At 46.1% G+C, this 115,343-nt stretch carries 101 protein-coding genes, 1 tRNA gene and 2 pseudogenes (1 of these 104 running past the window's edge); 43 read left to right on the top strand and 61 right to left on the bottom strand.

The genetic code is table 11. The features are described 5' to 3' along the window. On the bottom strand, positions 1-1,115 hold the 5' portion of the coding sequence (ptsP, locus tag HF864_RS03075) for a phosphoenolpyruvate--protein phosphotransferase (RefSeq protein WP_169461644.1). Its footprint begins 619 nt before the window's first position; 1,115 of the gene's 1,734 nt are visible here — the first part of the coding sequence; it begins with the start codon at positions 1,113-1,115; its stop codon lies off the left edge, out of view. Between the two features lie 210 nt (positions 1,116-1,325). Beyond that, positions 1,326-1,985 (bottom strand): Crp/Fnr family transcriptional regulator, encoded by a 660-nt coding sequence (locus HF864_RS03070; RefSeq protein ID WP_169461643.1) that lies wholly within the window; start codon positions 1,983-1,985, stop codon positions 1,326-1,328. Positions 1,986-2,100: 115 nt separating this feature from the next. Here HF864_RS03070 and HF864_RS03065 point away from each other — a divergent pair. Continuing rightward, a pseudogene (locus HF864_RS03065) lies at positions 2,101-2,232 on the top strand (class 1b ribonucleoside-diphosphate reductase subunit beta); the annotation flags it as partial. A 298-nt stretch (positions 2,233-2,530) separates the two neighbouring features. Here the strand turns inward: HF864_RS03065 and HF864_RS03060 are convergent. The 3 genes from HF864_RS03060 to HF864_RS03050 all read right to left on the bottom strand — a co-directional run bounded on the left by HF864_RS03060 (position 2,531) and on the right by HF864_RS03050 (position 6,947). Further along, positions 2,531-4,930, bottom strand: a complete 2,400-nt coding sequence (locus HF864_RS03060; RefSeq protein WP_169461642.1) for a phosphoketolase family protein — start codon at positions 4,928-4,930, stop codon at positions 2,531-2,533. Positions 4,931-5,404: 474 nt separating this feature from the next. After that, entirely contained in the window at positions 5,405-6,208 is an 804-nt protein-coding gene (locus HF864_RS03055) for a Cof-type HAD-IIB family hydrolase (RefSeq protein ID WP_205882268.1), read from the bottom strand. A 10-nt stretch (positions 6,209-6,218) separates the two neighbouring features. Further along, positions 6,219-6,947, bottom strand: a complete 729-nt coding sequence (locus HF864_RS03050) for a GntR family transcriptional regulator (RefSeq protein ID WP_169461641.1) — start codon at positions 6,945-6,947, stop codon at positions 6,219-6,221. A 263-nt stretch (positions 6,948-7,210) separates the two neighbouring features. On the opposite strand from HF864_RS03050, the gene ybaK reads away from it, so the two are divergent. From ybaK to HF864_RS03035, 3 genes are all read left to right on the top strand, one after another. Further along, entirely contained in the window at positions 7,211-7,711 is a 501-nt protein-coding gene (gene ybaK, locus HF864_RS03045) for a Cys-tRNA(Pro) deacylase (protein ID WP_169461640.1), read from the top strand. Positions 7,712-7,716: 5 nt separating this feature from the next. Then, positions 7,717-8,457 carry a hypothetical protein gene (locus tag HF864_RS03040; protein WP_169461639.1) on the top strand — a complete coding sequence of 247 codons (741 nt, stop codon included), beginning with the start codon at positions 7,717-7,719 and terminating at the stop codon, positions 8,455-8,457. An 80-nt stretch (positions 8,458-8,537) separates the two neighbouring features. Beyond that, complete coding sequence (locus HF864_RS03035) at positions 8,538-9,971, top strand: C69 family dipeptidase (RefSeq protein WP_169461638.1); 1,434 nt, start codon at positions 8,538-8,540, stop codon at positions 9,969-9,971. Positions 9,972-10,009: 38 nt separating this feature from the next. Here HF864_RS03035 and HF864_RS03030 read toward each other — a convergent pair whose 3' ends face one another. Next, positions 10,010-11,395: a Na+/H+ antiporter NhaC family protein gene (locus HF864_RS03030; protein WP_169461637.1), complete on the bottom strand. Its 1,386-nt coding sequence runs from the start codon at positions 11,393-11,395 to the stop codon at positions 10,010-10,012. A 401-nt stretch (positions 11,396-11,796) separates the two neighbouring features. Here HF864_RS03030 and HF864_RS03025 point away from each other — a divergent pair, with 401 nt between their 5' ends. Continuing rightward, positions 11,797-12,618 (top strand): TIM barrel protein, encoded by an 822-nt coding sequence (locus tag HF864_RS03025; protein WP_169461636.1) that lies wholly within the window; start codon positions 11,797-11,799, stop codon positions 12,616-12,618. On the opposite strand, the gene HF864_RS03020 is transcribed toward HF864_RS03025, so the two are convergent. The 3 genes from HF864_RS03020 to HF864_RS03010 form a co-directional block, all read right to left on the bottom strand. Beyond that, entirely contained in the window at positions 12,615-13,133 is a 519-nt protein-coding gene (locus HF864_RS03020; protein ID WP_169461635.1) for a DUF1836 domain-containing protein, read from the bottom strand. The two genes, HF864_RS03025 and HF864_RS03020, sit on opposite strands and share 4 nt — an antisense overlap. Before the next feature lie 101 nt (positions 13,134-13,234). Further along, positions 13,235-13,759 carry a saccharopine dehydrogenase related protein gene (locus HF864_RS03015; RefSeq protein WP_169461634.1) on the bottom strand — a complete coding sequence of 175 codons (525 nt, stop codon included), beginning with the start codon at positions 13,757-13,759 and terminating at the stop codon, positions 13,235-13,237. A gap of 19 nt (positions 13,760-13,778) precedes the next feature. Continuing rightward, a complete protein-coding gene (locus HF864_RS03010) occupies positions 13,779-14,642 on the bottom strand; it encodes an ATP-binding cassette domain-containing protein (RefSeq protein ID WP_169461633.1) in 864 nt (287 codons plus the stop codon). 156 nt (positions 14,643-14,798) lie between these two features. Here HF864_RS03010 and nrdI point away from each other — a divergent pair, with 156 nt between their 5' ends. Continuing rightward, on the top strand, positions 14,799-15,257 hold the full coding sequence (gene nrdI / locus HF864_RS03005; RefSeq protein ID WP_169461632.1) for a class Ib ribonucleoside-diphosphate reductase assembly flavoprotein NrdI: 459 nt from the start codon (positions 14,799-14,801) through the stop codon (positions 15,255-15,257). A 125-nt stretch (positions 15,258-15,382) separates the two neighbouring features. After that, on the top strand, positions 15,383-16,276 hold the full coding sequence (locus HF864_RS03000) for an aldo/keto reductase (protein ID WP_169461631.1): 894 nt from the start codon (positions 15,383-15,385) through the stop codon (positions 16,274-16,276). Between the two features lie 56 nt (positions 16,277-16,332). Here HF864_RS03000 and HF864_RS02995 read toward each other — a convergent pair whose 3' ends face one another. Continuing rightward, positions 16,333-16,764, bottom strand: a complete 432-nt coding sequence (locus HF864_RS02995; protein WP_169461630.1) for a VOC family protein — start codon at positions 16,762-16,764, stop codon at positions 16,333-16,335. Between the two features lie 255 nt (positions 16,765-17,019). Here HF864_RS02995 and HF864_RS02990 point away from each other — a divergent pair, with 255 nt between their 5' ends. From HF864_RS02990 to gndA, 3 genes are all read left to right on the top strand, one after another. After that, positions 17,020-18,186 (top strand): MFS transporter, encoded by a 1,167-nt coding sequence (locus HF864_RS02990; protein ID WP_169461629.1) that lies wholly within the window; start codon positions 17,020-17,022, stop codon positions 18,184-18,186. Between the two features lie 448 nt (positions 18,187-18,634). Next, positions 18,635-20,113 (top strand): glucose-6-phosphate dehydrogenase, encoded by a 1,479-nt coding sequence (zwf, locus tag HF864_RS02985; protein WP_169461628.1) that lies wholly within the window; start codon positions 18,635-18,637, stop codon positions 20,111-20,113. A gap of 224 nt (positions 20,114-20,337) precedes the next feature. Beyond that, complete coding sequence (gene gndA / locus HF864_RS02980; protein WP_169461627.1) at positions 20,338-21,777, top strand: NADP-dependent phosphogluconate dehydrogenase; 1,440 nt, start codon at positions 20,338-20,340, stop codon at positions 21,775-21,777. Between the two features lie 520 nt (positions 21,778-22,297). On the opposite strand, the gene HF864_RS02975 is transcribed toward gndA, so the two are convergent. The 8 genes and pseudogenes from HF864_RS02975 to mobC form a co-directional block, all read right to left on the bottom strand. Then, positions 22,298-22,834, bottom strand: a complete 537-nt coding sequence (locus HF864_RS02975; protein ID WP_169461626.1) for a GNAT family N-acetyltransferase — start codon at positions 22,832-22,834, stop codon at positions 22,298-22,300. A gap of 905 nt (positions 22,835-23,739) precedes the next feature. Beyond that, positions 23,740-23,985 carry a type IIL restriction-modification enzyme MmeI gene (locus HF864_RS09600; RefSeq protein ID WP_346774605.1) on the bottom strand — a complete coding sequence of 82 codons (246 nt, stop codon included), beginning with the start codon at positions 23,983-23,985 and terminating at the stop codon, positions 23,740-23,742. A gap of 21 nt (positions 23,986-24,006) precedes the next feature. Beyond that, positions 24,007-24,519 (bottom strand): annotated as a pseudogene (locus HF864_RS09595) (type IIL restriction-modification enzyme MmeI); the annotation flags it as partial. A gap of 66 nt (positions 24,520-24,585) precedes the next feature. Next, on the bottom strand, positions 24,586-26,505 hold the full coding sequence (gene tet(W) / locus HF864_RS02965; protein WP_063164311.1) for a tetracycline resistance ribosomal protection protein Tet(W): 1,920 nt from the start codon (positions 26,503-26,505) through the stop codon (positions 24,586-24,588). 645 nt (positions 26,506-27,150) lie between these two features. Next, the gene (locus HF864_RS02955; RefSeq protein ID WP_169461624.1) at positions 27,151-28,221 is read right to left on the bottom strand and encodes a type IIL restriction-modification enzyme MmeI; all 1,071 of its coding nucleotides are present in this window, start codon (positions 28,219-28,221) and stop codon (positions 27,151-27,153) included. Between the two features lie 841 nt (positions 28,222-29,062). Beyond that, the gene (locus HF864_RS02950) at positions 29,063-29,485 is read right to left on the bottom strand and encodes a hypothetical protein (RefSeq protein WP_169461623.1); all 423 of its coding nucleotides are present in this window, start codon (positions 29,483-29,485) and stop codon (positions 29,063-29,065) included. Positions 29,486-29,518: 33 nt separating this feature from the next. Continuing rightward, on the bottom strand, positions 29,519-30,961 hold the full coding sequence (locus HF864_RS02945) for a relaxase/mobilization nuclease domain-containing protein (protein WP_277346608.1): 1,443 nt from the start codon (positions 30,959-30,961) through the stop codon (positions 29,519-29,521). Continuing rightward, positions 30,958-31,296, bottom strand: a complete 339-nt coding sequence (mobC, locus tag HF864_RS02940; RefSeq protein ID WP_102816355.1) for a plasmid mobilization relaxosome protein MobC — start codon at positions 31,294-31,296, stop codon at positions 30,958-30,960. Before mobC ends, HF864_RS02945 begins: the two co-directional genes overlap by 4 nt. 87 nt (positions 31,297-31,383) lie before the next feature. Between mobC and HF864_RS02935 the strand changes: the two genes are divergently transcribed. Continuing rightward, positions 31,384-31,539 carry a hypothetical protein gene (locus HF864_RS02935; protein WP_169461621.1) on the top strand — a complete coding sequence of 52 codons (156 nt, stop codon included), beginning with the start codon at positions 31,384-31,386 and terminating at the stop codon, positions 31,537-31,539. A gap of 88 nt (positions 31,540-31,627) precedes the next feature. Here the strand turns inward: HF864_RS02935 and HF864_RS02930 are convergent, their stop codons facing one another. Next, on the bottom strand, positions 31,628-33,286 hold the full coding sequence (locus HF864_RS02930) for a DNA primase family protein (RefSeq protein WP_169461620.1): 1,659 nt from the start codon (positions 33,284-33,286) through the stop codon (positions 31,628-31,630). 210 nt (positions 33,287-33,496) lie between these two features. Here HF864_RS02930 and HF864_RS02925 point away from each other — a divergent pair, with 210 nt between their 5' ends. After that, positions 33,497-34,636, top strand: a complete 1,140-nt coding sequence (locus tag HF864_RS02925; RefSeq protein ID WP_169461619.1) for a site-specific integrase — start codon at positions 33,497-33,499, stop codon at positions 34,634-34,636. Between the two features lie 198 nt (positions 34,637-34,834). On the opposite strand, the gene HF864_RS02920 is transcribed toward HF864_RS02925, so the two are convergent. Further along, positions 34,835-35,329, bottom strand: coding sequence for a universal stress protein (locus HF864_RS02920; protein WP_169461618.1), 495 nt, complete (start codon positions 35,327-35,329; stop codon positions 34,835-34,837). Positions 35,330-35,518: 189 nt separating this feature from the next. On the opposite strand from HF864_RS02920, the gene HF864_RS02915 reads away from it, so the two are divergent. Next, positions 35,519-35,980: an Lrp/AsnC family transcriptional regulator gene (locus HF864_RS02915; RefSeq protein ID WP_169461617.1), complete on the top strand. Its 462-nt coding sequence runs from the start codon at positions 35,519-35,521 to the stop codon at positions 35,978-35,980. Between the two features lie 52 nt (positions 35,981-36,032). Here HF864_RS02915 and pepF read toward each other — a convergent pair whose 3' ends face one another. Both pepF and HF864_RS02905 read right to left on the bottom strand, forming a co-directional pair. Next, positions 36,033-37,829 carry an oligoendopeptidase F gene (gene pepF, locus HF864_RS02910; protein ID WP_169461616.1) on the bottom strand — a complete coding sequence of 599 codons (1,797 nt, stop codon included), beginning with the start codon at positions 37,827-37,829 and terminating at the stop codon, positions 36,033-36,035. Between the two features lie 76 nt (positions 37,830-37,905). Next, positions 37,906-39,183, bottom strand: a complete 1,278-nt coding sequence (locus HF864_RS02905; protein WP_169461615.1) for a cation:dicarboxylase symporter family transporter — start codon at positions 39,181-39,183, stop codon at positions 37,906-37,908. Between the two features lie 597 nt (positions 39,184-39,780). On the opposite strand from HF864_RS02905, the gene HF864_RS02900 reads away from it, so the two are divergent. Together HF864_RS02900 and HF864_RS02895 are read left to right on the top strand one after the other, a co-directional pair. Next, positions 39,781-41,739, top strand: coding sequence for a glycoside-pentoside-hexuronide (GPH):cation symporter (locus tag HF864_RS02900; RefSeq protein WP_169461614.1), 1,959 nt, complete (start codon positions 39,781-39,783; stop codon positions 41,737-41,739). Positions 41,740-41,838: 99 nt separating this feature from the next. Next, positions 41,839-44,052: an alpha-galactosidase gene (locus tag HF864_RS02895; RefSeq protein ID WP_169461613.1), complete on the top strand. Its 2,214-nt coding sequence runs from the start codon at positions 41,839-41,841 to the stop codon at positions 44,050-44,052. Between the two features lie 60 nt (positions 44,053-44,112). Here HF864_RS02895 and msrB read toward each other — a convergent pair whose 3' ends face one another. From msrB to HF864_RS02870, 5 genes are all read right to left on the bottom strand, one after another. After that, positions 44,113-44,538 carry a peptide-methionine (R)-S-oxide reductase MsrB gene (msrB, locus tag HF864_RS02890; protein ID WP_169461612.1) on the bottom strand — a complete coding sequence of 142 codons (426 nt, stop codon included), beginning with the start codon at positions 44,536-44,538 and terminating at the stop codon, positions 44,113-44,115. Between the two features lie 157 nt (positions 44,539-44,695). Continuing rightward, the gene (locus tag HF864_RS02885; RefSeq protein WP_169461611.1) at positions 44,696-45,298 is read right to left on the bottom strand and encodes a nitroreductase family protein; all 603 of its coding nucleotides are present in this window, start codon (positions 45,296-45,298) and stop codon (positions 44,696-44,698) included. A gap of 179 nt (positions 45,299-45,477) precedes the next feature. Beyond that, on the bottom strand, positions 45,478-46,464 hold the full coding sequence (locus HF864_RS02880; protein ID WP_169461610.1) for a LacI family DNA-binding transcriptional regulator: 987 nt from the start codon (positions 46,462-46,464) through the stop codon (positions 45,478-45,480). Positions 46,465-46,495: 31 nt separating this feature from the next. Continuing rightward, entirely contained in the window at positions 46,496-47,950 is a 1,455-nt protein-coding gene (locus HF864_RS02875; protein WP_169461609.1) for a UDP-glucose--hexose-1-phosphate uridylyltransferase, read from the bottom strand. 36 nt (positions 47,951-47,986) lie between these two features. Further along, complete coding sequence (locus HF864_RS02870) at positions 47,987-49,156, bottom strand: galactokinase (RefSeq protein WP_169461608.1); 1,170 nt, start codon at positions 49,154-49,156, stop codon at positions 47,987-47,989. A 207-nt stretch (positions 49,157-49,363) separates the two neighbouring features. Between HF864_RS02870 and HF864_RS02865 the strand changes: the two genes are divergently transcribed. Genes HF864_RS02865 through HF864_RS02855 form a run of 3 tightly spaced genes read left to right on the top strand, consistent with a single transcriptional unit; the run spans position 49,364 to position 51,413 of the window. Next, positions 49,364-50,332 carry an SGNH/GDSL hydrolase family protein gene (locus HF864_RS02865; RefSeq protein WP_169461607.1) on the top strand — a complete coding sequence of 323 codons (969 nt, stop codon included), beginning with the start codon at positions 49,364-49,366 and terminating at the stop codon, positions 50,330-50,332. Positions 50,333-50,337: 5 nt separating this feature from the next. Next, positions 50,338-51,129 carry a tyrosine-protein phosphatase gene (locus HF864_RS02860; RefSeq protein WP_169461606.1) on the top strand — a complete coding sequence of 264 codons (792 nt, stop codon included), beginning with the start codon at positions 50,338-50,340 and terminating at the stop codon, positions 51,127-51,129. Positions 51,130-51,188: 59 nt separating this feature from the next. Beyond that, positions 51,189-51,413: a hypothetical protein gene (locus tag HF864_RS02855; protein WP_006500827.1), complete on the top strand. Its 225-nt coding sequence runs from the start codon at positions 51,189-51,191 to the stop codon at positions 51,411-51,413. A 144-nt stretch (positions 51,414-51,557) separates the two neighbouring features. Here the strand turns inward: HF864_RS02855 and HF864_RS02850 are convergent, their stop codons facing one another. Then, positions 51,558-51,884 carry a hypothetical protein gene (locus tag HF864_RS02850; protein WP_169461605.1) on the bottom strand — a complete coding sequence of 109 codons (327 nt, stop codon included), beginning with the start codon at positions 51,882-51,884 and terminating at the stop codon, positions 51,558-51,560. Positions 51,885-51,901: 17 nt separating this feature from the next. Next, the gene (locus HF864_RS02845) at positions 51,902-52,981 is read right to left on the bottom strand and encodes a hypothetical protein (RefSeq protein WP_169461604.1); all 1,080 of its coding nucleotides are present in this window, start codon (positions 52,979-52,981) and stop codon (positions 51,902-51,904) included. A 105-nt stretch (positions 52,982-53,086) separates the two neighbouring features. Between HF864_RS02845 and greA the strand changes: the two genes are divergently transcribed. Next, positions 53,087-53,596, top strand: a complete 510-nt coding sequence (gene greA / locus HF864_RS02840) for a transcription elongation factor GreA (RefSeq protein WP_169461603.1) — start codon at positions 53,087-53,089, stop codon at positions 53,594-53,596. Positions 53,597-53,927: 331 nt separating this feature from the next. On the opposite strand, the gene HF864_RS02835 is transcribed toward greA, so the two are convergent. The 6 genes from HF864_RS02835 to HF864_RS02810 all read right to left on the bottom strand — a co-directional run bounded on the left by HF864_RS02835 (position 53,928) and on the right by HF864_RS02810 (position 59,787). Further along, positions 53,928-54,437, bottom strand: a complete 510-nt coding sequence (locus tag HF864_RS02835; RefSeq protein WP_169461602.1) for an O-acetyl-ADP-ribose deacetylase — start codon at positions 54,435-54,437, stop codon at positions 53,928-53,930. Positions 54,438-54,446: 9 nt separating this feature from the next. Beyond that, the gene (locus HF864_RS02830) at positions 54,447-56,348 is read right to left on the bottom strand and encodes a M13 family metallopeptidase (protein ID WP_169461601.1); all 1,902 of its coding nucleotides are present in this window, start codon (positions 56,346-56,348) and stop codon (positions 54,447-54,449) included. Positions 56,349-56,428: 80 nt separating this feature from the next. Next, the gene (locus tag HF864_RS02825; RefSeq protein ID WP_169461600.1) at positions 56,429-56,725 is read right to left on the bottom strand and encodes a hypothetical protein; all 297 of its coding nucleotides are present in this window, start codon (positions 56,723-56,725) and stop codon (positions 56,429-56,431) included. A 1-nt stretch (position 56,726) separates the two neighbouring features. Beyond that, positions 56,727-57,989, bottom strand: coding sequence for a VWA-like domain-containing protein (locus HF864_RS02820; protein WP_169461599.1), 1,263 nt, complete (start codon positions 57,987-57,989; stop codon positions 56,727-56,729). Beyond that, positions 57,990-59,150, bottom strand: a complete 1,161-nt coding sequence (locus tag HF864_RS02815) for an ATP-binding protein (protein WP_169461598.1) — start codon at positions 59,148-59,150, stop codon at positions 57,990-57,992. It lies immediately after the preceding gene. 1 nt (position 59,151) lies between these two features. Next, the gene (locus HF864_RS02810) at positions 59,152-59,787 is read right to left on the bottom strand and encodes a DNA-3-methyladenine glycosylase (protein ID WP_169461597.1); all 636 of its coding nucleotides are present in this window, start codon (positions 59,785-59,787) and stop codon (positions 59,152-59,154) included. 64 nt (positions 59,788-59,851) lie between these two features. On the opposite strand from HF864_RS02810, the gene HF864_RS02805 reads away from it, so the two are divergent. After that, positions 59,852-60,220: a DUF488 family protein gene (locus HF864_RS02805; protein WP_169461596.1), complete on the top strand. Its 369-nt coding sequence runs from the start codon at positions 59,852-59,854 to the stop codon at positions 60,218-60,220. A 68-nt stretch (positions 60,221-60,288) separates the two neighbouring features. Here HF864_RS02805 and HF864_RS02800 read toward each other — a convergent pair whose 3' ends face one another. Together HF864_RS02800 and HF864_RS02795 are read right to left on the bottom strand one after the other, a co-directional pair. Further along, positions 60,289-60,615, bottom strand: coding sequence for a hypothetical protein (locus tag HF864_RS02800; protein WP_169461595.1), 327 nt, complete (start codon positions 60,613-60,615; stop codon positions 60,289-60,291). 10 nt (positions 60,616-60,625) lie between these two features. Further along, on the bottom strand, positions 60,626-61,030 hold the full coding sequence (locus HF864_RS02795; protein ID WP_169461594.1) for a DUF6508 domain-containing protein: 405 nt from the start codon (positions 61,028-61,030) through the stop codon (positions 60,626-60,628). Between the two features lie 98 nt (positions 61,031-61,128). Between HF864_RS02795 and HF864_RS02790 the strand changes: the two genes are divergently transcribed. Continuing rightward, positions 61,129-61,794 (top strand): NAD(P)H-hydrate epimerase, encoded by a 666-nt coding sequence (locus HF864_RS02790; protein WP_169461593.1) that lies wholly within the window; start codon positions 61,129-61,131, stop codon positions 61,792-61,794. A 48-nt stretch (positions 61,795-61,842) separates the two neighbouring features. On the opposite strand, the gene efp is transcribed toward HF864_RS02790, so the two are convergent. Continuing rightward, entirely contained in the window at positions 61,843-62,400 is a 558-nt protein-coding gene (gene efp / locus HF864_RS02785) for an elongation factor P (RefSeq protein WP_169461592.1), read from the bottom strand. Positions 62,401-62,599: 199 nt separating this feature from the next. Beyond that, positions 62,600-63,223 carry an LVIS_2131 family protein gene (locus HF864_RS02780; RefSeq protein WP_169461591.1) on the bottom strand — a complete coding sequence of 208 codons (624 nt, stop codon included), beginning with the start codon at positions 63,221-63,223 and terminating at the stop codon, positions 62,600-62,602. A gap of 261 nt (positions 63,224-63,484) precedes the next feature. On the opposite strand from HF864_RS02780, the gene HF864_RS02775 reads away from it, so the two are divergent. Both HF864_RS02775 and HF864_RS02770 read left to right on the top strand, forming a co-directional pair. Next, entirely contained in the window at positions 63,485-64,018 is a 534-nt protein-coding gene (locus HF864_RS02775) for a DUF308 domain-containing protein (protein ID WP_205882267.1), read from the top strand. A 95-nt stretch (positions 64,019-64,113) separates the two neighbouring features. Continuing rightward, positions 64,114-64,305 (top strand): LBP_cg2779 family protein, encoded by a 192-nt coding sequence (locus HF864_RS02770; protein ID WP_169461590.1) that lies wholly within the window; start codon positions 64,114-64,116, stop codon positions 64,303-64,305. Between the two features lie 90 nt (positions 64,306-64,395). On the opposite strand, the gene HF864_RS02765 is transcribed toward HF864_RS02770, so the two are convergent. From HF864_RS02765 to HF864_RS02755, 3 genes are all read right to left on the bottom strand, one after another. Next, positions 64,396-65,343: a LacI family DNA-binding transcriptional regulator gene (locus tag HF864_RS02765; RefSeq protein ID WP_169461589.1), complete on the bottom strand. Its 948-nt coding sequence runs from the start codon at positions 65,341-65,343 to the stop codon at positions 64,396-64,398. A 145-nt stretch (positions 65,344-65,488) separates the two neighbouring features. Further along, entirely contained in the window at positions 65,489-66,946 is a 1,458-nt protein-coding gene (gtfA, locus tag HF864_RS02760) for a sucrose phosphorylase (protein WP_169461588.1), read from the bottom strand. A 23-nt stretch (positions 66,947-66,969) separates the two neighbouring features. After that, positions 66,970-68,199: an MFS transporter gene (locus HF864_RS02755; RefSeq protein ID WP_169461587.1), complete on the bottom strand. Its 1,230-nt coding sequence runs from the start codon at positions 68,197-68,199 to the stop codon at positions 66,970-66,972. Positions 68,200-68,607: 408 nt separating this feature from the next. Between HF864_RS02755 and HF864_RS02750 the strand changes: the two genes are divergently transcribed. Then, complete coding sequence (locus HF864_RS02750; RefSeq protein WP_169461586.1) at positions 68,608-70,626, top strand: LysM peptidoglycan-binding domain-containing protein; 2,019 nt, start codon at positions 68,608-68,610, stop codon at positions 70,624-70,626. 190 nt (positions 70,627-70,816) lie between these two features. Beyond that, complete coding sequence (locus tag HF864_RS02745) at positions 70,817-71,113, top strand: metalloregulator ArsR/SmtB family transcription factor (RefSeq protein ID WP_169461672.1); 297 nt, start codon at positions 70,817-70,819, stop codon at positions 71,111-71,113. 36 nt (positions 71,114-71,149) lie between these two features. Here the strand turns inward: HF864_RS02745 and HF864_RS02740 are convergent, their stop codons facing one another. From HF864_RS02740 to HF864_RS02715, 6 genes are all read right to left on the bottom strand, one after another. Beyond that, entirely contained in the window at positions 71,150-71,611 is a 462-nt protein-coding gene (locus tag HF864_RS02740; RefSeq protein WP_006500851.1) for an arginine repressor, read from the bottom strand. 119 nt (positions 71,612-71,730) lie between these two features. Beyond that, on the bottom strand, positions 71,731-73,713 hold the full coding sequence (locus tag HF864_RS02735) for an ABC transporter ATP-binding protein/permease (RefSeq protein ID WP_169461585.1): 1,983 nt from the start codon (positions 73,711-73,713) through the stop codon (positions 71,731-71,733). A gap of 158 nt (positions 73,714-73,871) precedes the next feature. Then, a complete protein-coding gene (locus HF864_RS02730; protein ID WP_169461584.1) occupies positions 73,872-74,552 on the bottom strand; it encodes an ABC transporter ATP-binding protein in 681 nt (226 codons plus the stop codon). 11 nt (positions 74,553-74,563) lie between these two features. Further along, positions 74,564-75,622, bottom strand: a complete 1,059-nt coding sequence (locus HF864_RS02725) for an ABC transporter permease (protein WP_169461583.1) — start codon at positions 75,620-75,622, stop codon at positions 74,564-74,566. Next, complete coding sequence (locus tag HF864_RS02720) at positions 75,606-76,142, bottom strand: TetR/AcrR family transcriptional regulator (RefSeq protein ID WP_169461582.1); 537 nt, start codon at positions 76,140-76,142, stop codon at positions 75,606-75,608. Before HF864_RS02720 ends, HF864_RS02725 begins: the two co-directional genes overlap by 17 nt. 138 nt (positions 76,143-76,280) lie before the next feature. Next, on the bottom strand, positions 76,281-77,291 hold the full coding sequence (locus tag HF864_RS02715) for a zinc-dependent alcohol dehydrogenase family protein (protein ID WP_169461581.1): 1,011 nt from the start codon (positions 77,289-77,291) through the stop codon (positions 76,281-76,283). 387 nt (positions 77,292-77,678) lie between these two features. On the opposite strand from HF864_RS02715, the gene HF864_RS02710 reads away from it, so the two are divergent. The 4 genes from HF864_RS02710 (at position 77,679) to HF864_RS02695 (ending at position 84,047) form a co-directional block, all read left to right on the top strand. Continuing rightward, positions 77,679-79,274 (top strand): Nramp family divalent metal transporter, encoded by a 1,596-nt coding sequence (locus HF864_RS02710; protein WP_346774604.1) that lies wholly within the window; start codon positions 77,679-77,681, stop codon positions 79,272-79,274. 149 nt (positions 79,275-79,423) lie between these two features. After that, complete coding sequence (locus HF864_RS02705; RefSeq protein ID WP_169461580.1) at positions 79,424-80,305, top strand: hypothetical protein; 882 nt, start codon at positions 79,424-79,426, stop codon at positions 80,303-80,305. A 336-nt stretch (positions 80,306-80,641) separates the two neighbouring features. After that, a complete protein-coding gene (gene thrS / locus HF864_RS02700) occupies positions 80,642-82,447 on the top strand; it encodes a threonine--tRNA ligase (protein WP_169461579.1) in 1,806 nt (601 codons plus the stop codon). Positions 82,448-82,607: 160 nt separating this feature from the next. After that, entirely contained in the window at positions 82,608-84,047 is a 1,440-nt protein-coding gene (locus HF864_RS02695) for a C69 family dipeptidase (RefSeq protein WP_169461578.1), read from the top strand. A gap of 48 nt (positions 84,048-84,095) precedes the next feature. Here the strand turns inward: HF864_RS02695 and HF864_RS02690 are convergent, their stop codons facing one another. The 12 genes from HF864_RS02690 to rpmH form a co-directional block, all read right to left on the bottom strand. Further along, the gene (locus HF864_RS02690) at positions 84,096-85,421 is read right to left on the bottom strand and encodes a C1 family peptidase (protein WP_169461577.1); all 1,326 of its coding nucleotides are present in this window, start codon (positions 85,419-85,421) and stop codon (positions 84,096-84,098) included. A gap of 98 nt (positions 85,422-85,519) precedes the next feature. Further along, on the bottom strand, positions 85,520-86,128 hold the full coding sequence (gene lepB, locus HF864_RS02685) for a signal peptidase I (RefSeq protein WP_169461576.1): 609 nt from the start codon (positions 86,126-86,128) through the stop codon (positions 85,520-85,522). A gap of 64 nt (positions 86,129-86,192) precedes the next feature. After that, positions 86,193-87,722, bottom strand: a complete 1,530-nt coding sequence (gene murE, locus HF864_RS02680; RefSeq protein ID WP_240936859.1) for a UDP-N-acetylmuramyl-tripeptide synthetase — start codon at positions 87,720-87,722, stop codon at positions 86,193-86,195. A gap of 219 nt (positions 87,723-87,941) precedes the next feature. Beyond that, the gene (murE, locus tag HF864_RS02675; RefSeq protein ID WP_169461574.1) at positions 87,942-89,471 is read right to left on the bottom strand and encodes a UDP-N-acetylmuramyl-tripeptide synthetase; all 1,530 of its coding nucleotides are present in this window, start codon (positions 89,469-89,471) and stop codon (positions 87,942-87,944) included. Continuing rightward, on the bottom strand, positions 89,472-91,388 hold the full coding sequence (gene asnB, locus HF864_RS02670) for an asparagine synthase (glutamine-hydrolyzing) (protein WP_169461573.1): 1,917 nt from the start codon (positions 91,386-91,388) through the stop codon (positions 89,472-89,474). 27 nt (positions 91,389-91,415) lie between these two features. Then, positions 91,416-92,642, bottom strand: a complete 1,227-nt coding sequence (locus HF864_RS02665; RefSeq protein ID WP_169461572.1) for a carboxylate--amine ligase — start codon at positions 92,640-92,642, stop codon at positions 91,416-91,418. Positions 92,643-92,752: 110 nt separating this feature from the next. Continuing rightward, the gene (mnmG, locus tag HF864_RS02660) at positions 92,753-94,675 is read right to left on the bottom strand and encodes a tRNA uridine-5-carboxymethylaminomethyl(34) synthesis enzyme MnmG (protein ID WP_169461571.1); all 1,923 of its coding nucleotides are present in this window, start codon (positions 94,673-94,675) and stop codon (positions 92,753-92,755) included. Between the two features lie 11 nt (positions 94,676-94,686). Continuing rightward, positions 94,687-96,078 carry a tRNA uridine-5-carboxymethylaminomethyl(34) synthesis GTPase MnmE gene (gene mnmE / locus HF864_RS02655; protein ID WP_169461570.1) on the bottom strand — a complete coding sequence of 464 codons (1,392 nt, stop codon included), beginning with the start codon at positions 96,076-96,078 and terminating at the stop codon, positions 94,687-94,689. 155 nt (positions 96,079-96,233) lie between these two features. Next, positions 96,234-97,109, bottom strand: coding sequence for an RNA-binding cell elongation regulator Jag/EloR (gene jag / locus HF864_RS02650; RefSeq protein ID WP_169461569.1), 876 nt, complete (start codon positions 97,107-97,109; stop codon positions 96,234-96,236). Positions 97,110-97,178: 69 nt separating this feature from the next. Next, positions 97,179-98,012, bottom strand: a complete 834-nt coding sequence (locus HF864_RS02645; RefSeq protein ID WP_205882266.1) for a YidC/Oxa1 family membrane protein insertase — start codon at positions 98,010-98,012, stop codon at positions 97,179-97,181. Between the two features lie 14 nt (positions 98,013-98,026). Further along, complete coding sequence (gene rnpA, locus HF864_RS02640; RefSeq protein ID WP_169461568.1) at positions 98,027-98,371, bottom strand: ribonuclease P protein component; 345 nt, start codon at positions 98,369-98,371, stop codon at positions 98,027-98,029. A gap of 116 nt (positions 98,372-98,487) precedes the next feature. Next, positions 98,488-98,622, bottom strand: a complete 135-nt coding sequence (rpmH, locus tag HF864_RS02635) for a 50S ribosomal protein L34 (protein WP_003665227.1) — start codon at positions 98,620-98,622, stop codon at positions 98,488-98,490. Between the two features lie 508 nt (positions 98,623-99,130). On the opposite strand from rpmH, the gene dnaA reads away from it, so the two are divergent. The 14 genes from dnaA (at position 99,131) to HF864_RS02565 (ending at position 115,100) form a co-directional block, all read left to right on the top strand. Then, entirely contained in the window at positions 99,131-100,441 is a 1,311-nt protein-coding gene (gene dnaA, locus HF864_RS02630) for a chromosomal replication initiator protein DnaA (protein WP_169461567.1), read from the top strand. A gap of 164 nt (positions 100,442-100,605) precedes the next feature. Then, the gene (dnaN, locus tag HF864_RS02625; RefSeq protein ID WP_169461566.1) at positions 100,606-101,745 is read left to right on the top strand and encodes a DNA polymerase III subunit beta; all 1,140 of its coding nucleotides are present in this window, start codon (positions 100,606-100,608) and stop codon (positions 101,743-101,745) included. 279 nt (positions 101,746-102,024) lie between these two features. Continuing rightward, positions 102,025-102,249 carry a S4 domain-containing protein YaaA gene (gene yaaA / locus HF864_RS02620; protein WP_169461565.1) on the top strand — a complete coding sequence of 75 codons (225 nt, stop codon included), beginning with the start codon at positions 102,025-102,027 and terminating at the stop codon, positions 102,247-102,249. Between the two features lie 3 nt (positions 102,250-102,252). Continuing rightward, on the top strand, positions 102,253-103,377 hold the full coding sequence (gene recF / locus HF864_RS02615; RefSeq protein ID WP_169461564.1) for a DNA replication/repair protein RecF: 1,125 nt from the start codon (positions 102,253-102,255) through the stop codon (positions 103,375-103,377). Next, positions 103,374-105,326 carry a DNA topoisomerase (ATP-hydrolyzing) subunit B gene (gene gyrB, locus HF864_RS02610; protein ID WP_169461563.1) on the top strand — a complete coding sequence of 651 codons (1,953 nt, stop codon included), beginning with the start codon at positions 103,374-103,376 and terminating at the stop codon, positions 105,324-105,326. Before recF ends, gyrB begins: the two co-directional genes overlap by 4 nt. 22 nt (positions 105,327-105,348) lie before the next feature. Then, the gene (gyrA, locus tag HF864_RS02605) at positions 105,349-107,850 is read left to right on the top strand and encodes a DNA gyrase subunit A (protein WP_169461562.1); all 2,502 of its coding nucleotides are present in this window, start codon (positions 105,349-105,351) and stop codon (positions 107,848-107,850) included. Between the two features lie 205 nt (positions 107,851-108,055). Then, complete coding sequence (rpsF, locus tag HF864_RS02600; RefSeq protein ID WP_169461561.1) at positions 108,056-108,352, top strand: 30S ribosomal protein S6; 297 nt, start codon at positions 108,056-108,058, stop codon at positions 108,350-108,352. A gap of 49 nt (positions 108,353-108,401) precedes the next feature. Further along, entirely contained in the window at positions 108,402-109,145 is a 744-nt protein-coding gene (ssb, locus tag HF864_RS02595) for a single-stranded DNA-binding protein (RefSeq protein WP_169461560.1), read from the top strand. Positions 109,146-109,183: 38 nt separating this feature from the next. Continuing rightward, a complete protein-coding gene (gene rpsR, locus HF864_RS02590) occupies positions 109,184-109,420 on the top strand; it encodes a 30S ribosomal protein S18 (RefSeq protein ID WP_057779812.1) in 237 nt (78 codons plus the stop codon). Positions 109,421-109,561: 141 nt separating this feature from the next. Further along, positions 109,562-111,598, top strand: a complete 2,037-nt coding sequence (locus HF864_RS02585) for a DHH family phosphoesterase (RefSeq protein ID WP_169461559.1) — start codon at positions 109,562-109,564, stop codon at positions 111,596-111,598. After that, positions 111,595-112,047 carry a 50S ribosomal protein L9 gene (gene rplI, locus HF864_RS02580; RefSeq protein ID WP_169461558.1) on the top strand — a complete coding sequence of 151 codons (453 nt, stop codon included), beginning with the start codon at positions 111,595-111,597 and terminating at the stop codon, positions 112,045-112,047. The genes HF864_RS02585 and rplI overlap by 4 nt, the downstream gene beginning before the upstream one ends. 18 nt (positions 112,048-112,065) lie before the next feature. Continuing rightward, positions 112,066-113,469 (top strand): replicative DNA helicase, encoded by a 1,404-nt coding sequence (gene dnaB, locus HF864_RS02575; RefSeq protein ID WP_169461557.1) that lies wholly within the window; start codon positions 112,066-112,068, stop codon positions 113,467-113,469. A gap of 104 nt (positions 113,470-113,573) precedes the next feature. Continuing rightward, the gene (locus tag HF864_RS02570; RefSeq protein WP_169461556.1) at positions 113,574-114,773 is read left to right on the top strand and encodes an MFS transporter; all 1,200 of its coding nucleotides are present in this window, start codon (positions 113,574-113,576) and stop codon (positions 114,771-114,773) included. Positions 114,774-114,788: 15 nt separating this feature from the next. After that, positions 114,789-115,100: a hypothetical protein gene (locus HF864_RS02565; protein ID WP_169461555.1), complete on the top strand. Its 312-nt coding sequence runs from the start codon at positions 114,789-114,791 to the stop codon at positions 115,098-115,100. A 169-nt stretch (positions 115,101-115,269) separates the two neighbouring features. On the opposite strand, the gene HF864_RS02560 is transcribed toward HF864_RS02565, so the two are convergent. Continuing rightward, a tRNA-Lys gene (locus HF864_RS02560) sits at positions 115,270-115,342 on the bottom strand. Position 115,343: the final 1 nt, after the last annotated feature.

Here is a 115,343-nt window from a genome sequence, read left to right as displayed (position 1 = left end):
AAGATGTCTGGGCGGTGCAGGCAGATTCGAATTGCCCGATAGCCCAGGAACGGATTCATTTCCTCTGGCAGCGGCAGGTAGTCCAACGGCTTGTCACCACCGATATCCAGCGTCCGCACGACAACCGGCTTGCCCTTCATGCCAACAACGGCCTTCTTGTAGGCTTCAAACTGCTCGTCTTCGGTTGGGAGATGGTCGCTGCTCATGTACAGGAATTCGGACCGGAACAGACCGACCCCATCGGCACCCTGCTTAACGGCATCCGCCACGTCATCGGGAGTCCCAATGTTGGCCGCGATCTCAAAGTGCTTGCCGTCTTTTGAAACGGATGGGGCGTCCACTAATTTGGCCCATTCGGCACGCTCTTTTTCAAATGCCGTGGCCTTCTTTTGGTACTCATCGATCTCAGCCTGGCTTGGATCAATGATGATGTTGCCGTGCAGACCGTCAACGATTACCATGTCGCCACTCTTAACCGAACTCGTAACGTTTTCGGAGCCTACCACGGCTGGAATCCGCAGCGTCCGTGCCATGATGGCCGCGTGACTGGTCCGCCCACCCAGATCGGTTGCCAGCCCCTTGACGAATTTGGCATCCATCTGCGAGGTATCGGATGGGGTGATCTCCTTGGCAATAATTATGACCGGCTCGCTGATGGAGGCGATGTCTGGCAGCTGTTTGCCCAACAGATGACTCAGTGCCCGCTTAGCAACGTCCTTCACGTCAGCGGCCCGTTCCTGCATGTACTTGTTGTCGGTCATAGCGGCCAGGACGTTGGCAAAATTAGTCGTCACATCCGTCATGGCTTCTTCGGCGGAAACGTGCTGACTTTCAATCTCATCTTTGATCTGACTCTTCATTTCCGGGTCGGACAAGATGGCAATGTGGGCATCAAAGACTTCCAGTTCTTCATCGCTCAAACGGTTCTTGGCATTTTGCTTGATGGTGGCCAGATCGGCAATTGAAGCACTAAAGGCTTTTTCTACCCGATCGTATTCGGCGACTGGATCATTAATCTTTTTCTTTTCAAAACTCAGATCCGGATCAATCAACAGATATGCTTTAGCAATTCCAATACCGTCACTGGCGGCAATCCCTTTAATGATTTGTGGCATAATTTTTGTCCCCCTCATCAATTCTCTAAATGTCAACCGTTTGACATATATTAACTTCGTATATTATAAACCGTTATCATTTGCATTTCCACCATTATTTAAGCGGTTGCATAAGTATTACTACGGGAATTGTCTAAAAATCAACGGTTAAGCTTGCTAAATCGGCGATTCTTTTGTGACTGGCAAAATTTAGCCGCCTGCTGATTCACCCTAAAAATCAGCCAGAATCTGAATCTTACGTACCGAATGTCTGATTAACCCTTGCCGCTCAAGCACTTGAATCTTGCGTGAAATAGTCTCAGGCGTAGTACCAAGATAGGTTGCCAGGTCCTTTAATTTCATCGGTAAGGTAAATTCACGTGAGTGCTGAGCCTGCATTTCTTCTTTTAAATAATCCTTAAGCCGCTCTTCAATCGAATCCAATCCCAAAAGATGGTTTTGAGCAGCCAACTGATGATTTTTCTTTAAGGTCAGCTGTAAAAGCCGCATCGCAATGGACGGATATTGGTTTAACAGTTGAGCAAAATCTTCATATGAAATGGTACAAATCTCAGAGGTACGCTCAGCTTGGGCAAAAGTATCGACGTTTTCGATGCCAAACAGCCATGCCTCACCTTCATGCTCGCCGGCTGCCAGCATTCTCAACATATGCTCTTGTCCTGATAATGAAAGCTGGTAGATCTTAACGGCGCCACTTTCAACAATGATCATCTGCTCTTTTTCACCTGGTGCCAAAATCTGATCACCACGACTAAAACGATGACGCCGTACCAAACTTTCAACTTTTTGCTGATCAGACAAGGCCAGCTGATTAAACAGCGGTACGGTGGAAACGCAGAGATGCTGATGATGGTGAATGTGATCTGTCATATTGGTCGCCCCTTTAAGTTGGTAATAATAGTATATTCTTATTTGTCTCAATAAAAATTGATATTAATCAAGAAGGTGTCATTATTTTGAATCAATCTTTGAGCATGCGGACATTGAAGACATTAATCCAATCGTCATGAACGGCATTTCAACTAAGACTGCCAACCACGACTTCTTCAGTCAAGTCGGTGCCGACTATTTAATGGGTGATGCCGAGGCGATGACTGATGACGACTATGATTTTTAGTCAGCAATCTATCACGCCTAGTCTTGAATGACGGTTTCAATATTATTAAAAAAACAGCGCTGAATCAGGCTTTTAGCAAGCTTGGTTCAGCGCTGTTTAATTTTTTGGATAATTGCTTTACTGCACCTTTGGTTAATAAACCTTTTAATCCCAATCAAAATTAATGAGCAGACTTCAATCAATCCAATTTTACGAGATCTGCTTAACGGTTTTCGCATGGAACTGTAAAAACAAAAACCGCCCGACTCAAATGAATCGGACGGTTTTCATATTAAGGTTTTAGTCGAGCGAAGTTAAATTACTTCAGACCCTTCCAAGTCCAGTCTTCAACTTCTGGCAGGTCCTTACCTTCAGTACGGATGTAGTGGTTGTGCTTGTCAACCATGTTGTCCATTTCGTTTACGAAGGCAGCAGCCTTTTGTTCGTAACCAGGTACGCTCAAGATAGCGTCCTTAGCCAGGTGGAACCGGTCAAGTTCGTTCAGCACACGCATGTCAAATGGCGTCGTGATGTCACCATTTTCTTGGTAGCTGTGAATGTGAACGTTGTGGTTGTGACGGTCAAAGAACAGGCTTTGAATCATGTCACGGAAGCCGTGCCATGCGAAGATAACTGGCTTGTCAGCCGTGAAGTAACGGTCGAATTCTTCGTCAGTCAGACCTTCAGCGTTCTTGTCAGGCGTCATCAGCTTCATGATTTCAACAACGTTGATGTAACGAATCTTCAGTTCTGGGAAGTTGTCGTGCAGAATGTCGATAGCTGCCAGAGCTTCTTCAGTTGGTTCCGTACCAGCAGATACGAAGACAACATCTGGTTCAGCGCCTTGGTCAGTAGATGCCCAGTCAACGTAGCCCAGACCGTGGTTAACGATGTTAGTAGCTTCGTCGATGGAGAACCATTGCAGACGTGGGTGCTTGGACGTAACGAAGACGTTGATGCATTCGCGGTCGTTGAAGGCCTTGTCGGATACAGCCAGCAGTTCGTTAGTGTCGGCTGGCAGGTATTCCTTAACCAGGTCAGCACGTTCCTTTTCGTACAGGTGAGTCAACAGACCTGGATCTTGGTGAGTGTAACCGTTGTGGTCTTGTTGGAATACCGTAGAAGTGTCAACAAAGTTCAATGCTGGGTAGTCATGACGCCAGTATTGTTCCTTAGCCTTACGCATCCACTTCAGGTGTTGAGTCAGCATGGAGTCAACAACACGACCGAATGATTCGTAAGTAGCGAAGAAACCGTGACGACCAGTCAGCGTGTAACCTTCCAGCCAACCTTCTGCTTGGTGTTCAGAAAGTTGTGAGTCGATCATCCGACCTTGGTGTGCCAGGTCTTCGTCGTTTGGTTCGTGGATGTCTTCCATCCATTGACGCTTGTCGTTGTCCAAAACAGCGTACAGACGGTTGGACTTGGATTCGTCAGGACCGAAGCCACGGAAGTTGTCTGGGTTCAGTTGGAACATTTCGTCCAGGTACTTGCCCCATTCAATCATGTCTTGCTTCTTAACGACACCGTGACCTTGTACGTCAACAGCGTACTTGCGGTAGTCTGGCATTACCAGTGGCTTAGGATCCAAACCACCGTTAGTGATTGGGTTCATAGCCATCCGCTTGTTGCCTTCTGGCGTGTTAGCCGTAACCTTGGCAACTGGAGCACCGTTTTCGTCAAACAGTTCTTCCGGCTTGTAGGACTTCAGCCAGTTGATCAGCATGTCCTTGTGTTCCATGTCGTCTTGTGCGACTGGAATTGGAATTTGGTGAGCACGGAAGGAGTTTTCGATTGGGTTGCCATCCAAGTCCTTCTTAGGACCAGTCCAACCCTTAGGTGCACGCAGGATTACCATTGGCCATTGTGGCATGGAGTCGTCACCAGTTTCACGAGCGTGCTTTTGGATAGCCAGGATGTCTTCGATAGCAGCATCCATCGTCTTAGCCATTTCTTCGTGAATTTCCATGGTGTCCTTGTAGCCATCAAAGCCTTCGCCGTTGTAAGCGGAAACGAAGTATGGCTTCCAGCCCATACCTTCGAAGTACTTAGTAAGTTCTTCGTCGCTCATACGAGCCAGGATCGTTGGGTTGGAGATCTTGAAACCGTTGATTTGCAGGATAGGCAGAACAGCACCATCCTTGATTGGGTTGATGAACTTGTCAGAGAACCAAGAAGCGGCCAGAGGACCAGTTTCGGCTTCACCGTCACCAATTTCAACAGCGGCAATTTGGTCTGGGTTGTCCAGAATTGCACCTACACCGTGGGACAGGGAGTAACCCAGTTCCCCACCTTCGTGCAGCGAACCTGGCGTTTCAGGAGCAGCGTGTGAAGCAGTACCACCTGGGAAGGAGAAGTGCTTGAACAGCTTAGCCATACCAGCTTCGTCTTGGGTGATTTCTGGGTAGATTTCCGTGTAGGAACCGTCCAGGTAAGAGTTGTTGACCATAACTTGGCCACCGTGACCTGAACCTTCAATGTAGAACATGTTTACATTGTACTTCTTAATAACACGGTTCAAGTGTGCATAAATGAAGTTTTGAGGAACAATCGTACCCCAGTGACCAATTGGCTTTGGCTTAACGTCGGAAGGCTTCAGTTCGCGACGCAGCAGTGGGTTGTGCATCAGGAACAGCGTACCAACAGAAAGGTAGTTGGCTGCCCGCCAGTAAGCGTCAACAGTTTCCAAGTATTCCTTGGAATCGTAATTTACTGCCATCGATATTACACTCCTTAAATAAAATAACTACGTTCTGACTATAACGTCTCGTAAACCTCAATCAATTTACGCTATCTATGATATAGGATTTTTTCTAAAAGTCAACCTTTTTGAAAATTGATACGGTCCAATTATCAAAAATCCAATTCAGCCTTTGCTATAAAAGGCTTTACCAAAGCTGCCTCAATTGATTGAACACCCAAATTTTAGCAGAATTTCTTTAAAAAAGGCGGGGTTTTCGCTCTAAATTTTTACTAAGAAACGAAAAAGAGAGTGAGAAAAAACTCCGAAAATCAGCTTGCAACCGATTTTCGGAGTTTGCCTTCGAACCTCCGCAAGGATGGCTAGGTCGGTCAAATGCTGATTTATCAGCGTTTGAACTGCCAGCCAGCTACTGCGCTGAGGCATTATTATCCATACGTAGTTAAGAGGTTGAGTTAATTCCCAGCCTCTTTAATACTGCTATTAATTTGTCTAAACATTCATATCAAATCGTTCGATGATCTTGTTTAAGACACCATTCTCATCATTGCTGCCACAGCGAAATTTAGCCGCTGCAATAGCTTCAGGAGCACTTTTGGCCATTGCATAGCTTTCGCCAGCCAGCTTGAGCATGGTAGCGTCGTTTTGACCATCGCCAAATGCCATCAGCTGACTGGGCTGCCAGCCCCGTTCATCCAACAATCGTTTCAAGCCGGTTGCCTTGTCCAGTCCGGGAATAATCAGATCCATGTTGCCATAGCCGCTTGAAACTGGATGCACGATGTCGCCAAAGCGATTGATAACCTCATCCATCCAGTTCCGGGTTTCTTTGGGCGGAACGTCCATCATAAACTTGACTACCTGATCATCAATTTCAGCTAATGATTGAATTTTTTTCATATGAATGTAGTGCGACTGGACGCGCTTGACAAAAATCGGATCCTCATCAACGAACGCAAATGCATGATGACGACCGGAAATAATCAGATGTCCACCTGGAATTGAGCGAAAAAAGTCAACCAAGGTAGCGACCTGTTCTTCAGTAAAGCGACCGCAATAAATCTCTTGACCACGATCGACCAGCTCAACGCCATTTTCGGCAACGAAGGCCATTCCCTCGGCTTCTTTGGGGAAGCGTCTTTCAACCAGCTGATAGATTGGATTACCGCTGGCAACGACAAACTCAACATTTTTTGTCTGCAGCTGAGCATAGACCTTTTCAAATAATGGTCGATCAAACGTGCTTTGCGAGTTTAGAAAGGTACCATCCATATCGACAGCGATTGCCTTAATCAAATTAATCCCTCTAATCCTGGTTAAGATTGACAAAAGTATTGTATTTCATATATTGATAATGCACGCGCATATTTGAGACCTCAAACGGCGTTCCATCATCCAGGAAAAAGACCCCTTCCATTACTCCAACAGGTTCCGTCGGTGCAAGATGCAGTTCTTTTTGGTCCTCTTCACTGGAAGGCGCGACCGAAATCGTCATAAACGAACGCGTCACAGTCTTATTTTGCGATTCTTCTAAATAATTGAAAATGGATCCTTCTACCACGGCTGGCGAAAGCGTCGGCATGATTTTGATTGGAATATAGCCAGTCTCGATCATGAACGGCTGATCGTCAATCAGACGCAGGCGCTTAATCTGGTAAACAAAGTCATTGTCATTTAAAAACAGATCCTGCTGAATCTCTTGACTGGCAGGCACGACCTGATAATTTAAAAGCTTGATGCCCTGCTCTTTGCCATCAAGCTTAAAGCTGTCGGTGATTCCCAGGTTGCTGCCCTCATAGCGAAACATTGCTTGATTTTTTAAGTAGAGCGGGTTGATAAAGGTTCCCGAGCCGCGTTTTTTAAAGATGATACCCTGCTGCGCCAGAATACCCAAGGCCCGTTTAATGGAACTTCGGCTTACTGCATAGTTGCTGCTGAGGGTACGTTCATCGGGAAGTTTCATATTCGCATAATCGCCATTGAGTATCTTATGTTTTATATCGCGCATTACTGAGCGGTATACTAAGTCTGCCATGTCATTACCCCTCGATCGGTTCATCGACCCTGTCTTAACTGTTAATATCTAAATCAGTTCATAGTATATCAAATCTCTTGATAATTGGTTACTATTTTTCGATTGATTGGTCCGTCCCAGATTTGTGAAAGCCGCAAATTTTAAGACTCAATCTATAATTGGGCCCTACTTCATCCCGTTATCAATTCATGGTAAAACATGGCATAATAAGCTTGCTGTTATAATGATCAGCTGGCCGGTACTTTAATCACAAGGAGAAGTTTATGAGCAAAAAAAAGCAACGCATCAAAAAAACACAAGTCGAACAAATTTTAGATAAAAACCACGTGCCTTATCAACAAGTGATTTTCCCCACGGTTGAAGATGGTGACGTGCGATCACTAAAGGTTGATCATCTGGGCATTGACGAGCACCTCATCTATAAGACACTGGTTTTGAAAGGCCCTACGACTGGACCATTGGTTGGCGTGGTACCCATTGACAGTCATCTTGATGAAAAAGCATTGGCGCGAGTTTCTGGCAACAAAAAAGTCGATATGGTACCGCTAAAGGATCTGCTGAAAACGACTGGTTACGTCCATGGTGCCAACACGCCCGTCGGCATCTGGGAAAAGCACAAATACCCCATCTTTATTGATAATGATGCCAAAATCAGCGAAACGATCTATGTCTCATCCGGTCAGATTGGTCGCTCCGTTGCCCTCAATGCCAAAGATCTGGCTGAACTGGTGCACGCCCAGTTTGCCGATCTGCAGCAGCACTAAGCATTATGAATAATTATTTTAGAATTCTGGGTGCCCTGGCACTCTTTTTGGTATTGATTCCAGTGCTTTTGGGGACCATCACCGTCTTGATCAGTCGCCGCAACAAGGTCTTGACCGTTGTCATCGGCGGGTTTTATGCCCAGATTATCCTTGGCGGCGTCGGTGTAATCATTCATGAATTGAGTCATCTGCTAATGGCATTGCTGTTTGGCCATCAAATCGTCAGTTTTCGTCTATTGCATATCCCCAATCCCAGCAATCCTGGCGACAATGCCCTGGGATATGTCAACCATGCCTGGAACGAGCACAGCTTCTATCAGCGCGTCGGCAACGTCTTTATCGGTATTGCGCCGGTAGTCGGCTGTACTCTGGCAATTATTGGTTTGACTCAGTGGCTGGTACCGGGCATTTTTGAACTCTGGCAGGCCGTTATTGCTCAGACCGAGATTCCACAAATTCAGCTAACGGCAGGCCGTCTGATTCTATGGCTGATTCTGATTGCCAATATTGCCATTGGCGGCTTTGATCTCAGCAGCGCCGATCTGGAAAATTCGGCCACGGGACTGATGATGCTATTGGCAGTTTTTTTGATCACGGCTTTGATTCTCAGTCAGTTTACAACGGGACCCCTTGTTGCCCAAACGCTGCAGAACTGGCTGGCGCCATTTTACTGGTCGATGATCTTTGCTCTTTTAATCAATCTATTGATGCTGGGAATTCTAAGCCTGCTGAGTCGCCTGGGATAATTGACCTGCCATGCCAATATGCTTAAAATTGTTTTTATAACACAATTAGGAATCTTTGTAGAAAAAGAAGGTTTAGCAAAATGAAGAAAAATCTGTCTGCCTGCACCACGGTTCTGGTCGGCAAAAATGCTACCATCGATGGCTCGACTATGGCTGCTAGAAATGACGATACGTTTGGTCCCTTGACCCCACAGCGTTTTGTTACCTATCCGGCATATCATAATCAGCCAAACCAGGTTAAGGCCTACCTCAACAAATGCGTAGTTGACCGTCCTGCTGATGGCTATCGCTACCAAGGGACGCCAAACGTCAACTACAAAACGGAAGGTGTCTTTGACGAAAGCGGTTTTAATGAAAAAAATGTTGGCATGAGTGCTACGGAAAGTACCTATTCCAACGAGCGCGTCTTGGCATTTGATCCATTGGTTGAGGATACCGGTATTAACGAGGACTTGATCGTGGCCGCTACCCTGCCATTTATCAACAGTGCTAAAGAAGGGGTACGGTACCTGGGCCAGCTGATCAAAAAGTACGGCTCGGCAGAAGGCAATGGCGTAATTTTCAGTGACAAAAACGATGTCTGGTACATGGAGATCATCACCGGTCACCACTGGGTCGCTCAGCGCATTCCCGATGACTGCTATGCGGTAACCGGCAATCGAATCGCCATTCAAGAAGTCGACTTCAACGATCCTGAAAACTTTATGTGGGACGATACGATTCGCGAATTCGTTGACGAGCACCACTTGAATCCTGATCGTGATGGCTGGAACTTCCGGCACATCTTTGGTACGGCAACAGTCTTTGACCAGCACTACAATACGCCACGTCAATGGTACGGACACAAGGTCTTGAGTCCAGATGTCGAGATGAACCCACTGGACTTTGATCTACCATTTGTTATGAAAGCAGACCACAAGATTACCTTAGAAGACGTTCAAGAAGTTTTGAGCAGCCACTACCAAAACACGCCTTATGATCCGCTGGGTCATGGTACTGACGAAGAAAAGCACATGTTTAGGCCAATCTCGTTGAATCGGACCCAAAACTCACACATTCTACAAGTTCGGCCTGATCTGCCAGAAGCGGCCTCTACGATTATGTGGATGAGCTTTGGGATTCCTACGTTTACGCCTTACGTACCATTCTTTGGCAATGCGGCTGACGTAGATGCCAGCTACAAGAACACGCCTAAAGAGCTCAATATGAATCTCAAGAGTGCCTACTGGATGTACCGAGCCCTTTCGATGATTGTTGAAAGCCATCACGCTGAGTTCCTGCAAGCTGATCTGGACTACCTAAAGGATGCCCGTCAATATTTCTACAAGTGGATCGACGAAACGGCTCCTTTGGTCAAGGGCATGGACAACAATGCCGCCAGCGACGTACTAAGCGAAAAGACGCATGAGATGGTTGCTGAAATGGCCAAGCGCACCAAGGAATTGATGAGCCAGCTGATCATGCACGGCCTAGAACTTTCCAAACTGACCTTCATCATGGATAAAAACCTTTAATAACAAAAGCGCACTTCAACCGAGGTGCGCTTTTTGTATTAAGCCAATGCCTGCTTTTGATTTTTCCGCTGTCTTCTTCCTGACAATGCCGCCAGAATCAAAGTTACCAATGGGTTAAGCAACGGGTAGAGCGTAAAGGCAACGTAGCCATAATCATGCAGACTCAGCGTACCGGCAATAAAGATCCCGCTAACGCTCCATGGTACCAATGGATTGATGTCGGCACCACCAGCTACCAATGAGCGCGTCAGCATGTTTTTGGAAAGATGCTGTTCTTCGTAGGCTGATTTAAAGGCCGTTCCTGGCAAAATCTCAGAAAGATATTCTTCGCCGATCATTACGTTGACGGCTACCCCACTGACAATGGTTGCCAAGACTAGCTTAAATGGCGTGTTCACCAATTTTTGTAAGGCAAGTAGCAATTGATCAACCACCCCATATTGCATCAAAAGCCCACCCATCGAAAGAGCACATAAGATTAGGGCAATTGAATTAAGCATGTGGGCAATCCCGCCGCCAGACATCAATGTATTAAGCAGCTTGCTGCCGTGCATCTGAAAACCGTTCATTAACAGATTGCTGATCTGCGCAAATGACAGCGACGGCGTCCAGATTTTGGCTAAAACCAAAGCTGTAAATGAGCCCGCCAGCAACGTTGGAATTGCTGGCACCTGCCGCAGCGACATGATCAAAAGCACCAAAATTGGCAGCAGCGACCAGGCCCCAACATGGAAACTGGCCTTGAGCGCCTTACTGATAACATCAGCGCGTGACAGATCGGCACTGGTACTTCTAAAACCAATCACAGCATAGATGACAGCAGCAATCAAGGCGGCAGGAACCGCGGACTTGGCAGTGTTTTTCAAGTGCTCGGGAACCCGATTGCCAATCAGACTGGTCGTCAAATTGGAAGTATCAGACAATGGTGACAGGTTGTTGCCCAAAAAGCCGCCGGCAACGATTGCGCCCGCCGTCATGGCATCACTAAAGCCCAGCACGTGACCAATCCCCATAAAGGCCAATCCTAAAGTCGAAATCGTCGTAAAGGCATTGCCTACGATAATTCCTACAATGCCGCAAGTTAAAAAGACGGTGGGAATAAAGAACTTGACTGAAATCAAATCAAAACCGATGACCATAATCGTTGCAATCGTGCCCGATGCCAACCAGGTACTGATCAACAGGCCGATCATCATAAAGATCATCATCGGAATAATCCCTGGCTTGATCCCTTCAGCAATGCCATCAATAATCTGATCCCAGGCAAAGCCACGCAACCGACCATAAAATAAAAGCAGCGTAAAGACGCACAGGATCGGAATCTGGGGACTCATCTTGTATTTGATGATCAAGGTTCCTAAAATCAAAAACATAACAACGATTACGCCCAGACTTTCCGTCATTCTTAGCTGTTGATTCTCCATTTGCCATTCATCCTTTCCAAAATAAAAACCGCCACGCTGCTTCGTGACGGCCATTCAGATGAATCATCAGTCGCCACGTAAAACCGCGGCGGCATCATGCCAAGCTTCCGCGGATACAAGCTGTTTTGTGCCTGCATCCATAACGAATACAACCACTATCTTTTACAGATAGCGTTGATAAGACGTTGCCTTAGAAAATACTTGGATCATGATTTCATCTCCGTAATCAAATTTGTTGGCCCCATTATAGGACCTTAAAATTAGAAATTCAAGATAAAATGAGATTTTTTTAATTTTGCCATAATAAACTCGATCAGCAATGAAACATAATTCAAGGCAACGCCTCACAACTGGCATATAATTAAAACGATAATTTGTTTAAAGAGGAGGGCGATTTAACAATGAAGATACTGCTTGGACTAAAGGGCAGCAGTAATCTGGCCCAGATTGACGATCGACTGCAGCATCATCCCGACGTTTACGAATTTTATACTGATGTCAACGACTTCACGCCCGATGGCTATCAGCATTTATATGAGGCCGTTCAGTACGTGCAGAATCATGGCGTCAAAAAGATCGTACTGCATCATCCGATGAAGTTTGGTCAGACCCATGCCGAGATCGTAGCTCCTGAAAAGCAGTTTCCAAAATTATACCGATTCATCGAAGATACTACGATGCAATTGATCAGATTGGCCAAAGATCTTGACGTCCAATGCCTGATCCACGGCGCCTATGCTCAGGAAACGACTGAATATATCGATTGTTATCCCGATCTACAAACGGCTCAGCAGGCAGCGTTTGATCGGTTGGATCGATTCGCTAAGGCCGGTGGTGAACACATTATGTTTGAAAATTCGATTGCCCCGGTTTTTTCCTATGGTGATCCAGTCATGGAAGACGAGATCTTGAGGCATCATTATCGTTTGGCCTTTGACACCTCGCATTGTTTTATCTGGCTGCATGGCGACAACCTTGGTCTGCAAGGATCACTGAGCCATCTTAAGGATCAGATCGTTCATTATCACTTGGTTGATTCAATGGGCCAGACTCATGACAGTCTGACTTTGGGAACCGGCAAAATTGACTGGCGCGAAGTTTTGCCACGATTGAATCCAAATGCCACCAGCATCTATGAGATCAATCTAAAAGATCAAGGCAATTGCCAAGAACAGCTGCAGAGTCACGCCTATCTGACCGAGCTGGCTCAAAAACTTGACTAGCCTTTTTTAACGTCACGTGGCTGTTGTGCTTCTTTCATGTTTTTTAAAAGCTCAGCCGCCTGCATGCGATTAAACAGCGTTTCGACAACGTAACCGATCAATTGGTCATTAACTGCATCTAGCTGGTTGTCAGCTGGCGCTGGTTCATTACGCAGTCGTGCATTCATCAGATCAACGAAGCGGTCATAGGCTTGCTGCGGATAGTTGTTGATCGTCACCTGCTTGATACCTTCATGAATTGAAGGTATCGAAAAACTGCCCTTGAGCATGGCAACCATAATCACGGCCGCCAACTGGTAGCGTGAGTACTTCTTTTTCACTGGGGCCATGATGATGCCCTTTTTGACATAGTTATTGATCATAGACTTGGTAATCGGTGCAATTCCCAGTCCCAGAGCACGATCATTGACCAGCGCCACGACCTGATCAACATACAGATCTAGGTCAGGCAATTCATCCCAATGTGGCAGCTGGATTTTGCTCAGATTAGCTTGCCAGCGTTCAAAGCTTGTCATTTAGAGTCCCCCATTTCAATGGATAGTCTAATCATGTTACTAGTTTTAAAAACAAGTATACCGCATCAAGACACTCAGCTACTCATCAAAGCATTTTGATTCTAGTCTTCAATACCAATTGACTGATTGTAATAGCGGTCAGTCATTAAGGCCGCTTTTAAAACCTGCGCCGCTTGTTTTAAACCAACTGCTTGTCCCGTCAATGGCTGACCTTCATCAACGATCTTTAAGGCGGTTTCGCGTGGAACAATCGGTAAAGAGCGTACGATCACATATGGAAATTCCAGCTCATCAATCATCTTGATGGCATACTGATGAGCCAAAACCGTATCGAGCGCTGATTTGCCATACCAAGATTCTAGCTGTTCTTTGGCTGCGTCATCGGCAGTCCCGGCAATCGAGAGCATAACGATCTTTTTAGGTGTCTCATGACTGTCATCAATTAAATCAACCAGGTCATAGACATCTTGATCAACTGGATCATTTGCCATGGGCAGCCAGCATAATGTATCCTGGCTCTGCAGCTTAAAATGAAAACTTGGTTCAACGATGGCTTCTGGCAACCGTTCATGCAGCTGCTCAATCAATCTATCGGTACGCTGGCCAATCAATACGATTCGATTCATAAAAATCACCTCATTAGATCTAATAGGTCATCAATTCGTCTTCGACCGTGGCATCCTCTATCCGGACATCAGTGATCGTGCTTTGCTCCAGCAATGGCAAGATTGCTTGAATATTGCCGGCATACAAAAAACGTGTTTCTTCAGGGGCCTCTTCTAAGATATGAGCCCCAAGTCTTTGTGCCGTTTCAATCGGAAAACCAGTCCCAAAAACCGTGATTACGCAGTCAACGCCGGTTCGCGGATGCAGGTGACGCGTTGAGGTCAGATAACCGCGGCTAAAGTAGTAGATATCATCAGCACAGCTCATCATGGTGGTCATATTGCTGCTGGTCATCAAAATCAGAGCATCGGTTTTTTGAGCATAGCTGCGCAACAGCTGCCAAACTGCTCTGGCATGGCGCGGCGCCAGTTGATCCGTGGCATGATCAAGCAGAATTACATTGGGCTGTTTAACCAGCAGTAAAATAATTCGCAGCGTGATTTTTTGATCCAAACTCAAGCTACCGATTGAATGTTGCCCATCAAGAGCAAACTGTTTTAAGATCAGTTCAGCCTGCTCATCATCAATCGAATGATCACTGCTTTTTTGCGCTTGGCGAATGGCCTTTTGAATCAGCCAATGATCCTTGATTTTAAGATCATCCAGCATACCGATTATCTTTTCAGGATGACGCAATGTTTTTAATGGCTGGCCGTTGATTTGAATCGTGCCGCTGGTTGGCTGGCCACGTTTACGCAGCAATGCAAACAGTGTCTCGCCAAACAGCGGATCATCACTGCAAAAAGCAGCAACATTAGGCGATTGCAGCGTCATATCGACATTTGACAGTTGACTGCCATTTTCTGCCTCAATCGTCAAATTATGAATAGCTATTTCAACCACGGCAAATCATTCCTTTCAGTGCTTTAAATTTATTATAACTTGATTGATCCAACAAACCTATCGATAAAATCTCATGAAAAAGACAGTATCAACTGTTAAAAAAATCAGCTAAAATATAGGTTATCGACTATTAATAAGAAAGAGGACGCAAACGATATGAACATTCTGTTTATCTCCATTGAGGGCAATACTCGCTCTTTTTTAACTCGTCTGCAGGCCTATGCCCAACAACAGCACAGTTTTAACGAGCAGCTGCCTACCATTAATCTTAAGGAAATTACCGACCAGACGCTGCCAGCTGCTGAAACCGAGCCCTTCTTTGCCTTTGTACCAACCTATCTGGATGGCGGCAATGGTTTTGATTCGGGCGTTAAAGAACTGATGACCAATGCCTTAGGCGAATATATCGCTGAAAACGACAATGCCAAAAAATGCCTGGGGATCGTTGGCAGCGGCAACCGTAACTTTAACGAACAATACTGTCTGACTGCCCGTAAGTATTCCTACGAGTTCAAGGTACCATTTTTGGCTGACTATGAGCTGCGCGGTACCAGTCAAGATATTGAACAAATCTACGCAATTCTGACCAAGCGCTGGCAACAGGTCAACGCCTAGATAATTGGATTTATGGCATGGCTAGCGTGGCCATGCTTTTTTATTTTTCTTAGTTTCACGTGCACAATCAGTTTTATAATAGCAATGGGCTGCAATCAGTCATTATAAAACGGAGATGAATTAACATGAATCAGAACCTACAGCCAAAAATCCAGTTAAATAACGGGCTCTTAATGCCTCAAGTCGGTCTGGGCGTTTGGAAAACTCCTCTTGACGTCACCCGAAAAATGGTTAGTGATGCCTTGGCAAATGGCTATGTCTTATTAGATACAGCCAAGCAGTATGGCAATGAAAGCGCGGTTGGCCAAGGGATGCAAGATGCCTTTAATTCAACCGGTCGAACGCGGCAAAGTATTTTTTTAACCACCAAGATCTATAATGGCGATCAAGGCAGCTATGACCGGGTACGCAAAGGATTTGAAGGCCAGCTTAAAGCACTGCAGACTGATTATGTTGATCTTTTACTGATGCACTGGCCGGTCAATGGCCTTTACAATCAGACCTGGCAGGCCATGGAAAAAATCTATGCAAATGGGCAGGCCAAAGCAATCGGTGTCTGCAACTTTAATGTTGAGCGAATGAGCGATTTATTGGATCATGCCAAAATTACGCCGGCCATCAATCAAATCGAGTTTAATCCCAAGATTCACCAACCAGCCATTGTCAACTTCTGCCAGCAGCATGGCATTCAGATGGAAGCCTGGTCGCCATTGGGTAATGGTCGACTTTTGCATGAACCGATCATCGAAAAGATTGCACACTCCCATCAAAAAACCCCTGCCCAGATTGAGTTGCGCTGGGCCATTCAACATGATCTGATTGTAATTCCCAAGACCACGCATCCTGATCGCATGAAAGAAAACGCGGATATCTTTGATTTTGAGCTGTCGCCAGAAGAATGCATCCAGATCGATTCATTGGATACTGAAGAACATGCCATCTGGTACGATAAATTCAAATGGTCAGGCAATCCTAATGGCATCGATAACGTCATTGCCGATCCAGAAAGTTTCAGATAATTAAAAAGCGAATCTGGTCAAAATGACGAGATTCGCTTTTATTTGTTTCAGAAAATCTATTCTTGCGGAATACCCGCGCTGATCAGCCAGGTAATCCCATACTGGTCAACAATCTGACCTAAATTACCGCCTAGTTCATGAGAGCCAAAAGGTAAGGTCACGCGCTGAGCGTCACTTGCAGCCAGGCGCTCAAACAATGCCTTGGCACCAGCCTCATCACCACCAAAATCCAAAAGCAGCGAAATTAAAGAAGAGGTCTGGGGATTGCCCATCGTTGCATCGGCACAGACGATTTTCTGTCCGACAATTGAAAACTCGCCATGTGCCGTTGTAGCATCCAAATCATCCAGTGCCAGTCCCAAACTCTCGGCTTGTGCTGCTGAAAGCGGCTGACGGTAAATGATTTCGGCGCCAAACTGTTCCACGTAATAGTGCATGGCTTCACGCGCATTTTCAAAAGTCAAATACGGATAGATTTTTGCCGTCATAGTTTTCCTCCGATAAAGTGTTCTTTTAAATTATAGGGAGCCATAGGTCATTCGTCAAATCACGACTTCGATTCAAAAAAGAGCTAGATAAGCGCGAATGGTCGTTTATTGCGACGAATACTGCATTTTGACGTTCATCTTGATTTTGTTGCATGTAAATCGTTAAACTTTGTGCAGATTCATGTTACAATGACGTGGTCTTAGAAAAAAGCGAAAACAAATAACCAACTACTAAATCAAGAAAGGAATGATCTTTTGAACAACACACGCAAACATAGCGCCTTTTTGATTTTAGGCATTTTCCTGCTAGGCGCCTGCATGCGGACGCCGATAACCTCGATTCCCTCAATCGTTGGCAGTATTGCTGCTTCGTTTCACGTGGCCACTACCAGCCTGGGCATTCTGACTACGATTCCCTTGATCTGCTTTGGTCTGATTGCAGTCGTAGTGCCAACGATCGGTCAACGTTTGGGCAATGAGTTAACGATCGCAATCGCTTTGCTGATTCTTTTTGCTGGTTCCTGGCTGCGCATTCTCAGCTATTCTTCGCTAATGATTGGTACCCTGCTCGTTGGGGTTGGCATTACCTTTTTAAACGTGCTTTTACCAGCCATCATTACTGAGAACCTGCCTGATCGAATCGGGTCAATGACCAGTCTTTACAACGTTTCTTTAGCCCTGTTCTCGGCCATCGGTGCCTACGCCATCACGCCAATTGCTCAAAGCAGCAGCTGGCAGTTCTCGGTAATGCTCCTCAGCATGATGGTTTTGGCAACATTGGTATTATGGCTGCCAAATCTGCGCTTCAACCGGCGCGGAACCAGCGAATCTGCAAGCGCTGGCATTAACATGTGGAAAAACAAGACAGCCTGGCTGATCTTGGTCTACTTTGGTCTGTCATCATTTGTCTTTTACACGACAGTCGCTTGGCTGCCATCAATTGCCATCAGCGCCGGATTGAGCAATAATCAATCCAGCCTGATTGCCGGACTGTTCCAGCTGTTCTCCATGCCAGGAGCCTTTCTGGCACCGTTATGGGCAACCAAGCTGAGTAACCGGACACCGCTGATTCTCGGTGCCGGTATCTTCACGATTTTGGGCTATCTTGGCTTGATGCTGCCATTCCATAGCTTTGGCTGGTTTGTCTTTGTCAGCCTGTTCTTGGCAATTGGAACCTCATCAACGTTTGCCTTGATCATGACCTTATTCAGCTTAAAGACCAAAACCCCGGTTGATACGGGTAAACTGTCTGGCATGGCTCAATCATTAGGCTATCTGCTGGCCGCAGTTGGTCCGATGGTCGTTGGTAATCTTAAGGCTGCCAGTGGCTCATGGTTTACTGGAGAATTGACTACCATGCTGGTTGCTGCTGTCTTCACTATTTTTGGTGTTTTAAGCGAGCGCAAGCCATACGTTGACTAATTGAAATAAAATTTTCCGCAGGAGCTGGGAATTAACTCAACCGCTTAACCACGTATAGATAATAATGCCTCAGCGCAATAGCTGACTGGCAGTTCAAACGCTGAAAATCAGTCGTAAGCTGATTTTCGGCGTTTTTTGAGAAAAGGCAAGGAAACACGTTCTTTTAGGGACATGACGAATTGCCTTTCTTTTTTACTAAAAATTCCAACTTGTGCAAGCGATTGCTTTAACGTCAAATCAATGCTGAACTTGAAAATAAAATTTTATTTCGGCCTATACCATTACTTGATAAGCGTTTGACAAAACCCCAGAACGCGCTTTTTGTTGGCGTGGTCCATTTTAAATTTTGACAAAAAGTGGGGACGCTTTCTAGTGCAGTTTTGAACATAAAAGTATATAATTTAAGCGTTAGAGTGATTTTCTGATATTTTCAGAAGGAGTGAACATTTTGGCTAAGGAAAATAAAGCTTTAATTACGCTGTTCGGGGCAGCCGGCGACCTTGCACAACGCAAGCTGTACCCATCATTATTCAACCTTTACAAGAAAGGCTACCTGGCAGAACATTTTGCTCTGCTCGGTACTTCTCGGCGTCCGCTGAGCGATGAGGACTTCCAACAAATGGTGCTGAAGTCCGTTAACGGTATGGAAAACGAAGAAGGTCAGGCTCAGGCATTTGCTAAGCACTTCTTCTTCCAATCCCATGACGTTACCAAGCCTGAACACTACACTGTGCTTAAGCAACGCCTGGAAGAACTGGACGAGCAATTTGGCGCTGAAGGCAACCGCCTGTTCTACATGTCCATGGCTCCTCAATTCTTTGGCACGATTGCCTTGAACCTGAAGAACCAAGACCTGCTGACTAAGGATGGCTTCAATCGTCTGGTTATCGAAAAGCCATTTGGTCGTGACTACGAATCAGCTAAGAAGCTGAACGACGAACTGTCACAAACGTTCAACGAAAACCAGATCTTCCGGATTGACCACTACCTGGGTAAGGAAATGGTTCAAAACATCCAAGCACTGCGTTTTGGCAACACGATCATCGAATCATTGTGGAACAACCGCTACATCGACAACATTCAAGTTACGCTGAGCGAAAAGCTGGGTGTTGAAGAACGTGCCGGCTACTACGACCAATCCGGTGCTCTGCGTGACATGGTACAAAACCACATCATGCAAATCGTTGCTCAACTGGCAATGGAACAACCAGTTGCCTTTACCGACTCCGACGTCCGGGTTGAAAAGATCAAGGCACTGCGCTCACTGCGGGTCTACACGCCATCAGAAGCAGCTGCCAACTTTGTTCGTGGCCAATACGGTGCCGGTGACGACACGAATGCCTACCGTAATGAAGATGGTGTTGATCCAAACTCCATTACGGAAACTTTCGTCGCTGCCAAATTGATGTTTGACAACTACCGCTGGTCTGGCGTTCCTTTCTACGTACGGACTGGTAAGAAGCTGGCTGACAAGTTCACCCGCATCGATGTTGTCTTCAAGAAGCCACTGATCGACATCTTTGCCAACCCACGGATGAAGAGCGAACAATCTCTGAACTCCAACGTTTTGACGATCTTTGTTGAACCAAACTCCGGCTTCTCACTGCGTTTGAACGCTAAGCGCGCCGGTCAAGGCTTTACCACTGAACCAGTTGACTTGAAGTACCTGCAAAGCGACGAAGCCAAGAACGAATCACCAGAACCATACGAACGTCTCTTCCACGATGCACTGGAAGGCAACCACACCAACTTTGCATCATGGGCTGAAATTGCCTACGCATGGAAGTTCGTTGACGTTATCCGCAAGCTTTGGGACATTGAAGAACCTCAATTCCCTAACTACACGCCTGGTTCAATGGGCCCAGCTGCTTCTGATGAACTGTTGGCTCGCGATGGCCGTCAATGGGTTTACCATCTGAATCACTAAAATCAAAGATCGATTTAATCGGTTTTGTGAAAAATTTTTACTTAAAGCTCAAACAATTGTTTTTCAGTTGATTGAGCTTTTTACTTAATTTTTCATATTTTATCGATTAGTTTAATGTAAAGATTGTGCAAGGTTTAGCAAATATTTCTTCAACTTTTAGCGCTTTCTGGTATAATAGTTTCTGTAAATGATGTAATTAAGTTTTTAAGGAGTGTGACAACACAATGTCAGATCAAAAAGCGCAAATTGGTGTTGTTGGTTTGGCCGTTATGGGCAAGAACCTGGCACTGAACATTGAAAGCCGCGGCTTTACTGTTGGTGTATACAACCGTAGTCGTTCACGTACCGATGAAATGATGCGTGACCACAGCGACAAAAAGCTGATTCCTAGCTACACGGTTGAAGAATTCGTCAACTCTCTGGAAAAGCCTCGTCGAATCCTGATGATGGTTAAGGCCGGCAAGCCAACTGACGCTGTTATTGAAGAACTCCTGCCATTGCTGGACAAGGGTGACGTGCTGATCGACGGTGGTAACACCAACTTCCACGACACGATGGCACGGAACGCTAAGCTGGACGAATCCGGCATCAACTTCATCGGCATGGGTGTTTCTGGTGGTGAACTGGGTGCCCTGCAAGGTCCTTCCCTGATGCCTGGTGGCCAAAAGGAAGCCTATGACCTGGTTGAACCTATCCTGACGCAAATCGCTGCCAAGGCTGAAGACGGCAAGCCATGCGTTTCCTACATTGGTCCTAACGGTGCCGGCCACTACGTAAAGATGGTTCACAACGGTATCGAATACGGTGACGAAGAACTGATCGACGAAAGCTACAACTTTATGCGTAACGTTCTGGGTCTTTCCGTTGATGAAATGGCTGACATCTTTGCTGAATGGAACAAGGGCGAATTGGACAGCTACCTGGTTGAAATCACTGCCGACATTCTGACTCGCAAGGACGACTTGGGCGAAGACAAGTCCAAGCCAATCGTTGACATGATCCTTGACCGTGGTGCCAACAAGGGTACTGGTAAGTGGAGTTCTGAAACTGCCCTTGACGGTGGCGCTCCACAATCCGTTATCACGGAAGCCGTTTATGCTCGTTACATCTCCATGCTGAAGGACGAACGTGTTGCTGCAAGCAAGGTTCTGCCAGAAGATGTTGAAAAACCAACTGTTTCTGAAGACCAAAAGAAGGAACTGGTTGAAAAGGTTCGTGAAGCCCTCTACTTCGGTAAAGTTATGAGCTACGCACAAGGTTTCGAACAAATGCGGATCGACTCCGAACGCTACGACTGGAACCTGAAGTTTGGTGAACTGGCTCAAATCTGGCGTGAAGGATGCATCATCCGTGCTCAATTCCTGCAAAAGATCACGGATGCCTTTGAAAAGGATCCTGAACTGAAGAACCTGCTGTTGGACGACTACTTCAAGGACATTGCCAAGAAGTACCAAAAGGCTACGCGTGAAGTCGTATCCATGGCCATCAACGCTGGTATTCCTGTACCATCCCTGGCTGCTGCCATCAACTACTACGACTCCTACCGTGCTGAAGTTCTGCCTGCCAACCTGTTGCAAGCACAACGTGACTACTTCGGTGCTCACACGTACGAACGTGTTGACCGCCCAGGCAACTTCCACTACAGCTGGTACGTTGAACAATAGAAATCAATCTAAGCTTGATTTTAAAGCGCCGATCGTTATTGATCGGCGCTTTTTTTACGAAAAAAGCCTCCGTGACGACTCTTAAATCTCACGGAGGACTACTATCAGTTATTGCATTTTTTCAAAAGGTATAAAAAAAGGGCATCTTTTCAGATGTCCTGTCGGCTCGGAATAAGTAACCAACTGATTCCAATTTGCACACCAGCATCTTAATCATTGTGGCAATATTATAGCATAAATAAAAATGATATACTAGTAATCGCACACCAGAGAAACCACTCTGAAATCGTGCTAGTTGGGAGGTGTCCCAATTGCATTATTGGTGCATCTTAATCATTGTTGTGCCTAATAAACACTTAAAAAATCAATCAAAAAGTTTACTAGTTTGATTCGTAAAATGATGAAATAGTATTTAACTTTTTCCGCGCCGGTTTTGATCAGCGCTTTTTTATTTTAGATAGTCCCAAGTTCCAAAGATATGTAAAAGGCGCCCAGATAAATCTATCGGACGCTCATTTCGTTATTCGGTTGACAAGACTTGGAAAGTTGATCGTTGCAGGTGGCGATACCAGTGATCACCAATCATAATTTGACCTGCATCGTCAAATCCCAAGCGACGGTATAGCCGTTCTGCCTTTGGATTGGCGACGTCGACATTTAAACCGATCGTTTCATATTCCAAAGCAGCGGCATGTTTAATAATCGCATCAATCAAAGCCGTTGCGATCCCCATACCACGATAATCGGCATCAACTGCCAGTGAATCCAGATAAAACTCGTTGGCAAATGACTCCGGATCCGCGAAGAAATCAACATCGCGAATTGATGGAATTGGGGCCGCGGCTTCTTGATATACTCGGTTGACCGCAGTTTCGTTGTTGTCTGGATAGCCAAACGCCATCCCCACGACTCGACCATCGACTTCTGCGACAAACGTGGTTGCCACATAGCCAAGCAGTGCTCGGTCGCGGTAAGCATTATAAATCATCCTCTGGGGGTCTTCATCGGGAACCGATTCAAACTCCTCCAGCTCCATTTCATCATAAATCAAAGACATTAACGGTACTATCTGGCCGGCGTCTTCTGGCTCGGCCTTGCGAATCGTATAAATAAATATCCCTCCAAAATAGTTTGATGCGAGTTAATTATATGGGAGAAGTCAGCACCTTGGCAAGAAAAGATGAGAAATTTATTAATACCTTAAAAGGGTAAAACATATATCATCATATGCTATCAAATCGCTGATATTATAAGTTTTCTCGACCAATCAGATCATCATATAACGTCATGAAATGTTATAGATTTTCCCCTTTTTCCCCCTCAATATCCCTTAAAGAATACTGAAGAACCTTACGGCCAATCTTGGCGGTTAATAGGAAAAAATAACTGAATCAAACTGTCGGGCATGGCCGTTACCACAATGAGGGTAACGGTTTTTATTATCCAATCAACAACCGAGTTAATTGGTTGCGATTAGTATAGCATATTTACCCCTAATCAAAGAACAAATGCCACTAGTTTTTCAATAAAACTTTATTCTGATTTTAAGATAATTGGCTATATAAAGGGTGTCACATCTTAATAGAAGTATAGGCAAGCGACAATTGAGGATCGCTATATAAGATAGAGACTCGATATTTAAGATCTCTTAAACAGTACAAATTTCTGTCTTCATAGGCTAAAAATAGATCTTAAATCGGCTCTGAGACGTTCTGAAATCAGTCTACCTGAGCTGTTGATCATTTCAAAATCACTCATAGCAAAAAAAGAGCCATTCATGATTGAATGACTCCTGTATCTATAAGGTTTTTACTTAACGCTTGACGTACAGCAAAGCTGATTCCCAGAAACAAGCAACGAGTCAGCGGTTTTTAGTTTAATGTGGGTCCTCAGCTGACCATATCAAGCCCCAATTCATTACTAATGATTATACCATCTACAGACCAGAAAGTGAGAATATAGCTATTTATCATCCTTGGCAGTTAGCTTCTCGTACATCTTGAATAGATGCTGCACTATCTCGGCTTCGGTAGCACTCGGCTTAAGTCCATAAGCTTGTAATACGGCCTTATCATTAGCTTCATGTGCTTTCCGAAGTTCAATTGGCATCGTCAACGGGTCATATAAATCAGCCAATGAGCTATCAGGATAGAGCTTTCGTGCGTCCAAGATACTTTGGGCGGTCTCAGTAATCCTATCGCGTTGCATTTTATTAACATTTGGCCATGAAAAGTCATTATATACCAAAGTTTTAGAATAACTATAACGAGTTTCCAGTCTGCCTGCTACCATACGCATCCATGACATATGAACAATAGATTCTAAGATACCAAAATCATACTTAGTAGCATCAGGTAAAATAAATAGTTTATTACCTGCAATTACATCTGATGATAAGTAATCCATTGGAATATATGCCCTTCGTTCCGAAGATACAACGGGAATTGCAATAAAATTATCAGGATTTCTAGTTTCGCGAAATAGATGTGGTGTTGCTGCTAACTTTTGCCTATCTGCTGCACCCGACAAGCGATTTTCTCTACATTTTTCAACGTGTTTTAAAACTAGTGGCATACTCCTTAATTCTTTAGGTGAGATACCAACTAACCATAAACAATACCTAGGAATGTCATTTAAAAATTCGTTGCCCATCATGAATCTTTTTATATATTTTTTTGCCTTAGGTTCGGTATCTATAAGCTTGTCTGCCTCTTCTTGCGACAAAATAAGATGTCCTCCATTCTGATACTGATTTTATCAATGATATTTCGCAATAGCCAGCAATGAACGCTTGCATTGCGCAAGACGTTACATTATCTTCTGAAACATATAGCGCACCTTGTCCAGGCGGCTGTTTGGACGGCGGGGCTGGATGACTGGCTTGCCGACAGCGGCCTGATACCCTTTCAGTTCTGTAAGGCATACGCTCTGCCCGTTGGTGTAAAAGGCCAGATCAGTACGGTATGCCTGTATACAGCGGGCGGGAATCTCGCCAGTAAAGACAACTTCATCCTTTTTTACCTGGACCGTTTCGATGGTGGCACAGTATTTCGGTGCATCATGATAAGCCCTGGAAAGATATTCCCGGGGCGCATAGAGGGTGAAGGAGAGATAGGGTTCCAGCAGTTGCGTCCCTGATTCCTTCAATGCCTGTTCCAATACAATCGGGGCCAATGAGCGGAAGTCCGCCGGCGTGCTGACCGGACTGTAATAAAGCCCGTATTCAAAGCAAATCTTACAGTCCGTTACGTTCCAGCCGAACAAGCCCTGCTCCAGCCCGTAACGGATACCATCCCTGACAGCGTTTTGAAAACTCTGGTTCAAGTATCCCAGCGAAACCCGGCTCTCGTATTGTACACCGGAGCCAAGCGGGAGTGGTGTAACAGACAGTCCGATGGATGCCCAAAACGGGTTGGGCGGCACCTCGATATGGATGGTGTGGCTGGCTGCTTTGAGCGGCCGCTCCATATAAATGACGGTGGGTTCCTTTACCACTGTTTCAAGCTTGTATTTTTCCGACAGCAAAGCGGAAACAACCTCCAACTGCACCCGGCCCAAAAAAGAAAGAATGATCTCATGGGTGATGGAATCCACCTCGTAGCGCAAAAGCGGGTCAGTATCCGCAAGTTGCGTAAGAGCGTCCAGCAGCCGTTCTCTTTGCGCTGCCGTTTTCGGCGCAATCGACGTCCGCAGCATGGGGAGGGGGTCCTCACGCCACCTTTTACGAGGGAGCCGGGTTGGGTCCCCTAATACATCGTTTAACCTCACGCTGTCGCTGGGAAGGATAACAATTTCACCCGGATAAGCGGTGTCTGTCCGAACAATTTCCCCTTTGGATGGAATACGCATCTCTGTGATTTTCAGCTTTTCTCTCCCGGCCAGGGCCACCGTATCCCGCAGGCGCAGCGTTCCGCTGTATAGCCGTAGATAGACACGCCGCTGGCCGCAATCTGTATACTCCACCTTGAAAACGCTGCCGCATAGGGCGGCGCTCCCCTGTTCCCCAATCGGTTGGAACAGCCCTGTCACCGCATCCATCAACGGTTGAATGCCAAGGCCCTTTTTGGCGCTGCCATAATAGACCGGGAACAGGGAGGCGTCTTGAACCCGCCGCTGTTCCTCCCGCACAAGTTTTTCCCGGCTGATTGGTTCTCCTGCGATATACTTTTCCAATAATTTATCGTTATTTTCGATGACCGCATCCCATGCTTCTATGTCGGTATTTTCCTCCAGGACTATTTCCGGGGACAGCGACACCGTCTGCTTGATGATAATATCGGCGGAGAGCTTATCCCGAACAGACTGAACCACGCTCTGCAAATCAACGCCAGCCTGGTCGATCTTGTTGATAAAGATAACGGTGGGAATGTTCATTTTCCGCAGGGCATGGAACAGAATACGGGTCTGGGCCTGCACGCCATCTTTAGCGGAGATCACCAAGATGGCCCCATCTAAAACAGCCAAAGAGCGGTACACCTCCGCCAAAAAATCCATGTGGCCGGGCGTATCCACAATGTTGACTTTACATCTGTGCCACTGGAAGGAAGTGACTGCCGCTTGAATGGTAATCCCACGCTGCCGCTCCAAAAACATGGTGTCCGTCCTCGTTGTCCCTTTTGCGACGCTCCCCGGTTCTGAAATGGCTCCGCTGGCATATAGCAGGCTCTCCGTCAAGGTCGTCTTTCCAGCGTCTACATGGGCAAGAATTCCAATATTGATTATTTTCATGTGATTGTCCTCCCTTTACTGCCCCGAAGGGCATAAAAATCCCCAGCAGTAAAATACTTTTACCACTGGGGATGATAATTTGCGGACATACACATATACAGCATACACCTGTTTGTGAGTGCTGTTTTTGGGGATATGTCAAAATTGATAAGGCAAAAGTATTCTTAAATTGGGTACAAAAAACTAAGCCCCTACAAAAGGGACTATCATAATCCTTTGTTCCCACTATTTGATTATAGTTTTATTTAATAATACCTTGCCGCATATTTTTTACTCCTTTTCTGGAATTGAATTATTATATCACATCAGTTTTAGGAAAACAAGTATCTAAAAGAAATTTTTCTTCCCCTTATATGTAACAATCATACCGGCTTCCTAACGTTCAGAATGGTTTCTACTGTCTGCTGCGGTGTTTGGTTGGAATTGTCCAGCCAAAAGCCGATCCGTGGTGTTGTCTGCATTTTACTAAATACAAATTCAATGTATACAGAAAGAAATATATAAGGAGTGGGAGGGATTCCGCCGTAGTCGGCATTGTAGGAAAATCCAAAAGTTTAGATTTTCTCAAAATGCTTATCTTTTGGTCTTTGGTTCGGAATAGTGTAGTGCTGGCGGTCTATCTATTGTTTTCGGTTGCTTGCTTCTTTACCGTACATGAGCATTCTCTACCGAGGTATAATGCATACCCCCAGAACGCCGCGTTTCAGGGTTTAAAGTTGATTCAAATACGGCCCCAAAAATCGTTGGGCTAATGCCTGACCAATTGAATCCACGACTAGCATCATCAAGGATCAGATCTCTGAGTTCTTGAGTGAATTGTGGAACTACTATATCCTCATTGGCAAACATACCCCCATTGACGTATGGAAAGGCCGCAAATTCCTCGTCCATAAATGGATCTCGTTCATTTAAAGGTGTGTTTAGTACCTCAAACAGGCTAATCAGGTCGCGCCGAATATCACGTGGCTCTCGACGCTCCAGAAAGGCTTGAAACATATCTTCATTGCCAAATAATTGAGTATCATCAACGTACAGCAGAAAAACTAAGCGAACAATTAGAACATTCAGGCTCCTCTGGATATGCGTATCACTCAAATCAGCATGCTCAGCGTATGCCTTTGCCAACTCATTATAGATTTTAGCTACCAGCTCGCCAGCCTTAAATGATACCTGCTCTTCATTGATAATCTGTTGCTTATGGATATCCACCATGAATTCCAGGTCTTTAAAATGCTTTGGCAATTCAGTAAGCATGATAGTTTTTGGTTCATCAAGAGGGTGATCCATATCATGGATATCAATCTGATCAAAATTAGAAACAATAATCCATCTTGGTTGTTCTGAATTTGGTAGGAAGTTAGCATATCGCTTTGCCTGCTCATATGGAGTCAGCATTACCCCATCAGACTGCGGTTCAGGCTTATCTAAGGCACGTCCTCGTCCTTTTTGCTCAATCATTGTCCTTGTACTTGGAATATAGCCATCAATTCGCTTGGTGGTTATCTTACCCATACTATCCTTAACACGAACGTCCTTCTCATAGGTTACATAGTCATAATAATTAACGATTCCATACACTCGATGCAATAAATCGTTCCAAAATGTTTGACGATCTGCATCTTCCTTACCCTTATCAGGCTGAGTCCAAGTATCAACAAATTCTTTTGCAAGTTGTTGTCTTGTCTTGGCTTCGGTTGCTTCAACACCACGTTTCATCTGAAAAACTCCTTAAATCAAACTAGTGTAATTATATCATTCGGCACCATGTTGGAAGATAAAGCTTCTAGCATTAGGTATGGTCACTACCTGAAATTAAGGTAGCGGTTTTCATATGATGACCTAATGATTGACTGCAAGCTGTATGAAGCATATTCGCTCATAGCTGCAGAACGAAAAAACGACAACTTTTTTGCTGAAATGATGAAATCATTTCGCGCAAATTGTTGTCGTTAGCGAGGCTAGTAATTGACTTGAAGAGTCGATTAGGCCGAGCTTTTTGATCAAACTTTTTGCTTAAAAGTTTGTCTGAGGGGGTCAAGGGGGAGCGAAGCAGTCCCTCTTGCAAGCAGCCGTGTGGACTATGTAATAGTCTACAAAGGGGGGTGCTTGCCTTCAATATAGTGTTCTTAATTGGCAAGCGAGCGGTTAGCGAAGCTTGGCCATTTAGAACACTAGCACAAGAACGCGATTGAATAATGAGCGTTAAGGTGCTTCGTTCTTGCTAGCAACGTGAGCGAAAAGCGATCGTTGAGAGCTTAGAACGCAAAGCAGGAACGCGATTGAATAATGAGCGTTCAGGCGTCATATTCTCATGCGAAGGTTTGAATTTTAAAGCATTAGAAATGTAATGATCCGCCGTTCTTGCTAGCAACGTGAGCGAAAAGCGATCGTTGAGAGCTTAGAACGCTAAGCAGGAACGCGATTGAGTAATGAGCGTTCAGGCATCATTCAGTTCCTGCTAATATCATGGGACGCTTTTGTCCGGCATGGTCGCCGGAATACCCGTCAATGAGAACGGTGTTGCGTGTACCGCAAACCTAACCCCATTGACGGGTGATTAATTATTATTATCTTGCTCTCCCATTCCCCAATCAAAATTATCATTATCTTGAACTTCATCGATGTAATCATCATCATCGACTTCATCTTTGTCATCAGATACCCATTCTTCATCATTAATTACCGAGTTGCCGTTACCATCTAAGGCATCAGTCATGCTGACCGCTTGCTCCTGAGATGTACTTCCTGCACCTTTGCTCTGCTCAGCCATCTTAGCCTCATTGGATTGGTTAGACGGCTTTTCTTTTGATTTTTTGGGCTTAACAATGATGTCATAATCATGGAGTACGTCCTTTAAGCTATCAAGATTGGTCTTCTCCAGTAGCAGTTTCCGTACTTTTTCGCCGTAGATTTCCTTGTCATGCTGTTCGGCTGCGGCCAGCTGCTTTTTGATTGTTGCAATATCATACCGTGATGTCATGTTTAATACCTCTGTTTCCTTATTCTATTATTGCTAGCGCTCCTTGGCCTTTTTCTTGATAAAAGGCTTTGGCGGCGTAACAGAACTACTCTTGTCAATTTCTTGAAGCTTGAGATGTTCCTTATTTTCCAATATCTTAATCGCCATGTTCAGCCGTTTCTCTGGCGAATTGGAATTTTGGTTGCGCAGATAGTCAACCACTGTTTCCATTGCCTGATCTGACTCATATTTTTGTTGAATGATATTCAGCGCCCGACTGATCACGTCATGTTCTGACAGTACTTGCCATTGACCATTGATTACCGTTCCGAATTTCCTACCCCTATTGGCATTAGATTGCCTTATCCTTTCATGAAGGAGTCCTTGGTTAGCCTTGAGCTGCTTTATGATGGCAAGTGATCGGTCAATTGCTCGTTGAATTGCCTTAATAAGCTTAGCAACTGCTTGTTTTCGTTTTCTAATTCGGTCAGCTCTTGATCTTGCTTCGCTAAGGCTTCGTTCCAGATGTTGTTGATGGTAACGTACTGATTGAATTGCTTGTCGTCTAGCGATTGCATGAACTCCTCTTGAATCTGGTTCATTTCTTGGCTCATCTGCTTGCTGTTGCTGTCGTTGTTGTTGAATTCCTTGTTCGTAGTCATCAATAGTCTTCCTTTCATATTTAGTTCCTAAACGTTGGCCACGGCTGATCCGCTTCTTGCCTTCATCATCAACAAAGGCAAATGATATGCCGTTTTGACCACGCCGCCTCAAGTCAACCTCTCTGGATTTCAAGGCTTCTTCCAGACTGATATTATTCTTCTGAATTTCGTCCAGTGCTTGATCAATCCGCGAGCGTAAGTCATTTTTCCATACATACTGGCCTTTAAGCTCAAGTTCCCGTTCGCTAATAGTCTTTTTGACCTGCTTTGAACGCTCTTGTGGAATTTTCAAGCCAAATTCACGGCAAACCTCATCGTTAATATCGCGGAATGAAAGCCATTCATCATTCAAATTTTCAACGTGCCATTGCTTATTGTCATCGAGATTGGTCTTGTTGATAATGATATGGTTATGCAGCTTATGTCCTTTTCCATCAACATGGGTATAGATAGCAATTTGATATGGCGGATAGTCTGTATCATCAAACTTACTGCCACCAAAAGCACGCCGCGCAAACTCATAACCAATATCGTTGCATTTTTGCCAATTCTCAGGCTTCGTGATATCCAGATCATCAGGTGAGAATGATTGAATGATTCTGATAGCCTGATTCTTGACAGTATCACCATTAGCATGATTCCTAACTACCTTCATCTGAACCTTAGCATGAGTCGGGCTGACATTGATCCCACTTCTAACCACTGCCCGATCATTATTTTTTAGACTCTCTGAGGGGCAACCATGTTCTATCAGCCAGTCCTTTGTATCCTGCTTTAGGCGATTCTTTCCCAACGCATAGCTGATAGCTGCGGCTGCACTCTTAGCACGATTCATCTTAATTGTTGCCATACCATTGCCACCTCATCATCTAGCTTGCTCAATGTGATGTTTAATATAGCCAATTCTTCTGATGTGATTTCGCTCTCATTGTAAGCTTGATTCAGCCGCCGAGCCATCTGGTTTATGTTATTCCCAATACGCAATAAGTCGACCCTTATCTGGTGATATTCATCTTCAGAAAACTTCGGCTCCCTTAGCTTGGATTGCATTATAAGATGCTTGCAATACTTTGGTACAGAAAGGCCCATCATTTGCGCTGAGGCTTGAATTTTGGCGTATTCTGCCTCATTAACACGAATGTTGACCTGATGATTGTCCGATCTTGGCATACTTTTTCCTCCTATTCGATAGCATGCTGACTTATAGTTTTTCAGCAGACATTTTTATTATCAATTAACCCATCAATGAGGCTAGGTTTGCGGTACGCAACACCGTTCTCATTGATGGGTATTCCGGCGACCACGCCGGAGAACAATTACAAATTAGGTAACGCGGTAACGTTTGCGTTCATGCTTACTCTCCCATGGGAATTCAGCGTTACTCAATTGGTAACGTACGGTAACGTTACCTAGCGTTACTCAATCGGTAACGTGATTGAACCTTACTCTCCCAACGGATTAGGCGATATCGTTACCGCGTTACCATTTTTTTGATAACCTTTTAATAAATAATGGATTGGTTTACATCTGGAAACTTTTTTGGTACATTTCCTAAATCATCTTGTTGATGATCCTTAATGATTTGTTGGTCTACCTTTAGCGTTCGTACCTTAGACCGCTGATATTGTCGTTCCGGAAATAGCTTGTTTAACCTAGTTAATGCCTTTTCAAGAAAATCACTTTGGTTACCAACCCGATAACCGTATTCCTTAGCATAGTTCACCCAAATTCCGTATAAATAGGCTTCTGGAATCCGCTTCATATCTTGTAGCCATGGTGCTGCACTAGCATCAATAAATACATCATCAATAAACGTCCATACGCTATTGTTAGTGTGTTCATATTGATTCAATGCATTAATTGAAGCCGTGGCATTTAAGTAGTTCTTAAAGTTACCTTTTTCTATTAGCGCCGTATATAACACATATTGCAGTAGCTTTTTATCAGCCAAATACTGATCTTTGATTGCTGTGTTTTCAACAGTACCATTAAAATCTGCATTAAAAGGCACAATCAATAATCGGCGATAGACACCAGTATCATCTTCAAAGCGAGGCATCTTATTACAGCTTTGAATTACAACCGCATGAATTTGTGCAGGATATTCTGGCTGTCCCTTTGGTTCTACAGTAACTTCATCGCCTGTAATAACACTGTTAAAATTTGACTTATCTTGAATTACTATATTTGCTGGGTTATCATCGCCAATAATTACTGATTTATTAACCAATGATTCCATAGCAAAACGTTTTTCGAACTGGGCTACTTTTTTCAATCCAAAATTATGATAACCTACTAGATTTTTAACTAACATCTGAAACGTACCTTTACCATTATTCCCAGTAGCATTACCAAGTAGAAAAATTGCTTTGTGCAACTTGAGTGCCTTATTAGTGTTGCAAACCACATGTAGTACTTGCCATAAGACAGTTATGATTTCTTCGTCATCACAAGCAATTGATCCTAGCCAATTATTAAAGGTCCAATTTGTACCATCGAGATTTTTAAATACTGGTTCCTTTGGTCTCAATAAAGGTACTGGCTTAAGAACTCGACCGCTACCATATTCCGCAGTAGGTAATGGTGTCTCAATCTTTGTCTTGATAAACCAATTTGGACCATATGGCAAGATAATTTTCTGCTGAAGATCTACAATTCCGTTTCCCACAGGAACATACCTTGGATTACTCATCGGATTTACCGGAACCATACCACCTTTAATTTGTTTAAGCTTATAAATCACGTCTGTTGCCCCACTTTCTTTGTAGGATGGTTCAACCGCAAAAATAAATCGTCTCAACTGACGCTCACCATCACGATAGATACCTGCTTCTGGATCATAAGTAGATAAATGTAATCGTTCATCATCACCATTATCAAACCAACAAAAATGACAATATTCGGTTATAATGTAGGCTGTTTCAAGCGGACTCAAACGGTAAACCTTTTTCTTATTCTTTTCATTATCACTGTTGTCATTACTATCATTTTTTGTTGCCAGATATTGCACACGTGCTTGTTTTAATTGTTGCAGCAGATAACTAATCGTATATGGTTCTGATTGAATGTTTAATTCCTCATTTTTTGTAGTATCAACGTTTAAAGCTAATTGATCCTCTTCATTTTGATGCTTAAATTGGTTATAATTATTACTGTACATATTGTTCTTCCTTTCTAAAGAGCAATATCATTAGGCCGGCTTGCTGAGTGTTGCACCACTCAGCTTTTTTTATTGCCTGCTTTTGTTTACTCTTTAATAATGTTTTGTGGCGAAAGTTGTATTGTTTTGACATCTAGATATAATTACGATTGGTTCTTCAACCTATGCGCGTGCCCGGCAGCCGTAAATTCATAGAAAGAAGGATCAATCATGTGGACTGAACCCACGAAAACCGGCAAAGTCAAATTTGTCGAACAATTCAAAAACCCATTGACGCTGAAGTACACACGCGTCTCAATCACGATGGATAAGGAGACGAACTCCACGCGGAAGTTAGCTCAGCGAGCCCTGAATAAACGGATCGAAGAAAAACTCCGGCGGCTTCAGGACGGCCATATCAAAGAAGGCGTTACTTTTGGCGAGTTGATTGAAGAGTTCAATCAGTACTATCATCAAACCGTTAAGCCCTCTTCATTTGCTTCATGGCAGACTATCAAGGGAATAATCCAGAAAAACTTCAATATGCAGATTCTCGTTTCCAAAATAACCAATAAATATCTTGTCAACACACTAGAAGCTCTGCTTTATCAGCATGGCTATAAAAACGCCTACACTGGAATGATCAAGAACAAACTCAATCAGCTAATGCGTTATGCGTATCGACATGACTATATAGCAGCCCCAATCGGCCGACTTGAGATTAATCGGAAACGCAACAATTCTGCTAAGGATATTGAAGATAAATACTTGGAAGATGATGAAGCAATGAGCGTTTTAAATGCTGTTCGAGAAATTAATCCAATCTATGCTGATGCCTTACTGTGGCAGTACCTTACAGGTATGCGTATCGGCGAGATACTAGCGCTTCAAGTCAAAAAGGTATTTCAGCAAGATGATAAATGGTACGTCAAAATTAATTGCACATTGGAGTATTCAAAGAGACTAAAGACCGATTTTACAATCAGTGACACTCCTAAAACCCAAAGTAGCAATCGTACTATTCTTCTTCCTGAAAAAGCGGTTAAGATCTATCAGCAGTACAGCTTGGATAAACAACCAGATGACATTCTGTTTAGTAGAGAAACTAAAACCGGCATTTTTCTTCACCCCCTTTCAATAGATAATCACCTTAAAAAAGTCCAAAATGCCCTTGGTATGACTAAGCCACTATCAACTCATATCTTCCGTCATACGCATGCTTCAAAATTAGCTGAAAAAGGTATGCCGATCGAACTGATTTCAAAGCGATTAGGTCATAAGGATTCAGCAATCACGAGGCAGATCTACTTGCATATAACAAAAAAGACCGCTGAGCAGTTCAGCGGTCTGATTAATGATTTTGATATCTGATTTTCCCCTTTTATGTCCCTCAGTGTTTTTTCATAGTCATATATCTATTGAAAACACTGATATTAAGGCATTTTAAAATTCAAAATTAGGGTTTTATTAAAAACATAATCGTCACATATCAAAATGAGTGTTAAAATATCAAAAAGCCGTAACCCGATAACTCGAATTACGACCTTGGAATGGTTTATTTAATTAAGCTTATTTTTTCTTAGCGTCCTTGTCGTCAGCTGGTACCTCGTTGTTTAAGTCGGTCCGCACAACCAGTACGTCAACTGGGGCATTCCGCTTAACAAAGGACGTAACTGAACCAACCATTGCCCGCTGCAGACGCGTCAGCCCACAGGCACCCATCATGATCAGATCATTTTGGTGATCGCGTGGGAAATCAAAGGAAATAACCGTCTTCGGGTTTCCCAGACGAATGTGGATGTCGATGTTGTCAAAGCTCTGCTTTTGCTTAGCGTTGTCGTAAAGCTCATCTAAGTAGTCCTTTGACTTGTCGACCAGCTGGTAGGCAATGCTGCTGTCTGACATGCCAGCAAAGTTGTATGCCATTGCCCGCGTGTCGATAACGTTTAAAATGTCGATATGTGCATCGTTACGCTTTGCAACCGCAATCGCCTTGTTCAGTGCCCGTTCAGCTTGCTTGGATCCGTCAACTGGGACGAGAATGTTTTGATATTCTTGATTCATAGTTATGACCTCCAATTCACACGACTTAATTGTTATCCTTATTGTACCATAATGATAGCGGAATCATTTGATTTTTATATGGTAAAAAGCAATAATTAGCTAAACTATTTTGACAATAAACCATTTACATTGTATTTTTTCACAATTTAAAGACATTAATTTGTGATTAGTTAAAAGGAGTGGATTTCATTGGACAAGATCGATCGTCAAATTATCAACATGCTACAGGAAAATGCCCGCGTATCGTTAAAAGAACTTTCCGCCGCCTGCTATATTTCCTCACCAGCCATTGCCGCTCGCATCAACAAACTGGAAAAGTCCGGCATCATCACTGGCTTTCACACCAGCGTCAATCTCGAAAAGCTGGACTACCACGTCAAGGCCTTCGTTCAGTTGCAGCTGGAACCACGCCAAAAAAAGGAATTCTATCCTTATATTGCTCAGGTTCCCAACGTAATCGAATGCAATTGTGTTACCGGGGATTTTTCTGAGGTTATGGAAGTTGTATTTCCTTCGACCTCAGATCTCGATGACTTTATCAATGAGATTCAGCAGCGCTTTGGCAAGACCAGCACCCAGATCGTCTTTTCAACCAGCGTCGATCACCGTGGCGTTAAATTACCTCAGCCAGAAGCAGTTAAAGAGTCATAAAAGCAATCATAATAAACAGCTGCGACCACATTGGCCACAGCTGTTTTGTGTTTTAGAGCAGCTTTTCGATTTGATCCAGGCGCTTTTCAAACAAGGCAAAGGCCCGTTCTAGGTAGGCACTGTCGGTTACATCAATGCCTGCGCGCTTTAAAAGCGTTACCGGATCATCACTGCCACCCGCGCGTAACAGGTCCAAATAACGATCCAAGGCGCCCGGCTCACGCTGCCAGACCGCTTCAGAAAGCGCCGTTGAAATTGCCCATGACGTTGCATACTGGTAAACATAATAGTTCATGTAAAAATGCGGTACATAGGCCCAGCTCTGCGTTCGTGTCCCGGTTTCTTCAATTGTAGGTCCGTAGTACTTATTAACTAGCTTACCACTCAGCTCATCTAAAAAATCGGCCGTCAGCGTTTGGCCACTTTGTTCAGCCTTGTAGGCGGCATCCTCAAATTCAGCAAATTGCGTCTGCCGATAGATCGTACCGATAAAACCGGTAATGTATTGTTCCAAAATAAAGATCCGCTTTTTAGGATCATCTTGATATTTTTCCAGCAGATAGTCGGTCAAAATGTTTTCATTAAACGTTGAGGCGACCTCAGCCAAAAAAATGGGGGCATCGGCATACTCGGAAGGCTGCACCTGCTGAGCCAGCCAACTATGCATGGCATGACCGGACTCATGCGCCAAAACGAACGTACTGTAAAGTTTATCGGTCCAGTTTAGTAAAATAAATGGATTAGCCGTGTAGACACCGACTTGATAGCCACCGGAACGCTTGCCAATATTTTCGGCCGCATCGATCCAGCGATGATCAAATTCATCTTTTAGCCCCTTAAGATATTCTGGTCCCATCACCTGCAGCGCATCCCAGGTCAGCTGCTTACCCTGCTCAAAAGTCGTCTTGAGCATATCTTCACCAGCTAATGGTACATTAACATCATATTTGTACATTTTATCCAAGCCTAAAACACGTTTCTTGAGCGCATACCAGCGATAGACCAGATCCAGATGCTGATTGACGGTTTTTACCAAGGTATCATAGACACTTTCAGGAATATTATTGGCTCCTAAAGCCGCTGCCCGTGCACTTGGATAATGACGAACCTGAGCTAGCGCATTTTCAGTGCCGATAAAGCTGTTCAAAGTCTGGGCAAATGTATTGCGCAGTTCATGGTACGGTTTTTCGTAGGCCAAAACGGCTTCCTTGCGCACGGCACGGTTTTGCGACTCATTGAATTGACTACGGTTGCCATGTGTCAGCTCAACCAGCTGGCCGTTTTCATCATGCACCTTGCCAAACTTCAAGTCGGCATCATTGAGCGTGTTGTAGATTTCTTCAGCACTATCCAACGACTTGTTCAAGCGGCTTAGCAGCGTTTCTTCGGCTTTAGAAAGGACGTGCTTTTTTTGCCGCCGCAGTTTGGTCATTTCATACTGATACTCAGTCAGTCCCGGCTCACTTTGCATCAATTTTTTAAAGTCGTTATCACTGATTGCCGTAATCTCTGGTTGAACGAATGCCAGCTCGGCCTCAATCTTAGTAGCAGCATTAACGACCATCCCGTACAGCGTTACGGCCATCGAGTCCGTTGTATCACTGTCGCGGCGCAGCATCCCATAAACGAATTCGCGCTCTAATTCTTCGCTGATGGCTTTATTTTCGTTCAGGTTCTTTAAAAACGTCTTGCCGTCACTGGCAAAGCTGCCGGCAGTTTTGGCCAAGGCTGCCGCTTTTTTTTCGGTTTCTTGCAGTGCTGTTTCCATTGCGTCATCAGATTTGTAAAGCAGCGTCAGGTCCCACTTGAGCTCTTGGGGCACTTCACTGCGCTTAAGCTGTTTTTCCATTATTTTCCTCCTATAAACTCATGTATAACTAATTATACAAAAAAGCATCGCTGAGATTTATAGCGATGCTTTATTTTTAACCTTGGTAGTTATCCAGATATTGATTGTATTTTTCGTGATCCAATGATTTTTCGGATTGACCGATAACCAGCGTAGCAATCGTGTTGCCGACCACGTTGACAGCCGTCCGTCCCATATCAACGAATCGATCGATACCGGCAATAAACGTCAATCCGGCAACTGGCACACCAATTGTTGATACCGAAGCCAACAAGACAACAAATGATGCCCCTGGCACCCCGGCCATCCCCTTAGAGGTAATCATCAAGACAACCAGCAGCGTAATCTGGTGGGCAATCGTCAAATGAATGCCATAAGCCTGAGCCAAAAACAGTGCGGCCAGTGCTTGATAGATTGCCGAACCATCCAGGTTGAACGTGTAGCCGGTTGGAATAACGAATGAGGCAATCCCTTTGTCGACCCCCATCTTTTGGGTCTTAGCCATCAGCCGTGGCAGCGTAGCCTCTGAGCTGGCCGTTGAAAAGGCAATTGCGATTTCTTCCATAACAACGTGCATCGTCTTCCAGTAGCGCAGATGGAAAATCTTGGCCACGATACCCAAAACGACAACCACGAAGATAACCATCGTTGCATAGGCAATTACAACAAACAATCCTAATGGCAGCAGCGCCTTGAGACCCATTTCGGCAATCGTCATCCCGATCAGCCCAAAGACCCCAATTGGCGAGAACTTCATTACCCAGTTGGTAACTTTGAACATCGTTTCGGAAACGGCATTCATAAAGTCGATGATGATCTTGCCGCTTTCGCCCAGTGAGGCCACGCCCAAACCAAAGAAGACCGAGAAAAAGATTACTGGCAGCATGTCACCGTCTGCAATCGACTTAAAGATGTTGGTTGGCACGATTGAGATCAAAAGGTCCCAGATGCCACTATGCTTGGATGCCGATTTGGCAGTCGTCAGATACTGTGAAATATCCGAGGCATGTAGATCGTGAATGTTGATGTAGGTACCAGGATGCAAGACGTTGCCGACGATCATCCCCAGCAAAAGCGCGATTGTCGTTAAAACTTCAAAGTAGATCAGCGTTTTAACCCCAATCCGGCCTAGTTTCTTAATGTCACCAATATTGGCAATCCCGACCGTTAAACATGAGATCACAATCGGCATTACGATCATCTGAATCAGCCGTAGAAAAATCGTACCCAGGCTCTGCATTACCTTGATGGCACCAGTATTTTGGTAGGTCATAGCCCCAACGATAATCCCCAAGACGAGTCCGATCATAATCTGCCAGCCCAGTGACAGTCGAGCAAAGCGATAACGTTTCATGCGATATTCCATCCTTCCGTTAATTTGGATTGCAATAACGATGCATTAATAAGTTCATGTTCAAATAACCGACCGCCAAAAATCATTTCCAATTAAAGGGTCTCACCGGGATCATTCCCGATCAGACCCGCTTATCTTGAATTTATTGTTCAAACTATTGCGGCTGCAAGATGCCAAAAGCTCTTGTTTTCGTATCGTTATTTCACTCACAAATTAAGTTCATCTATATCCGAAAGCTTATTTTACACTGTTATTTATAAAAAGTGAACAATTATTTTTGGATTTAGTTTATTCGTTCGGTAACAACGTATATAGAGTCCGTATTTTGCGTTTATTGTAAACGATTTCGCAAGGGTGTTTTTGATTGATTTCCGAAAATTAGTACCACTAACAATTGATAAGGTTCGCCAATTTTTTTATCATTTTTTATCTGTGCTACAAAGACCGTTATGTCGCGTTGGAAACGTTTTGATCATTTTTTAACAAGTCTTTTTAACTAAATTTTTTACTATTTTTTATTGATTTAATTCTTGAAAGCGCTTAATATAATTCCAGAGAGTTTTAAGTAAATGTCTTTTCAAGGAGGAAGGCTAGATTATGAATGAGGCGAGTTCCAAATCACAATCGATGGCTTCTCGAGTAGCATATTCATTTGGTGCTTTCGGGCACGATATGTTCTACGGGATGCTGTCAACGTACTTTATGATGTTTGTTACCGGTCACCTGTTCAACAGCAACAGCGGTGGCCAAGCAGCTCACATGGTTTCTTTCATTACGATTACCATCATGGTGCTGCGGATCGTTGAATTGGTAATTGACCCATTTATCGGTAACGTTATCGATAAGACCGATACTAAATGGGGTCACTTTAAGCCATGGGTTGTTGCCGGTGGTATCGTTTCTGCCGTTGCAATTTCCCTGCTGTTCACTAATCTGTGGGGTCTGACCTACAAGAATCCAGTTTTGTACCTCGTCGTATTTGCAATTTTATATATTACGATGGATATCTTCTATTCCTTTAACGACGTGGCTTTCTGGTCAATGATCCCTGCCATCTCATTTGACTCGGCAGAACGTGAAAAGACGGCTACCTTTGCCCGGGTTGGCTCCACGCTTGGTGGTCAGCTGGTCGGCGTGGTCGTTATGCCAATCGTTTTGGCATTCTCGCTCTCCTCAAATGGTGGTTCCGGTGACAGCCGCGGTTGGTTTGCCTTTGCCGCAATCGTTGCCGCGATTTCCGCAATCACGGCCTGCGGAGTTGGTGTTTTCACGCACGAAAAGAAGAACGAACTGCGTGAAAACAAGGAAAACACGACTTTCAAGAAGGTCTTTGGGGTTCTGCTCCACAACGACCAATTAATGGCAATTGCTGTTACCTACCTGGTTTACACGACTGGGGTTCAAATCGTTAATTCCTTCCAACTGTACTACTTCACCTATATTCTGGGTCGGGCAAGCACCTACACGCTGTATGCACTAATCAACGGCGTTATTGGTGCCGTTACGGTTGCTCTGTTCCCTGCTCTGGCTAAGAAGTTCAGTCGGATGAAGGTCTTCTATTACTCAATCCTGGTTCTGTTGATTGGTTTGGCAATCTTTGCCTTTGCCGGTCAATCTCTGCCAATGGTTATTCTTGGTGGTGCCATTTACATGCTGCCACAGCCACTGATCTTCATGGTTGTTTTGATGATCATCACTGACTCGGTTGAATACGGTCAATTGAAGCTTGGTCACCGTGACGAAGCCGTTACGCTTTCCGTTCGTCCACTGCTGGACAAGTTCGGTGGTGCCGTTGCCGGCGGTGTCGTTGGGATGACAGCTACGGCTGCTGGCATGATCTCTGGTGCTACGGCATCCGACATTACGGCTCACGGTGCGGGAATCTTCAAGCTTATGATGTTCGCCGTTCCTGCAATTCTGATTCTTTTAGGTGTCCTGTGCTTCAAGAGCAAGGTTAAGCTGGATGAGAAGATGCACGCTCAAATCGTTGACGAACTGGAACAATCTTGGCACCAACACCTGGAAGGCAATGACAGCGTTCGGGAAGAACTGGCTGAAGATGCCAACCTGGCTGAAGATCTGGTCATCGACTTCAAGGCACCAGTCAGCGGTACTTTGATGCCACTGTCTCAGGTAGGCTCTAAGCCATTTGCTGATGGCACGATGGGGCTTGGTATTGCCATCAAGCCATCTGATGGGCAAGTCTTTGCACCATTCTCAGGAACTGTGGTTGCAGACTTCCCGACTACTCGTCACGCAATCGGTCTGGAAACCAACAATGGCGTTCCGGTTCTGATTCACGTCGGTGTTGATACGGTGCAGATGCGTGGGACTGGATTTATCAACTATGTCGTCAAAGGCCAGCACGTTGCAGCCGGCGAAAAGCTGATGGAATTCTGGGCACCGGCAATCAAGAAGGCTGGTCATGACGATACGGTTATGATTGCCTTTACCAAGTCCGAAAAGGCACCTAAGTATACTTTGACCTACGTCAAGAAAGATGGCGAAGTCAAGGTTGGCGACACCATTATGCAAATCGAAGTCAAAAAAGACTAATTAGACTAATTGAATGATCAAAAAGTCGGTTGGCCTTAAAAAAGCTCGACTGCAGCAGTCGGGCTTTTTGTTTGTCATTTATTCATGGAGGAATTTAATATGAGTATCCAAGTTAATGCCAACAATCAACTGTTTCACCTGCAGACCAAGCACACCAGCTATGTCTTCCACGTTATCGAGGATGGGTCACTGGGACAGCTCTACTATGGTCCAAAGATCCCCTTCAAAGACGACTATGCCAATCTCAACACGCGTGAAGAACACGACTGTACCAACACGCGTACCGATGAAGACGTTGAGTTTCAAGCTGAGCTGCTAAAGCAGGAATACGCTGGATTGGGCAAGGGCGACTACCGCTATCCTGCTTTTCAGATCACGTATCCAAACGGCTCACGGACCTCGGAATTCCAATACCGCGACTATGAAATCAAAGACGGCAAGGAACGCCTTGAAAAGCTGCCTTCAACGTTTGCCGATGACAGCAATGATTCACAAACGCTGACCGTTAAATTAATGGATGGCGACCTGGAACTGCAGTTGCACTATACCGTTTTTGCCGATGAAGACGTGATCGTGCGCAGTGCAACGTTTGTCAACCACGGTAAGACCGTCTTTTTGAACCGTGCCTTGAGTGCGCAATTGGATCTGCCAGATGCAGACTACGACTTTATCCAATTTGCCGGCTCCTGGTCGCGTGAACGGCATCTGCATCGCAGCCATCTGCGACCAGGTACGCAAAGCATTTCGAGTCTGCGGACGGCTTCCAGTCATCAGGAAAATCCATTCTTTATGCTGGCCCGGCCACACACTGACAATAACCAAGGGGCTGTTTTTGGCTTTAACTTTGTCTACTCAGGCAACTTTTTGGATTCGGTCGAAGTTGACCAATTTGATACCACGCGCGTTTTGATCGGTATCAACCCTGATGAATTTGGCTGGAAGCTCGCTGAAGGTCAGTCGTTCCAAACGCCAGAGGCTATTCTCAGCTATACTGACAACGGCTTTAACGCGCTCTCTCAGCAATTGGGTGTCTTTTATGCTCAACACTTGATCAACCCGCACTTTGCCCATCAAGAACGGCCAATTTTAATCAACAACTGGGAAGCCACGTTCATGGACTTTACGGAAGACAAGCTGATGCCAATCGTTGAACGGGCCAAGGAATTAGGCATCGAAATGTTTGTACTTGACGATGGCTGGTTTGGTCACCGTGACAACGATCGCTCTAGCTTGGGTGATTGGTTCGTAGACGAAAAGAAATTCAACAACGGCATTGCCGGCTTTGCCAAACGCGTCCATGATCTGGACATGAAGTTTGGGCTGTGGTTTGAACCAGAAATGATCTCAATCGACAGCAAGCTTTATGAAACGCACCCTGAATGGATGATCAAGACGCCAGGTCGCGGCCAGACGCCGGCTCGTCATCAATTCGTCTTGGATATGAGCCGCAAGGAAGTCGTTGACTACTTGTTTGAATTGATGAGCCACATCATTCAAGATGCCAAGCTGGATTACATCAAGTGGGACATGAACCGTAACATCACCGAAATGTATGGTGCCGACCTGCCTTTCGATCAGCAATTGGAATTCTCGCACCGCTATATTCTGGGTGTCTATGACCTCTATGACCGCCTGACCAAAGCCTTTCCGAACGTCTTGTTTGAATCGTGTGCATCTGGTGGTGGCCGCTTTGACCTCGGGATGATGTACTATGCGCCACAAGCCTGGTGCAGCGATGACACTGACGCCGTTGAGCGCATCAAGATTCAAGACGGTACCTCTTATGGCTACACGCCTTCAATGTGGGGTGCCCACGTTTCAGCTGTACCAAATGATCAGGTTGGCCGGTTGACCTCAATTGATATGCGCGCTAAAGTCGCCTACTTCGGTGCCTTTGGCTATGAGCTGGACGTCACTAAGCTTAGTGATGAGGAACAGGCCGAAATCAAGCAGCAGGTCGCCTTTTACAAGAAGTATCGCAAGCTCTTCCAGTTTGGAACGTTCTATCGTCTAGAAACGCCAGACACCAACGAAAACGTCTATGGCTGGGAAACCGTCAGCCCTGATCAGAAAACGGCCATTGGCATGCGCTATCAGATTCTAAACGGAGCCAACCCTGCCTACATCCGCTATTACTTTAAAGGCTTGGATCCAGAACGTCGCTACACGGTCAATGATGGCCAGGAAGTCTTCTCCGGTGCCGAATTGATGAATGCCGGCTATTTCGTACCACGTGTCATGAGCCGTCTGCAATCGCCAAAAGCACCATCTGATTTCCACGCTGATATGTTTATCGTCAAAGCCGTTGACTAATAGCATCAACAATAAATAAACCGTACTGACAGCTGCCGGTACGGTTTTTATTTATGTATGTTACTTATCATCTGCTTCAAATAGGCTGCGATACTCACCATAGCCGGCTTCTTTTAACTGGTCATACGGAATAAAGCGCAAAGCCGCCGAATTAATGCAGTAGCGCAGCCCACCTTGATCCAGTGGTCCATCACAAAAAACGTGCCCCAGATGCGAATCAGCCTGCAGACTGCGTACTTCGGTTCTTTCCATGCCAAATGACTGATCGCGTTTTTCTTTCAGCTTGGTGATTGGTCTGGTAAACGCCGGCCAGCCACAACCTGAATCGAACTTATCCAATGAAGAAAACAGCGGCTCGCCACTAACAACGTCAACATAGATGCCTTTTTCAAAAAAGTGATCATATTTACCAGTAAACGGTGGTTCAGTAGCGGCCTCTTGCGTGACGCGATACTGCATTTCAGTCAGCTTGTTTTTGTCAGTCATCTCAATTCCTCATTTCGTACTTGCCAAACGATTGATTGCTTGTCATTCAGCATTTTGATTTTGGTCATTGTATCATTTGGCATCGGATTAGCGTAAAAATATGCCTACTACTAAAAAAGCGACCTGAATTTTTCAGATCGCTCTATTATTAAGCTTATTAAGCGCCAAATACCTTAAACCGCTTTTCAGCAGGCATGACGTCTTTTTCGCCGGCTGGTGCGTCAACCGATCCAAATGGCATCTCTGCCCGCAGCTGCCAAGTCTCTGGAATATCAAACGCCTTGGCAATCGCTTCATCAATCAGCGGGTTATAGTGCTGCAGCGATGCGCCTAGGCCTTGAACAGACAGGGCTTCCCAAACTGCCTGTTGAGCGCCGCCAAGTGCCTGCTCAGCCCAGCCGGCAAAGTTAGCCGCATATGAAGGAAAATCATTTTCCAGTTGCTTGACGGTTGCCGTTTCGGTAAAGTAAAGGATGGTCCCGAACGCTTTAAAACTGTTGACCTTAGCTTCCGTCTTGGCAAACGCAGCATCGTCTTTGACTACCTTGCGCAATTCAGCCAAAACAATGTCCCAGACCTTATCGGAATCTTCGCCAAACGTGATTACAGCCCGGACCGTCTGACTGTTAAAAGCAGATGGCGACTGTTCGATGGCTTCTTCAATCAGATTAACCAGCATCTGTTTGTCTTCCTTGACGTTTTTGCCCAGGTTGTAGATAGAACGGCGCTTAGCCTGCAGTTTAGTAAATTCGTTGGTCATATTATCACCTCATGATTGATTGTCTGTTGTGTATGTTTTCTATACTTTAACCGATTACTTACTTTTTGTAAATGAATTTATTACAAAATTTAAAATCTTTTACAAAATAAAAACTCTCGCCGGCTTAATGCCAAGCGAGAGTCTGCAATTATTTTTGTGTGTAACTTAGGATTTTTGGATCAATTTTCAGTACTCTGCCGTAAAATCAGCTTGGTACCGACTACTACCCGCTGCGGAGCCAGATCCGGGTTCTGCAAGCGGCGTCCCAACAGCTCGATTCCCATTGCCGCCATTTGATCGGTTGGCACGTGAATCGAAGTCAAGGTTGGATAGGTGTAATGAGTAATTGACGTATCATCAAAACTGACCAGCGCCATTTCTTTTGGTACGTCGATCTGCTTTTCGTGTAAGGCACGCAAAGCACCAACGGCCATTGCATCATTGGCAATCAAAACGGCTTGGGGACGATCCTTGAGCTGCAAAAGGCGCTGCATCTGATCAAAACCGCTCTTTTCTGAGTAGTCGCCCATCATAAACCATTCTGAATGATAAAGGTCACGTATTTTTAAAGCCTTGGTAAACGTTTCACGCCGCGAATCACTGACCGGCTTTTGGTCGGTCGTTTTTTCCTGACCTGCAATCATGCCAATCTTAACATACTTTTCGGCGAGAAAATCAGCTGCCTGCTTGATGCCGCCATCAAAATCCGGCAAGACCGAATCACAGCCATTAGCCAGCGCATCATAGTCAATCACCACGATCGGCTTGTTGAAGCGCTGCAGCTGATCAATCTGTTTTTGACTGTACTTACCGATTGCAACGATCCCACTGACGTCATTTGGAATCTGCTCCATGTGCGTATCAAAAACGGTAGCCGTTGTGTAGCCGACCTGCTGGGCCTCTTTTTCAACACCCAGTCGGATATTCATGTAGTAAAGGTCATCCAGCTCCCGAGCCGGTGAATACCACTGAATCACAGCAATTTTATGACCGGTGGCGGCACTGCGGCGATGTTTTTTAGTATAGGACAGCTCTTCGGCAATCGTCAGAATCTTGCGCCGTGTTTCTTCACCAACCGACAGCTGTGGGTCATTGTTCAAAACCCGCGATACCGTCGCCAGTGAAACCCCCGCACGATCTGCAATGTCCTTTAGCGTTACTGCCATTCAAAACCATCCTTTCCTTGGTCAAAATTGGTTACAGTTGTTCAACGAACCGCTGCCAGCCAGCTTGACCCTGGGCATCGCGTTTGAAGACGCCGGCATCTGCCAAGACATCGCCAAAGACTTGAGCAACTTCTTGTTCCAAAATCTCTTCAACGTTGTCAGCATTAATGTCATCATGCCGTGCCTGAACTTCTTTAGCCCATGGCAGATGGCTGTCGGCAATCTTGTTTGGTTCATTGAGCCAGTACTTCTTGACTTCTTCTAATTCACTCTTCAAACGAGCTGGCAGGATGGCTCGGCCCATGACTTCGATCAGACCGATATTTTCCTTTTTGATGTGCCAGAGCTTTTCATGTGGGTGGAAGATGCCCAGTGGGTACTCTTTACTAGTATTATTGTCTCGCAAAACCAAGTCAAGAACAAATTCTTCACCATTGCGGTGCATGATCGGCGTTACGGTGTGGTGCCGCGTTTCACCATCAAAGGCTTTCAATGAAAGTTCTGGATCGTCATAGTGATCCCAGACATCAATGATATGCGTCCCCAGTTGAATCAAAGCCTGGTCGTTGGTACTGGTCAAACGCAGATCACTCATTGGCCAGTCAACGATGCCGGCTTTAACGTCCGGGTAGTCTTTAAAATTCAGTTCTTGTTTGATTGGGGCCTTCATCATTGGGAAGGTGTGTCGGCCACCTTGATAGTGCTCATGGGCCAGCATGGAACCGCCAACGATTGGCAGATCGGCGTTGCTGCCGACAAAGTAGTGTGGCAGCTGTTTTTCGATTTCAATCAAATTGATCAAGGTCTGCTGGTTGATCTCCATTGGTTCATGCTTGGCATCCAAGAAAATGCAGTGTTCATGGAAGTAGGCATATGGCGAGTACTGGAAGCCCCATTGCTTACCGCCAATCGTCATCCGAATAATCCGGTGGTTGCTGCGGGCTGCATGTCCCAGACGTCCCAAGTATCCTTCATTTTCCATGCAGAGTGCACATTGCGGATACTTCTTTTGCGTATCATGAGCAGCGGCAGCGATCGCCTTAGGGTCTTTTTCTGGCTTGGAAAGGTTGATTGTAATCTCCAGTTCATTACCATCATTGACCTTTTTGGTAAACTCAATATTTTTCTTGATTGCGGATACCTTTACGTAGTCATTGCTGGTACACAGATCGTAAAACCAGTCCGTCGCTTTTTCTGGCGTTTGTTCATGCTTTTGCCAGAATGTATCATTGACCCGCGATGGCGTTGGCGTCAGCAGATCGTATAATTGATCGTTTAAGATCTCACGTGCTGTTTGACCGTCTTCAATCTTGCCACGCTTAACCGCCAATTCAACCAGTTGACTGGCCAGTGGCGTATCTGATTGGGCCTCGACATCTTCATCGCCAACCAGCGCCCGAATCTTGTTCATCACATAGATCTTGTCCATTGGCTGAAAAGCACCGCTGGCAATTGCCTTTTCTGCAAATCCTTCAATGAGTTCCATGTTGCAAACCTCTTTCTCAAAAACTGAACCGCAATGCTAAATCTTGTGAGGACCATCAACGATCTCGGCGTCATAGAAGCTGGCGTCGTAGCCGATCGTTTCGCGGTAAACCTTGCCGACGTTTTCTTTGAAGGCAGCGGATTGGTCCTTCTTTACGATGGCAATGGCACTGCCGGCAAAACCACCGCCGACCATCCGCGCACCCAGACAGCCAGGCTGTTCCCAAGCCGTTTCAGCCAACGTGTCCAGTTCCTTGCCAGTTACTTCGTAGTCAAAGTGCAGTGAGACGTGCGAAGCGTTGATCAAACGACCCAGCTTTTCAAGATCGCCCGCCTTCATAGCTTCGATTGCCCGCAGCGTCCGCTGGTTTTCAGCAACCGCATGACGTGCCCGACGGATCAAGACGTCATCGTTGATCAGGTAGGAGTACTCATCAAACGTATTTTCGTCCAGTTCACCGAGCTTCTTAATGTTCAGTTTTTGGTTCAAGCGCTTAACGGCTTCTTCACATTGTTCAACGCGTTCGTTGTACTTGGAGCCAGCCAGAGAGTGCTTCTTGTTGGTACTCATGATGACGATTTCGTAGTCGCCCAGCTTCAATGGCAGGTACTGGTATTCCAAAGTGCTGCAGTCAAGGAAAATGGCATTGTCTTTTTTACCCATCCCAACGGCAAATTGGTCCATGATCCCTGAGTTTAAGCCAACAAAATCGTTTTCCGTCTTTTGACCCAACTTAACCAGTGAGATTTCGTCAATGTCCAGATCAAATTCATCTTTTAACAGATTACCCATCAAAAGCTCAATGGAAGCTGATGAAGAAAGACCGGCACCATATGGCAGGTTGCCGTGGACCAGCAGGTTAAAGCCGTGGTCGATCTTGTAGCCGGCTTGCTTTAAGTAGACCAGCATCCCCTTAAAGTAGTTCGTCCAGGTCTTACCGTCTTCGGTTTCCGGCTTTTCATCGTTGATGCTGAACTCTACGACTGAGCTGCCTTCCATATTGGCTGAGTAGAGCTGAACCTTGTCATCATCACGTGGACCGTAGACGCCAAACGTTCCCAGGCTGATAGCACATGGGAAGACGTGACCACCATTGTAGTCCGTGTGTTCACCGATCACGTTGATTCGACCTGGTGAGAAGAAAACGTCCTTAGCTTCACCCTTAAAAACATCTTGGTATTCTTTCAGTAATTCTTGCTTATCCATCTCTAGCTACCTCCATAAACGGTTAGTAAACTTTTACTAAATATTAGCTTACGCTTAACCTGTCGTTTTGTCAATAAGCGCTTACATTATTATTTTTAAGGCGTTTGTGGACTTTTTAACAATCCTTATTTAACAACCGTTTGCGCCGTTTTTCATGTTAAAATAAATTTTACTTAACAACCTTGCAAGCCACGGAAAGGACTCATCATGACAAAACTTCTCCCCGATCAGTTAAAAAAACAAACTCGCCTGCTGGGACGCTGGGCCATTCGCCAATTGAACGGCAGATCTGTTCTCTATACCACCAACCTCGGCAGTTTGATTAAGTTCCACGTTCAAAACAGTCCTAAATTAAAAATCAACGTCTTGAACAACGGCAACCCGCAGCTGCCGCCACAATCCTGGGCCGTACGCGTTAATCGTGGTCCTTGGCAGCGCTGGTCAGTACAGGAGTCGTCATTTGAACTAAAACTGCCTAACCAGGCTGATATTGAGATCATGACCGCCGGCAACACCGATCTTGATGACGTTTGGCTTGGCAATCAAGGTCTGGCATTGGCTGAAATTGAGTTTGCCGATCACGCCACAATTACGCCAGCCAAGCCGCTAAAACGCATCGCAATTATTGGCGACTCAATTACAGCCGGCTGCTGGGTCAATGGACGCCGCCCTAGTACCGACTATCGTCCCGAAAGCTGCTACGTTGGTCTAATCAGCGATGAGTTGAATCTCGACGTTGATCGAATTGCTTATTCGGCAGGCGGCGTCTTAAGATCTGCCGTTGGCAACGTACCACCTGCCGCACAGTTTTTTGCTCACATCGATGCCAAGACGACCTGGCAGCCCGATGTTCTGCCCGAGCTGGTCTTGATCAATCTAGGCGTTAATGATCGACGCTTTTCTAATGTGCGATTTCAGGCCGCCTATCGTGATTTTGTCAAACAGGTTCAACATGCCTATCCTGGCGTGCCGATCGCGCTGATGGTTCCATTTGCCCAGACCTATGCCGATATTATTGAAGAAACCGCACTTGAATGTCATACTATGTTCATTCCTACCAAAAACTGGTGCCAGTCGTTTACTGATGGCCTGCATCCCGATCAAAAAGGCTCCATGCAGATTGCCCAGCATCTGGTACCCGTTTTGGCTGAGCTTTTAAATCAAATCAAGGGGTGATTTTTATGTCAACGCCAACCCGTCAGCTGCCAATCAATGACGGCTACAACTATCGCGATCTCGGCGGTTATCAGACTATCGACGGTCATACCGTCAAATGGCGTCGTCTACTGCGTTCTGGCAGTCTGCATCACTTAACCAGCCAAGACCTGCAGTATTTATCTGATCTAAAAGTAGCCAAAGATATTGATCTACGCTCGCCACGAGAAACCAAAAAAGAGCCTGACCAAGTTCCAGACGTTGCCGAATATATCGCTAACCCTATTTTTTCAACCGACGAAACCAGAGCTTCACAGCCAATCTCATCTTTTAGCGATGAATTGAATGCTGATCCGACACGTGGCCGCCAGCACATGCGCACTGTCTATCATGAAATGGTCGCTGAACCTGGTCCACAACAGGCCTACCGCGAATTTTTCCAACAGCTGCTAAGCGCACCGGCTGATCGCCCCGTCCTGTTTCACTGTACTGCCGGCAAGGATCGGACCGGTATTGGCGCCTACCTGCTGTTAAACGCCTTAGAAGTGCAGCCTGATGTCATCATCAAAGACTACCTGCTGACCAATGAGCTCGTTAAAGACGTTCAGCAAGACATCAAGCAGAAACTGACTGCTAGTCATTTTTCGTCAAACTACATCCAAAATTCGCTTGATATGGCCAGTGTTAAGCGTGAATACCTACAGACGGCCCAGGATGCCATCCAAAAAATCAGCGGCTCCGTTGCCCAGTATCTTAAAGAAGTCATGCAGCTTTCTGACTCTGATCTGCAGGTATTGCGTCATAAGTACCGCGACTAATGGTATAATAAACCAAAAGCAAGCGTTTTCTGGAATCTAACGCTGATGGAGGTGTCAATATGGAGACAAGAATCTTCTTTAATCCCGGCGACTCGATTGCCAATATTCATGACTACAATGAAGCCGTACGCAAGGGACAGATTTTTAAAAAAGAGCGCAAAATCGATGACCTGGTAATCGCCAAAGGTCCTGATGATGAGGAATATGCCATCTTTTATGCCAAGGACGCCTTACCAGCTGACCACGCCAAAGCTCAGCCCTATGACGTCAAAGAACATCTCTAGACAAATAAAAACGCCGAGTCAGCAAGCTGATTCGACGTTTTTTATTGCATAAGCAATCAAGATTAATAATGAGCGATCCAACTGCTTAGCAAGATCCCTCGTCATTAGTTAAGGTCATGTCAAGCCATTGTTGACTGCTGCAGCTTAGCGGCCACCAACGATCTGAGCTGCCTGCTGTTCCAAACGCAGTACCAATTCATCAGCATCGGTCTTGAAGTCTTCGATAAAACTGTCACGAATTGGCGCAGCCATCCCAAGCCTTTCACCCATGACGTCGGTCACCACTAGATTTTCGCCTGCCCAGGCAACATCGTCATAATGACCCTCTAAGGCCTCATCCATAAACTCCTGCAAGGTATCGCGCACGGCATCCTTAATGACGTCATCCATTTCCAGATGCTGACCATGAACCTGGTACTGCGCAATCTTCATTGCAACTTCTTCCATGTTTTCTGGAATCTGAATACTCATAAAAAATCCCCCTTGGCTTAATGCTTGCGACGACTCTTTTGACGCCGATTTCGAAATGAAATGCCGACTGGTGGGTGTTTTTTGCTGTTTGCGTTCTTAACGGTTGAGGCTTGCGGTGCCATTTTCTTTTCAGCCACCCGCTTGGCCATCTCATTGTTTTGTTCACGCGCATCGTAATCACGCCATGGATGCATGATCGTCCCTACAAAGCTGGTCAAAAGCGTTCGGTGCGTAGCCATCCACCTCTGGGCATTTTCATAATTGCTGGTGTCAACGCCTTCTGCCTGGGCTAAAGACATTACCAGCTGCGTCAAACGATCCTTACGATTCAGCGAGGCCAGGGCTTCTTGGGCCGGCTGCATATGCAAAAGCGTTCGTTTAGCCAATTGATACTGATCATCGTCAAGATCGTTTTGCTGATGCAGATAGGCAAAAAAGGCATCAAACAAGGCTACGATTCTAATGATTTGATATGGTTTGATATGTGGATCAAGCGGCATCGTCATTCCCAAGACCTGCTGCAAGGCATCAAAGGTCCATGTATCAGGCCATTGATGTGCTTCTTGATTCATCAAGGTCAAAAACTCATCAATCAGATACTGCTCATCGGTCTCATCCAATCCCTCAACATTTTTAAGCAGATTCGACTCAGGCGCCACGGCAACCATTGTTTTTTGCCAGGCCAGATAGCTTTCTGGCGTCCATTTCTGTGGCGTCTTTGCTGCTGGTTTGGTATCCGACTTATCAGCAGCTGCTTTCCAATTGGCCTGCATAGTCTTGCGATGCTCGTCCATGGTTTGCGCTAGTTCTTTTTCTTGATCAGTTTTTAAAAACTTCTGGTAGGCTTTTAAAACCGGGATTGTCGAAATCACCTGGCGATATGATGCCTGACCATCCTGGTACAGTTCATGATCCAAAACAGCTGCCAGCGCTGCACTCGTCCAATGGCAGTCGTCGAGCTGGTGACGATCTGCCATCAGTTGATTGACCTGCTGCAAAATACTTTGTGCATGCTCCTGTTGATTTTTTGACAACCGATCAAACGCCGCGTCGACTAAGAATGCTTGTACGTGGGCCTGATTCTGTTGATAATCCATCAAAAATTTCACTCCTGTTGCTTCAACTTGAATTTCATTAACTATCATAACATAATTACTTAGTACACACGTTCGCTTACAGCTTATAAAATTGGAGGAAATCAAATGCCATCCAAAAAAATCAAGGTACCAGACTTCTACTATCAAGAAATGACAGCTGCTGGCTACCGCCAAATTGAAGATCAAATTGAAACCCTTAAAAAGCAGCGCCCCGAAAAAATTGCTCGTCTCAAGGCCGCTCGGGCACTGGGCGATCTTTCTGAAAATACTGAGTACAGTACTGCTAAACGGGAGCTGCGGCACCTAGAAAGCCGACTGCGCTATCTAAACAAGCAGCTGACTTATGCTAAGGTCATCACGCCTAAAGATACGGGTAAAGTCGGCATGGGATCCACGGTTGAGCTGCAGTATGACGATGATGATGAGACCGAGACCTATACGCTGGTTGGCCGCCAAGAAGCCGATATCTTAAAAGGTAAGCTGGCTTTTGACTCACCACTTGGCAAGGCAATCACTGGTCTGGGTGTCGATGATTTTGCAATGGTTACGGCACCTCAAGGAGAATACCGAGTTAAGATTGTTTCCGTTAAAGTTAACCCCGATGAAGTCAATTAAGTCAAATCCGTATCAGCAGGAATGCCATAAAATTTCTTTGGCTGGCTTAAGGCTTGATTGAGCGGCTTAATCTGAAATAGTCAGTTGATCAATCGGAAACTTGCGGCTTGCGAACTGATTTTGATCTCGTTATACTAAATGACGTTGCAGGTTAGTGGCACAAGATATTGTGGGTTATCCACAGATATCCCCACTTATCCACAACATCTTGTGGATAAGTGGGGAACTGAATCTGAATCGTCCGCTCAGGTTCAGTCACTTTAACCTACACCATACTGATTTCTACTCTGTTTCAAAAAGACCCCTGGCTTGTCCAACCAGGGGTCTTCTTTCATATTGACAATGCTTTTTGATAGGCGGCCTCAGTTTTAGGGTCAAAAGCCACCATGATGACTTCTTGAACCCATCGACTGGCTGCCATAAATTCACGAATCGTTTTAATCGCGATGGCTGCCGCCTGCTCAACGGGAAACGCATAGACACCCGTACTGATCGATGGAAAAGCAACCGTTCGACAGTGATAGTGCTCAGCTAATTTCAGACTATTGCAATATGAAGCAGCCAGTAGTTCGGGCTCGCCATTTTGTCCGCCACGCCAGATTGGTCCTGGCGTATGAATGATATATTTAGCTGGCAGCTGAAAGCCTGGTGTGATCCGCGCCTCACCAGTCGGACAGCCATGAAACTGCTCACAGGCTGCATAAAGTGCCGGACCAGCAGCACGATGAATGGCTCCATCAACACCACCACCGCCCATCAGCGTTGTATTGGCGGCATTGACGATGGCATCAACTTGATACGTGGTAATATCGCCTTGCTCAACTTGAATTGATTTGGCCATGCATCTCACCTACCAGATGTTGACGCGTTTTTCGGGTGCCAGATACATACCATCGCCCGCCTGGACGTTAAATGCCTGGTAGAACTCGTCTTGATTTTGCGCCTGCACGTTGGCCCGCAGCTTGTTTGGTGAATGCACGTCAATTGAAAGCAGCAGCTGCATGTACTGATCGGTTGCCTTCATCCGCCAAATCCGGGCCCAATTAATAAAGAAGCGCTGGGCGTCAAAGTCTTTTTCTTCTTTGGCTGCTGCCAGAGCACAGCTTAACCCACCAGCATCAGCAATGTTTTCCGAAACCGTCAGCTTACCGTTCACCTTTTGTCCTGCAAATGGCAAGCCATCAAACTCAGCAATCATCTTTTGAGCCAATTGCTTAAAATGATCCAGATCTGCCTTGGTCCACCAATTATTAAGATTGCCGTACTCATCAAACAGCGCCCCGTTGTTGTCAAAGGCATGCGAGATTTCATGAGCAATTACCGCACCGATCCCACCATAATTTTCACTGCTGGTCTGTTTAAGGCTGTAGAATGGTGCCTGCAAAATTGCCGCAGGAAACACGATGATGTTTTTAAATGGGTGATAGTAGGCATTGACCGTAGCCGCGCTCATTTCCCAACGCAGGCGATCAACTGGCTGATTCCAGCGACCAAACATCTCCTTGGTCGCTGTCTTGCCCAATTGAATCATGTTTTCCAACAGCGTAGCGTGAGCATCAACTTTTAATTGATCATAAAGCGCTGGAATCTGGTCGGGATAACCAACTTGAATTCCCAGCTTGTCTAATTTAAGGATTGCTTTGGTCCGGGTTTTTTCACTCAGCCAGTCGTTCTTGGCCAACCGCTGCTGATAGATCTTGACCATCTGCTCAACCATATGGTGTACGTCAGCCTTGGCTTGCGGCCCAAAATAAGTTTTACCGTAATAGTCGCCAACGACCTGATCAAACGTGCCACGTGCCAGACGATAGGCAAACTTGCGCTGATCAGCTGGCTGCTTGGCACCAGAAAGCGCCCGACTATAGCGGCCATTGATTTCACGCAGCTTATCAGTCAATAATCCAGCCATGGAGCGAATTGCATTAACCAACAGCCAGCTCTTGAACCATTCAAAATGGCCAGCCAAAATCTGATCCAGTGCTTCCAGATACTTAGGCTCCGTTACGATAACCTTGTCTGGTTCGGCCCCCACCAATTCCTCAACCACGGCGGCCAGATCCAACTGACTGGTATGACCTGCAAATTCTGCCAGCGGCTGTGGATTGTACATCTTGCTGTAGTCAGCCGATTCTTCTGCACTCTTGACGTGTGGAACCAGTAAGGCATCAAATCGCTTGGTTTCTTCAATCAGTTTTTGAGCTGCTTTTTCTTCATAGCCCAGCTTATCCAAAAGCGTCGTCATCATTGATGTCCAAAGCTGCATCAATTGTGGACCCTGAGGATTTTTCGGATCATAATAATTCTTTTCCGGCAGGATCAAACTTGGTGCTCCGGCAAACAAGGCATAGACGCGTGCATTCTTCATATCGGCATCAATATCAAATACCACTGGTGAAGCTGTTCCATTAAGCAGCAGCTCGGCCCAGTGTTCTTGATAGTCGGCATAGCTTTGCAGACTTTCAAGCGGCTGCAGGGCCTTTTTTAATGGGGCCGTGCCTTCTTGCTCACGACGCTTAAAATCCTTAGCTAAGCCATACAGCTTGATCATCTCATTAAAGCGGGGATCCTGACTGCTCTTTTGTTTGTTTAAAAACGCATCAAAATCATCCATCAGCGTTTTATCAATATCATCAACCAGACTGTTAAAGCCACCGGTTGCTGGTCGATCAGCCGGTATCTGGGCTGTTTGTAGCCATTCGCCGTTGACGGCCTCATAAAGGTCTTCTTTGGCCTTTGCCATATCAATCGTCATCTAATCACTCCATCCATATTCTTAATGCAGACATCATAACAATTTTTTGGTTCCACGTGAAACCAAATTATCAGCTGATTTTATTCAAATGGTGCCAGCAGCGTATTGCGGGCCGCTGGTGAGAACCATTCTGCATGCAGGGCCAAAAGATCCTTAACCTGGCCATAGTCATCCAGCTGCCAGCTTCCCTTGATCATCCCTGCCTTTTGCAGAGCACGCGCCATTTCGATATCAGCTACCTGCAGCATTTCGCGAAACAGGCCGCCCTCATTTGGATCCCAGTCATCATGGAGCAATGCCGCGGCATGCTGAAACGTCTGATCATGTTTCATAGCTGCCAGCATATAGCTTGGCGGCAGCAATGGATATTCGTTCATTTTAATTTCCCCCAATCTTAACGGAACGCATCTGTGGACTCTTGACCGACAACTCGCTTTCCGTACTCAACAGCCATAAAACATTACGATAGCCATGAACATTGAGCTCGCTTTCACCCCAGCCATCGGTCAAAATTACGATCGTTGCCTGTTGACGATCGATATGATTTTGCTGCAGCCAGTCAAAGATTGCTTGAAAGCAGGTTCCACCGCCACCGGTTCGGCGATAAGATGCGCTTTTGCCGGGTAAAAGACGCATAACGCCCTCATCATGCACCTTGGCATCAAAAGGTACGATTTCTACTTGTAAGTTCAATTGAGCTGCCAAATACTGCAGCTGCGTCAAAACGTTGGCTACCTCTTGATCACTCATTGATCCGGAATTATCAACAAATGCATAGATATCAGCATTTAAACGATCAATCTGACCTGGCAGTTCCATTCTGAGCGGTTGCCGTCGATTAAAACGGGCTCTGGTATCCTGCTTACCGCTTGGAATTTTGCCCAACAGCCGAATCAAAAGCTGCCGCCAGTTCAATGGCTCCGGATGCGTTAAGCGCTCCAATTCGGCTTGAATCTCGCCTGGCAGCAGGCCACGGTTCTTTTGGCTGAGACTTTCCCAGGCCTTAGTAAGCAATGACTTCAAGCGTGCTTTTTGCAGATCGGGATTATCAACCGACTGATCCGTCTGCCATCCTTGATGACTGGCCGCGGCTTTTTGAGCCTTGCCAGCCTTTTTTTCATTACGCTGATGCTCATTTTCATCATCATCTTCAAGCTTGCCCCAGGCTTTTTCAATTCGCCCTTTTTCAGCTGGTGTCAAATGCGTCAAGACGCGTAAATAATACCTGGAGTCTCGATGTGCTGCCAGAGGTCGCTGCAGCAGCTTTTCCAAATCGGCCAAAGTCATGGTTCCTTGTGGCGGCGTCTTTAGATACTGATTAACGGCAATATCCGTTGCCAGCGCTACTTTTCTTGGATGCGTACTGCTAACGTAGCGCAATGGATGCTGCCAGATGGCATGGAGCACCTCATGCTGCAATCTGACATTTAATTGATTCGTAGACAGTTCACTGAGCTGTTGATCGTTATATTCCAAGACCAGCTGATTGTCCTGCCAAGCCAGACCAACTGGCGCATCCAGATCCTGATTCTTAGTGCGGGGCATCTCTAACAGCACCTCGCCACTCAAGCGCTGCGTTGTCAGCAGATGAACAACGGCCTTGGTCAGTCGTTGCTTAGCGGCTTCATTTAAATCAGTCATTTAATCACCAGCTTCAACGGTAATTTTCTCCAACAGACGATACAGCTGTTCAGCATCGCCGCCTGGGTTTTCATTAGCTGCCTGATAAAGTTCCTTAATCTGATCAACTGCTGCCTCTTGCTCACCGAGTTCTTGAACCACGGCAAAGCGACCGTCCGGACTGAGCGCGTACAGACAGTTCTTAAATTGAGCCGGATATTGAGTGATTGGATACTTGGTCAGTTCTTTGGTCCACTGTCTGACCGCCGTCAAACGATCGACTTCAGCAACAAACTGCAGCTGCGTTGAATGATCGATCAAATCGGCGACTGAAAGCTGCTGACCTTTTTGAGCAACAAATTTAGCAAAAGCTGCACCAACCTCGGACCCCAGATCACCACTAAACAGATCCGCCGCCAACGTCTCCTGAACGTTCTCAGCTAACTGCTCCAGTTGTTTTAGGTTGCCAGAAACCCGTGCCCAGGATCGCGGTGTTGGATAAAGGTCTTTTTCATGATCAGCTGGTGCCAAAAGATTTGGGTGCAGGCGAATATATTTAGCTACCAGTTCATGAATCCGAGGCTGACCATCTGGTTGAATCTGCCGGGCCCATTTAAGCCAGTCATCAACAGCCGCCTTCATGACCAATCGCACGGTTCGGTCACGAATGGCGGCATCTCCAGCCGTAACGCCATAATCGCTGTCAGCAAAGTTTTCCATCGTACTGTCGGGATTTTCGGCAATGACGATATGAACCTGATCTGGCAGTTTCAGCGAGTTGACCTGCCGCTGTAATACTAAATTCATTAGTTCGCTTTGAACTGCTTGCGTACCACGATTGAACTCATCTAAAAACCAGATGATTGGCTGATCTGGATGAGCCTCAGCCTGCTTGACGATTGCTACCAGCGTCTCTGAATAACCAAACTGAACATTGGCCAGCGTACCGTAATGCTGCGTAGCTACAAACGATCGATCGGTCAACGGTGGCACTGGAATCGCCAAATCTCCTTTTTCTGACAGGCTGACGACCGTAGTATAAAGCTTGGCATTCATTTCATCAGCGATCTCTTCAACCAGTGCTGACTTGCCAATCCCCGCTTCACCGACGATACTGGGAACATTGCCAGCCTTGATTACCAATGGGACGGCAATTTTCATTTGTTGATAGCTAAGTGACATTTCAATTCCTCCAACCATGCGTTAAATCATCTGCATCACGTCGCTTCATCTTGGAAACGTATGGATTACCGGCCACGATAAAGCGATAGGGCTTTAGGGCATCCTTACCCTTGGCATTGACGCCGATCCGTGGGCCAGCTTCGATTTTTTGAGGTACATGACGCTCTGCTTTTAAGTCAACCTTTAGCTTAGCTCTTTCCATTGGCTGACCATCCATTGAGCGCGACTGGATACCCAGTGCCTGCATTAGTTTACCTGGTCCATTGGTCAGATTAAAACCATCCTGGCCACGATTCTTGATCATCTGCTCCACGCCAACTGCCGGCTCGATTGCCCGAATCAAAACTCCTTGTGGTTCTTCTTGATTCTGTACCACGATATCGATGCAGTAATGAGAGCGAATCTGATAAATATAAAGATCCCCTGGCATGCCATACAGCGACTCTGAATAATCAGTTCGACGACCGCCAAAAGCATGCGAGGCTGAGTCCTGTTCACCTACATAAGCTTCGGTTTCAACGATCCAACCGCCAACATCGCCTTGAGGGCCATGAAAGATCAGCAGTCGTCCTAAGAGATCTTTAGCTATTTGTGGCGTTGGGCGTCCCGTAAAAAACTTTTGATATTCTGAAAGCATGCGACACCATCCCTAAAAAGTGTTTTAATTGACGTAGAATCCATCTTACTTGAGGTGAACGATATTGAATGAACTAAAGCTTGAACGCATCTATGACAAACCCGCTGATCTGGACGGCTGGCGCATCCTGATCGATCGTCGCTGGCCCCGCGGCATCTCCAAAGCAAACGCTCATTTAAACGACTGGGCCAAAGATTCAGCCCCCAGTGAAGGGCTGCGTAAATGGTTTGGCCATGATCCCGAAAAGTTCGGTGAGTTTAAAGAACGCTATTTAAAAGAGCTGGCTGACAACCCCGCCTTTTTAAAGCTGCTGGAAGACGTTAAAGCCCATCTACAGTCTGACAATGTGATTCTGCTTTACGGCGCCAAAGACCGCGAGCATAATCAAGGCGTTGTTTTAACCGAACTAATCAAGCAGATGCTAAATCTATAACCATTTTAACGCGGTTGATTCAATTTGTTCAAAAAGGCGCAATCGTTGTCCTAACGACTGCGCCTTTTTTATGACTGCTGATCCAAAATCTGCAGTCCTTTATTAATGGTTGTCTCATCAGCATCGACAGAAAGAAATCTCCCCAACGGTACTTCACTGTGACGATCTTTGAATGCCATCGGCTCGCTTTTGACAATCATAACCATTAACCCATTTTCCGTCATCATCAGTTGACCGACATGCCGAAATTTTCCCTTGGTATGTTTTCCCGTTCGCCAGGTATGCAGTCTGATCTGACCACTAGCATCATAGTGCAGCTGATAGCCGCCATTACCATTATCTTCAACGGGCAGCCCAGTGTAGCGGCTGACGGGATACTGATCCTTTTTGCTCATTGCAGTTCCCCTATTCTTTGTTAACCGGCTGGGACTTGGTCAACTCAGCCAAGCGCTTGGTCAGATTATACATCTCACCAGACTGCAGCGCCTGGGCCCAGGTTCCTTCCTCAACCTCTTCCCAGTCAACAATCAAAGAGACCATTGCGCCAATTAGTCTGACATCATTTGACTCTAAGACTTGGGCAACGGTTTTTTCATTGACGCGCGGCTTGATACGAGCAGCGCGCAGCGTCTTGCGATAATGCGGATCATATTCGGCACTGGCGCGGAATCGACGTGTAAATTCCAGCATCGGTTTATCATACAGCGGGTAGCCCACACGTACGATGCCATCTTCTGGATCGCTGATGGTCCAGCCGATTTTACGATCAATCATGCTCTTGAAATATGGCAGGTATGCATTTAAATCCATTAGGCTCACCTCATTTATCTAAGTATGTTTAGTGTACGCTTTTAGGTTGAGCCAATAAAGTGGTACGCTAAAAGAAACCGGATTTTGGAGATGATTTTATGGAAAAACCAATCGTCACTGCAGCCCAGATGAAACGCTGCGATACCTACACCATCAAACAAATTGGTATTCCTTCGCTGGTCTTGATGGAACGCGCTGCCTTAGCCGTTCGTGATGAGATTCTCAATGCCTTGCCGATCTATCTGAAACATGTCGTCGTCGTGGCCGGCAGCGGCAACAATGGCGGCGATGGCTTGGCAGTTGCACGCATGCTAAAAATTGCCGGGGCCAACGTAACGATTCTAAACGTGGGCAATCCTGACCATGCCTCAAAAGAACATCAGGTGCAAGACCACATCTGCCAATACTATCGCATTCCAGAGGCTAACGATCCAAGCGTCTTAAACGATGCAACCTTGATCGTTGACGCGATTTTTGGGATTGGCATTGATCGGCCGGTTGCAGGACATTATGTCGATGTCATCAACGCCATCAACAATTCAAAAGCTGCCAAAGTCGCCGTGGACATGCCATCAGGGATCAATACCGATACCGGTGAGATCATGGGTACTGCCGTCAAGGCCGATCTAACCGTTACGTTTGCCTTTAACAAGCTGGGGCTGACTAAAAATGAGGGTCAGCAATATGCCGGTCGCGTAATCATTGCCGATGATATGGGAACCTATTGGATTGACGAGCATGAATCCCACTCTGATCAAAAATAGCTAAATAAAAAACGATTCGCACTTTGACGAATCGTTTTTTAATCTTAGTTAGGCCCGTGACTTGTAGCTGCCGTCCATCGTGTTGACAACGATTTGGTCGCCGTTCTTGATGAAGGCTGGCACGTTGACAACCAGACCAGTGCTCATCGTAGCAGGCTTGCCACCGCCATCGATCGTAGCCCCCTTGATCATTGGTTCCGTATGTTCAACCGTCAGAACGACCGTCGTTGGCAATTCAATACCAACCAGTTCGCTGCCAACGAAGTCCATTTGCACTTGCATGTTTTCAACCAAGTACTTCTTTTCTTCAGTCAGCTGTTCATCACTGATTTCGTATTGTTCGTAGGTTTCCATGTCCATGAAGACCGCCGTGTTGCCTTCATCGTACAGGTATTGAGCGTTCTTTTTGTCGACGTTGACTTGTTCAACCTTTTCGGAAGGACGCATCGTCGTGTGCACAATGGAGCCAGTCCGAACGTCTTGGATGTCCATTTGCATCAACGTGTTACCCTTGCCTGGCTTGTGGTGGTTGATTTGCAAAACTTTCAACAGCTTACCGCCACGTTCAAAAACCATGCCTTTTTTCAAATCAATCGTTTGAATCATTGTACTAAGTACTCCTTTTATTAATTACTGAACTTAACCCACGCTTACCGTGAGCTTTTGATCGTTCAAATCTTTGCGATCGAGGCGTCGTTCATCGCCTTTTATCGTGTGCTCGCCATTGCACTGTCGCAATTTTAGCATCCACCTTTTACTATATCATGTAATCAGTTGATTTGCCTTGACAAACCCACTTATTTATTTACTTTTTTTGATCAACCATATTGGCAGCCGGAATTCTGATCAGAGTATGCGTATCAGCCAGCTTGCCGCAACGAACGCCCATCCCGTTTAAGATCGTATCGCGATATTTGATCGTCATTACGGCAACAAAAGCATGACCCGTCTTTGAGTCATAGGCCTTTAGCTTTTTCATGTTCCATGGATAGCCGGCTGCCTGTCCGGTAACCAGTCGATCACTGTCAACGATCGTGGTTCCCCGCGCATCAGTCGTCATCTTGGCATTATCCGTCCAGTAGGTGTAGGAAACGATCGGCCGCGTACCGCCCTGGGCATGCTTGGCAATCACGTAGTAGTAATCATTGTCTTGACTGTTCAGCTGTAGCGCCTCATATTCAGTCGTTATCTTAACGGCTTGAGTATCGTCATAGGAAACGCGCCGGAAAAACGATAAATATGCCATGCCGCCTAACCAGCCAATTGCCAAAACAACCAGTACCACGTAGCGTACAAACAGCTTCTTGTCAAAACGTCGCTTCGTCTTGGCAATCAGCATGAGTTGCTTGACGCGGATATAGTGAGTAACCCAGACCATAAAAACAATGGCTGCAATCCAAAGCAGCCAGCCCAACCAGTTCCAATTCATAATTTCTTGCTCCTATAATGACCGTATTGAATGCGTCAGACAACATTGAATTCTATACATAAATTGTAACACATTGCAGCAATTGTTCCTTATTTCTCATGCCGTTATTAATAAAATAAGTTACAATAGAAGTATAAATAAAAACGCTTTCACCCATAAAAGTGGTGATGTGGCTAGTGTAGTTAACATTTGATTAGTTATTGTCTCTTTATATTTTTGCAATTATCCATGTTGTGTTTGCATTCCACATCTAAGGGGGTAATGATTATGGAAATGGACGGATACAAAAAGCGTTTCGACTGGGCCAGTCTGATCCTGGGCATCGTTTTGGTAGCACTAGGCTGCGTTTCATTCATGCACCCAGACAAGTCGTTACATCTGCTTTGTCTTTTGGTCGGCATTGGGTTGCTGTTAAAGGGAATCTATGAGCTCTGGGCACGCAGCAAAATGCAGGAATGGATTGGCTATCGCTCCGGTTGGCTGCTTGGTACTGGTATCTTAGACATTGTTTTAGGGATTGTCTTTTTGGTATATCAAAACTTCGGCACTACCGTCATCGCCGTAGTCTTCGCACTCTGGTTCATCATCGGATCTGCCAATGAGCTGACGATTGCTGGCTTCTTCCGTCAGCTAAGCGTCGGCTATTACTGGCTGTTATTCATTCTTGATATTCTGGGATTGATTATCGGCGTCATTTTGCTCTTCTCACCAATGCTTTCGGCTATTACCATGGTCTGGCTGATTTCGTTTTACTTAGTCGTGATTGGGATCGTAAAGATTATTCAAGCCTTCTAGCATATACGGTCAGAAAAGTTTACAATAAATATTGTAATATCGTACGTATGCAGCCATCGTCATTTTGAAGATGACCAGGAAGGGAGAAAGTTTTAATGAGCGAACCAGTCAACAGTCTAGCAGCAGAAATCATTGAATTTGAACGGATCCACGAAATGACCGACAACCAGGTCGCATTTGGCAGTCAAATGTCGGTTGAACGCGTTCATGACATCAAATCTCAAAGCGATAACGCTACGGATGAAGAATCCAGTCTTTTGCGGCGCTTCATGCAGGCTAAGCACTAATAAAAAACGCGTCTTAGACAGGCGCGTTTTTTATTTATATATAACCTTAAACGGCCAAAATAAGCCCATTATGATCAATCCGCAGTCCTGCTAGATCTCTGGATAATGAAAATCAACCATCAATAGCTGGGGATTTAATCTGGCAGCCGGATTCTTAATACGCTTCATCAGCGTATCAATCAAAAGCTCCGACAATGCGGCGGTTGGCTGCTGAACCGTTGGCAGTTCCGGTGACAACTCACGAATCATTTTTGAGCCGTCATATCCCGTAACATGGAAATTCTTGTTAATTTGCTTGCCGGCTCTGACAGCCAAGTGGATAATCTTTATGGCATCAACGTCATTGGTTGCCACCACGCCATCATATTTCCCAGGAAAAGTTGCCTGAAGATCCGTCTTTTTGGCATCCAATGGTACATATTCAATTCGATGCGCAGCAAAACAGTCGACAGCTCCCTGAACCCGGTTCAACGTTGGTGAAACCGAAGTATCTTCATCAATCAGAACTGCAGGATGCTTGACGTTTTTGGAAATCAGATATTCTGCTGCCATCTGACCGCCACGATAGCTGTCAGCTGATACGATCGGAATATTGTCGGCCAGGTAACGGTCAAACGATACAATTGGTGCCTTAATGCGCTGATACTCCTCGATTCCCAAATTATGAGAACCTGATATAATGCCATCAACCTGATTGGCCATCAGCATTGCCAGATAGTCATGCTCAATATCCGGATTCTGTGCTGATGAGGCAATGATCGTCTTGTAACCCTTGGCAAACAGGCGATACTCCAGATCATTTACCAGCTCTGCATAAAACGGATTGATAATGTTAGGGAAGATCAAGCCGATAAACTTGGATGGCTTGCCCTGCATCGCACGTGCCAGTGCATTGGGCTGATAGTTCAGCTCACGCATGGCCTCGTGGACCTTATTAATGGTTTTCTCGCTCAATGATCCATAATTATTGATAACGCGAGAAACCGTCGTGACTGAGACGCCAGCTAATTTAGCGACGTCTTTTAGTTTAGCTACCATATCTCTGACCTCGTTGAAATGATTGTCCTACTATTATAGACCAATCTGCAGCAATTCGTTAGTTCTTTAAATAAAAAATCGCATCAGCTTAAAGCTGATGCGATTTTTGTGAACTATTCTGCAGGTTGACTGAAACAGACCTTTATTAGTTTTGTTCCATAACCGTTTCGCCGTTAGCCATAATCTTAAACGTCTTATTGGCTGCATCGGCTTCCAGAACAGCAACATTTTGGCCATCCTTGTCCTTACGAGTAATCGTGATCGTCGTTTCGGTTGGCGTTTGAATGTCAATCGAGCCATCCAGATCAAAGGCAGCAAATTCGTTACGCCAGCTCAGCATCTTCAGCAGGTTGGCAACGACTGGACGTTGAACTTCCTTGGCCACTTCTTCTTTAGTGTAGTAGTGACGGTTGATGTTCCGACCTTCTTTAGTCTTTTCCAACAGTTCCAAGTCATTGGAGCCAGCCAGCAGACCAACGTAGTAAACCATTGGGATACCGGGGGCGAATACTTGGAAGGCACGTGCCAGCAGGTATGCACGGTCGTCATCGCCCAATGCGGAGTAGTACGTTGAGTTGATCTGGTAGATGTCCAGGTTGTTGTAGGCAGCTGATGAGTACTTACGCTTAACGTTGGCACCCACCTTGTACAATTCGTTAGAAGCGTAGTCAATTTCTTCATCAGTCAGAATATCGCGTGCATCAACGACACCAATCCCATCGTGCGTGTCAAGCGTCGTAAACTGCTTCATTGGACTCATCTTCAGCCACTTAGCCAGACGGTTGGTCTTGCCGGAGTACAGAGTGTACAGCGTCGTCATTGGCAGTGCAAAGTCATATACAAAGTAGCCGTGCTGCGAGATCTTTTCAGGAATCGTGTAGTGTTCGTGGATTTCTGGCAGAATTTCAGCGTTGTATGGTGCCAGAATCTCACGCACTTCATTCAGCAGATCCCAGATTTCTGGTTCAACAAAGAAGTCGTTGGTACCAATCTTCTTAACAGCGTAAGCAAAGGCATCCAGACGAATCAGGTCGGCACCGTGCTTAACCATGTCAGTCAGCGTTTGCTTGAAGAATTTTTGGGCAACCTTGCTCTTAACGTTGATGTCGATTTGTTCTTCACCAAACGTGTTCCACAGATGCTCAACGGAACCATCATCAAACTTGATCTCTTGCATTGGGGCCTTGTCCTTACGCTTGTAGATCAAGTCAACGTCTTCTTTGGTTGGACGGTCAGGACCAGCAGCTGCCCAGAACTTTTCCCAACGAATAAAGAAGTCGTTATACTTGGAGTCGTCATGATTCTTCTTGAAGTCTTGGTACATAACCGACTTCTTGGAAATGTGGTTGATCATGAAGTCAAACATCAAGTAGTATTCTTCACCCAATGCTTCAACATCGGCCCAGTTACCAAAGGCAGGGTCAACAACCGTGTAGTCGTATGGTGCAAAACCACGGTCACCGGTTGATGGGAAGAAAGGCAGCAGGTGAACACCGCCAATTGCATCGCCGATGTATTCGTTTAAGACTTCGTGCGTTTCCTTGATGTTCTTAGCCAGTGAGTCAGAGTAGGTGATCAGCATGGCTTTGTTTTTGATTGGCATGTTTAATCCTCCAAAAATGTAAGTTAGTTTTTCTTAGCTTGACGACGAGTTGCAATAAAGATAACCAAGGCAATTACCAACAGGCCGATTCCGTATGGCACGAATGGTGCTGCCAGGTCCAAGCCAGCTTGTGGCCGGCCCATGATGTGATTGGTCCATTCAGCAATCGTTGGTGAGAAAAAGGCCCCAAAGTTAAAACCGATCAGAACCATTGAAGTAATCAGCGGCTGACGCTCAGCCGGTGCCAGATCAGGCAGCAGGTTAAAGATCAAAGGAGAGACCAGCTGCAATGGGAACCCGATCAACAGCAGACCGATTACCAGCATCATAAAACTGCGGTGACTGGCACCATAGGCAAACAGGAAGTTCGAGATTGCCATCAGAATCAGACCGAAGTAAACCGTCCCGAATCCCATAACCTTCTTAATCGAGCCGTAGAACAAACCACCCAGCGTTGCTCCAATCAGCATCAGTGACAAGAAGTTGGAAGAACCGGTGTAGCTGGCACCCTTAATGGCTACTGCTACCCCAGAGAAACGGTTTTCCATGCCGACATAGTCAACAACCAACAGGAAGGCAAACAAAATGAGCAGATAGACGACTGGACTGATCTTGCCCTTACCTTCGCCTTCAATGGCTTCTTTCAATTCTGCTTCTTGTTTTTCTTCCTTTTCCTCAACTGCTTCAACCTTGCTGTCGTCCGGAACGCGAGCGGCAAAGAACAGCAGTACCAAGAAGGCCAGTGCGTAGACCAGAAATGACTGCCGCCAGCCAATCAAGCTCAAAAGCAGTCCGGCAATAAACAGGGTCGTGGCTTGACCGATCTGTTCGGCAGCCGCCCGCCAGCCCAGCATTTGAGCTCGCTCATTGCCCTCATACCAAACTGAGATCATCGAAATGGCCTGCGAGTTGTAGAGACCATAACCAGCCCCCAAGACTAATCGCGATGCCAAGACGATGCCATAGTTGCTGACAAACATTGGCACCAGCCCAGCCAGACCAACGATGAAGACCCCCAGCATGATGATCTTCTTGTCAGAAATGTGGAACCAAGACTGCAGCAGCGGTGAAAGTACCACAAAGATCATAACGGCAAAAGATGGTGTCGTAACCAGGTATTCAGACTGCGTTTGCGTAATGTGCAAAGCCGCCTTCAACTGTGGCAGCGATCCCTGAATCGCGTACGCACTGGTCACCATGAAAGAAACCGACAAGAAAGCCAGTTTCGTCACAATCGACTTTTTGTTGTCCATGTTGTTTTCCCCTACAAATATATTTAACGCTTCATCAAACTGATTGATAAACGTTTATCAATTTCATCGAGAGTTATTTTAACTTGTTTGTGCATCTTTTGTCAATCGTTTATCAAAAAGATTTGAATCGCTTTCGCGGCACTCAAATCTTATTTTCATACTTTTAATAATTAAAAAGTGATTCTTTGTTTAATATTGCGATCAGTGAAGAAATTTCTCAGGCATAAAAGTCTATTAATTATAGTAGATTTTAGTCGTTTTCATTTAAAAATTAATTGACGTAACCCGTTGTGAATGCTACTTTTTAATTAGCTGCTATTCTTAACGAATTATTAAAAAATATAAATTCTAACATATATAGCCGACTTAACCACTGATCAGCTAGTTTTTAAAGGAGTATGCTCACGTATGAAAAATCCAATCATCGACGAAACACATCAGCATTATAAGATGTACAAGAGCGGCCGACAATGGGTCTTTGCCAGTATCGCCGCTTTAACCATGCTGACGGCGGGCGCCTCGGTTGCCCATGCCGATCAAAAGACCGACCAGACCACGCATCAGATTACCGTTTCTGGCAATGCCAACGGTTCTGATGCCAGCCAGGAAGCTGACGACAGCGCTACAGCTGCCAGCTCGCAAGCTAGTCAAGCCAGTGCCGCTGCCAGTCAGGTTAATGAAGCAGACGTTCAAAGTACTGCCTCACAAAACACCACTGAAACAAACACTGCATCAACTGCCAGCGCTGTTGCCAGCACCGCAGTTCAGGCCGAATCTGCTGCTGTATCTGCTAACAGTGCCAGCTCAAGTACCGCAGTCCAAAGTACCGCTACCAGCCAGTCAAGCACTGCCGAATCTACTGCCAGTCAAGTAGCCGCGTCTGCTGCAACGACGACTCTGGCTGCAGCCAGTGCAAGTACTCAAAGCAATCAAGTTGACCTGAGTTCGCTTTACTTCAGCAGCAATGCCAAGTCGCAAAACTTTATCGAAAGCGTTGCGCAAGGCGCGATCAATGGTTGGACCAAGTATGGCGTTTTACCTTCCGTTACCGTTGCCCAAGCAATTTTAGAAAGTGGCTGGGGGCAGTCTGGTCTTTCTACTTCAGCCCACAACCTGTTTGGGATCAAAGGCAGCTATAATGGTCAATATGTTACGATGCAGACACGTGAGGTCTACAATGGTCAAAGCTACTACATATACGACAACTTCCGCAAGTATGCCAACAACTCCGAATCAGTTGAGGATCACGGCAACTTCTTGTACAGCAACAGTCGTTATGCCAACCTGCTGGGCGACCAGTCCTACACCAGCGTAGCACGCAAGCTGCAGGCAGATGGCTATGCTACCGATCCATCGTATGCCTCATCTTTGATTAAGCTGGTGGAAATGTACAATCTGACTCAGCTTGATAACATTGCCTTTTCCGGCAAGCAGCCCGTTATCAACAACAAGAATGACTATAATTACTCTAACAGCGGCAATGCCGACAGCTCCAAAGGCTACTACACCGTTCAAAGCGGCGACACGCTGTCTGGAATTGCCTTGAAGTTCTCCACGACTTCCAGCAAGCTGGCACAATTGAACAGCATTTCCAACCCGAACCTGATTTATGTTGGACAGCGTCTGTTGGTTAACCAAAACAGCAGCTCAAACTCCAGCTCTTCCAGTCAGTCCAGTTCTGCTGCAACGAATACGGATGCATCAGCTGCCAGCTACACCGTTAAATCAGGCGACACGCTGTCTACCATTGCCAGCCAACATAATACGACGGTTAACCAGATTGTTTCGCTTAATCAGTTGAGCAATCCAAATCTGATCTACGTTGGTCAAGTCTTGAAGCTTAAAAACAACCAGACAACCAATTCGTCATCGGCAACATCGTCATCAACCGCTGCAACGACTGCTGGTACGTATACCGTTAAAGCTGGTGATACGCTGTCTGCCATTGCATCTCGCTACAGTACTTCCAGCAGCACGCTGGCTTCACTGAATTCACTGAGCAATCCAAACCTGATTTATGTCGGTCAAGTACTTAAAGTCAGCTCAAATGCCTCGACCAGCAGTTCAACCAGTTCTTCTGCAAACAACACTGTAACGACTGCCTCTTCCTACACGGTTAAGGCTGGTGATACGCTGTCTGCCATCGCTGCCAAATACGGTACCACCTATCAGGCACTGGCATCAGCCAACAGCATCAGTAACCCAAATGACATTTATGTGGGTCAGGTAATCAAGGTCAGCGCGACTGTAACCGCCGCCAGCTCTCAAACTGTTTCTTCAACCAGCAGCGGCAGCTACACGGTCAAGTCCGGCGACACGCTTTACGGCATCGCTTTGGCTAATGGCTTGAACTGGCGGACATTGGCCAAGCAAAACGGCATCAGCGATCCAAACGTCATTTTCGTTGGCCAGAAGCTGAGCCTGTAATTCATCGCATTTACACTTAACAGCCAGTCGGATTCATCTCCGACTGGCTGTTTTATCAAAATCATTTTAGCGCTTAACACACCGTTTCGCGCTGCTTGAAATTTAAATGGCAACGACCTATTATTGAAAGCATAACGTTTAAATATTCGTTACCGAGAAAGTAAGTGGTGTCGTGATCAATTACCGTTCAATGGAAATCGAAGACCTGGATGAGATCAGTCGTTTATTTAAGCTTTTGGGACATCCTAAACGACTACAGCTGCTGTATTTGCTGATTCAGCATTCAATGAGCGTCTCTGAAATCAGTAAAGCACTGAACTGGGAGCAATCAGCCGTTTCCCATCAGCTGCAGCTGCTGCGCAAATATGGACTGGTCAAGCAGGTTCGGCATGGCAAGACCATCATCTATCATTTACAAGATCCCAAGGTTATGACCTTGATTGCCGATGTGGTTAGTCATGCCGAAAAGATCGTTAAATCGTCATAAAAAAGCGCACCGAAAATAATCCGGTGCGCTTTTGCTTTAGTCTTCAGTCATGTGCTCTTTGATCAAGCGATTGATGGCCTGGGCATCCTCATTGTTTTTGCTGATGGTTAAAAGCGTGTCGTTACCGGCCAGCGTACCGACAACCTCAGGCAGCTGAGCATTGTCGAACAAGCCTGCCAGCACGGTTGCATAATTGGAGTTCAATGTCGTTTGAATGACATTGATGAATTGGACGTTGGTGACTTTTTCCACGTTATGGCTGATCCCATCGAAGAGGCGCTGATATTCATCCGCATGAGTATGCAAAATCGAATAGTAAGTATGCCCATGCTGGTCACTAACCTTGACGATGTTTAGCGCATGAATATCTCGCGAAATCGTAGCCTGGGTAGCATCAATGCCATGCTCAGCCAGCATTGCAAGCAGGTCATGCTGCGTATTGATCCGCTGCTGCGTTACCAGTTCTTGAATCAGTTGGCGTCTTTCTTTTCGATCCATTGTTTACCTCCAGCATGCATAATAATTCATTGCTCTTATCATACTATGAATTGCCAACACTTAAAAGCAGCTCATCGTTTTTTATTGAGCTTTTTTAATCACAGCTGCATATTATGCAATCAATCGGCAGCCAATGCCTTGATCGGATTTAATTTGGCAGCTCGTTTGGCCGGCATCAAAGCGGCTAAAAAGGCAATCAGCAGGGCGCTTGCAAAGGCAAACAAAACGTTGCCAAGCGAAATCTGTACGATATTGTATTTAATCAAATGGTACAGCCCATGATTCAGGATCAGTTCAGCACCATAGGCCAGCACCAGCGCCAGAATTGCCGCAAAAAAGCCGATGAACAGTGACTCAGCCGTAAACAGACGTCTGATGTCTACCTTGCGCTCCCCAAGCGCTCGCAGCACGCCGATCTCCTTGGTTCGTTCCGAAACCGACATATACATCGTTACAATGATCATCAAGGCCGATACCAACAACGAGATGCCAGCAATTGCAGCTAAAACGATCGTAGCCAGCTGAACATAGGTATTGACGGTCTTGAGCATAGAACCAACCGTAATTGCGCCCAAGATGCGCTTATTGGTCTTGGCATCACGCAGATCATTGATTTTATCAGCTACTTTGTCAACCTGATTCAACGACTTGACGCTAACCGCGGCATAGTTTGGCTGCGTAGATGCTCCACTTTCGGTAAGCATGCTCTTGATGGTTTGATAGCTCATCGCTGTAGTCGCCGAAACTCCAGACGTAAAGCCAACTACCTTAACCGTTCGCGTTGACTGCGTCGGCTGACCAGCAGTATTAACCCAGTTAAACGTGATCGTTACGTTTTGATTAAGCAAGCGTTGATAATGCTTGGCTCCTGCTAATTGAATGGCCTGCTGCTTGTTTAAAATGATCTGGTTGGCATGCGGTACGTGACCTTTTTTGATGGAATGGGTAGTGTAGGCCTTGCTCCAGCTGTTTAGACTGGTCCCACTTTGAATCTTGTTTTGATAAGTGATCTTATAAGCAGCGATCGAGTAGCCTGGCTGAACTTTTGCAACTCCAGTAATGTTTTTCAAGCGGTTCAAATCCTGAGTCTTTAAAAACATTGCCTGCGGATTGGCTGCCATGTTCTGCATCGAGGCCTGCAGCTGATCTTGATTCATTTTTTTACCGCTGGTATTGCGCAGAACCGTAATGACCTGCGGATTGGCCAACGAATTGATCTGATTTTCAATATAGCCATTAACGCCATTGCCCAGGCCACTGAAAAGAAGCACTGCAAACAGACCGATTGCCGTTCCCAGCATGATCAGTGAATTGCGCCAAAAGTTATATTTAAAATGTTTAAAGGCCGTTTTAAAACTGGCTAATGCTGGCAGCGGTCGCGAATTAAGATGCGTAGGACTTTTTGGCAGCACATAGGCCGGTCGCAGCCGCTGATCACCATCGATTTTGCCATCTGCCAGATGCACGATCCGTGTTCCATGATTGGCAACGTCTTGCGAGTGAGTTACCGCAATGACGAGCTTACCATCTTTGGCGATGCCATCCAGCAGCTCCAGAACTTCTTGCGTATTTTGACGATCCAAGGCCCCGGTTGGTTCATCAGCAATAATGACTTGTGGATCACTGGCTAAGGCTCTGGCAATCGCAACTCGCTGTTTTTGCCCACCGGAAAGCTGATGTGGATACTTACGCAGCTGGTCTTTCAACCCAACCTGTTCCAATAAAGACACAGCGCGTTTTTTTCGTTCTTCTGCTGATAGATCCGTCATATCCAAAGAAATCAGCACGTTTTCCAAAACCGTCAGATGCGTGATCAAATTATAGGCTTGATAAATATAGCCAATCGTCGCCCGCCGGTAGTTATCCATCTGTTTTTCCTGCCGATGATCCAATTTTTGACCATCAACAATGACTTCACCATCAAATTCACGATCCAAGCCGCCAATGATGTTCATCAGCGTCGATTTGCCGCCCCCCGATTCCCCAAGGATTGAGACAAATTCTCCCCGTTCAAATTCAAGATCGATTCCTTTCAGAACCGGAAACTCTTCTTTTCCCAGGAAATATGACTTATGGATATCATGAAGCTCCAAATATGCCATAAAAAACTCCTTATACTTTATTATCTTCAAAAGCTGTCTCTCAAATTGTAAAAGATCCAGTCTATTCGGGCAATTATTCTTATCATCCTTAAAATCAAAAACGCATTACTCCAGTTGTTGACCGGCATAATGCGTTTTAGCATAAAATTAGCAGTTATCTAAGCATTCAGCAGCTGCTCAGTCATCTTGCCATCCATGATCTGATAGATGCGATCGGCAAAATCCTTTAACCGCAAATCGTGCGTGACAACGACCACTGCCTTGTCATACCGCTTTGCCATTTCCTTCATCAAGCGCCCTACGACCTTGACCCGCTCACTGTCTAAAGCAGCTGTTGGTTCATCAGCCAGGATAATTGCTGGATCGGTATACAGCGCCCGAGCAATAGCGACTCGCTGATTCTGTCCTCCCGAAAGCTCATCGGGATATTTATTGACAAGCTGATCGATACCCAGTTCCTGCAACAGTTTTTCCAGCCGATCCGAACTAAGGTTTCCTCTATGAACACGATCAACCAAGGCAAATTGATCCGCAACACTCAGATAGGAAAGCAGATTGTAAGACTGAAGCACAAAACCGATTTGATTTAAGCGAATCTCATCTCGCTGCTTTTCTGAAAATTGACTGATATCTTGGCCATCAATCAATACCTGGCCGCTGGTTGGCCGTTGCAGACCACCAGCAATCGTCAGAAAAGTACTCTTGCCTGATCCAGAGGGCCCTAAAACCAAGCTTAGTTCGCCGCTGTGTGCTTTGAAGCTGACGTCTGAAAGCACCTGAACCTTACTGATGCCAGTCCCATAGTCTTTGTTAATATTTTTTAATTCAATTGCCGTCATCCTGCTCACCTCTATCTCATTGCATCTAATGGGTCAATTCGACTGATCATGCGGACCGGCAGCAATGAACCGGCAACGCCCAAAACGACCAATGCCAGACTCAGGATCCCAGTCAGTGGCCAGTTGATCAGCATTGGTACCGAGCTTGGCATAACTGCCTTGGAAGCAATCATCAGCAGCAAGGCGCCAAGCGTACCGCTGACCATCAAAACCACAGCCTGATCAATCGTTGCCCCGATCAGATAGGCTGCTGGGATTCCCTGTGCTCTTAGGACTGCATAGTTGGGAATCTTTTGCATCGTCAGAATATATAAGAAAACGGTGATAACGATCAGCGAAATCACCATCAAAAAGGCGATCATAAACTCAAATGTCATGTTCTGCGCTGCATATCCAGGCAATTTGTCAATAAAGGTACCGATTGAGTATTGCTTGAGATTTTTGTTTTTGACCGTCTGCTTCTGATCAGAAAAAATTCCGCTAGCCGCGAACTGATCCCCCGTTCCTTTAAGGGTCTGCCAGATTGACAGGCTGCCGTAGACTACTGAAGCAATATTCAACTTGGCATCTTTAGCAAAACCCACAACACGATATTTTTGCGTACTGCCGTTAAGCGTGATCTGATCGCCCAACCGATAGCCTTTGCTCTTTAATCCTTCATCGAGCACGACCTGATTTTTGTCATGCGGCTTGTGACCACTGCTGAGCTTCAGTTTCTTTTGGTAGATAAACTGCGAGCGGTCCAGGCCAACAAACTGAATCGTCTGCTTGTCGGTCGTTCCCTTGGCTCTTTCAATCACTGCCGGCGTCTGCCCGACTAATGCCTGATGATCGTTTAGCTTAGGCAGATCCCGCTTGGCGATCAGCGACTGACTCAGATTGATATTGGAATTCTTGTTTAAAACCACGCTCTTGGCGTCCCACGAATCGATCGCAGCCGTATTTTCATTAGCCAGCCCCAGCATCATGCCCATCAGCATAAACATCAAGTAGCCGATCAAGACAATCATGCCAATAATCAGGCCATATCTTAACTTCTCATGACGAATTTCCTTAACGGCCAGAAACATTTTTATCACCTTCGTTTTCTAATAAGCGCTGCAGAGCCTGCAACAAACGCTGTAAAATCATTGTCTGTTCATCGGGAAAATTCAGGCACTCCTTGATTGCCGCATGATTGATCGTCATGATGGTCCACTGCAAGGCCGGGATTTTCGAAACTGGATGCATCGGCAGTATTCCTTCGTTACACCGCAGATGAAGCTTGATCAGATCATAATAGCGGCTGCCATGGACCTTTTGCACGAATGCACGCGTCCATTCAAAATAGTCCTGGGCACTCATCAACTGGTGCGGCGTGGTTGCCACGTTTTGGTGAATATCCTGCATTGCCTTAGCATACAGATACTGATAAGCATCTTTTAAGTCGGCAAAATACTTATAGAATGCGCCACGAGCAATTTCGGCCTCTTTAACGATCCGCGCTACCTGTGCCGTTGCCAGTGAATGCTCACTAAACTCATGCAGCAGGGCCTGCTCAATTTTTTGCCGTTTTTCATGATTCAAATTTTCAAAAGTACTGGTCGGCATCTGAATTCCCCCTCCTAATTAAGTGACACCGTGTCAACTACTATGTGATCATACCGCGATAGTGACACCGTGTCAACTTTAGACAATAAAAAACAGCCGCCATTTTGACGACTGTTTTGAACATTTTATCTAAGTGAGTTAGGCTTCTTCGCCGCCAACCTTGACAACGGCCTTGGAAACCTTGCCCAGCTTACCGCTGACAAAGTCTTCTACTTCATTGAAGGCCAGTTCATGAGAGAACAATGGCAGTGGATCAACCTTGCCGCTAGCCAGCAGTGCAATTGAGTCTTCAAACGTGTAAGGGTTGATGAAGGCACCTTGAATCGTCAACTGCTTCTTGAAAACGTCGTAAGTGTTGACAGAGAACTTAGCATCTGGATTACCAACACCAAACATCAGAACCTGAGCACCCTTGGCAGCGGCTGCCAGACATTGTTCTTGCGTCTGTGGCAGACCAACGGCTTCAACAACGATGTCAAAAGCATCGGCTGGAATTTCTTCCTTGGTCGTGTTGATCGTCTTAACGCCGAAGTGTTCGCGGTTGTTAGCCAGCTTTTCATCAGAGCGACCTGCCAGCGTTACTTCGTGAATGCCGCGTGCCTTCAGGATTTGAGCAAACAGTTGACCTTCAAAACCGTCACCTAAGACCAGTGCTTTTTGGTATGGGTGCGTAGTCAACAGGTCAACACCGTGCATTGCACAAGAAATTGGCTCTACAACGGCTGCAGCCTTCAGGGAAACATTGTCAGGAACTTGGTAGACAACCTTGGCTGGCGCCGTGAAGTATTCTTCAAAACCACCGTCACGCGTAACACCAACGGCATCCAGGTGTTCACACAGTTCAGGGCGTGAGGTCCGGCAGTACTTGCATTGACCACAGTAGATGTTAGGGTCAACGGTTACGCGGTCGCCAACCTTAACGTTGGTAACGGCATCGCCAACCTTGGCTACGACACCAGAGTTTTCGTGGCCAAGTACGATTGGTGGAACTGCAGAAGCAGAACCCGGCAGACCAGCGTACAGTGCCTTGTCAGTACCACAGATACCAGCGTAGGCCGTGTGAATCAAAACTTCATCTGGCTTGATTTCAGGAATGTCATATTCTTGAACGGCAAGATCTTTAATACCTTGTAATACAAGTGCCTTCATTGATTTATACCTCTTTCTTTGTGAAAACATTAATTTAAATTTTGCCAATAGTATAATCCAGGTCTCAATCGTATGTCAACCGGTTATCACTATTTTTGATAATCGTTTGACATTAAGCGATCGTTTTAACTATATGATAACGCTTGATTTTTGATGATTAATTTTTTTGAATTTTTCGCGACAAAAAATCGTAAGCGTTTCAATATTAAGCATATCAAGATCGCTATCATTTGATTGCCAATGTAAAATTGCTGTAAAATACCGTTAGATAGGCATTCTTCCATTGCAGGACTTTAATTTTTATGTTAGCCTAACAAAGGTGTTTTATTGCATTAAACGTTTTTTATTGGGTAATGCAAATTTTCAATTAAGAAAGGTGGGTTTACCGTGGATAACAACACGAATGACCAACGCCGCAAGCACAAACTGATCGAGTATGCTAACGGCAAATCACTTGAAGAAATCAACGGCACCGTTGAAGTTCCTAAAGGTAAAGGTTTCTGGAAGACACTTTTAGCTTATTCCGGACCTGGCGCATTGGTTGCTGTCGGCTACATGGATCCTGGTAACTGGTCTACTTCGATCACTGGTGGTCAGGCATTCGGTTATACCTTAATGACGACCATCCTGATTTCAAGTTTGATTGCGATGCTGCTTCAATACATGGCTGCCAAACTTGGGATCGTGAGTGAAATGGACTTGGCCCAAGCCATTCGAGCTCGTACAGGGAAGGCGCTCGGTATCGTTTTGTGGATTATGACCGAGCTTGCAATTATGGCAACTGATATTGCCGAAGTTATTGGTGCGGCAATCGCCCTAAACCTTTTATTCCATATTTCATTGATTCCAGCGGTCTTCATCACAGTATTGGACGTCTTAGTTCTGCTGCTGTTGACTAAAATCGGTTTCCGCAAGATTGAAGCAATTGTTGTCTGCTTGATTTTAGTTATCCTGTTCGTCTTTGTTTATGAAGTTGCACTATCCGATCCAAACTGGAGCGCTGCTTTTGCCGGTCTGCTTCCTTCAGCAGGTGCCGTAGCAACTGAACCACAACGCTTGGGTATTACGCCGCTGTCTGGCTCTTTGGGGATTATCGGGGCGACTGTAATGCCTCACAACCTCTACTTACACTCCGCTATTTCGCAAACGCGTAAAATCGATCATACTGATGCAGAAGACATCAAGCAGACGATCCGTTTTACTGCTTGGGACTCCAACATTCAGCTGTCAGCTGCCTTCTTGGTTAACTGTCTGCTTTTGATTATGGGGGTTGCCGTATTTAAATCTGGTACGGTTAAGGATACTTCTTTCTTTGGTCTGTATGAGGCATTAAGCAACACGTCAATGCTGAGCAACCCGATTTTGATCTCAGTAGCCAAGTCCGGTCTGCTGTCAACACTGTTTGCAGTTGCGCTGTTGGCTTCTGGGCAAAATTCTACGATTACCGGTACCTTGACTGGTCAGGTTATCATGGAAGGTTTTGTTCACATGAAGATGCCATTATGGGCTCGGCGGCTGGTTACCCGTTTAATCTCCGTTGTACCAGTACTGCTGTGTGTGGCGATGACGGCTAAGGACAATGCCATTCAGCAACACGCTGCGTTGAACATGCTGATGGAAAACTCACAGGTCTTCTTGGCCTTTGCCTTGCCGTTCTCAATGCTGCCACTGCTTTTGATGACCGACAGCAAAGATGAAATGGGTGAGTTCAAAAACTCTGGCTGGGTTAAGGTCTGTGGTTGGCTGTCAGTTATTTCGCTGACATTCCTAAACCTCTACAATCTGCCAAGTACTTTCGAAGGCTTTGGCATCTGGCAAAAGGGTACGGCTGATGTATTGGCTTGGATCTCCATTGTGGCTATCTTATTGCTGTTAGCTTGGACGATCTACGACATGTACAAAGGCAACAAGCGGCTCGTTGCAGAAGGCATTCATCATCCTTGGGAATCCAAAGATGATCAAAAGCCAGCTAGTCAAGATTAATAAAATAAATATTTTAATTTATCAATAAAAAACCGTTTGAACGCTTTGCTTCGAACGGTTTTTAGTATTTTTGGTGTATAATATCCTGTGTTTAGGCATCAGCCGCGTTATGCTGACTGCGCGGCCAAAATAATTTTGAGGTGAATATTTTGGACAACCACGATAATAAAGAAAAGCGACGCCCAAGCCGAGTTGAACTATACGATCAACCAAACAAGCGCCCAGAAAAAAAGACGCATTTCTTCTTTGATAAAAAAGCTGATCGCACGGCTAAAAAAGAAGCTGCGCCAACGTTTAAATTAGATAAGCAAGCCAAGCGCTCATCGCAAAGCAATTCCGATCTGAGTATTAATGCTCAGCCAACTACTAATGGTACGCGCTCTGGCATGAACTCCCAGCCAATCAGCAATGACACTCGTTCCAGTCGCAGCCAGGATCGACTGGGCTCGCGCAATGGTCAGGCAACTGCCGCTAAAATGACCAGCTTAGGCGCTAAATCAGGCAAAAACAAGCAACCAAAAAACAAAAAGCCTGGTCATCGTCCCTTTAAAATTGCTTTGGGAATCCTTTTAGCAGTCTTGATCGTCATGGTCATCGTCTTTGCCGTCAAGCAGCAGAATCCCGTGACCGACAATTCCAGCGATACGACCGTCTCCACGTCTTCTAAGAAAAAATCCAGCAACTCAAAGAAGTCCAGCAGCCACAAAAAGAAGCATTCTTCTTCCAGCTCATCTTATGAAGCCAACTACGACACCAATGATCAGGATTCGTATTACGTACCAAGTACTACGACGAATTCATCATCTACTCCAGCGGCCAGCTCATCCAGTCAAACAACTGCCAACAACAATAACCAAACAACCGGCAATGGCAATAGCAGCTATCAAGGCGGCAGCAACTACGGTAACTCTGGCAATAGTGGCAACAGTAGCAATAGCAACGGCAACAGCAGTTCAACCAATACCAATACGCCTTCTGAATCCGTCAGCGGCAACACCGGTGGCCCTACCCAGGATGGCGGTGCTCAATAGTCAAGATTTTCAAATCAGTCTTGACACGATCCAGACAGGTGCATATAATTCAAACTAATGACAAAGGACATGCCTGATGCGGCTGGTTATCCAGGGAGTCGGTACCTTGGCTGGAAGTACCGTTGACCAAGCACATCAGCGTACCACCTTTTTGAATTGTCACTGGCCGAGATAAGGTCAGTCGGGTCGTGTCCGTTACCACACTTAAGAGGCGACGCCATTAGTGCGCCGTAAATTAGGGTGGAACCACGCTGATTATGTTACCAACCAACGTCCCTTTGATTGTCTTAGACAGTCAAAGGGACGTTTTTTATTACCACAAAGGAGAGATTTTACATGGCTCAAGTTGCTGTTATGAACGTCGATGGCTCAGTCAACAAGATTGACCGCGACTCAAAAGAAAGTTTGGACGCCCTGCGTCAATTATCCGCTCTGATGCTGAAGGCTGCACTGCAAAAAGAATTTGCCGGCATTCGTCTGGGTGCCGATGCGGTCGAAGAAGACGGCTTCTACGTTGACTCCGACAAAGATGAACAGCAGGTTTCTGCTGACGAACTGCCACAATTAGAAGCAGCCATCAAGTCTATTGCCAAGTCAGAAGCCAAGGTTGAGTTCAAAGAGGTCAGCGTAGATGATGCCCTGGCTAGCGTCAAGGACGATCCATTCTCAACTGAACTGATCAACGAAAACGCTAAGGACGGCAAGGTTGCCATGTATGATCTGGATGGTGTAATGGCCGTTGCCAGTGCTCCAATTCTGGTTTACGCCAACCTGGTCAAAAACTACAAGCTGCTCAGCGTTGCCGGTGCCTACTGGAAAGGCATGTCATCCAACCCAATGCTACAGCGGATCTATGGGACGGCCTTTTACAAGAAAGACGATCTGGAAGCCGATCTGAAGGCTCGTCAAGAAGCCAAGGAACGCGACCACCGTGTCATCGGTAACCAGTTGGATCTGTTCTTTGTTGATCCTAAGGTTGGTGCCGGTCTGCCATACTGGATGCCAAAGGGTGCCACGATTCGTCGGACGATTGAACGCTACATCATCGACAAGGAACTGGCTGATGGCTATGAACACGTCTACACGCCGGTTTTGATGAACCTGGATGCCTACAAGACTTCTGGTCACTGGGCTCACTACCGCGAAGACATGTTCCCACCAATGGACATGGGTGACGGTGAAATGCTCGAACTACGGCCAATGAACTGCCCAAGTCACATTCAAGTCTACAAGCACCACATTCGTTCCTACCGTGAATTGCCATTGCGGATTGCCGAACTTGGAATGATGCACCGTTACGAAAAGTCCGGCGCGCTTTCTGGTCTGCAACGGGTTCGTGAAATGACGCTTAACGATGGCCACACGTTCGTTGCTCTGGACCAGATCCAAGACGAATTTGCCAAGATTTTGAAGCTGATTATGGACGTTTACAAGGACTTTGACATTACTGACTACACGTTCCGTCTGTCATACCGTGACCCTAAGAACACGGAAAAGTACTTTGCCAACGACGAAATGTGGGAACGTTCGCAATCCATGCTGAAGGCTGCTATGGACTCACTGGGTCTGGAATACTATGAAGCTGAAGGTGAAGCTGCCTTCTACGGTCCAAAGCTGGATATCCAAACCAAGACGGCCCTGGGCAACGAAGAAACGATGTCTACGATTCAACTGGACTTCATGCTGCCTGAAAAGTTCGATCTGCACTATGTTGGTGAAGACGGCAAGCAGCACCGTCCAGTTATGATTCACCGTGGGGTTGTCGGCACGATGGAACGCTTCGTTGCTTACCTGACGGAAATCTACAAGGGTGCCTTCCCAACCTGGCTGTCACCTGAACAAGTCGTTATTATCCCAGTTTCCGATGACAAGCATGGCGACTACGCTGATGAACTGGCCAAGAAATTCAAGGCAGCTCAGATTCGGGTTAAGGTTGATCACCGGAACGAAAAGATGGGCTACAAGATTCGTGAAGCCCAAACGCAAAAAGTTCCATACACGCTGGTTGTCGGTGATGATGAACAGGCCAACAACTCGGTTTCCGTTCGTAAGTACGGTGAAAAGGATCAAAACGGTATGACCGTAGATGCCTTTATGGATGAGATTCTGCACGATATTGCAACCTACTCGCGCGAAGACTAATCAAAAAGCTGTTTGGTATTTAGCCAGACAGCTTTTTATTATTTTACAGCCCTGTTAAGCGCTTTTTTCAGCCGTTTAAATGGTAAGCTGGATAATTTATCGTTTCTAGGTCAAACGCGCTATAATGGGGAAAATTCATATTAGAAAGGTCGAAGAGCAAATGTCTCCATGGAATCGTTTCAAGAAATCAGCCTGCACGTCGATGATGGTCGGCAAACATGCTTCAACTGACGGCTCAACTTTTATCTCGCGCAACGAGGATCGTGTCAAGGCAATCGAGCCCAAGCGCTTTTTGGTGCAGCCTGCCGTTAAAGATCGTCACGCAACCTACGTCTCGGCCTATAATCAATTAACCGTGCCACTGCCAGCTGACGGTATGCGCTACACATCTACACCAAGCGTTGATCAAACCCAGGGTCCAAACGAAGAGGACGGCTTTAACGAGGCTGGTGTCGGTGAAAGTGCTACGGAATCCGTCTATGCCAATCCCAAAGTACTGGCCTATGATCCATACGTCAAAAACGGTCTGGCCGAAGACTCACTGACGACACTGGTGCTGCCATATATCCATTCAGCTAGGGAAGGCGTTGAATATCTAGGTCGCCTAATTACCAAATATGGTGCGGCTGAAGGCAACGGTATCCAGTTTATCGATCAAAATGAGGTTTGGTACATGGAAATCGCCACGGGGCACTATTGGGTTGCCGTCCGCATCCCTGATGACTGTTATGCCGTGGCGGCCAACCAGATTGCCATTGAAGACATTGACTTTGGTGATGATAAAAATTTTGCCTGGGCAGATGGTATCCGGCTGTTTGTTGAGAATAATCACCTGAATCCTGACGATGAGCGTTGGAACTTTCGTCATATCTTTGGTACCAATACCAAGCAGGATCATCATTACAACACGCCGCGCGTCTGGTTCGCACAGCGTTATCTAAGTCCCAGCCTAACCGAGGATCAAACGCCTGAGTCAGCCGATATGCCGTTTATTCGCAAGCCCGATCATAAAATCAGCGTTGAAGACATTCAATACGTCTTAAAATCGCACTATAACGAAACGCCTTATGATCCACTGGGGAGCGGTACGCCAGAACAGCGCCGGCGCTATCGTTCCATCGCACTTTCGCGAACGGCGCAGTCGCATATTCTGCAAGCCCGCAATGACTCCTATGGTGGTGCCCAGTGCATTCAATGGGTCGAATTTGGCGTCCCGACGTTTTGTGCCTACGTTCCTTTCTTTGCCAATGTCAATGATACCGATGCCTCATACCGCGAGTTTCCAGCCAAGATGGATCTAAGCAGTGCCTATTGGTTAAATGAAGCACTGGCAAGCGTAGTTGAGAGCCATTATGCTGAATTTGCCAAAGACAACCTGGACTATCAAAATGAGCTGCAGGCCTGGGCAAGGCGCAAAATCAAAGCTATTGACGATCAAGTCGGTATGTTGGAAGGCCAGCGTCTAACCAGCTATCTGACCTCGCAGAACCATGATATTGCTAAGCACTTCAACGATCGTGCCCGCCAACACCTGTTTGATCTGCTGACCAAGGGAGCAGAACTGTCCAAGCTAACCTTTAAAATGGATCCAAATCTATAGCAACCAAAAAACAGCCCTGACCGGCATTTGTCGATCAGCGCTGTTTTTTTACTGCAGTGAATCCCAGGCCGTCAGTTGAACTGGTTTTTGCGTACTCAGCTGCTTGAGCTCATCACTAAGATATTTTTTATTGATAACCGCTTCATAGGTGTAGTCTTCAAACCACTTTTGAGTCATCACGAAATATCCCTTTTCGCCATTTTCCTCGCCCCATGAATTTTCGATCTTCCAGCGATCAATTTGACCATCAACTTCATTGAAGCCCGTCAGCGTCATGGCATGTGATACGCAAGCCTGTCTGGTTTCCAGTCGTTCTTTTTTGTTCATAACGTAATCAATGTCCAAAAGCTCTTCTTGATGATAAAGCTTGGCATCCATGATTCCCCGCTTGCGATCCATCTGCTGTAAGACATCATTGCCGACCCACACGGTTTCACCGGCTTTCAGCTGACTGACCACGCTCTTTTGCAACTGATCAAAAGCCACATTGACAAATTGGATCGGAATACCACCTACGACACTATCCTGCTGCGGCATTGAGTAGACCTGATTCAACTCATGATCAGGCGCATTGGTCAAAACTACGTAATCGCGTAAATCAAGCTGCCAATATTGATGGAAAAATTCCAGTGGCGACAGATCAGACTGACGGTGCAACTTGTGGTCATCGTCTTCAAACTCAAGATCAAAGCGCTTTGGCGGCATACCAAACGCATAAACCGCCAGTCGGTAAACCTCGCTGACCATTTTTTCCTTGGCAGCCAGAACCGCAGCTTGATCAGCGTGCTGCTCATTGATCATTTTACGCAGCACTAATGCGTCTTTATGCATCAGATCTTTCATTACTGTAGCAATGTCATCGGTGTTCTTGGTGTTATAAGTATCTGGCATTGCATATTCAGGTACGACGCCATACTTTTCAATGATCGAAGCGGCATTGGCCCATTGCCCGCCATCATTTTCAGCAAAGGCAACGTAAAAATCGACCAGACGATCATGAAATGGCAAACTGGCCGTCGAAATGATATTTTGCAAAAACATGTTGGCCCGTTCAACCCGATCCCAGAAAAACAAATAGTTCTGCGACAGCTCAAAATCCTTAAAGTGATACTGATTGGCAAATAAATGACGCAGCGTGTTCAGCGCGGCAAACGACCAGCAGCGACCACTGTGCCGTTGATTGCAGACTTTCCCCGTCTTGACTTCATATGAAAAAACGCGGTGATTGCGTTGACTGACGTTTTGGTCCTCGCTGGATGCCTTGATGCCGTTTTTCATTACCGTTCTTGCGATAATTTTCGCATCCGGTCGTGCATTAAAATCAGCCTCATAGCTTTGAAGCTGAGACAGCGTTAATTTTTTAAACTCAGACATATTGAATCTTCCTAACTTGATTAGCTTTTCTAAATTATCTTAATGCATGTGTTCAACCAAATCAAAAACAGCGTCCTCGTTAAAGAACGCTGCTGATGTTAGTTATCGGCAAAGAAATGCTTCCATTGCTGATTGATATTGTTTTTAGCCGGCTGCGTACGATTCCAGAAACCTACCTTGACGACGCCGACGATCTTGCTCTTAGGTACGAATCCCCAGTAGCGGCTGTCGTTAGAGACGCTGCGGTGATCACCCAAGACAAAGTACTCGCCTTTTGGTACCTTGTAGGCCCCATTATGCAGCACCCAGCTGTTTTCCTGGGAAATACTGTGCAAAGTCCAGGTTCCGGTACCGCTGGAACGCTCGCTCTTGCTGATGTAGCTTTGATCAACCTTTTTACCGTTAACGTAAAGATTGCCGTTTTTAGCCTCAACCGTATCGCCTGGCAGACCAATAACCCGCTTTACGTACTCAGTCTTTACTGAAACTTGCGGATCAACGCCATTGGCATCAAATACCACTACACTGCCACGGTGAATCTTCGCCTGTTTTAAGCAGACCACCCGCTCGTTGTTCTGTAAGTTGGGCTGCATTGACGGACCATCAACCCGTACGAACTGAAACCCAAACTGTTTGATTAAAAGTGCCAGCAAAAGGCCAATCGCAATCGGTACGATCCAACTCATTAATTCTTTAAAAGCTTTCATCAAAATTGCTCCCAGATTAGTTTTCTAACGGCAATTTTAATACACTTTTACAGAAACTAACAACTTATTCATCATATTCGCGCATCAATTTTTGTGTCAGCTGATAATCGCCAACGTATGGAATATCGTGTCCCTTTTCATGCATGAACTGCTCACGACCTTTGGCGGCCATAAACATCACGTCACCAGGCCGCGCCAGCTTAAAGGCATCCTGAATGGCAACTGCCCGATCCACGTTGATATGCACTTCAACTGCCGGATTGTCGATATGTGACTTGATCTCCTCATCAATCTTGTGCGGATCTTCAAAGAAGTTGTCTTCACTGGTCAAGATTGCCACATCGGCATATTTGGCCAGTGCCTCACCGATATCCTTACGGCGCGACTCAGCCTTGCCGCCAGCCGCACCGATTACCACGATCAAGCGGCCGTTGGGATACGTGTTTTTCATGTATTTAAAGCTTTCGTTTAAGCTTAGGTAGTTGTGCGCATAATCAACGCAAGCCAACAGCCCGTGGTGATTGCTGAGCATCTCCATGCGGCCAGGTACCGTTGTTTCTTCCAACCCCTTGGCAAAAGCTGCTGTATCATCACTGAACTGACGACCCACGATCAGTGCTGCCAGAGCATTGCTGTCGTTAAACGTACCTGGAATATTGATCTTAAACTCACCATTAAGCTCAGGCTGGCGGCTGCTAAACGTCGCCACGTGAAACTCATGTGGCGAATCGACCACGTAACGATAGTCGGCATTAGACTGACTGCTGCCAAATGAGATTACCTGGTTGCCAGCAGCCAGCGCTTTTTGGGCCAACAGCTCGTAATAAGGACAATCTCGATTGATGATTACCTTAGATGAGTTGAGCATCAGCTGACTCTTACAGTACAGGTAGTCTTCAAAGCTTGGATGTTCCACCGGACTGATATGGTCAGCAGCAATATTTAAAAAGACGCCAATATCGAAATGCAGACCATAGACCCGTGACTTCTTATAGGCTTGACTGGAAACCTCCATAATCAGATACTGCATGCCATTATCAGCAGCCTGACGCATCATTCTAAACAGGTCCAGTGATTCTGGTGTCGTTAAATGGGCTTCTTCAAAGTGCTCGCCATCAAGACATTCAGCAATTGAAGACAGCTGGGCCACCTTTTGGTTAAAGACCTGGTTCATTAAATGACACGTAAAATAGACCGACGTTGTTTTCCCTTTGGTTCCTGTAAAGCCGATCACCTTTAGCTCTCGCTGCGGGTTGTTGTAAAACTCGCGCGCCAACAGAGCCATTGCTTTTTGGACGTCATTGACTACCAGCTGAACGAATTGATCTTGATCTTTGCCGACATAGACGTTTTCAGTCACGCAGGCAATGGCTCCCTTAGCAATTGCATCCTCCAGATATTTTTCGTTAAAGTGCAGTCCCTTGCACATAAACAGCGTATCAGGCTCAATGCGGCGCGAATCATAAGATAAGAATTGAAGCTTATGGTCTTTAAGATTGGCTGGAACCTCAAAAAGCCAATCATCACCAATTACGATTTCACGCAACAATTGATCCTGTTTTAAAATGTTGGCAGCTTGATTAAGCGTCAGCATTTCTCCCCCACCTTTCATTTAAACGTTCATTGTCTTTCGATCATGTTTCGTATTCTGGCACAAGATTATGAAAAAAATGCGAACTCCCAACGAAAGCATCAAGAACTTGTTTTTAAGATGTCTTTAAAAGACAACAATAGGTCCAGCCTGTAAACGCACCACAGACTGGACCTTATCTTCAGTTAACTGTCAAAGTATCGACTTCCCTAACAGTCATATTTAATTATACGCTTTCATCAACTGCTCTGTCAGCTGGTAATCACCGACATAAGGTTTGTCATGACCATTCTCGCGCAGGAACTGCTCCCGTCCTTTTGCGGCCATAAACATGACGTCACCTGGCCGTGCCATTTGAAAGGCCGTTTTAATGGCCTCTTCACGATCGATAATTTCATGAATCTCAACGTGAGGATCCACGATATGGTCGCGAATTGCCTGAATAATCTTTTTAGGATCCTCAAAGTAGTTGTCATCTTCAGTCAGGATGGCCACATCGGCATATTCTGACAGTGCTCGACCGATATCCTGACGCCGCGACTCAGCCTTGCTGCCAACTGAACCGGTAACCACGATCAAGCGGCCGTCTGGATACTCATGCTTTAAGAACTTGAAACTCTCACTCATGCTTAGGTAGTTATGAGCATAGTCAACACAGGCCACATATCCTTTTTCGTTCTTTAGGATCTCCATGCGGCCCGGTACCCTGGTTTCTAAAAGCCCCGTCGCAAACTCACTGGTTTTATTGCTTAGCTGCGCGGCGACTGCCAAAGCGGCCGTGGCATTGCTGCAGTTAAACGATCCAGGCAGCATGACCCGAAAATCGCCATTTACGGCCGGCAGCTGATCATTAAACGAAGCAACCTTGAAGTTACCATGCTCGCCTAAGGTAAAACGATAGTCGGCATCAGACTCATCGCTGCCATAGGTGATCAATTGGTTGCCAAAGGCGTGCGTTTTTTGGGCTAACAGATCAAAGTAAGGCATCTCACGATTGATGATCATTTTATCGGCATTTTTTACCAACTGGCTCTTGCACCAAAGATAGTCGTCAAAGCTTGGATGCTCAACTGGGCTGATATGATCACGCGAAATGTTCAAGAAAACGCCGATATCAAAATGCAGACCATCAACCCGCGACTTCTTGTAGGCTTGACTAGAAACCTCCATTACCAGATACTTCATCCCGTTGTTGACCGCCTGGCGCATCATCCGGTACAAATCTAATGATTCAGGGGTGGTCAAATGCGATTCGATAAAGTTTTTGCCATCCAGGCACTCGGCAATCGAAGAAAACTGCGCCACCTGATTGTCAAAGACATGCGCCAAAATGTGCCGCGTAAAGTAGACTGAAGTCGTCTTGCCTTTGGTACCGGTAAAACCGATCAGCGTCAGATCTTTTTCGGGATCGCCATAAAAAGCTCTTGCCACCGTTGCCATGGCTTTTTGCACATCGGTAACGACAATCTGCCAGACGTTCTGCCCAGCCAGTTCCTCGTCATACACCTGCTGAGTCAGACAAGCTGTGGCGCCTTTTTTGACTGCATCCACCAGATACTGCGGGTTAAAGCGCTGACCCTTGCAGATAAAAAGCGTCTGCGGCTTAATTGCGCGCGAGTCATACGAAAGCTCCTTGAACTCAAGATCGGCAATTTTTTCTGGTACATCATACAGCCACTGACCGTCAACGATGATTTCCTTAAACAGGTCTCGTTCCTTGAGAGCGGCTACCGTCTGTTTAACCGTCAGCATTTAGTTCGCCGCCTTTTGCTTGGTTTGATCAATTGCTGATTCATCAGGCTTGAAGTTGTCGATAAAGTACAGCTTGTACCAGACTAAGAACGTGTAGACGGTCCAGATTTTACGCCGATCGTCAGTCTTGCCTTGGAAGTTGTCTTCAGCCATCTTCAAGATCTTGTCTTGATCAAAGAATTCTTTGACAAAATCCTGGCTGAATAATTCGCGAACTTCTTGGTAGTACTTGTCTTCACGCAGCCAGGCCCGAATTGGCGTAGGAAAGCCCATCTTAGGCCGCGTTGCCCATTCTTCTGGCAGGTGACGGTTGGCAGCCATCCGGAAAGCCCACTTGGTACCCTTAGCGTTGAATAGGTACTTGGTTGGCGTGGTCTGAGCAACCTTCATCATTTCACGGTCCAACAAAGGCACCCGCAGTTCCAGCGAGTTGGCCATGCTCATCTTATCGGCCTTCAGCAAAATATCACCTGGCATAAAGCAGTGCAGATCAAGGTACTGCTTTTTGGCAACCTCATCAATATCTTTGTCTTCAACCTTGTCGTAATATGGGTCAACGATCTGCTTAACCGTTGGACCACAGTCAAATTCAGGCTGCAGAATGCTTTGGGCCTGTTCTGGACTGAAGATATAGGCTTCACCAATAAAGGTGTCACGGGCTGGCGCCAGGTTGGCATACATGTGCGCCTGACCATGGAAATGCTTGTTTTTAAGCTTTTCGGCAATCTCGTAGCGCTTTTGCCGCGGCTTTTTCTTCAGCTGATCAGTAATCCAGCGAATCAGCTTGGACTTGGTATAGAAGCCATAATCAATGTAGCCGGCAAACAGCTCATCAGCCCCTTCACCTGAAAGCATCGCCTTGTAGCCGTTGTCCTTGGCCAACTTGGTCAAAAAGTACAGCGGTACGACGGATGGATTAGAGTCCGGTTCATCCAAGTAGTATTGAATCAACGGGAAGGTGTGAAAGGCTTCTTCATTGGTCAGCTTGGCATCTGTGTTTTTCAAATTCAGCTTGGCAGCCAGCTCACGTGCTTCCTTGGTTTCATCATAGGTACTGTCAAAGCCGATTGAGAACGTGTTGTCAGGACGCATCATGGCCGTAACATAGCTGGAGTCGACCCCGGCTGAAAGAAATGAACCGACTTTAATACCCTTATCGGCAAAAGAGTGCGCCTTAACCGATTCGGTAACGGCAGCTTCAATCTTGTCAACGGCCTCATCAAAGGTCTCATCGGCTGGCTCAAAGTCCTCATCCCAGTATTCGGTCATTGAGAACTGACCATCCTTAGTGTAGTGGAAAGAATGACCTTCCGGCAGCTTGTAGACACCCTTGAAGAACGTTTCCCGGGTAATTGGGTATTGGAATGTCAGATAAGGCTTGAGGGCCTCTTTGTTCAGCTGCTTGTCAAAGCTTGGGTGTTCCAAAAAGGCCTTGATCTCAGAACCGACAAAGAAGGTGCCATTCATCTTGGCGTAATACAGTGGCTTGATACCAAAGTGATCGCGCGCACCAAACATTTCTTGGGTTTGGCGATTCCAGATGACAAAGGCAAACATCCCTCGCAGCTTTTTGCAGACATCATCGCCCCATTCCTCGTAACCATGCAAAATGACTTCCGTGTCCGTCTTAGTTGAGAAATGGTGTCCTGCTGCAATCAGTTCCTCGCGCAGCGGCTGGAAGTTGTAGATTTCACCATTAAACAAAATAGCCAGGTTTTCGTTTTCATTAAAGATCGGCTGCTTACCGCTCTTAACATCAACGAAACTCAAGCGTCGATGTCCCAAAGCCGCGTGTTCATCGACGAATTGGCCAGCATCATCGGGACCACGGTGGATGATCCGGTCCATCATTTTTTGAATCAGGCTTTCTTTGACTTGTGGTTTTTCATTATCCACAAATGCAACAATTCCACACATAATGACTCTCCTATGTTCTTGAATAAATTAGCGCTGCACGAAGTATTCCTTGTACTTCTTAGGCATTAATGAAAAGGCGTAGTGCATCAGCAGCCGTTGCTTGAGCGTATCATGCTTGTCAAAGGCCGTTGTACCCCAATTGCCGGATTCAAGCATCTGCTTGGCGCGTTCCTTGTCTGGGCCTTCTTTAGCATACTTGTAGAAGACTTTCTTAGGTACGCTCAGCCACAGCTTGTTGCCGTCTGCATAATCGGTATGGTCGTATGGACGATGATAGATGGCATCGTCAACCACGTACTTGGCTAGGTTATAGCCGTTTAAAGTACAGTAGTAGCTGCTGCGACCCTGCCGCAGATTGATCTCAAAAATCTTGAATTTGCCATCGCGCCGGTCGTACTTCATGTCAAAGTCCGCAAATCCGACGTAATTGATTTCTTCCAGGAACTTTTGAATCGTTTGATAGATTTCCATGTTCTTTTCTGGAATGATCACCATGTAGTTGCCGACTGCCACTGGCGATGGATCTTCCAGCAGGGGATGACCAAGACAGATCATGCGTACCTTGTGATCCTGACCAACATAGGCGTTGACCACGCGCATGTTGGAATCATCGCCGGGAATAAAGTCTTGGGCGATCAGCTTTCCAGTATAGCCGGCCTGAGCAATCTCAGGCAGCAGCTTATCAAACTGATCCCGCGTATCCAAGACATAGGCCTTTTTACGATCGGCAAAATGAATGTCCAGCCAGGCGATACTGTCGGAAGGCTTCAGGGCAATCGGAAAATCAAATGGCAGCTTAATTTCTTTTGGCTTCGTAAACTCAGCCGCCTCAATCAGCTTGGTCTTTGGATAAGGCAGGCCATGCTTTTCCGCAGCGGCGTAAAAAGTTTCTTTGGTACCCAGTTTTTGGAACATATCGTAGTCAACGTATGGGCAGACAAACCATTGCTTCAGCTCGTCCAAATGCTTGGCGATCAGCTCCGTGTAGCCATCTCCGCAAGACAGCAGCAGGTATTTTTTATCCGGCTTTAAGTTCTTGGCAATCTCGCGCATCGACTTGATAAAGCCTGGATCTTCATTAAATCCTTCAATTACATGCACATCAGCCAGCTTGGTGTAGCGAGTTGGTGCCATGTGTGTAACTCCATAGGCAATGCTTTTAATTCCATAGGCTTCATAAAAAGAACGTGCCATGCCATAGCAGTTAAAATCCGTTCCCAGCAGAATTGGCTGGAAATCAATTTGATCATTCACTTTAAAATCATCCTCATATTTTTCTAGTGATACTGTCTAAACGGCGCCTTAAAAAACGCCCCCTGAAACCTTAATGATAATCCAAACCCAAGGTACCTTCAAGGGCTTCTCTAATCCTTAAGCTTAGCTAAACGTCCCTGACGTAAGTAGACACTCAAAATTGCCAGGTCAGCTGGGTTGACGCCGCTGATTCGCGATGCCTGCGCCAAAGTTTCGGGCCGAATCTTCTCCAGCTTCTGACGGCCTTCCGTAGCCAGGCCATCAATTGCCGAGTAGTCCAGGTCAGCTGGAATCTTTTTAGCTTCCATGCGCTTCAATCGTTCTACCTTGACTTCTTCTTTTTTGATGTAGCCTTCATACTTCAATTGAATTTCAACTTGTTCAATTACTTCGCGGCTGAGTGGCTCGTCAGGATCAGGAATCAATTCCATCAGTGTTTGATAGTCAACATATGGGCGCTTCAAAAAGTCGGCAGCCGCAATGGCATCTTTCAATGGATTGTCGCCGTGCGCTTCAATCAGATTGTTGGCTGCCTCATTGGCTGGCTTGATCCGAATCTTCTTCAAGCGTGCAATCTCGGCTTCAACCAATGCCTTTTTGTGCTCCATCTTGGCCAAACGCTCATCAGAAACCAGGCCGATTGCATGACCTTTTTCCATTAAGCGCAGATCAGCATTATCATGACGCAGAATCAAGCGATATTCAGCGCGACTGGTCAGCAGACGATATGGCTCTTTGGTGCCCTTGGTTACCAGGTCATCAATCATGACGCCGATGTAAGCATCCGAGCGTTTCAAGACAAATGGTCCTTTGCCCTGGGCGCGCAGACCGGCATTGATTCCGGCAATCAATCCCTGGCCGGCAGCCTCTTCATAACCAGATGTCCCGTTAGTCTGCCCAGCTGTAAACAAGTTCTTGATCAGCTTGGTTTCCAACGTTGGGTGCAGCTGGTATGGCGCAACCACGTCATATTCAATGGCATAGCCCGGCCGCATCAGTTTGGCATGTTCCAAACCTTTAACGGAATGCAGCATTTTTTCTTGAATCTCTTCAGGCATTGAGGTTGACATGCCATCAACGTACCATTCATCAGTATCACGGCCTTCTGGTTCCAAAAAGACCTGGTGACGATCCTTATCGGCAAACCGAACGATCTTATCTTCAATTGAAGGACAGTAGCGTGGACCGACCCCTTCGATCACTCCGGTAAACATTGGTGCTCGATCGAGATTGTCGCGAATGATCTGATGCGTAGTCGGATTAGTGTAGGTCAGCCAGCAAGAAATCTGGTCACTGACCGAGATGTATTGACTGTCTGGCGTATCAAAACTGAAATGATGGGGCTTTTCGTCACCTGGCTGCTCTTCAGTAACCGAATAGTCGATCGTATTGCCGTTGATACGTGGCGGCGTCCCCGTCTTAAACCGCTGCAGATCGAAGCCCAGCTCTTCCAGATTCTCGGACAGCTTAGTCGCTGACTGCGTATTGTTTGGACCAGACTCATACATCAATTCGCCAATGATGATCTTGCCGCGGGCTGCCGTTCCTGTTGCCAATACCACGGCCTTGGCAAAATAGCGAGCCCCAGTATTGGTGATGACTCCTTTACAAGCGCCATCTTCAACCACCAGCTGATCAACAGTTGCCTGTCGCAGCGTCAGATTGGGCGTTTCTTCCATCGTCTGTTTCATCGCCCGGTGGTAGGCATGTTTATCGGCCTGAGCCCGCAACGCGCGGACGGCTGGACCTTTCCCCGTGTTGAGCATCCGCATCTGAACATAGGTCTTATCAATGTTGTGGCCCATTTCACCGCCTAAGGCATCAATCTCACGAACCACGATCCCTTTAGCCGGCCCCCCAACTGATGGATTGCATGGCATAAAGGCAACCATTTCCAGACTGATCGTCAAAAGCAGCGTCTTGTTGCCCATGCGTGCGGCTGCCAGTGCGGCCTCTGAACCAGCATGACCTGCACCTACAATAATTACGTCAAAGCTGCCGGCATCAAACGGCTTACCTTGTGAAATCTGCATTTTTATCTCCTTTACTTTCCTAGACAGAACTGGCTGAACAATTGATCCAGCAATTCATCTTGATAGCTGTCACCGGTAATCTCACCCAAAAGCTCCCAGCATCGCGTCATGTCAATCTGTACCAAATCAACCGGCATACCGGCCGCAATCCCGCTTAAGACATCATTTAAGGCATCGTTGGCTTGGTGAAGCAGTCCAATGTGGCGGGCGTTGGTAACCATAACGGTATTTTGCGAGCTTTCGATTCCCTCATCAAAGAACATGTGGCTGATTGCCTCACCCAATTCTTCCATTCCTTGATGTTCAACGATTGAGGTTTTAATAATCCGATCGCCATTGATCAATTGACCTAATTCATCCAAATCGATCTTATTTTCCAAGTCGGTCTTGTTTAGGATCACAATGCGTGGCTTGCCAGCCGTCAGCTTAATCAGGTCGCGATCCTCATCGGTTAATGGATTGGAGCTGTCGATCAAAAGCAGTACCAGATCTGCCGTGTCAATCGCTTGACGACTGCGCTCAACGCCGATTTTTTCGACCGTATCTTCCGTATGCCGAATCCCCGCCGTGTCGATCAGCTTTAATGGCACGCCCTCTACGTTAACGTATTCTTCAATCACGTCACGCGTGGTTCCGGCCACATTGGTCACGATCGCCTTATCCTCATGCAAAAGTGTGTTAAGCAGGCTGGACTTGCCGACGTTTGGCCGCCCAATAATTGCCGTTGCCAAGCCATCACGCAGCACCTTGCCCTGCTTAGCGGTCTTTAAAAGAGCTTGAATGCGTTGCTGAACCTCTTGGGCTTTTTCTTTCAGCATCTTGGTCGTCATTTCTTCAACCGCGTCATATTCTGGATAGTCAATGTTAACCTCAACCTGTGCCAAAACGTCCAGAATATCCTTGCGCAAAGCCTTAATCAAGCGGGACAGATCACCATCCAGCTGGTTGAGAGCGACCTTCATTGATTTGTCAGTTTTGGCACGGATCAGATCCATCACGGCTTCAGACTGTGAAAGATCCAACCGACCATTTAAAAAGGCCCGTTTGGTAAACTCACCCGGTTCAGCCAGTCGTGCCCCATGGCTAAGCGTCAGCTGCAGAATTCGGTTGGTGGCCAGCAGTCCGCCATGACAGTTGATTTCAACAACGTCTTCTCGGGTGTAGGTATGTGGGGCCCGCATGATTGAAACCATGACCTCATCAACTTCCGTACCACTGTCGGGATCAACGATGTGCCCATAGTTAATGGTGTTGGTTGCCACTTTTGCCAGATCCTTGCTGCCATGGTACAGCTTTTTGGCGACTTCAATTGCTTCATCGCCACTGATGCGGATAATCGAGATGCCACCTTCACCGACTGGGGTTGAGATGGCTGCAATCGTATCAAATTCTGAATTTGCCATTTTCTGCTCCTTTCCGCTGCCAATAAAAAAAGTGCCGAGTCCACGCCCTTCCCCAATCTGGGAGCAACATGGTCAAAGCACTTTCACTACTCTAACTAACGGTAAATTCAATTAACATCGCTATTTTAGTTTTTCAGCGTTTGGTTGTCAATCAATTAATTCTTTGGGGCCACGACAACGCTGCGGTAAGGATCTCGACCATGCGAATAGGTCTTGACCCGTGGATTATCTTCTAAGACGCGGTGCAGATACTTACGCTCACGAGCCGGCATTGGATCCAAAAAGACTGCCTGACCCGTGGCAATCACCTCGGTTACGCAGCGCGCGGCCAGTTTTTCCAATGACTGCTGCCGCTTCTTGCGATAGTTTGACGTATCCAGTACCAAACCGGGATCGTCAACGCCATGGTAGTTCAAAAAAGTCGTTCCCAGCTGTTCTAAAGCATTGATTCGCCGCCCATGAAAACCAATCACGCGTCCCGAATTATCAGCCTGCAGATCAATTGTCAGCTCATGAGCCTTAAGCTTGACGATCTCAGGCTTAGCCACTACGCCTAATGCTTTTAAAACGTCTTTAAGATACTCACAGAGGGCCTGGGCAGCCTGCTTCATCTTTTGCACATTGATCTGATGGCGACGCTCCATTTCCTGTGCATCAATCTCATCGGCCTCATTGACGTTGCGCTTTAAATTCGCTGATGGCTTGCTGCTTTGTTTACCGGCTTGATTTAAGGCCGATTCAGCAGTCGACTCGACCTTGGCTTTTGGCTTGATCGATGCTGGCTTGGCAGTCATTTCAGTATTTTGATCCGCCTTGAAAGCAGCGTGCTCAGTAATCGGCTTTTGCTTTGGCTGAACCTGAGCAGGCTGTTTTAATGCTGCCTTAATTTTGGCATTACGATGACCAATCCCTAAAAAACCGCGCCGTGGCTGCTCTAAAACCTGGATTTCAAGCTGATCACGATCGGCTTGAAAGGCAGTTGATGCGGCAGCAACTGCCTCATCAATGGTCTGCGCCTCAAAAGTTTCCATAGTGAATGCTCCCCCTCAATGTAAAAGACATTATCAAAAAAGAGCGGTCAAACCCGCCCTTATACCCAATTATTTACGCTTGCTACGGTAGGCCTTGCGCTTGGCCTTGGCAATCTTGTTGCGGTGCCGGCGCTCAGCAGCCTGCTTTTCTTCCCGTTCCCGACGAATCTTGAATGGGTTTTGGAAGATCAGCACCTGCAGAACTTGAAAGGCATTGGATACTACCCAGTAAAGCGTGATGGCTGAACTAAAGCCCAAAGCCATGAAGAAGACCATGATTGGCATAAACCAAGTCATTGATTTAGTCATGGCATTTTGTTCTGGCATGGAAGCCATCGACAGCCAAGAACTGATAAACGTAAACAGAGCTGCCAGAATCGGCAGGACATAGTATGGGTCAGTGTGTCCCAACTGCAGCCATAAAAAGCTCCCGCTGCGTAAAACGTGCGTCCGCCAGATGGCTTGATACAATGCCCACATAACCGGCAGCTGAACCAGCAGTGGCAGCATCGAGGCAAATGGGTGCACGCCGGCATCCTTGTAGAGCTTTTGTTGAGCTGCCTGCATCTTTTCCAGTGATTCACGATCGCGTCCAGGATACTTCTTTTGAATCTCCTTAAGCTGCGGTGCCAATTCCTGCATCTTGACCGACATCTTGGTTTGGTACACCATCAGCGGCAAAATAACAATCCGCACGATAATCGTAAAGATGATGATCCCCATTCCATAGCCGCCAAAGTTGTTGGACAGCCAAATAATGAATCGTGAGCAGTTATAGATGATGTAATGATCCCAAAAGCCGGTACTATGACTATTAATCGGTGAATTGGAGCAGGCGGCCAAAAAGACTGCCAAGCCCATAATTCCCGCCAGGCTTAAGATTTTCTTGTGTCCTTTTCTCAAAGTGCGATCCTCTCTTAATCTTCTTTTAACAGATGGGCCAGTTTCATTGCATGAACCAGGTTCTTTTTAACCTCAGCCATTTCCAGACCATCGGCAGCTGGCCGCGCGATGATCAAAAAATCAACGTCAGACTTGATCTCAGGCTTGACTTCCAGCAGCGTCTGTCGGATGCGTCGCTTCAGCCAGTTGCGGTGGACGGCATTTCCAACCTTCTTGCCAACTGAGATGCCGACTCTGAAATGCTTTTGTCCTGGTTTCTCCATTTGATAGATGATGAATTTTCGATTGGCTACGGAATTATGAGTTTCAAAGACCCGCTGAAATTCACTTTCCTTTTTTACTCGGTATGACTTTCGCATGTTCGCTCCAACCTTTATAAATACAAAAAGGGCTGAGGCACAACCGCACGTAATGCAGTGGATGAATGCCCCGGCCCCTTTTAGAAAAAAAGCCACTAATTAAATAGTGGCCGATTTTATGCAGATAATACTTTGCGGCCCTTTTGACGACGACGAGCCAATACCTTGCGGCCGTTGCTCGTGCTCATACGCTTGCGGAAGCCGTGAACGCGTGCGCGGTGACGCTTCTTTGGTTGAAATGTGCGCTTCATTGAGTGCACCTCCTCGCTTGTATTTATTATTTTTATTTACAGTCCAAAAAGACAATCTCTTCAAACATACTTTTGAAGTATAACACATCCTGCGCCAAGAATAAATGATTATCTTGCGTTATTTTGGCGTTTTTTATCTAACTATCCCCCATAGTTATCCCCAGTTTTTTCCACAGTTATGATGGGAAAACTAGGGATGTTTTAATTTATCCACAGAGTTATCCAAAGCAAAAACAGTTCCCCACAGGTTGTGGAAAAAGTTATCAACAGGATTGTGGATAACTATGAAAACATGATTAAACCACTTTTTATTCTCTGAAGTTATCCACAGATTGCCAGTGATTAACTTTATTTTTACTATTTCTTTTCCACAAATCCACAGGCCTGTGGAAAAGTTATCAACACGTCTGTGGATTTTGTTAATAGTTTTTACACAGCCTTGTGGAAAACTATGACTATCGATGCTAAAATATTCTTTGGATTTTATTTACCTTGAGGAGGAATTTACTTGATTGAGCTAAACTCTCTCTGGGAATCGGTTCAAAAGGAGTTTCGCAAAACTACTGGCAGCGTAACCTATAACAACCTGATCGCCCCAGCTAAAGCAATTTCTCTCGAAAACGATCAACTGACCATTGAGCTGCCCACCAAATCACACCGGGACTTTTGGCAAAATGAAATGACTGACAAGCTCAAGGACCTGCTTTTTAATGAGACGCTGGTCCACATTGAGCCGCGTTATACGCTTGAGAGAGAATTATTAACCCCGCCTTCACCAACTGGCGGCAATATGACCAAACAAACACCCTTAAATCCTGAATATACATTTGAGGCCTTCGTTGAGGGTCGTAGTAATCAGATGGCCTATGCCTCGGCCTACGCAGCCTCTGAACAACCCGGCGGACTTTATAATCCGTTGCTAATCTATGGCGGAGTAGGACTGGGCAAGACTCACCTCATGCAGGCAATTGCCAATAACATGCTGCGGCATAATCCCAATGCCAGAATCAAATACGTCACCAGTGAAACCTTCACTAATGACTACATCAATTCCATCAAAAATAATAATCAAGAACAGTTTCGACGCGAGTATCGTGATCTGGATGCCTTATTGGTGGATGATGTCCAGTTCTTTTCTAATAAGGAAGGAACGCAGCTGGAATTTTTCAATACCTTCAATTCATTGCATGACAACAACAAGCAGATCGTGCTGACTGCTGATCGCAACCCAAAGCAGATTCCTGATTTGACGGATCGTTTGGTTTCACGGTTCGTCTGGGGCGTTCCCGTTGAGATTACGTCACCTGATCTGGAGACACGGACGGCCATTTTACGCAGTAAGGCCGAAGAAGAACAGATCAACGTTCCCAATGACGTTTTAAGCTTTATTGCCAGCAAGGTCGACACCAATGTCCGCGAGCTTGAAAGTGCATTGCTACGAGTACGCGTGGCGGCCCAGCTTCACCACACGCCCATCACGATTGACCTAGCCAATGAAACGCTCAAGGGAATGGAGGCTGCCGATGAGGCGGTTGTTTCGATCGACTTGATTCAAAAAAAGGTTGCGGCCTATTATAATATTCGTCAGTCCGATATCGTGGGTAAAAAGCGCGTCAAGCAGATCGTCTTTCCGCGTCAGATTGCCATGTACCTTGCCCGCGAGCTGACCGAAAGCTCGTTGCCAAAAATCGGCAAGGAGTTTGGCGGCAAGGATCATACGACGGTGCTGCATGCCATTGATAAGATTGAAAATCAGTTGGCAGAAGACGATAATCTACAAGATGACATTCGCAACCTTAGAATGGAGCTGCAGCCCTGATTGTGGAAAAATCAAAAGTTATCCCCAAGATATCCACAGTTTTTCCACAGTTATGAAAGCTTAATCTAACAACATTTCTCGTGGTTTTCCACATTATCCACAGGTCCTATTACTACTACTAAAGTTTATATAATATATATAAAGCAACAAGGAGAGATTCACTTATGAAATTTACCATCAATCGTCCAGCCTTTATTAATCAGCTCAATAATGTCTTACGAGCAATCTCATCCAAAACTACGATTCCAATTCTGACTGGTCTGAAGATGGTCGTAACGGATCACAGTGTTATTTTGACGGGTAGTGATGCTGACATTACGATCGAATCAACCTTAGAGGCTGCTGACAGCAACTATGGGTTGTCAATTGAAGAACCTGGGGCAATCGTTTTGCCAGCTCGCTTCTTTAACGAAGTGATCAAAAAGCTGCCGGACAAGCAGGCAACGATTGAAGTCTTTAATGGTCTGCAGGTACGGATCACGTCAGGGACGGCGGAATTTACCATTAATGGTCAGGATGCCAACAATTATCCACACCTGCCAGAAGTTGAAAGCGAAAATACGGTTGAACTGGCTTCTGACATGCTGCGTGAAGTTATTGACCAAACACGGATTGCCGTTTCCAAGCAAGAAAGTCGACCAATTTTGACTGGGATTCACGTTATGCTGAACAATGGTGTTTTGACGGCGGTAGCTACGGACAGTCACAGGTTGGCACAACGTAAGGTTGAATTACCAGAAACGGCAGGGCTTGATTTTGATATCGTTTTGCCGGGGGTATCCATGACGGAACTGGCAAAAATGATCAGTGATGAAAAAGATGGCGTTAAAATGCAGATTACGGAAAATCAAGCATTGTTTATTTTTGGCAATACTCATTTCTACTCACGTCTGTTGGAAGGCAATTATCCAGAAACCAGCCGTCTGATTCCGGAAACGTCCGATACGCGTCTCGAAATTACGGCCAGTGACCTATTGGCATCAATCGAGCGGGCCTCACTGCTGTCTCATGAAAGTCGCAACAATGTCGTTAAGCTGACTGTCAACCCAGAAAACAAGATTGCCACGGTTTCTGGAACGTCAGCTGATGTGGGTAACGTTGAAGAAGAAATCAATGCTGATCAGATTGTGGGCAACCCTTTGGAAATCTCATTCAACCCTGACTACATGCGTGATGCACTGAAGTCGTTTGGCCAGACTAAGATTTTGATTTCGTTTACGACGGCACTGCGGCCATTTACGTTGGTTCCAACTGAAGAAAAAGCCAACTTTGTTCAGTTGATTACGCCAGTCCGGACTTACTAATCAGTTAAATCTGTTGAAAAAGCATCCACTTATCCACAGTGGATGCTTTTTATTGTGGATAAGTGAATAAATCGTTGAAAATCTGTGGATAAATCACTTTCTAATACAAGAAAACGCTTAAATCACTTAAATTTGCTTTCTGAGCGAAAATAGCCTGTTTTAGATAAAAATGATTAATTGGGATAATATTTGCTGACAAGGCCTAAAAACGCCCTTAAATTTGTTTTTACGTCTTATAAAAGCTATAATAGAACAGCAAGCATAAAGTAGGTGAAAAGTATGCAAAATTCAAAAAAAGTCGCAATCAGCAGTGAATTCATTACGCTTGGGCAGCTGCTGAAAGAAGAAGGCATCATTCCTACGGGTGGTGCCGCTAAGTGGTTTTTGCGCGAACATGAGGTCAAGGTTAACGGCGAGTTGGAAGATCGTCGTGGGCGTAAGCTGCGTGCCGGCGATCAAGTTGAGATCAGCGGTATTGAAGACGTTGAGATCGTGGCTGAGTAATCAATGTATCTTTCGGAAATTGAACTGCGAAATTTTAGAAACTATGAGAATCGTAAAGTAGCGTTTTCCCCAGGCATTAACGTGTTCATTGGGGAAAATGCTCAGGGCAAGACCAATCTGCTGGAAGCCATTTACGTCTTGGCAATGACGCGCAGTCACCGAACAGCCAATGATCGTGAGCTGATCAACTGGCAGGCAAAAGAGGCACTGGTCAAAGGGACGGTAATTAAGCAGACGGGACGCGTGCCATTGGAAGTGCTGCTGGGAACGCGCGGCAAGCGGGTCAAGGTCAATCATCTGTTTCAGTCACGGCTGTCGACTTATATTGGTAACCTGAACGTGGTTTTGTTTGCACCTGAAGATCTGGCACTGGTTAAAGGAGCCCCTCAAGAACGGCGCCAATTTATGGACACGGAATTCAGTCAGATGAGTAGCCGTTATCTGTATGCGATCAGCCAGTTCAGGGGGCTCTTAAAGCAGCGTAACGAGTACTTAAAACAGCTGAAGTATGGCGGCCAGGCAGATCAGGTATTGCTGGACGTGCTGTCGGATCAATTGGCTGACAGCGGTGCAGCAGTAATGGCAATGCGCTTTAAGCTGATTAAGCGCTTGGAAACGTGGTCGGCCCAGCTGCATGATCATATTTCCCAGCAAAAAGAAGTCTTGAAGCTGAAATATATTTCCCAGGTAATGGTCGAAGATGAAACGACGGAAAAAGAAATCGCTACGCAGCTGCAGAATCTATACCATGAGCATTTGGCCCAGGAAATCAAGCTGGGGACTACGCTTTATGGTCCGCAGCGTGATGACGTCCGTTTTTTAGTCAATGATCAAGACGTTCATCGCTTTGGCTCACAAGGCCAGCAGCGAACAACAGCATTATCGGTTAAGCTGGCTGAGATCGATTTGATGAACGAGCAGACTGGCGAGTACCCATTGCTACTACTGGATGACGTTTTGTCAGAGCTTGATGATGATCGACAGACGCATCTATTGACAGCTATTCAAGATAAGGTTCAGACGTTTTTGACAACGACCAGCCTCAGTGGCGTGGCACGACAATTGATCAATCGCCCAACGATTTTTCAGATTGCCCATGGAACGATCGACAAGGAGGACATAAAGTGAGCGATAAAGAACTTGAAGCAGAGAAAAAAGCAGAACTGGCCAGCGAGTACGATGCCAGCCAGATTCAGGTCTTAAAAGGGCTGGAGGCAGTTCGGAAGCGTCCGGGAATGTACATTGGCTCCACTAGTGCTCAAGGTCTGCATCATCTGGTTTGGGAAATCGTCGATAATGGTATCGATGAGGCCTTGGCTGGTTTTTGTGATGAGATCAATGTCGTTGTCGAGCCAGACAACAGTATTACGGTAACCGACAATGGCCGTGGGATTCCGGTTGATATTCAAAAAGAAACTGGCAAACCGGCCTTGGAGACGGTCTTTACCGTTTTGCATGCCGGTGGTAAGTTCGGCAACGGCGGCTACAAGGTATCTGGTGGTCTGCACGGGGTTGGTGCCTCAGTTGTTAACGCCCTGTCAACCGAGCTGGATGTCTACGTTACCCGCCAAGGCAAGGAATACTACATGGACTTTGATCATGGCCATGTCAAGACGCCGATGAAGGTCGTTAAAGAAGGTATCTCAGAGCTCAAGCATGGAACGCGGGTGCATTTTAAGCCGGATCCGGAAATCTTTCGTGAAACAACGATCTACAATATCAAAACGCTGACTGATCGCATTCGTGAACTGTCCTTTTTAAACAAGGGCCTTAAGATCACGATCGAAGACAAGCGTGAAGAAAAGCCAACGCGCCAAGAATTCCATTATGAAGGCGGAATTCGTCACTATGTTGAATTCTTAAACGAAGGCCAAGAAGTCCTGTTTGATCCGCCAATCTACGTTGAAGGCGAAGACAAGGGCATTACGGTTGAGGTCTCTTTGCAGTACACGACGGGCTACCGCAGCACGCTGATGACGTTTACCAACAACATTCATACTTATGAAGGCGGAACGCACGAAACGGGCTTTAAGACAGCGCTGACGCGGGTTATTAATGACTATGGTCGTAAGAGCGGTCAACTGAAAGGCAATACGACGCTTTCCGGTGATGATGTACGGGAAGGATTGACGGCCGTAGTTTCGATCAAGCACCCCGATCCACAGTTTGAAGGTCAGACTAAGACCAAGCTGGGCAATTCAGATGCACGAACGGCTACTGATCATATCTTCAGTGAAATGTTTACGCGCTTTTTGATGGAGAATCCCGATACGGCACATAAGATCGTTGAAAAAGGGATGCTGGCCTCAAAGGCACGGGTAGCAGCCAAGCGTGCCCGTGAGGTTACCCGCAAAAAGAGCGGTTTGGAAATCTCAAGATTACCCGGGAAATTAGCTGATAACACTAGCAAGGATCCGGCAATTTCAGAACTGTTTATCGTCGAAGGGGACTCAGCCGGTGGTAGTGCCAAGCAGGGGCGCTCTCGTCTGACGCAGGCAATCCTGCCAATTCGCGGTAAGATTTTGAATGTCGAAAAAGCCGGGATGGATCGCATTCTAGCCAACGATGAGATTCGCTCACTATTTACGGCGTTGGGCACTGGTTTTGGCAGCGACTTTGATATTACCAAAGCCAACTACCACAAGCTGATCATTATGACGGATGCCGATGTCGATGGTGCCCATATTCGAACGCTTTTGTTGACGTTGTTCTATCGCTACATGAAGCCAATGATTACCAATGGCTACGTCTACATTGCACAGCCACCATTGTATCAGGTTCGGCAAGGCAAGTTTGTTAAGTACGTTGAGTCTGATGAAGAGCTGCAAGAGGTTCTGGGAACGCTGCAGCCAAGTCCTAAGCCGGTTATCCAGCGTTATAAGGGGCTGGGTGAAATGGATGCTGAACAGCTGTGGGAAACGACCATGGATCCTGAAAAGCGTCACCTGTTACGGGTTGACTTAGACGATGCTGCCGAGGCCGAGAAAATCTTCCCAATGCTGATGGGAACCAAAGTCGGTCCACGGCGCGAATTTATTGAAGAAAATGCCAAGTTTGTTGAGAACTTGGATCTGTAAAATCAGCTAAGGAGGAAAAAACGTGGCAGATCAAGATATGCCAGGGCGGATTACCGATGTCAATCTGACCGGATTGATGAAAAATTCATTTCTGGACTATGCAATGAGCGTTATCGTAGCGCGGGCACTTCCTGACGTTCGCGATGGGCTTAAGCCGGTTCAGCGGCGGATCCTTTATGGAATGAATGAATTAGGCGTGACGCCAGATAAGCCATATAAAAAATCCGCACGTATCGTAGGTGACGTTATGGGTAAATTCCACCCTCATGGCGACTCCTCGATTTATGAAGGTTTGGTACGGATGGCACAGGACTTCAGCTATCGCTACATGCTGGTTGATGGTCACGGTAACTTTGGCTCAGTTGACGGTGACGGGGCAGCCGCCATGCGTTATACCGAGGCCCGAATGAGTAAGATTGCCGTTGAAATGCTGCGCGATATCAACAAGAATACGGTTGACTTCCAGGATAACTATGACGGCAGTGAAAAAGAGCCTACCGTTTTGCCAGCACGGTTCCCTAATCTTTTGGTTAACGGTGCTTCTGGGATTGCCGTGGGGATGGCAACCAATATTCCAACCCACAACCTGGGAGAGGTTATCGATGCCATTCATCTGCTGATGCAAAATCCCGATGTGACGACCGAAGAATTGATGAAGGTGCTGCCAGGGCCCGATTTTCCCACCGGGGGCGTAGTCATGGGCAAGTCCGGCATTCGCAAGGCTTATGAGACTGGCCGCGGTACGATTATTGTGCGGGCCAAGGTTGATATTGAAGAATCCAAGAATGGCCGTCAGCGCATCGTCGTTCACGAGATTCCATACATGGTCAACAAGGCCCGTTTGATTGAGCGAATTGCTGAGCTGGCTCGTGAAAAAGAAATCGAAGGCATTACCGACATCAATGATGAAACCGACCGAGAAGGGATGCGGATTGTCATTGACGTACGGCGCGATGCCAGTGCTGAGGTCATCTTAAACAACTTGTACAAGATGACTTTGATGCAGACGACCTTTAACTTCAACATGCTGGCCATCGTCAACGGGGCGCCAAAGGTATTGAGCCTCAAACAGATTCTGCAGTACTACCTGGAGCATCAAATCAACGTTGTCCGGCGGCGGACCGAATTTGATCTGAAAAAAGCGCAGAGCCGTGATCACATTGTCAAGGGTCTGCTGATTGCCTTGGATCACATTGATGAGATTATCAAAATCATTCGTGAGGCCCAGACCAGTGAGATCGCCAAAAGTCAACTGATTGATCGCTACACGCTGGATGAGCGTCAGGCTCAAGCCATTTTGGATATGCGGCTGGTTCGGCTGACTGGTCTGGAACGCGAAAAGATTGAAAACGAGCACCAAAAGCTGACTGAGGCCATTGCCGATTACAAAGACATTTTGGCGCATGAAGAACGCATTAACCAGATCATTTATGATGAACTGCTGGAGATTCAGCGTCGTTTTGGCGACAAGCGCCGGACTGAGCTGCAAGTCGGTGACATTACCGACATTGAAGACGAGGACCTGATCGAAGAAGAAGATATCGTGGTTACGCTGACGCATAACGGCTACATCAAGCGGTTGCCGGTTGATGAGTTCAAGTCACAGAATCGTGGTGGCCGTGGCGTTAAAGGGATGGGCGTGCATAAAGATGACTTTATCGAGCATCTGATCTCAAGTTCTACACATGATATCCTGCTGTTCTTTACCAACTCGGGCAAGGTCTTTTCGATGAAAGGCTACGAGGTTCCAGAGTACGGTCGTTCAGCACAGGGAATTCCGATCATCAATCTGCTGGGGATCGATAATCACGAAAAGATTACAGCCGTGATCAACGTCTCCAATGCGGCTGACGATGCCGACAAGTTTTTGTTCTTTGTTACCAAGCAGGGAACGGTTAAGAAAACTCCGGTTGATGACTTCCGCAACATTCGCAGCAATGGTCTGAAAGCTATTCAGCTCCATGATGGTGACGAGCTGATTCACGTCAATATCATCGATGGTCAGCAGAACATGATTCTAGGAACGCGACTGGGCTATGCAGTCAGCTTTAATGCCGAAGACGTCCGCTCCATGGGTCGCTCGGCAGCTGGCGTACGTGGAGCCAAACTGCGCGATGGCGACTGCATCATTGGGGCCGCTCCGCTTAACAGTGACGGCAATGTCTTTGTTATCAGCGAAAACGGTTTTGGTAAACAGACGCCAGCCTCTGAATATCCAATCAAAGGTCGGGGCGGTAAAGGAATCAAGACCGTCAACGTAACGGCCAAGAATGGTCCGTTGGCCGGTTTGACGACAGTCAGCGGCGATGAGGACATCATGCTGGTTACCGATAAGGGCGTAATTATTCGCTTTGGTATTGAGACCGTCTCGCAGACTGGTCGGGCAGCCGTTGGGGTTCACCTGATCAGAATGGATGATGACTCTAAGGTGGCAACGATGGCCAAAGTAGCCAAAGAAGATCAAACAGATGATGCGACTGCTGAGAATTCATCAGCTGCAGAAACTGAAGAAGAAACCAACTAAATAAAATGCAAAAGCTGAATTACGGCATATAGTTTAGACAGAGGGCCACAATTCAGCTTTTTTTGATCAGATGATTGAATCGCTTGTAATTGATTTTTATTTATGCTAATATCTTTTTCTGTGAGTATACGTCAAAACGTCTGCTCTCCTTGCTCTTATTAATCTTGAAGATAAGAGCCAGAGTCCATAAGGAGGTGTAACATTCATGGAAACACGCAAATATGAAATTACTTACATCATTCGTCCTGACATCGAAGAATCTGCTAAGAGCGAACTGGTAGCTCGCTTTGACAAGATTTTGACGGACAATGGTGCCAACATCATCGATTCAAAGGATTGGTCAACGCGTCGGTTTGCCTACCCAATCGCTAAGTACACGGAAGGTACTTACCACGTAGTCAACCTGACTGCTGACAGTGACGAAGCTCTGAACGAATTTGATCGTCTGGCTAAGTTCAGCGACGACATTCTGCGTCACATGATTGTTAAGCGCGAAGCCTAAATCGCGTTGCAATCCAATTGAATAAGTTTTAGAGAGGAGTACGAGGTCCATGCTTAATCGCGTCGTATTAACCGGTCGTCTGACAAGAGATGCTGAATTGCGCTACACTCAAGGCGGCACATCAGTGGCCTCCTTCACGCTGGCCGTTGATCGTCAGTTTCGGAATGCTCAAGGTGAGCGTGATGCCGACTTTATCAACTGTGTTATTTGGCGAAAGCCAGCCGAAAATTTTGCCAACTTCACTCATAAAGGTGCCTTGGTTGGAATTGACGGTTCGCTCCGGACGCGCAGCTACGAGAATAATCAAGGCCAGCGCGTTTATGTAACGGAAGTACAGGTTGATAACTTTGCATTGTTGGAGCCGCGTCGCAGTGGCAATCAGCCATACAATGGCGGCGGTCGTTCTCAGTCCGGCTTTGGTGGTAATCAAGGCGGCTGGAACAATGGTCAGTCGCAGTACAATGGCGGCGGCTATCAGCAAGGCTATGACAACGGTCGTGCTTCTCAACCAATGGGAAATCAATCTTTTGGCAATCAAGGCGGATTCAGTAATCCCTTTGAAAATGCGCCAATGCCTGGTCAAGAAGCACCAGTCCACAATGATTTTCCATTCGGCAATGAAGACTCTCAGCCAGCTGCATCATCAAACAATGATGGCACGTTTAATCTAAATGACAGTGTCTTGCCAACCAACGGTCAACCTGCTGCTAACTCAAGTGATGCTGCCTCAGCACCTAAGTCTAATGACGCTAAATCTGCTGACGGTACGGCTGAAGATGATTTGCCATTTTAATTTAAAACCAAAATACATGATTTAAGGAGGGTAATTTCATGGCTCAACAACGTCGTGGCGGTCGTCGTCGTCGCAAGGTCGACTTTATCGCCGCTAACCACATCGAATACATTGATTACAAAGACACTGATTTGCTGAAGCGTTTCATCTCTGAACGGGGCAAGATTTTGCCACGTCGAGTAACGGGTACCAGCGCCAAGAACCAACGTCGTCTGACGATCGCTATCAAGCGTGCACGGATCATGGGTCTGCTGCCATTCGTTGCTGAAGACTAATTCAGCGGATAATTAAAAACATGATGGCTGGTGTCATCATGTTTTTTTTTGCTTTTATTTATCGGGAAAAACGTCAACGATGAGATGAAGAACCGATTGTGATAAGATAGGGATATCTAGATTGTCGTATAGGAGAAGAATATGGGTAATTTCTTTCGACATAGCAATTGGAATTTTTTAATCAAGAATCATGCAGTTCGATGGAATTTTTGCTATCTGACCTTGATGACGATTATGTGTCTGATCCTGGCCTTTTATACCAACTGGATCCTGGGGACGATCCTGTTGGTAATCGCTTTTGTGGGGATCTGGATCAGCGTCCACCAGCTGCGGCGATTAGTAGTCGATACTGAGGAATATATCAATAATCTGACTTATCAGGTGCAGCGCGGCCAGCAAGAGGCACTTTTGGAGATGCCGATTGGAATGGTAATGCTGAACAAAAACGGTATCGTTAGTTGGATCAATCCTTATATGGCTCGTTATTTTCAGTTTGAGCATATTGTTGGCAAGCCACTGGATCAAGCTGATGAAGAGCTGGCTAAGCTGATCGAAAAGCATCGTCACGATAAAGGGCCGGTAGTCGTTTCATGGCGTGATCATCGATTTGAGTTTTTAGTGCAGGATCGCTATCATGTCTGCTATCTGCTGGATGTCACCAAATATGAGCAGATCAGTGAACGCTATCGACATGAACAGATTTTCCTGGGAAATATCTATCTAGACAATTATATTGAGCTGACGCAGGGAATGAGTGATTCGGCAGTTTCTAATCTGCATAACTATGTGACTTCAGAATTGAGTCACTGGGCTAAAGACAATCATCTGCTGTTGCGAGTAATCAATGAGGATAATTATTTCGTGATCGGGCACTATCAGTCGCTGATTGAATTGGAGAAGCAAAAGTTCAAGATTTTGGATGTGATTCGCGAAAATACCTCCAAGCAAAACTCGCCAGTAACTTTGAGCGTGGGGATTGCATATGGTCAAAGTGATTTGATCAAACTGGCTGACATGGCCCAGCGTAATCTTGACCTGGCACTTGGCCGTGGTGGTGACCAGGTTGTCGTCAGAGAAGAGAATCAGCGGGCGCGCTTTTATGGTGGCCGTACCAATCCAATGGAGAAGCGGACTCGCGTTAGAGCACGGATGATCAGTCAGGCACTGCAGGAACTGATGACGCAGGCTGACCAGGTTTTTGTAATGGGTCATTCCAACCCGGATATGGATTCTTTAGGGGCCTGTCTGGGAATTAGAAGAATTGCGGAAATGAATGGTCATGAGTGCTGGATTGTTTTGGATAAGGAAAAGGTTCACAGCGATATTGCCCGGCTGATGATGGAGATCAACGACTATCAAAGTATTCGTGATCGGATTATCACACCGGATGAGGCCATTAGTAAGGCCACCGACAGCAGTCTGTTGGTAATGGTGGATCACTCTAAGCCAAGTATGTCAATTTCACCCCAGCTTTATGAGCGGCTGGCCGACCGAACGATTATCATCGATCATCATCGACGTGGCGAGGAATTTCCTGAAAATCCACTCTTGGTTTACATTGAGCCTTACGCCAGCTCGACTTGTGAGTTGATTACGGAAATGTTTGAATATCAGCCACGAGAAAGCGAGTCGTTAAATAAGCTGGAGGCAACGGCAATGCTGACGGGAATTCAGATTGATACCAAGTCGTTTACGCAGCAAGCCGGTACCAGGACGTTTGATGCGGCCAGCTACTTACGTTCGGCTGGAGCGGATGGTTTGATGATTCAATATTTCATGAAAGAAAATGTCCATAGTTTTATGGAAAGAAATCATCTGATTGCTACCGTTGAGTTTTTGAATAATGATAAAATGGCGTTATGTGCTGGTGAGGATGATCGCACCTATGATCCGGTCATTGTTGCCCAAGCTGCCGACACCTTGCTGCAGATGGATGGGGTCGATGCCTCGTTTGTAATTGCCAAGCGTGCTAACGACAAGGTTGGAATCTCGGCTCGATCGATGGGGAATATCAATGTCCAGATTATTATGGAAAAGATGGGTGGTGGTGGTCATCTGGCCAATGCCGCGACCCAGATTGACGGTAAGTCAGTCAGTGAGGTTAAGGAAGATTTGATCAGACTTTTAACGACAAACGATCAGATTGAGAATGAAACAGAAAAGGAGCAGCAACAATGAAAGTTATCTTTATTAAAGACGTACGTGGCCGTGGTAAACGCGGTGAATTAAAAGAAGTTCCCGATGGCTATGCTCAAAACTATTTGATTAAGCGTGGCCTGGCCAAGGAAGCCACTAAAGCTGCCATGAGTGAATTGAAGGGACAGCAGCGGGCAGCCGAAAAACATGAGGCAGAAGAACTGGCAGAAGCCAAGCGCTTAAAAGAGGTTCTGGAACAAGAAGACACGGTTGTTGAATTGAGTGCCAAGGCTGGTACCGATGGCCGTATCTTTGGTTCAGTCTCCTCCAAGCAGATTGCCAAGGCTTTGGAAGATCAGTTCAACTTAAAGATCGACAAGCGCAAGATTGAGCTGCCTGCACCAATTAAGGCAACCGGCTTTGTGCACGTACCAATCAAACTGCATCATGATGTAGAGGCAACGATTGACGTGCACGTAGCTGCCAAATAAACGAAAGGCCGTCAGCAAATGGACAATGCCAGTTTAAGTTCAACGCGCACCGCACCGCGTGATCTGGCCGCTGAAAAAGCCGTTTTGGGTGCGGCTTTTCTATCGCATGGCGCCATTGAGGAAGCAATGGAGTTCGTTTCCTCAGATGATTTTTATCAGCGTGCCCATCAGATCGTCTTTGCGGCGATGGTTAAGCTTAACGACCAGGAAAAGCCGATCGATGTCTTGACAATGAAAAGTGAGCTGGAAAGCGAGCATCAATTGGATAACATTGGCGGCGTTGAATACTTGGCTGAGCTGGCTGGATCAGTGCCAACTGCGGCCAATATCGGCTACTATGCCCGGATCGTTCATGATAAGGCTACGGCTAGACATCTGATTGACGTAGCAACAGAAATCGTACAGAAAAGCTATGAGGGCCAAGAAAGCGTCAATGAGCTATTAGACGAGGCTGAAACATCAATTTTGCGGGTTTCTGAATCCAGTAATCGGGCAGGCTTTCAAAGAATTGATACCGTCTTAAATGACTCAATCAATCACGTCTATGAGCTTTCTAAAAACGAGAGCGACGTTACGGGGCTGCCAACCGGTTATCCACAGTTGGATGAGATGACGACTGGTCTGCATGATGATGAGTTGGTGATCATTGCCGCACGTCCGGCCATGGGGAAAACTGCCTTTGCATTGAATATCGCCCAAAACGTAGCTACCAGCTCGGATGCAACGGTTGCGATCTTCAGTTTGGAAATGGGGGCCGAATCGCTGGTTAACCGGATGCTTTGCGCACAGGGCAATATCAATGCCAATCACCTGAGAACCGGTCAACTAAATCAGGATGAGTGGAACAACTTTATGGTTGCCTCCAGTGTTTTAGCGCAGGCCAATATTTATATTGATGATACACCAGGGATCAAGGTACCGGAGATTCGGGCCAAGTGTCGGCGGCTGGCTAAGGAAAACGGCAACCTTGGTCTGATTGTGATTGACTACCTGCAGCTGATTGAAGGGAGCAACCCGGAGAACCGCCAGCAGGAAGTCTCAGAGATCTCGCGACAGCTCAAGAAGCTGGCCAAGGAACTCAGTGTACCGGTAATCGCTCTTTCGCAGCTTTCGCGTGGCGTTGAGCAGCGTCAAGACAAGCGACCGGTACTTTCTGATATTCGTGAATCTGGATCGATCGAGCAAGATGCCGATATCGTCAGTTTCCTGTACCGTGCTGATTATTATGAGCGTGAAGGTGCCGACGATGATGATGATCAAAAAGAAGAAAAAACGTTTAATGATCCCGACCAAAGCTTGAGTGAAGTCGAGATCATCATCGAAAAAAACCGGAGCGGCCCACGGGGAACCGTCAAGCTGCTCTTTAACAAAGCCTATAACAAGTTCGCCGCAGTTGACTATCAGCATACCGAACCGGCTTAAACGACAAGCAGCAGTTGAGTAATCAGCAGCTGCTTGTTTGTTGTCTTGTATTGATTTTGCACTAAGATTAAGAGAGAAATGTTGAAAAGAAGGGGAGCGGGTAAATGAAGAAAACGGGATTTAAATTGCAGTGGCTGCTTTTGGGATCGTTTTTGGGAAGCATTGGCAACAGCTTTATCTGGCCATTGACGACAATCTATATCCATGACCAGCTGCATCAGTCATTGACTGTTTCAGGAGTTGTGCTGCTGTTTTATTCTGGTGCCAATGTTGTCGGCAGCTATATTGCCGGGATGCTGTTTGATCGCAAAAATCCGCGGCATTTGATGATTGGCGGTCTGATTTTAGCGATGGTCTCAATGGCAATTTTGATTTTTAGAAACGGTTGGCCAATCTATCCGGTCATGCTGACGATCATCGGCTTTTTTAACGGCTGGATCATTACGATGGTCAACTCATTTGGGACGCGGGTACGCAGCCATGATGGTCGCTTTGTCTTCAACATGCTTTATTTTGCCAATAACCTGGGGATGGTCTTGGGAACCACGATTGTCGGACCGCTCTATCAGATGGCTCATAACAGTGTGTCGCCACTGTTTGCCATTACAGTGGTTATGTATGCCTTTTTCTTGCTGGTCGTAGTCTTGTTCTTCAATATCGTACCAATCAAGCCACGCCATCATCATACGGTGGACGTAGACTTTGGTCCTAAGCATGCTAAGCTGCCAGCAGCCAATGCCCAGATCATCTGGACGCTGTTTATCTCATTTGCCATTGTCTGGATCATGTATGGACAATGGTCGAGCAACATGTCGGTCTACATGACGGATATGGGTATTTCAATGACGCTGTATAGTATGCTGTGGACGATCAACGGTATTTTGATTGTCTTGTTCCAGGCCGTGATTAGTTGGCTGACCAAAAAGATTACCAATGACTACTACTTTGTCTACTTTGGGATTTTTACATGTGGATTATCGTTTATCCTGCTTTTATTTGCCAAGAGCTATGCAATGTTCGTTTTGGCGATGATTGTTTTGACACTTGGCGAGGCAACGGCCTTTCCGACGATCCCAGCCATCATCAATCTTTTATCACCGGTTGATGATAAGGGAAAGTATCAGGGAATGCTGAATGCTTTTGCTTCAACCGGCAAAGCGATCGGTCCCTTGTTTGGCGGTCTGATTATTGAAAGATTCTCCTACCGGCCGTTGTTTGTTATCTGTGCAGTCTCAATCATGATCGTTGAAGTCGTGGTCTTTGCTGTGGCCATGACCCGTCAGCATGATGCCGAGCAGTTTTAGATTCAAGGTGAGCGTATGTTTTACAATAATTTTGATCAGGTTTATGGCGAGGATCGTTGGGGGATGGTTGGCAAAACCGGTGATCCTTTTCGTGAGGAACGCCGCTTAAAGATTGCCTGCAGTAAATGTCATCAAAAGCCACTGGTGATTGCTGAGCGCAACTGGGAAGCAACCAATGATGATCATTCGCAGCGCTATCAGATTGTGGTTGCCTGTCTCAACTGTGGTTTTGTGGATGAATTTGAGGTTAATGTCGGTCAGGAAAATAAGATTGGCCGGCTAAAATATGCCAAGATTGTCCCAACGCCTGCTGATTTGGCAGAATAAAGGATGGCTGAATTGATCAAACGTTGGTTGATCAGTGTTTGATCTACCAGCTGCTGAGCTGAGTACTATTATCTATTAAAAAGAGGCTGGGTCAATTCCCAGCCTCTTTTTAATAGTGTGGATTTGGAAAATAAAAAAAGCCACCGACTAAAAGCCGATGGCGACATGATGGGCAGTCAGGGGATCGAACCCTGGACCCACGGATTAAGAGTCCGTTGCTCTGCCAGCTGAGCTAACTGCCCA

This window comes from Lactobacillus sp. MRS-253-APC-2B, assembly GCF_012843675.1.
GTDB lineage: Bacteria > Bacillota > Bacilli > Lactobacillales > Lactobacillaceae > Limosilactobacillus > Limosilactobacillus pulli.
This window is presented reverse-complemented; position numbering and strand designations above follow the sequence as displayed.

What these genes read in the sequence shown, in the direction of transcription:
- HF864_RS02795 (WP_169461594.1), bottom strand. Translation starts at nt 61,030, where the DNA reads ATGGATTTAAATGCATACCTGCCATATTTCAAGAGCATGATTGATCGT.
- HF864_RS03050 (WP_169461641.1), bottom strand. Translation starts at nt 6,947, where the DNA reads ATGGCAGACTTAGTATACCGCTCAGTAATGCGCGATATAAAACATAAG.
- yaaA (WP_169461565.1), top strand. Translation starts at nt 102,025, where the DNA reads ATGCAAAATTCAAAAAAAGTCGCAATCAGCAGTGAATTCATTACGCTT.
- HF864_RS02585 (WP_169461559.1), top strand. Translation starts at nt 109,562, where the DNA reads ATGGGTAATTTCTTTCGACATAGCAATTGGAATTTTTTAATCAAGAAT.
- HF864_RS02835 (WP_169461602.1), bottom strand. Translation starts at nt 54,437, where the DNA reads ATGGCCAAATCAATTCAAGTTGAGCAAGGCGATATTACCACGTATCAA.
- HF864_RS02885 (WP_169461611.1), bottom strand. Translation starts at nt 45,298, where the DNA reads ATGACCAACGAATTTACTAAACTGCAGGCTAAGCGCCGTTCTATCTAC.
- HF864_RS02800 (WP_169461595.1), bottom strand. Translation starts at nt 60,615, where the DNA reads ATGAGCAAAAAGGATCAGTATCCCGTCAGCCGCTACACTGGGCTGCCC.
- mobC (WP_102816355.1), bottom strand. Translation starts at nt 31,296, where the DNA reads ATGCCAAGATCGGACAATCATCAGGTCAACATTCGTGTTAATGAGGCA.
- HF864_RS02995 (WP_169461630.1), bottom strand. Translation starts at nt 16,764, where the DNA reads ATGACGGCAAAAATCTATCCGTATTTGACTTTTGAAAATGCGCGTGAA.
- gndA (WP_169461627.1), top strand. Translation starts at nt 20,338, where the DNA reads ATGTCAGATCAAAAAGCGCAAATTGGTGTTGTTGGTTTGGCCGTTATG.
- HF864_RS02745 (WP_169461672.1), top strand. Translation starts at nt 70,817, where the DNA reads ATGGAAATCGAAGACCTGGATGAGATCAGTCGTTTATTTAAGCTTTTG.
- HF864_RS02955 (WP_169461624.1), bottom strand. Translation starts at nt 28,221, where the DNA reads ATGAAACGTGGTGTTGAAGCAACCGAAGCCAAGACAAGACAACAACTT.
- HF864_RS02690 (WP_169461577.1), bottom strand. Translation starts at nt 85,421, where the DNA reads ATGTCTGAGTTTAAAAAATTAACGCTGTCTCAGCTTCAAAGCTATGAG.
- murE (WP_240936859.1), bottom strand. Translation starts at nt 87,722, where the DNA reads ATGCTGACGCTTAATCAAGCTGCCAACATTTTAAAACAGGATCAATTG.
- HF864_RS03040 (WP_169461639.1), top strand. Translation starts at nt 7,717, where the DNA reads ATGAATAATTATTTTAGAATTCTGGGTGCCCTGGCACTCTTTTTGGTA.
- dnaB (WP_169461557.1), top strand. Translation starts at nt 112,066, where the DNA reads ATGGACAATGCCAGTTTAAGTTCAACGCGCACCGCACCGCGTGATCTG.
- HF864_RS02945 (WP_277346608.1), bottom strand. Translation starts at nt 30,961, where the DNA reads ATGAATCGTGCTAAGAGTGCAGCCGCAGCTATCAGCTATGCGTTGGGA.
- HF864_RS02975 (WP_169461626.1), bottom strand. Translation starts at nt 22,834, where the DNA reads ATGTCTTTGATTTATGATGAAATGGAGCTGGAGGAGTTTGAATCGGTT.
- asnB (WP_169461573.1), bottom strand. Translation starts at nt 91,388, where the DNA reads ATGTGTGGAATTGTTGCATTTGTGGATAATGAAAAACCACAAGTCAAA.
- HF864_RS09600 (WP_346774605.1), bottom strand. Translation starts at nt 23,985, where the DNA reads ATGCAACGCGATAGGATTACTGAGACCGCCCAAAGTATCTTGGACGCA.
- efp (WP_169461592.1), bottom strand. Translation starts at nt 62,400, where the DNA reads ATGATTCAAACGATTGATTTGAAAAAAGGCATGGTTTTTGAACGTGGC.
- rnpA (WP_169461568.1), bottom strand. Translation starts at nt 98,371, where the DNA reads ATGCGAAAGTCATACCGAGTAAAAAAGGAAAGTGAATTTCAGCGGGTC.
- HF864_RS02750 (WP_169461586.1), top strand. Translation starts at nt 68,608, where the DNA reads ATGAAAAATCCAATCATCGACGAAACACATCAGCATTATAAGATGTAC.
- HF864_RS03070 (WP_169461643.1), bottom strand. Translation starts at nt 1,985, where the DNA reads ATGACAGATCACATTCACCATCATCAGCATCTCTGCGTTTCCACCGTA.
- HF864_RS02895 (WP_169461613.1), top strand. Translation starts at nt 41,839, where the DNA reads ATGAGTATCCAAGTTAATGCCAACAATCAACTGTTTCACCTGCAGACC.
- gtfA (WP_169461588.1), bottom strand. Translation starts at nt 66,946, where the DNA reads ATGCCAATCAAAAACAAAGCCATGCTGATCACCTACTCTGACTCACTG.
- HF864_RS02875 (WP_169461609.1), bottom strand. Translation starts at nt 47,950, where the DNA reads ATGGAACTCATTGAAGGATTTGCAGAAAAGGCAATTGCCAGCGGTGCT.
- HF864_RS02830 (WP_169461601.1), bottom strand. Translation starts at nt 56,348, where the DNA reads ATGACGATTGATATGGCAAAGGCCAAAGAAGACCTTTATGAGGCCGTC.
- HF864_RS03000 (WP_169461631.1), top strand. Translation starts at nt 15,383, where the DNA reads ATGAATCAGAACCTACAGCCAAAAATCCAGTTAAATAACGGGCTCTTA.
- HF864_RS02740 (WP_006500851.1), bottom strand. Translation starts at nt 71,611, where the DNA reads ATGGATCGAAAAGAAAGACGCCAACTGATTCAAGAACTGGTAACGCAG.
- HF864_RS02900 (WP_169461614.1), top strand. Translation starts at nt 39,781, where the DNA reads ATGAATGAGGCGAGTTCCAAATCACAATCGATGGCTTCTCGAGTAGCA.
- HF864_RS02810 (WP_169461597.1), bottom strand. Translation starts at nt 59,787, where the DNA reads ATGCTTTCAGAATATCAAAAGTTTTTTACGGGACGCCCAACGCCACAA.
- rpsF (WP_169461561.1), top strand. Translation starts at nt 108,056, where the DNA reads ATGGAAACACGCAAATATGAAATTACTTACATCATTCGTCCTGACATC.
- HF864_RS02860 (WP_169461606.1), top strand. Translation starts at nt 50,338, where the DNA reads ATGTCAACGCCAACCCGTCAGCTGCCAATCAATGACGGCTACAACTAT.
- HF864_RS02845 (WP_169461604.1), bottom strand. Translation starts at nt 52,981, where the DNA reads ATGGATTATCAACAGAATCAGGCCCACGTACAAGCATTCTTAGTCGAC.
- HF864_RS02905 (WP_169461615.1), bottom strand. Translation starts at nt 39,183, where the DNA reads ATGAAACGTTATCGCTTTGCTCGACTGTCACTGGGCTGGCAGATTATG.
- greA (WP_169461603.1), top strand. Translation starts at nt 53,087, where the DNA reads ATGCCATCCAAAAAAATCAAGGTACCAGACTTCTACTATCAAGAAATG.
- HF864_RS02815 (WP_169461598.1), bottom strand. Translation starts at nt 59,150, where the DNA reads ATGTCACTTAGCTATCAACAAATGAAAATTGCCGTCCCATTGGTAATC.
- HF864_RS02725 (WP_169461583.1), bottom strand. Translation starts at nt 75,622, where the DNA reads ATGTTTCTGGCCGTTAAGGAAATTCGTCATGAGAAGTTAAGATATGGC.
- HF864_RS02820 (WP_169461599.1), bottom strand. Translation starts at nt 57,989, where the DNA reads ATGACTGATTTAAATGAAGCCGCTAAGCAACGACTGACCAAGGCCGTT.
- HF864_RS02865 (WP_169461607.1), top strand. Translation starts at nt 49,364, where the DNA reads ATGACAAAACTTCTCCCCGATCAGTTAAAAAAACAAACTCGCCTGCTG.
- HF864_RS02735 (WP_169461585.1), bottom strand. Translation starts at nt 73,713, where the DNA reads ATGGCATATTTGGAGCTTCATGATATCCATAAGTCATATTTCCTGGGA.
- HF864_RS02565 (WP_169461555.1), top strand. Translation starts at nt 114,789, where the DNA reads ATGTTTTACAATAATTTTGATCAGGTTTATGGCGAGGATCGTTGGGGG.
- pepF (WP_169461616.1), bottom strand. Translation starts at nt 37,829, where the DNA reads ATGGAAAAACAGCTTAAGCGCAGTGAAGTGCCCCAAGAGCTCAAGTGG.
- rplI (WP_169461558.1), top strand. Translation starts at nt 111,595, where the DNA reads ATGAAAGTTATCTTTATTAAAGACGTACGTGGCCGTGGTAAACGCGGT.
- murE (WP_169461574.1), bottom strand. Translation starts at nt 89,471, where the DNA reads ATGCTGACGGTTAAACAGACGGTAGCCGCTCTCAAGGAACGAGACCTG.
- HF864_RS02920 (WP_169461618.1), bottom strand. Translation starts at nt 35,329, where the DNA reads ATGAATCAAGAATATCAAAACATTCTCGTCCCAGTTGACGGATCCAAG.
- HF864_RS02790 (WP_169461593.1), top strand. Translation starts at nt 61,129, where the DNA reads ATGGAAAAACCAATCGTCACTGCAGCCCAGATGAAACGCTGCGATACC.
- HF864_RS02950 (WP_169461623.1), bottom strand. Translation starts at nt 29,485, where the DNA reads ATGACATCACGGTATGATATTGCAACAATCAAAAAGCAGCTGGCCGCA.
- HF864_RS03025 (WP_169461636.1), top strand. Translation starts at nt 11,797, where the DNA reads ATGAAGATACTGCTTGGACTAAAGGGCAGCAGTAATCTGGCCCAGATT.
- HF864_RS02715 (WP_169461581.1), bottom strand. Translation starts at nt 77,291, where the DNA reads ATGAAGGCACTTGTATTACAAGGTATTAAAGATCTTGCCGTTCAAGAA.
- ssb (WP_169461560.1), top strand. Translation starts at nt 108,402, where the DNA reads ATGCTTAATCGCGTCGTATTAACCGGTCGTCTGACAAGAGATGCTGAA.
- HF864_RS02770 (WP_169461590.1), top strand. Translation starts at nt 64,114, where the DNA reads ATGAGCGAACCAGTCAACAGTCTAGCAGCAGAAATCATTGAATTTGAA.
- HF864_RS02825 (WP_169461600.1), bottom strand. Translation starts at nt 56,725, where the DNA reads ATGAACGAATATCCATTGCTGCCGCCAAGCTATATGCTGGCAGCTATG.
- HF864_RS02695 (WP_169461578.1), top strand. Translation starts at nt 82,608, where the DNA reads ATGTCTCCATGGAATCGTTTCAAGAAATCAGCCTGCACGTCGATGATG.
- HF864_RS02780 (WP_169461591.1), bottom strand. Translation starts at nt 63,223, where the DNA reads ATGAATTGGAACTGGTTGGGCTGGCTGCTTTGGATTGCAGCCATTGTT.
- HF864_RS02570 (WP_169461556.1), top strand. Translation starts at nt 113,574, where the DNA reads ATGAAGAAAACGGGATTTAAATTGCAGTGGCTGCTTTTGGGATCGTTT.
- HF864_RS03035 (WP_169461638.1), top strand. Translation starts at nt 8,538, where the DNA reads ATGAAGAAAAATCTGTCTGCCTGCACCACGGTTCTGGTCGGCAAAAAT.
- HF864_RS02870 (WP_169461608.1), bottom strand. Translation starts at nt 49,156, where the DNA reads ATGGATAAGCAAGAATTACTGAAAGAATACCAAGATGTTTTTAAGGGT.
- HF864_RS02930 (WP_169461620.1), bottom strand. Translation starts at nt 33,286, where the DNA reads ATGTACAGTAATAATTATAACCAATTTAAGCATCAAAATGAAGAGGAT.
- HF864_RS02720 (WP_169461582.1), bottom strand. Translation starts at nt 76,142, where the DNA reads ATGCCGACCAGTACTTTTGAAAATTTGAATCATGAAAAACGGCAAAAA.
- HF864_RS03060 (WP_169461642.1), bottom strand. Translation starts at nt 4,930, where the DNA reads ATGGCAGTAAATTACGATTCCAAGGAATACTTGGAAACTGTTGACGCT.
- HF864_RS02850 (WP_169461605.1), bottom strand. Translation starts at nt 51,884, where the DNA reads ATGAGTATTCAGATTCCAGAAAACATGGAAGAAGTTGCAATGAAGATT.
- ybaK (WP_169461640.1), top strand. Translation starts at nt 7,211, where the DNA reads ATGAGCAAAAAAAAGCAACGCATCAAAAAAACACAAGTCGAACAAATT.
- mnmG (WP_169461571.1), bottom strand. Translation starts at nt 94,675, where the DNA reads ATGCAGATTTCACAAGGTAAGCCGTTTGATGCCGGCAGCTTTGACGTA.
- nrdI (WP_169461632.1), top strand. Translation starts at nt 14,799, where the DNA reads ATGAACATTCTGTTTATCTCCATTGAGGGCAATACTCGCTCTTTTTTA.
- dnaN (WP_169461566.1), top strand. Translation starts at nt 100,606, where the DNA reads ATGAAATTTACCATCAATCGTCCAGCCTTTATTAATCAGCTCAATAAT.
- HF864_RS03020 (WP_169461635.1), bottom strand. Translation starts at nt 13,133, where the DNA reads ATGACAAGCTTTGAACGCTGGCAAGCTAATCTGAGCAAAATCCAGCTG.
- mnmE (WP_169461570.1), bottom strand. Translation starts at nt 96,078, where the DNA reads ATGGCAAATTCAGAATTTGATACGATTGCAGCCATCTCAACCCCAGTC.
- HF864_RS02755 (WP_169461587.1), bottom strand. Translation starts at nt 68,199, where the DNA reads ATGGACAACAAAAAGTCGATTGTGACGAAACTGGCTTTCTTGTCGGTT.
- HF864_RS03015 (WP_169461634.1), bottom strand. Translation starts at nt 13,759, where the DNA reads ATGAATCGAATCGTATTGATTGGCCAGCGTACCGATAGATTGATTGAG.
- lepB (WP_169461576.1), bottom strand. Translation starts at nt 86,128, where the DNA reads ATGAAAGCTTTTAAAGAATTAATGAGTTGGATCGTACCGATTGCGATT.
- jag (WP_169461569.1), bottom strand. Translation starts at nt 97,109, where the DNA reads ATGGAAACTTTTGAGGCGCAGACCATTGATGAGGCAGTTGCTGCCGCA.
- rpsR (WP_057779812.1), top strand. Translation starts at nt 109,184, where the DNA reads ATGGCTCAACAACGTCGTGGCGGTCGTCGTCGTCGCAAGGTCGACTTT.
- recF (WP_169461564.1), top strand. Translation starts at nt 102,253, where the DNA reads ATGTATCTTTCGGAAATTGAACTGCGAAATTTTAGAAACTATGAGAAT.
- HF864_RS02775 (WP_205882267.1), top strand. Translation starts at nt 63,485, where the DNA reads ATGATTATGGAAATGGACGGATACAAAAAGCGTTTCGACTGGGCCAGT.
- HF864_RS02880 (WP_169461610.1), bottom strand. Translation starts at nt 46,464, where the DNA reads ATGGCAGTAACGCTAAAGGACATTGCAGATCGTGCGGGGGTTTCACTG.
- thrS (WP_169461579.1), top strand. Translation starts at nt 80,642, where the DNA reads ATGGCTCAAGTTGCTGTTATGAACGTCGATGGCTCAGTCAACAAGATT.
- HF864_RS02730 (WP_169461584.1), bottom strand. Translation starts at nt 74,552, where the DNA reads ATGACGGCAATTGAATTAAAAAATATTAACAAAGACTATGGGACTGGC.
- HF864_RS02925 (WP_169461619.1), top strand. Translation starts at nt 33,497, where the DNA reads ATGTGGACTGAACCCACGAAAACCGGCAAAGTCAAATTTGTCGAACAA.
- HF864_RS02855 (WP_006500827.1), top strand. Translation starts at nt 51,189, where the DNA reads ATGGAGACAAGAATCTTCTTTAATCCCGGCGACTCGATTGCCAATATT.
- HF864_RS02765 (WP_169461589.1), bottom strand. Translation starts at nt 65,343, where the DNA reads ATGGTAGCTAAACTAAAAGACGTCGCTAAATTAGCTGGCGTCTCAGTC.
- msrB (WP_169461612.1), bottom strand. Translation starts at nt 44,538, where the DNA reads ATGACTGACAAAAACAAGCTGACTGAAATGCAGTATCGCGTCACGCAA.
- HF864_RS03030 (WP_169461637.1), bottom strand. Translation starts at nt 11,395, where the DNA reads ATGGAGAATCAACAGCTAAGAATGACGGAAAGTCTGGGCGTAATCGTT.
- rpmH (WP_003665227.1), bottom strand. Translation starts at nt 98,622, where the DNA reads ATGAAGCGCACATTTCAACCAAAGAAGCGTCACCGCGCACGCGTTCAC.